This is a genomic window from Aquiflexum sp. TKW24L (assembly GCF_023502205.1).
Classification (GTDB): Bacteria; Bacteroidota; Bacteroidia; order Cytophagales; family Cyclobacteriaceae; genus Cognataquiflexum.
The window spans coordinates 1-93,688 of the sequence record NZ_JAMFLG010000021.1 but is presented as its reverse complement, the minus strand read 5'-3'; the positions used below and the strand labels follow the sequence as shown (position 1 = coordinate 93,688).

Below are 93,688 nucleotides of genomic sequence, written 5' to 3'. Positions count from 1 at the left end.
CATAGATTGCAGAGTTAAGTAAAAGTGGTCAAGCTATATCAGGGACATACATACATTCATCATTCTTGATTCCTTTCCTCTGCGGTTCTGCGTGAGGCAATATTTATTTTACCGCAAAGGAAAAGAAGGTAATGCAATGGTCACAAAGTTTGAATTGATTATTTACCACATAGCTCACAGAGACCACATAGGTCGCGGCGTTCATTCAGCTGAATTCATCATTCTGAATTCATCATTCCTTTCCTCTGCGGCTCCGCGTGAGATTATTTTTTTTTGCCGCAATGGACGCAAAATACGGATTGATTATTTACCACATAGCTCACAGAGAGCGCATAGATTGCGGCGGGGCTTCTGGCAAAAAAGCTGATAAGGACCTAAACTTAACTCAAAGACTGATTTTCTCTTCCTGACAGTTCAAGGATTTTGTCAAACTCCTCAGGGGTAAGGTCTTTGAAGAAATAGTTGACCGGATTGACAAACCTGCCATCTTTCATAATTTCATAATGAATATGTGGTGCAGTAGATGAACCGGTATTTCCAACTGTCCCGATCAAGTCACCTCTTTTAATTTTTTGGCCTGTTTTGACTTTGAATTCATTCATATGTGCATATCGGGTAGTAAATCCAAAGCCATGATCGATTTCAATATGCTTGCCATAGCCTCCAAAAACAGTTTTGACTGCTGATACCACCCCGTCTCCGGTGGCGTATATCGGTGTGCCTTTAGGAGCAGCAAAGTCAACACCCTTGTGCATTTTGCGGACTTTCAGGATCGGATGGATTCTCATTCCGTAGCCTGAGGCAAGCATGTTTAGGTTTTCATTAAGGATCGGTTGAATTGCAGGGATTGCCGCCCAATAATCTTCTTTTTTGTGGGCCATTTCTGTCACTTCGTCGTAACTGACGGATTGCACGTACATCTGCCTTTTTAGCGCATCCACTTTTTGGGAAAGAGATACAACCAAATCTTCCTGTCTTAGTCCTTTTTCTTTTATTTCTTTGTACCTATCTGAGCCACCGATTCCGGCATTTCTAATTTCGCCGGGAATGGGTTCTGTTTCAAAAATGATTCTGTAGAGATTGTCATCTCTTTGTTGGAGATCTCCCATCATGTGGCTCAACTTGGTAACTTCCCCTTCCAAAAGCTGGTAATAGAGGGTAAGTTCCTTATTTTCTTTCTTAAGCATCAGCTCTTTTGGGCTTTCAAAAAAATAATTGAATGAAAGCAGCATGAGGACTGCAAATACCGATGCGAGGGAAAAGAAACCAAGGGAATTGAGAGCAATGTCCCAGTTGCTTCGCTTGAATCGCTCGTACTTACAGGTTTTGGGGTCGTAGTAATATTTTAGTCTACTCATTACGGATTGCGAGGTAAATATCTTAATTTTGTGCCCCTATGGCAGGTGGGTGATAGCGTTAGGGGAACTGCAAAGATAGAAAATTAAATAGATAATCCGAAAATAGTCAATAGGTTAGATGAAAGCCAAAGAAATAAGAAATTTATTTATAGAATTTTTTGAGTCAAAAAAACACCAGTACATACCCTCATCGCCGATTGTGGTCAAAAACGATCCTACGCTGATGTTTACCAATGCCGGTATGAATCAGTTTAAAGATTATTTTTTGGGAAATGAAGATCCGAAGTTCCTACGTGTGGCTAATAGCCAAAAATGTCTGAGGGTTTCCGGTAAACATAATGACCTAGAAGAGGTAGGTGTGGACACCTACCACCATACCATGTTTGAGATGCTTGGCAATTGGTCATTTGGTGATTATTTCAAAAAAGAGGCTATCGAATGGGCTTGGGAACTGTTGACTGAGGTTTATGATTTACCAAAAGACCGGTTGTATGTTTCGGTTTTTGGAGGAGATGCCGGAGACAATCTAGAAAAGGATACGGAAGCATTTCAGATTTGGAACGGAATAGTGCCTGAAAGCAGGATCATCTTTGGAAGCAAAAAAGACAATTTTTGGGAAATGGGCGATACGGGTCCCTGTGGTCCGTGTTCCGAAATTCACGTTGACCTGAGATCAGAGGAAGAAAGACAAAAAGTAAATGGTTTTGACTTGGTCAACAATGACCATCCACAAGTCATCGAAATCTGGAACTTGGTATTTATGCAGTTCAACAGGATTTCTGATGGAAGTCTGAAAGAACTCCCGGCCAAGCATGTCGATACAGGAATGGGTTTTGAAAGACTCGTCAGAGCCATTCAAAATAAGTCTTCCAATTACGACACGGATGTATTTTCGCCTTTTATCCAAGCTGTAGCCACCAAATCCGGAATGGAATATGGGAAGGATGAAAAGACCGACATCGCCATGCGGGTGATTGTGGATCATATCCGTGCCATTTCATTTACCATAGCTGATGGTCAGTTGCCATCTAATAACAAAGCCGGATATGTCATCCGAAGAATTTTAAGGAGGGCCGTTCGATACGGGTATACCTTCTTGGGTTTTCAGAAGCCTTTTCTTTATGAATTACTTCCTTTGCTCGCAGAGACATTTGGGGATATTTTCCCGGAAGTTGCTGCACAGCAGGATTTTATAGCCAAGGTAATCATGGAAGAGGAAAACTCTTTCCTTAGAACATTGGACAATGGATTGAAAAAGCTCGATCAGATCAAGGACGAAATGGCAGCTTCAGGTCAAAAAGTGATTGAAGGAAAAATCGCTTTTGAGCTTTATGATACTTTTGGATTTCCATTGGACTTGACTTCCCTGATTGCAAGGGAAAATGGACTTTCGGTAGACGAGAAAGGTTTTGCCTCTGAGATGGAAAAGCAAAAAACCAGATCAAGGGCGGCTGCCGAACAGGAGACCGGAGATTGGGTCATGGTAGGAGAGGATGAAGGCGTAGAATTCATAGGATACGATTACCTGGAATCCCAAAGCAGGATAGTGAAATACAGGCAGATCAAAGATAAAAAGGGAGATAGGTTTCAGTTGGTGTTGGATAGGACTCCTTTCTATGCCGAAAGCGGTGGACAGGTTGGCGATCAAGGTTGGTTGCAGTCGGAAGCAGAAACCATCAAGGTTTTGGATACCAAAAAAGAAAATGACTTAATTGTCCATTTTGTAGACAGACTTCCATCTAAGGAAGATGCGGTATTTTCTTCTAAAGTGGATGGGGAAAAGAGAAAGCTGAGCATGAATAACCACACTGCCACACATTTGCTCCATGCCGCATTGAAGCAGGTATTGGGAGAGCATGTGCAACAAAAAGGTTCTTTGGTGAATGAGGATATTCTTCGTTTTGACTTTTCTCATTTTGCGAAGCTCACAGAAGAAGAAATCTCCCAAGTGGAAAGCATCGTCAATACCAAAATCAGGGAAAATATTGCGCTCAATGAACAAAGGAATGTACCGATTGCGGAAGCAAAAAACCAAGGTGCAACTGCTTTGTTTGGAGAGAAATATGGTGATTTTGTAAGGGTAATCACATTTGACAAGAATTTTTCAGTGGAGCTTTGTGGAGGAACACATGTGTCCTCTACAGGTGTGATCGGTTTATTTAAGATTGTTTCCGAAGGATCAATTTCGGCAGGAGTAAGAAGAATAGAAGCGATTACGGCTAATGCCGCAGAATCCTATGTCAATGATCAGTTTCAATTGGTGAAAGAGATTCAGGAATTACTAAAGAATCCAAGAGACGTCAAAAAATCAATTGAGGCCCTGATTCAGGAGCTCAATGAGTTAAGAAAAGAATTAGAGTCACTTCATACGCAAAAGGCGGGAGCGCTCAAGGAGGAATTGATCAGAGGCATTCAGCAAGTAAATGGCACGAATCTAATCATTGCACAGGTATCAATGCCTTCGGCAGATGCCTTGAAGAAACTGGCATTTGAATTGAAAAATGAAGTTGAAAATGTCATCGCAGTATTGGCTGCTGAAATTGAAGGTAAACCTCAGGTGGCGGTTTTGGTAAGCGAAAACCTTGTCTCCGAAAAGTCACTGAATGCAGGCGTTTTGGTGAGGGAATTGGCAAAAGAAATAGATGGAGGTGGAGGTGGACAACCTTTCTTCGCAACGGCGGGAGGAAAAAACCTTTCAGGGTTGCCATCCGTCTTGGTGAAAGCCAAGTCGCTGTTAGGACAAAAGGATTAGAATAAAAGCATTCCAAATTTGGTTTTAGGGTATTTTGAATCCAATTTTGAACTGATTGTAATACAGAATAAAAAAGAAAACATGCTTTCTGCAGAAGTAAAAAACAAATATGAATTGGTCATCGGGTTGGAAGTTCATGCCCAATTATTGACACAGAGTAAGATGTACACTTCTGATTCTACGGAGTATGGTAATCTTCCCAATACCCATATTTCAGTCATAACCTTAGGCCATCCCGGTACACTTCCCAAAGTAAATAGAAAAGCTGTGGAGTTTGCCATCAAGATGGGATTGGCCTGCGATTGCGAGATCACGAGACATAATATTTTTGCAAGGAAGAATTATTTTTATCCGGATCTTCCAAAAGGATACCAAATTACCCAAGACAAAAATCCAATTTGCGTAGGTGGAACAGTACCCATCACCCTACCTGACGGAAGTAAAAAATCCGTCGCATTGACAAGAATCCACATGGAGGAAGATGCGGGTAAATCCATGCACCTTGCCGGAGAGGTGGATACGTTGGTAGATTTTAATAGAGCGGGTGTCCCACTTATTGAAATCGTTTCTGAGCCTGATATGCGTTCTTCGGATGAGGCTTATGCCTATTTGGTAGAAATCAAAAAACTCGTCAGGTATCTTGATGTCTGCGATGGCAACATGGAAGAAGGATCTCTCCGCTGCGATGCCAATGTTTCGGTAAGAATAAGAGGTGCCGCTGAATATGGGAAGAAAGTCGAAGTTAAAAACATGAATTCCTTCCGGAATGTCGTGAGGGCTATTGAGCATGAATATGAGCGTCAGGTGGAAATGGCTGAATCAAAAGTTGAAATCATCTCTGAAACTAGAACCTTTGATGCCACAACAGGATTGACTTCCAGCATGAGAACTAAGGAAGACTTGAATGATTACCGATATTTTCCTGAACCGGATTTGAGTCCAATCATCGTTTCTGAGGAATGGCTAGAAAGCGTCAAGGAATCGATGCCGGCTTTGCCAAGGGAATTACACCATAAATTCATCAACCAATATGGCTTGTCAGAATATGATGCAGGTGTATTGACTGATAGCAAAGAAATTGCGCTTTATTATGAAGAGGTCTGTCTCCATACCCAAAATTACAAAGGCGCTACCAATTGGGTGATGGGCCCGGTCAAATCTTATCTGAACGAACTCACCTTACATATTTCTGATTTCCCGATTTCGGCCAAAAGTCTCGCAGAATTAATCGCCATCATTGATGAGGGGAAAATCAATTTCTCCGTCGCTTCCCAGAAAGTCTATCCTGAGATGTTGCTCAATAAAACCAAGCGTCCTATTGAGATCGCCCAAGAATTGAACCTCATCCAAGAAAGTGATGAAGGTTCATTGATGCCGATTATTGAAACAGTCTTGTCTGAAAATGCGGCGAAAGTGGTGGAATACCGCTCCGGAAAGAAAGGGTTGATGGCCATGTTTATGGGGCAGGTGATGAAGAAATCCCAAGGAAAAGCTGATCCAAAGGTTGCGACAAAATTATTAACAGAATTACTAGAAAATTAATATGAAGAAATCAATTTTGAATTTGCTGTCTGTGGTGTTGGTGCTATTTTTTGCTTCTTGCGGAAAAAATGACATACAAGAATTTGATGGAAAGGTAAAGATCTCCGGGGAAGTCAAAAATGCACCGGAAGGAAAAATAGAGATATATAAGTTTGTGGATGAAAGTACTGAAATCATTTCAGAGATCCCGATGGGTGGTGAAGGTGACTTTGAGTATGAGCTTAGCTTAGAAGGTCCGGGTTTTTTTGAACTGCACTTCATGAATCAAAAAATCGTCAAATTGGCGCTCTATGCTGATGATGTAGCCGTGATTTATGACTTCAATGACGAGGCAAGTCTAAAGGTCTCCGGAGCTCAAGATTCCCAACATCTCCAAAAGATTGAGGCCTTGATGGTCGAGTATCAAAATACCATTAATGAGCTGAATACTGCTTATTTTGAAGCGATGAGTAAAAGGGATCAGGAAGCTATCAAATCCATCCAGACCACAGCTCAAAATCTAGAAACTACCCAAAGTCAAAAAGTAAAAGAAACCCTTGATGGCATGGACGGAAGTTTTGCTGCAATGGCCGGAATTGCAATGTTGAACATCAAAACTGATTTTCAGTATATCGATGGGTTAGTATTAAATCTGAATGAAAAATACCCCAATACCAAGATGATTCAGTCATTGATGAATCAATTGGATGACATGAGGGCATTGTCTATCGGTCAGGTGGCACCCGAAATAGCGCTACCAAATCCAAATGATGAACTCATTAAATTATCTGATCTGAGAGGGAAGTATGTATTGATTGATTTTTGGGCGGCATGGTGCAGGCCTTGTAGGGAAGAAAACCCGAATGTAGTACGTCTATACAACCAGTATAAGGATCAAGGTTTTGAGGTATTCGGCGTGTCTTTGGACAGGACCAAAGAAGCTTGGGTCAAAGCTATTGCAGATGATAAGCTCACTTGGACCCATGTATCTGACCTGAAATATTTCAATTCCGAAGCAGCCGCCACGTATCAGATCAATGCTATTCCTGCCACTTATATGTTGGATCCGGAAGGAAAGATCATCGGAAAAGATTTGAGAGGAGCAAGCCTTGAAAATAAACTAAAGGAAATTTTTGAATAAATCGGGTTGATAATCTAAAGAGATGGTATATAAAAACTCCATTCCTTTGGGTTATTTAAGATTTTTTGCCGGATATACTTTTTACCATGATAAAAAAAAGAATTTTCAATTAGATTTGCAAAGCCAAAGAAAATGTCGTTCTAGAGCAACAATCACAAAAGTTGCTATTCAAAAATCAAATATTTTCTTTTGAAAGGTTATTAAGAGCAAAGGCAAAATTACCCAATATTTAAATATCTAATAAACTAATCAATTAACTAAACATGAAAAAAAGAATCGCCAAATCAACATTAAGCAGGGTGCTAACCATTGCCTTGTTTGGTTTGCTCGCTCTTGGAGCCTGCAAAAGTAAAAAGAAAGTAGTAGCAGCACCTGAAGCTGCTCCAATAGAAGAAGTAAAACCTACTCCACCACCACCAGCGCCTGCAGGACCTTCTGCTGAAGAAGTTGCTGTAAGCAAACTGGAAAATTACTTCAATAGTATCTCAGGTTCTTCGAATTTAGATGCAGCCAACAGGACTATCCAAGAAGCTCAGGGCTTGTTTTCTAATGCAACTACACCTGTATTGATTGTGATTCATGAGGCAAACGGAATCAAAGATTACGATGAACCGACTACTATAGCCAAATACCTTAATTACCTGAAAGACACCAAGAAAAACCTTAACTACATTTCTGACATCAGATTAGATGGTAACGGTAAGGTATCTGAATTGGAATTGCGTCGTAAAAAATAATATCCACCGAAAAATCACTAAATAATGAAAAAATATATTTCTCTTTTCATGTTGCTCTTTTTGGCTTCAGCATCAATCACACTGGCGCAAACTGACAACATCAGCCCTGCAAGAAAGCAGGCTATCGATTCTCTTGCTTTGGAAAAAGTAAAGGATCTAAGTAAGTACATCAGCATCATCGGTAGCAAGGAAACACAATTCTCAGAGGCCAACCGCGTTATGGATAGGGCAGAAGAGCTATTTGCTCCTGATGCTGAAATGGGTGTATCTTCTTTGAACCGCAAGGAGATTGCTTATTACAAAGTCAGAAACTATTTCGAGAGATTGATGGCTTTGAATTATGACCGTGTCAACATTACCTGGTATGACATCCATTACATCAGTGATCTTGAAAGACAGCCTGATGGCCGTTATGTAGGTGTCATCACTGTGTATCAAAGATTCGAAGGTACTTCAATAGAAACAGGCTTAAACTACAGAGACACGACCAAAAAGGACATCACCATCTATGTTGAGAAAAAACAAACCCAGATCGCCGGTAGAACGATCGAGTTCTGGGATGTGATGCTTGGAGATATTCGTGTGACTGAAACCGCTGCATGAGAAAAATAATTATTGTAATTACATTATTGATTACATCCATTGGAATGGCGCCGGGGCAAGGTTTATTCAGCCCCGGTTCCCCCAAGGATGATGGCAGATTTGCCGCATCGACCAAGCAGGTCAATCAATTTTTTAGACGATTCAATGCCGAAGAAAGTCAGGACGGCAGCAAAAGATATTATACCGGAGATGCCTTGTTTAGAGACAGGGAACTGAGGGGGAAGTTTATCAGTATTCTTTTTGACAATGAAACCTCGGGGATTTCTGGGGACATGAAAACCGAGTTTATGAGAGATGTACTCTCTGAATCCCAACCACAATTTCTGAATTTTCATGAGGGAGAATGGTTTGCAGAAGTAACTTCAAGTTTTCAATATAAAGGAAGAAGTGAAAACGTGACACTTTTTTTGAAAATCCAACCTGAGGGATTAGGATATGAATGGGTTCTGGAGAAGGTAATATTTAAGCCTTTCAAAGATATTTTCAAGAAACCGATTGGAAATGACAAAAGCTTTATCCATCCGCTAAGCCATGAGCTTGGTTTTATGAATCTCCGAAAGGCATTTGAAAATTCAGATACACCCGAATCCTTTACCGCCAAAGAGTATGTTCCTGATTACCTCACCTTATTTTTATATGAATTAAAAAAAGGTAGCATCAAATTTGAAACAATCACTGATGTTAAGTTCCATTTCTTCCAGATTAACAATTGGTATTTTGAATTGAACCAGTTCAATAGACCCGGTTTCAATACCGGATGGCTGATAGGAGATTTGGTAAAATTGAAACCTGGAGACAAAGAAACAATACAAGACTTTATATATGACCAGAAATAAACAACTTATCCTTTTTGTTTTTCTTTTTTTGGGAATTAACTATTCCGGTTATTCCCAAGATTTGGGCGATTATTCCAAGGCCGATCTGAAAGAGCTTACTCAAAAAGTACAAGATCAAGTTCAGTTTTTGGAGTTTTTTTTAAATACCCTTGGAAGCAAAGACACACCTGCACGTGACAAAGATGTGATCATCAGGGAAAGTTATAAGAAGATTTTTAGAGATGGCAAGGTACAGGTGGAAGATGATTTGCTCCTAGACAGAAAGGTGATTACAAATAAGGATGTAACTGCCTATCTGAAGGATATTGAGTTTTTTTTCAAAGAAGCAAGTTTTAAATTTAAAATCAGGGAAACAAAACCATTCTTAAGGGAAAATGGGGAATTGTCATTCTTGGTTTCTATGGACAGGACACTCACTGCCGTAGGATTGAATCAAGAAAAAATAACCAATACCAAACCAAGATTTATTGAAGTTAACGTGGACAAAAAGTCCAATGAACTGAAGATTGCGAGTGTGTACACTACCAAATTGAGCAGGGATAAGGAACTTCAGGAATGGTGGGCGACCTTATCCTACACTTGGGAATCTTATTTTAGAAAAAAAATCGGGATCACTGAAGAGGATTCTATTACTGTCGAACACCTCTATAAAATCAGTACCATTGATTCCATTGATTTCTCCGGCAATGAATATTTGGTTGAGTTGTCGCCCATTGAGGCTTTGAGAGACCTCAAATACATCGATATCAGCAATACCAAAGTTGTAGAATTGAATGCAATCAGTAATGTTACTTTTTTGAATCACCTGAATATTTCTAATACCCCCACAAAAGATATTCAGTTTATCAAATATTCTGACAGGCTGGAACATCTTGATATTTCCAACACTTTGATAGAAGATATCAGCGAATTGGGTAACCTGAAGAGCCTTCGTACTTTGAAAGCAGTAAATACTCCATTTGCGTCCTACAGTGTCTTGAATTCTATGCAGGCGCTCACTAGGTTGGAATTGAATAGCAGCAGCTTTATAAGTATAGAAGATATTCAGGAGCTTGCGAGTTTGAAATACCTCGATGTAAGCGAGAATAACCTTTCTAATCTTGACTTGCTGTCCGGACTTACAGCTTTGGAAGAGGTCAACTTAAGCCAGACCAATATATTAGATCTTTCCCCATTGGCGGATTTGACTGCTCTGAAAATAGTAAAAATCAACAATACTGCTGTTTCCAACATTGGACCATTAAGTGGTAAGCCAAATCTAAAAATGTTGTATGCTGACCTTACCGGAATTTCATTAGCTAGTGCTGAGGAATTTGCAAGAGGCAATAGAAAGGTACTGTTGATCCACAATGTGGAGACTTCGCAGTCTTGGTGGACTAATTTGTCGGAGGAATGGAAAGGTGCCTTGATCACCATCAATCCCAAATTAGGAATTTCATCTCCTAGCATAGAAGACTTGGTAAGTACTTTGGGAATTGATTCTTTAAACCTCTCAGGGACAGGAATAAATACTCTAATTCCAGTTTTGAAATTTAAGAATATCAATTACCTCGCTTTTGATGACAATGAAATCACTGACCTGATTTCTTTAGGAGACATGAAGACCATTGAAATCATTTCAGGAAAAAACACTAAAGTCAAAGACCTTCAGCCATTAGCGGGATTAGAGAATGTGACCCGTCTTGATTTTAGGGATAGCCCTGTGAAAGGTTATAGTATGTTAAAGAATCTTCCAAACCTGACATATTTGAACCTAGACAATTCCGAGATTGATCACCTTGAAATTCCGGATTTCTTAGCAACAAATCCCAAAGTCAATATTGTTTATAGGTCTGCTGTCCTAGAACAATGGTGGGATTCAGTAGAGGAGCCATGGAAAATTGCTTTGAAAAAAGCTTATGGTAAAGAAAATGAAGATCCTGACCTTGAGACATTACATATATGGACAGCCAAGCCTGAACTGAAAGTTGATAATTCCAATATTTCAAATCTGCAGGCATTGGCTGTATTTACAAATTTAAGATCGCTGTCGATTTCCAATGTTCCGATGATGGATATTTCGGGCTTAAGTGAATTGACTTTGCTGGAGGATTTGAAAATTACCCATGCACCGATATCCAATATCGTGGTACTGCCTCTTTTGAAAAGCCTGAAAATACTAGACTTGTCTTACACTGCCATCGAGGACCTGAGACCTTTGGGACAGCTTGTTGACCTAAAGACCTTGATAATAACAGGAACCAATATCACTGTGTTGCGCGGTTTGGAAACACTCAGCAGCCTTGAAAAATTAGATATTGGAGGCACGAATGTAAAATCGTTGAAACCTGTTCATGGTCTGAACCTCAAAGAATTGATCTGTTTCAATACCCGAATGAATCAAAGAGCGGTCGATAACTTCAAAAAATTGAATCCTGAATGTGAAGTCAGGTTTTATTAAGAAGCTAGGAGGGATTAGGAAAAGGTTGGAAGTGAGAAGTGAGTAAAAATTAAGCAGTATCGGGAATCAAGAAACCCAAGTGATCCAAGACTAGATACCCAGTCTTGGATCATTTTTTCATTAACAGATCTAAGCTAAGTCGGAGAATATTTCCCATATTTTTGCATTCAAGGAATCTTCCGTCTTTATAGTGCTTTGCAAGGTCAAGCTTAAGTGATTCTGTATTTCCCTCAGTGGAAATAGTATCAGATTCCATGGTTTCCAATAGATCTTCCATTTCTTTTTGAGAGCTCTTGAGCCTATTGGCAATCAATGACCTTTCTTCCCTTTGGTATTGCGCCATTGATTCGGGGGTGATATGCTTGATACCCATTTGGATGAGCTTGTTGTTCTGTTTGAAATATTGGGGCAGGTAAATTGATTTTTTACCCTCATAAGACTGTTGGTCAAAATCTATAGCCCTGATCCTATAATGTGTTTCCTCAAAATCCGGTGTGACGTCTACGACAAAGTTTGAGGAGTGCATGTCTCCCAACAACCTGACAAAACACCTTTCATTGAATTTGACAAATTCTTTTGCCAATCGAATAGGATTTTGGAGTATATCATTGATATACTGGCGCATAAACTGCTCTCCGGGAATCCCGGCAATGTGCTCCTCAATCAGGGTATTCTGATGGACTAAATAATTGATGCGGTTAGGTGATAGGAGGTGTTCAAGTTCCAGTCCGTAAATCCGTGAAGCATCGGCATTTTTTACATAAAAATAGTCAAAGTTGTCATTGATCCTGTTGACAATCCTAACCCGAAAGGGCTTTGTATTCCCATAAACACATAAGTCTACCCTGTCTACATAAAGGTGTTCCATGACCGACATGTCTCCCTGCGCCTTTAGGATGGAGTAGATTTTCTTTACGTTGTGATGGATTTCATTCCTGTCGGATTCTGCAAAAAAGACAGTCTCCCACAAGGTGTCATTTCCCTTGGAGTCATACAAAGCGATGGAGCTGCTGTACCTCAAAAGGTCATTGTATTGGATCGGAAAATCCACTTCACGCCCGTATCTGTGAAGGAAAACCCTCAATTTTGGACTGATTGGATAAATGATTTTCTTTTTGCTGATCAGGGCCATAAGGCGTGAGGTCAAGATTTTACCATTTCTTTTTCTTCGCTTGACATATTTTTATGAAAAATAAATGGTCCGAAAGGCAAGATAGATGCAGCCAAAGCGAATAATGTCTTTGTAAAACTCCAAGACAGTTTGCGGGCTGTAGGGAACACCGCCAAAATATATATCATAAAAAGTAAACCATGTGCCCAACCTACATAGGTGACTGCCGTAGGAGAATCAAACATGTATTTCAAGGGCATGGCTATGAACAGCAAAACCAAAAATGATATTCCTTCCAGCACACTGATCAATCTAAACCGCTTAAGCCACTTGGTTTTTTCTTCGATGTTATTCATTTTTTATTTTTTTGTAATGTTAAAAAGGATTTGCAATTCTTTCCAAAGGGCTTTACGAAGTTCCAAACTTTCGGCAATTTGACTTAAATCATCAGCAAACAAATACTCGATTTCATCCTCCTGATGCACTTCATAGGTTTTTTTAACAGACATCATGAGTTCATGCCTTACTTTTCCAAATACGATGATTTTATTTGGACTTAAGGCTATGATGGAAGCCATTGAGGTCAGTTCTGTGTTTTCCGAGTTTGCCAAAGCGATGTCTTTTAGCGAACATGAAACCGCACCCAAAATCTTGAACAAATATTCTGACAAGTTGCTGTCCAATGATTTTCCTTCATAAATCACCAAAATCCCTTTTTCAAAACCACCCTCATATAACAATGGAATAGGTTCTTCCTCTGATTCTATTTCGGAGGAGGAAGGTATTTCATCCAAAGCAAGAGAATTCGTTGATTTTAGCAATTGATTTTTCTCCTCAGGTAGAAGGTAAATTTCATTATCCAAAAACAGTCCCAAATGGTGGATACTCATATTTTCCATGTGCCTAAATTGATTAAAAAATGGGGGATTGCAAAGTAGAATTTGATAGTGTTTGAAAAGGAAAGATTGTCGGATTAAAGGATTTGGAAAGAGATGAAAGTGTCGGAATTTTAAAACCAAGTTTGAGTGTAAGGTTTCTTCATTTGAGCCAACGCACATTACAAACAATTACAACAATTACACCTAACTCCTAAAAGGATAACCTCTAATTACCATTGTTCTCCTCTAGTCCGAAAATTGATTTCAGTTCTACGGCATCTTTGGGATCCATTCTTTTTGCAAGGACCAATCTCAATTGTCTTCTTCTCAAAGCGCCTTCATACAATTCGATTTCCTCCGGAGTTTCTGCGATGACTTCAGGGACTTCAATAGGTCTTCCATTTTGGTCCACAGCCACAAAGGTGAAAAATGCCCTGTGTGTCAGGATTTTTTTATTAGCAGGAATATCCTCTGCCCAAACTTCAATGAATACTTCGATTGATGAGTTAAATGCCCGTGTGACTCGGGATTTGAGTGTAACGACATTGCCCAAGGGAATGGGATGCTTGAAAGAAATGCTGTCAGCAGATGCCGTGACCACGATCCTGTTCGAGTGTTTCTGAGCAGCGATGGCAGCTACAACGTCCATCCAGTGCATCAGTTTCCCCCCCATGAGGTTGTTCAGGGTGTTGGTATCGTTAGGCAATACCATTTCTGTCATGATCACTTCAGATTGCTTGGCTGTTTTCTGTTTTGGCATAAAAGTTAATTTTTTTGTAAAAATACAAAACCTTTTTCTTTCAGAGAAAAATAAAGTCTCTGAATTCAGAATAAAATTTGGTTATTTCCAACCCTCCATTCCTAACAGTGGAACAAAGGCAAAGTTGTCAAATTCCTCCTGTTCGATTTTTGTATCGGAGATTTTGGTCAGTTTCATCATTTTTTGGGTTCTTCTGTCTCCAACCGGAATCACCAGAATTCCTCCAACTTTCAATTGCTTCAACAAAGAATTAGGAACCACAGGGGCGCCTGCCGTTACCAGGATTTTGTCAAATGGCGCTTGCTCGGGCATCCCTTTGGACCCATCGCCAAAATAAAAATGAAGTTGGATTCCCAGCTTACCCATAAATTTCTTGGTCCTGTCAAAAAGCTTTTTTTGGTATTCAATGGTATGAACATCAGCTCCCAATAAATGTAGGATAGCGCCCTGATATCCTGAACCGGTGCCGATTTCCAATACTTTATCGCCCGGTTTAATATTTAACAGTTCTGTTTGGAAAGCGACCGTATAGGGTTGGGAGATCGTCTGACCTTCACCGATGGGAAAAGCCTTGTCTTCATAAGCGTGCGAGTCCAAGGCCGAATCAAAGAAAAAATGCCTTGGGAGAGTGTTGATGGCATTTAGAACGGCTTCGTCTTTGATCCCTTTTTTCCTTATGATTTTCACCAATTCTTTTCTCTGACCTTTGTGGCGGTAGCTATCCTCTAATTTTAACATGGGTGGATGGTAAAGGGAAACTTTTGTAATCGGTGCTAAGTTAAGGGATATATTGGCTTAATTTGAAGCCAAAATTAAGCTTTGAAGCTTATTGTCTGAAATATTGACTCTTAGATTGAAAAATATGTTCACAGGAATTATAGAGACTTTGGGTACCATCACTGACACCACCCTAGAAGGAAGCAATGTTCATTTTGATATCATTTCACCAATTACTTCTGATCTCAAAGTAGACCAGTCTGTAGCCCACAATGGAGTATGTCTGACAGTTGTGGCTATCGATAATCAAACTTACCGGGTTACTGCCATTGATGAGACATTGAAAAAAACAAATCTCAAATCATGGGTGAAAGGCAGGAAAGTAAACCTTGAGCGTTGTATGCCTGCCAATGGAAGATTTGATGGCCATATTGTACAGGGCCATGTAGATCAGGTTGGTAAAGTAGACCGGATCGCCGAACAGGATGGTTCTTGGATTTTTGACTTTTCTTTTGATCCCAATATGGGGAATGTGACGGTGGAGAAAGGTTCGATTACAATCAATGGAACAAGTCTCACTTGCTTCAATTCAAAAAACGGAAAATTTACCGTGGCTATCATTCCCTACACCTATGAACATACCAATTTCCATGAATTGAAAGTAGGGGATGAGGTCAATCTGGAATTCGATGTTATCGGCAAATACATCCAAAGAATCATCCGAGGGTATAGCGAATAATTAGTCAGTTTTGATTTTCCCCAGATTCCTTGCAAGCCTCACACGGTTATAAACTGCTTGGAAAAGATGGTATGAAGCAAGTCCACAAAGAATTCCGACCAATCCGCCGACCAATACGTCTCCGGGATAATGAACACCTAAATAAATTCGGGTGTAGGAAAAAAGAACGGCCCAGAGAAAAAGCCATTTAACTGTAGGGAATCTGACTGAAAGTCCCAAATACATGGCTGTCGCAACCGCAAAACTATTGGCAGCATGCGAGGAGGCAAATCCATACATGCCCCCGCATTTGCCATAATTATGTATCATGCCATTTAAGATGACTTCATGACAGGGTCTCAGCCTTTCAAAAAAGGGCTTCATCAATGCTGAGGTAATTTGGTCAGCAAGCAAAACTGAAAGCAGGACACCCAAAATCACCCACCATCCCTGTTTGCCATGGGCTTTCCAAACTAAGAAAATCAAGAAAATATACAATGGAATCCAGGGATAAGTTTGGGTAAAAAAGTACATGATAGGATCCAAAAAATCTACATGGTATTGGTTTAACCACAGAAACAAAGCCTCATCCCATTCGCTGATCTTTTCTAGCATGTTTTTCTTAGATATGAGATTTTGATTCACTGAGCAAATTTCAATTGGCAGGAACTGTGAGATGACGGATGACCGATGACCGATGTAACCTACTTTCTAACCTTTTCATGGACTTTATTAACCAAATAACCAACCCTTCGACAAGCTCAGGGACCTAAAAACAAATAACCAATTAACCCTTAACCAATTAACCCTTAACCACCCTAAACATTAATCCAATCAATCCCCTTTTTGAGATGATCAAGGGTAAAGGCTTCTTTCGATCTCATCTCAGGTTGATGCATGTATTCCCAGTTGGCCATCGGGGGCATACTCATCAGGATGCTTTCTGTCCGACCGTTGGTATCTAAGCCAAACTTCGTCCCGGCATCCCACACAAGGTTGAATTCAACATACCTTCCACGGCGGAGTGCCTGCCATTTTTTCTCATTTTCGCCATAGGGCAAGGCCTTGTTTTTAGCCATGAGGTAGCGGTAAACTTTTGGAAAAAGGTACCCGACAGATTTGACAAATTCAAAAACCGAATCCTTCTCATTGGCATCATGTGGGCTCAGTCTGTCAAAGAAAATCCCTCCGACTCCCCGAGTTTCGTTCCTATGTTTGATGAAGAAATAGTCATCGGCCCAAGTTTTGAATTTTGGATAGTAATCTAGGTTTGATTGGTCGCAAGTGGCTTTTACCTGTTGGTGAAAATACTTTGCGTCGTCCATGTCAACATAATGGGGAGTGAGGTCGATCCCACCGCCAAACCAACTGACGCCATTGCTCATTTCAAAATACCGGATATTCATATGGATGATCGGCACCATCGGGCTTTCGGGATGAATGACGATAGATACCCCGGTAGCGTAAAAGTCCGCTTTTTCAAGCTTGAGTTTTTGGAGGATTTTGTCAGGTGTAGGCCCTTCCACTGCAGAAAACGCCACTCCGCCTTTTTCTATGACATTGCCCTTTTGGAGGATTCGGGTACGTCCGCCACCGCCTTCTGCCCTGGTCCATTTGTCTTCCTTAAATTTTCCTTTCCCATCCTCCATTTCCAATTCCTGACAGATGTGGTCCTGAATGGCCATGAAGTCTAGGGCAATTTTCTCTTTTTCTAGCATTTTTTAATCCAATACCCTATTAATCCTCTAATTCCAGAACTTCCAATATATCTGCCAACTCTTCAAAATCTTTCAAACCAGGTTTGATTTCTTCCCCTCCTTCAAGGGCTATTCCTTTTACTCCCGTCTTTTCCAGCAAGCTTAGGACTGTCATAGGCTCGATTCCAAATCCAATCAGGACTTCTACAGATTCTGCCAAGACCTTTAGTTTTTGGATAAGAGTATCATTCATTTCAAGACTATGAGAAACAAGGTGGAGTATTACTCCAAAATCATTAAAAAACATTGCCTTTGCAATCAAGTCATCCAAATCTTCCTCAGATCTCAGGTCTTTTTTGAAAATAATTCCAAAAGAAGAATTGATTAACATCCTCAAATGGATCTCTTCCTGTATTTCAATAAAATTGATGCCTTGGTATTCGTTGACGAGAGTCAGGATTTTTTCAGGATGTGAACTCTCAAATTCTGCTACAAAATCAACTCCTGAGAGCCATCCGGTAATTTCATTGAATTTTTGGGGTGAGGTATAGTTTTTGCTGTTTTCTTCCAAGTCAAAACCTATCATGTTGACATACATTCCTGCGCAATACCTTGCGTCAGATAGGTTTGTTACTGCACTTAATTTTACAAATGAACGGAGAGCCATGCTTATGGGATAATGAATTTTGGCTGCTAAGGTAAAAATTTCAGGTTAAAAATGTATTTTTGGCAACGCTTAGAACATGCTTATGCTTAAGATTCACCCACTTTACTTTCTTAGCCTGATTGCTCTTTTGTTTTCGTGTACCGAAACAGAGAAGCCAAAAACTGATTTTGGTATGGACTACCAACCACTTGAAGTGGGATTATTTTGGGAATATGAGGTGAATGAAACCATTGTATTTGGTGAAACTGACGAAGAAAGCAGTACTTATTTTCTGAAAGACAGGATTATTTACACTTATTTTAATGTCGAAAATGAGATGGTTTATGTGTTGGCCAGGGAAAAATCGACTAATGGAATCAACTGGGAAATTGTCGGGAATTATTTGATGCAATACCGAAACATGACCTTATTAAGGACCTTCGAGAACAAAAAGACGGTAAACTTGGTTTTTCCTCCTGAGTTGGATAAAACTTGGGATGCCCAAATCTTCAATTCCGGTAATCCCGATGAGTATGAAATTTCTTTTTTGGGTAAGACAGACATTGGTTCCCAATCTTTTTCCAAATCATTGAAAGTCCTTCAGGAAGAGGAAGATGATCAAATTACATTCAGGGATAACCGATATGAAGTATTTGCCAAAGGAATAGGTTTGGTAGAGCAGTACTATGAAGTTTTTACCTATTGCTCAAGAAATGATTGTCTAGGAAAAATGATCGTCGACTCAGGGAGGTTGACCCATTTAAAAATAAAAGAGTATGGCAAACTTTAATCGTTTTCTATTTTCAGTTTGCTGTTTTTTGGTTGTTTCCATTTCTTATGGGCAAAATAGGTATGCCGTTCATTTTAAATATAAGCCTCAAGATTCATATTCTTTAAACCGACCTTCTGAGTTCTTATCCCAAGAAGCTGTCGAAAGAAAAGCTAGATTTGATATACCAATTGACAGTCTTGACTTGCCTGTTTCATCAAAATATGTTTCAGGTTTAGCCTCGAAATCGTCAAAAGTCCTTTACCATATCAATTGGATGAATGCAAGCTTGGTAGAAGCTGATCCGGCAAAAATCTCTGAAATCGCCGCCTTGCCCTATGTAGAGAAGGTGGTCTTGGCAGCTCCTGGCATGAGTTCGGCTGCAAGAATAGGAATTAGTAATAAAGTCGGTTTTAATTCCTCTTTTAAGTCAAATTCAAAAACTGAAGCAACACCCTATGACTTTCAAAATGACCTGATAGGCATTCCCGCCATGCATGCAGAAGGTTTCAAAGGAAGTGGGATTATGATTGCGGTTTTTGATGCAGGTTTCCCCGGAGTCAATACCATTCCTGCTTTTTCACATTTGTTTACCAATAATCAGATAGTAGCTACCGGTGATTTTGTACATCTGGGTAACAGCAATGTTTACAATTACAACCAGCATGGGACAAATGCAATGTCTTTGATCGCTGCCAATCAGGAAAACCTTCTCGTATCCGGAGCTCCTGAGGCAAGATATATTTTGGCAATTACTGAAGACGTACCCACCGAATACCGGATTGAAGAATACAACTGGGTTCGAGCAGCTTCTTGGGCTGACAGTCTTGGAGTTGATATCATCAGCAGTTCCTTGGGTTATTGGGATTTTGATGATCCAAGTATGGACTATACCAAAGCCGATCTGGATGGCAAAACAGCCACTGTCACCATTGGTGCAGGCATAGCTGCTACCAAAGGAATTCTGGTTGTAAACAGTGCCGGGAATTATGGTTCCCGAGGTGCTATTTCGATTATTGCCCCAGCTGATGCCGAGGGGATTTTATCAGTAGGCGCAGTCAATTCCGACCTTGTCAGGGCAGGGTTCAGTTCACAGGGTCCGACCGCTGATGGTAGGTTCAAGCCTGAAGTTTCTGCTTTTGGCAACAGCGCACAGGTAATCCGTTCAAATGGAACGTTAGGCCCTTCCAATGGCACCTCGTTCTCCGCTCCACAAATCGCTGCTTTGGCTGCCGGATTGTGGGAGGCGCGTCCAGATTGGTCCAAAGATGATTTGATCAAATATATTTTGAGGAGTTCAAGCCAATATGATAACCCTGATAATCTTTTAGGTTATGGTATTCCTGATTTTTCAAAAGCATATTTTGGAGAGATTTTGAGCATTTTGACTTTGGGAAAAGAAAGTGATTTCAAGGTTTATCCCAATCCTTTGAGTGGAGGAGACCTTTTTGTTCAATTTGGGAAAAGTCTTGCCGGTGAATTTTCCTTATATGATGTCAATGGTGCGGAAATCCAAAAAATTGAGATCCAAAGGGCATCTGTGGACCAACCTTTTGAAATCAGTCTTCCCATGATTCCAAAGGGGATGTTTTTGGTCCAGATGCAATCAGGCCGTGAGGTCAAAAGGACAAAATTATTGAAAAGGTAAGAAGCCACGGCTTTTTTTATTTCCTTTGCAGGCAGTTTCCTTAACCAGCTCTTTCATGCCTGTTCAAATTGCCCCTTCCGTTTTGGCATCAGACTTTGCCAATCTCCAGAGAGAAATAGAAATGCTCAATGCCTCTGAGGCTGATTACATCCACGTAGATATCATGGATGGGGTATTTGTGCCAAATATTTCCTTTGGTATTCCTGTTACCCAAGCCATTCACAAACATGCCACCAAACCATTGGATGTGCATCTGATGATAGTCGATCCCGATAGGTATCTGGAAGCTTTTCAAAAAGCGGGCGCACATATTATTTCAGTTCACCTGGAGGCTTGTAACCATTTGCACAGAACACTGCAGGCGATCAAAGGTTTGGGTTGCAAGGCAGGTGTCGCGATCAACCCTCACACACCTATCAGTCTTTTGGAGGAAGTTATTCAGGATATTGACCTCGTGTGTGTCATGTCTGTCAATCCCGGTTTTGGCGCACAAAAATTTATTGAGAGAACCTACGAAAAAGTATCACAGCTTAAGTCTTTGATCTATAAAAAAGGAACATCTACGCTGATAGAGATCGACGGAGGAGTAAACCTAGCTAACGCTCCCTTACTCATTGCTGAAGGAGCAGATGTATTGGTAGCAGGTAATTTTGTATTCACAGCCAAGGACCCAATACAAACTATCCGTGAACTTAAGAGTCTTTGATTAAGATAAAATTTTGACTCCCTTTTATAAAAGATATATTCCATTCAACAATTTTTAAGGAATTTTTTGAGTTGTTATGGTTGCAATAGAGGTGGCTAGCACGTTTATTGGATAAAGTTTCCGTATTAAATCTTAACCAAAACCATTTTAAAAATGAAAAGAGTAATCATATTGACATTCCTAATTGCTGGATTGATAAATTTTAACTCATTCGCGCAAGAGGCGACAGAGGAAGTGACCGAAGAAGAGATTTTGAAATTTGCTACTATGGAGGAATCTGTTGCAAATTTTTTAGCTGAGAAACAGGAAGAGTTGGTGGAAATGATCAAAGGAGATTCTACTTTGGGCGGAGCCGGCAGGTACAATGAGATCAAAGCAGCATGGGGTAAGGATGATAAACTTACCGAAATAAAAATTACAGATGAAGAGAAAGCCTCCTTTCAAAGAATTCAAGATTTCATGGATTCATTGGGTGAATCAGTAAGAGATTATAAAGTTGAATTCATCAAAGATTCTGAGAAATTGGGAGCAGGAACTTATAATAAGATCATGAAAGCGAAATCTGCTGATCCAAGTCTAAATGAGAAAATCAACAACTTGATTTCAGAGCTTAAACAAAAGCGGGAATCAGAAGATGGAAAAGCATAATATTTTGAGTCAGCATAAATTGAAAAGGCTTCCAATATTGGAGGCCTTTTTTGCTTTAGTCAAGGTATTGTTTTTAATTTCGCCCTCGTTATCATCCATATGAAAAAATCATTTGCTCTGATTTGCGTTTTGTTTTTGTGTATCCACCTTGTTCATGGTCAGGACGATGATATTTTTGGATTGGATTCCAGGGCAAAATCAAAAACCAGAAAGAGTCAAAGCAACATTGGGAATGTTTTTAGAAATGCCATTGGAAATTTCAGTTTTGAAGTTTTTTCAGGAGGCTCGTTCCATACCAACAAAATGGGGTTTAATTCCTCCTCACCTTCTTTGTATCCTATCCGGCAGTTTCAAAATCCGGATGTACCCCAAAGCGTAAATCCGGGTGATACCCTGACTTTTGCGAGAAGCAGTTTTGCTATTCCGATCAATGCTGCCATAAAATTAAACTTTTTCAATACCCTGACCCTCGGTGCAGGTTATGGAAGGGAATTTGGACAGATGGCTAATCTGCGATCGGGTGATCTGGAATTCCAGTTTCAGCAGCCAAGCTACACGTTGGATAGGGCTTTTGGGTCGATTGGTTTGGTTCTTTATGATGCCAGGAAGAGAGCCAAATTTCTCCAATGGAAATACAAAGCTTTTGATTCCAATAACCTCATGATGCAGTCCGAAAAAAACCAGAGAATCAGGCAGATATACCCTTGGAGATTCGTTGCAGAAAGCGAGTTTGGGAATGTCTACATGAGGAAGAATTTCGATCCTTCGATCAATACCGATAACCAGTCATTTTTCAATATTGCCCTGAGGATTGAAAAAGAGTTTTCGGAATACACCAGATTTTTTGTCAAAACAGGAGCAGAATTTAGAAACTACAATTTCCAGACCGAAATTCAGGAAGAATTCCAGACCATTGGTCAAAATCTTTTTTTTGCTCAGTTTGGTTTATCGATCAGCCTCCCTAGTACCAAAAGATGTAAAGTTCCCGGTTGTGGGGTAGTAATGAAGCACTTGCATGGAGGAGTAGAGTACCGAGGGAGTTCGATTTGGCAACAACAAAACCGAAGGGTGGGACAGTGGTATTGATGCGTAATCAAAACCCACCACAAGATCGCTTTACCTTTTTAAAACCGTATTCTTTTTATTAACTTGCAGGCTTATTGATCACCTTTTAAAATATGGCGCAAGGAGAAAACGAGAATATAATCCCCATTAATATTGAGGATGAAATGAGAGGAGCGTACATCGATTATTCGATGTCAGTCATTGTTTCAAGAGCTTTACCTGATGTAAGAGATGGCCTTAAGCCTGTTCACAGAAGGATACTTTTTGGCATGCAGGAATTGGGTGTCATGCACAATAAACCCTACAAGAAATCTGCGAGAATAGTTGGAGAAGTATTGGGTAAATATCACCCCCATGGTGATTCAGCAGTATACGAGACCATGGTCAGAATGGCCCAACCTTGGTCCTTAAGATACCCTTTGGTAGATGGACAAGGTAACTTTGGGTCCGTGGATGGAGATAATCCCGCGGCCATGCGTTACACTGAAGCAAGGCTTAAAAGAATCGCAGAGGAATTGCTGATTGATATCAACAAAGAAACAGTAGACTTTCAATTCAATTTTGACGATTCTTTAAAAGAACCGATTGTTTTGCCAGCCAAAATCCCTGCGCTTCTTTTGAATGGATCTTCCGGCATAGCAGTAGGTATGGCCACCAACATGGCTCCCCATAATTTGGGAGAGGTTGTAAGTGGAATCATTGCATTTATTGAAAACAGGGATATTACCATCCCTGAACTCATGGAATATATCATAGCCCCGGATTTTCCTACAGGAGGTATTATCTATGGCTATAATGGCGTAAAAGCAGCCTTTGAAACAGGCCGAGGTAGAGTGGTCGTGAGAGGCAAGGCTGAAATCGAAACCAAAGACAACGGCAGAGAAGCTATCATCATCTCTGAAATCCCCTATTTGGTCAACAAGGCCAATATGATCGAGAAAACGGCAGCTCTGATCAATGAAAAGAAAATAGATGGCATTTCCGCTATTAGGGACGAATCCGACCGTCAGGGAATGAGGATTGTTTATGAGTTGAAAAGGGATGCTATATCAAGCGTGGTATTGAACAACCTTTACAAGCAGACGCAGCTGATGACCTCTTTTTCAGTCAACAACGTCGCCTTGGTTAAAGGAAGGCCCCAGACGCTCAACCTGAAAGATATGATCTTCCACTATGTCAATCACAGGCATGAAGTGGTCATCAGAAGGACAGAATATGAACTCCGTGAGGCCGAAAAAAGAGCCCATATCTTGGAAGGTTACCTGATTGCATTGGACCACCTTGATGAGGTGATTTCATTGATCAGGAGTTCAAGGGATCCAGAAACAGCCAGAAATGGTTTGATGGAAAGATTCACTTTAAGTGAGATTCAGGCCCGTGCCATATTGGACATGCGATTGCAGCGTCTTACCGGCATGGAAAGAGATAAAATCCAGGATGAATACAATGAGATTATGACATTGATCATTGACCTCAAAGATATCTTGGGAAGTGAAGAACGCAGGATGCAAATCATCAAGGATGAACTCAATGAGATCAAAGAAAGGTATAATGATGCCCGAAGGACAACCATAGAGCATAATGCTGAAGATTTCAGTTATGAGGATATGATCCCAAATGAGGAGGTCATCATCACCGTATCTCACCAAGGATATATCAAAAGGACAGCACTCACAGAGTACAGGTCTCAGGGAAGAGGGGGAGTGGGTTCCAAAGGTGCCATCACCAAACAGGATGATTGGACAGAATATTTGTTTACAGCTTCTACCCATAATTACCTGTTGATCTTCACTGATCTGGGTAAGTTGTTTTGGCTTAAAACCTATGCGATCCCCGAAGGAGCAAAGGCTACCAAAGGAAGGCCGATCCAAAACCTGATTAATATTACCTCAGAAGATAAAATTAGGTCAATTATCCAGGTGGGTGATTTAAACGATATGGATTATATCACCAATAATTTTTTGGTGATGGTTACAACAAAAGGTATCATCAAAAAAACTACTTTAGAGCAATATTCCAGACCAAGGACAAATGGAATTATCGCTCTGAATATCAGAGAAGATGACCAATTGCTCCGTGTGGAAATGACCACAGGGGATTCCCATATTATCATCGCCGCCAAATCAGGCAGAGCAGTCCATTTCCATGAGTCTAAAGTTAGACCGATGGGCAGAACTGCTACCGGTGTCAAAGCAATAACGTTAACGGATGTTAATGACGAAGTGGTTGGCATGGTATGTGCAGCGAGAGAGGATGCTACACTGTTAGTAGTCTCTCAAAAAGGCTATGGAAAGCGCTCCTTGATAGAGGAATACAGGATTACCAACCGGGGTGGAAAAGGTGTAAAAGCCATGAATATCACGGAAAAAACTGGGTACCTTGTAGCTATCAAAGAAGTCGTAGACAGTGATGATTTGATGATCATCAATAAATCAGGGATTACAATCAGAACTCCAGTGTCTGAGTTGAGAGTAATGGGAAGGGCTACACAGGGGGTAAGGTTGATTAAATTAAGCGAAAGTGATGAGATTTCTTCAGTTGAAAAAATCACTAGGGACGAAGAGGACGAGGTAGAAGCTACTCCGGAATCATAATCCAATACTTTATAATTGAAACCAATACAGAACCAAACAATTAGCAAAAAAGAAAACAAATGAAAAAGGTAATCTTATCAATGGCACTGGTTGCATTTGCAACTGTTGCTTTTGCCCAAAAGAAAGTGGTCAGTTCCGCTGAAAAGAACTTCAAAAAAGGAGATCTTGAAGTTGCGATATCAGAGGTAAATGCTGCCCTCGAAAATGCTGAAACCAAGGATAATCCGGAAACAACACTCCTGAAAGCAAAGATCTTGACAAAGCAGTACAGTCTTGATTCTACTAACGCCATGTCCACGGTAGAAACTGGAAGAAGTGCTCTCCAGAATTTCAATAAAGCTATGGAAATGTCCGGCAACAGCAAGGAGAGTAAAGTAGGTAAAGAAGTTAACAAAGAAGATCTTCCTGATCTTCCAGAAGTCCTCAGACCCTATTCACTCTACACCTTAAAAAACCAGACTTTCAATAAAGCTGCGGAAAGTTACGAAAATGAGGACATAGATATGGCATATGAGTTTTTTAACCTCATGAGCGAAATCGATCCTACAGATACTACCGCTATGTTTAATGCTGGTTATATTGCCAACGAACTGGGTCGATATGATGATGCAAAGAAGCAATTCATCACATTGATTGAAAACAAAGATTATAACAAGTTGAGTTCTTACTACCTGTTGATCCAAATCATCAGTGCGGAAGATAAGAATCCAGAAGAGGCTTACAAATATGTAACGCGTGCTAGGGCAGATTATCCTGAAGACAAAACCCTTTCTGAATTCGAAGTTCAATTGTTATTGCAAATGAACAAAATGGAAGAGGCTATGGCTTCAGTCAAAGAGGCATTGGTAGATGATCCAAATAATGCCGGTCTTCTGTTAAGATACGGTTACCTCTTAGAGCAGTCAGGCGATATGGCTGGCGCTTTGACGGAGTACAAAAAATCTGTGGAAGCTGATCCAAATTTCTTCGAGGGCAACTACTATACTGGGGCGATCTTCCTTGATCAAGCAAGAGAAATTTTGGCAAAAATCAATGACCTTTCGGACGATGAATGGGAGAAAAACGCACCTACAATGACAAAGACAGCTGAAGGATTGTATGCTGAAGCAGTTCCTTATTTCGAAAGAGCTTTGTCTTTAAAACCAGATAATGTTGAAATAATGGAGATTTTGTTTAACATCCATTCAAGATTGAAAAACACTTCTGAGGTTGATAAGTATAATAAAATGCTTGTCGCTAAATTAGGAGCCGATTGGGCTGAAAAGTAATTATCCCTACTAAAAATTGATATTGGAAACCGCCAGAAATGGCGGTTTTTTTTGTTAACGCCAATTCATTTTGTTTCCACCGTTTAAATTTTCATTTTTGAAGACCCAAACAAAAAAATCCTTTTTAAATGCCTTCAAAACCTTTGGTCAGTGGATGGATTTTCCTCTTGGTTTTTCCGGTCTATTTTGCCAATGCTTTTTCATCTCTAGATACCACAATCCATAATCCAATATTCCAAAAGCACCTCAGCCTATTGATGGAAACCGGTCCTATGATTCCCAAGAATACCGATTGGGGAGAATTCATCAACAACGGGTTGAATTACACTGCACTTGATCTCCGGCTTGGGTTTAAGAATACCCGAAAAAATATCTATAACCAGATTTACAGGTATCCGACCTATGGTTTTGGACTTTATACAACAACCTTCAAAAATGACTATATCGGCCAACCCAATGCCTTCTATGCCTATGCGGACCTTCCTTTTACCAAAACCTATCTCAAAGGAAGACTGAGTTATAGCTATTTTGCGGCTTTTGGGCTTGCTTTTAATTTCAAACCATATGACCCTGACAATAATCCGATAAACCAATTTATTGGTTCCCATAAAAACGGGTATGTCCATGTCGGGTTCTCTATGCGTTATGCGCTTTCGCCTTGGCTTGAATTAGAGACGGCAATTGGGCTGAAGCATTTTTCAAATGGCTCGATCAAGAAGCCCAATTCCGGTCTGAATTTTATTCCTTTTTCTATCGGTCTAAAGTCAGCCCTCAACCGGGCTTATTTTGACAAATCCAATTTGTCTGATTTCCCAAAGTACATCCCAAACAGCCATGTGAATGTATGGACTTCTGTGGGGGCCAAAAATTATGAAATCGGCGGTGATGTCTACCTGAAATGGGGTTTCAGTGTCAATTACCTCAAACAGCGAGGCTATAAGTTAAGATATGGATTGGGTGTGGATATGTTTTATGCAGACAATGGGGTTTTGCCAGGCAATTGGGAAAAGACCGGGTTTATGGATAAAGCCTCCTTTGCCCTTGTCGCTTCAGGAGAATGGGTTTTAAAAAGAAATTTTTCAATTCCTTTAGGAATAGGGGTTTACATGCACCGCAATTATTTCAATGACGAACCTAGTGCTTATTATGAAAGGGTGGGTGTCAGATACAGATTTTCCAAGCAAATGTTTGCCGGCATCACTCTCAAAGCACATGGTTTCAGGGCTGATTTTTTTGAATGGACAATAGGCTACTCTATTTTTAAGGATAAGAATAGATATTGACAGTCCATGGTTGATAGACGATAGTTCATTAGTTAAGGATAGGTAATTCATTGTTAATAGTGAAAACGGGTTCAATAGGTGATAATCATTAAGAAATTTTAACAACGGCCAAAACCCACTGATATAAAAAATAGTTTTTTTTGCTAATTGCTTGCCTTACATTTTACCCAAATATTGAAAAACATGAAGATTCAAAAGTACTGGCTATTTTGCTTATGTTACCTTTTCGTATTTCCGATTTTTGCCCAATCCAACTCTTCTTCAAAGATTTACCATAACCTCCTTAGGTTCCAAGAGACCAAGCGGATATTATTTGTTGCGGCGCATCCTGATGATGAGAACACGAGACTGATTGCATACCTAGCCAATGCTGAGCATGCCGAAGTAGCATATCTTTCCCTGACAAGGGGAGATGGCGGTCAAAACCTGATTGGCAGTGAATTGGGCATAGAATTGGGTATGATCCGTACCCAAGAGCTTTTGAGAGCAAGAGAAACAGATGGAGGCAGGCAATTTTTTACCAGAGCTTTGGACTTTGGATTTAGCAAAAACCCGGACGAAACTTTCAACAATTGGGATAAAAAGAAACTCCTTTCAGACGTAGTCTTCATCATCCGTAAGTATCAACCTGATGTCATTCTCAACAGGTTCAATACCATACCCGGCACCACGCATGGGCACCACACTAGTTCGGCAATGCTTTCTGTGGAAGCATTTGAACTCGCCGCCGACAAGAATGCCTTTCCGGAGCAACTCAAATATGTCTCTGTATGGCAGCCCAAGAGTGTGTTTTGGAATGCCTACAATTGGGGTGGCCAATACGAACCCGAAGAAGGAAAAACTTATCATAAGTTTTTGGTGGGTGAGTACAATCCCTTGCTTGGAACGACTTATTCCAAGATCGCTGCAGACAGCAGGACCATGCACAAATCCCAAGGCTTCGGATCGACCTCACAGATTGGTCAAGGAAATGACTTTATCGAATTGATCAAAGGTACTCCATTTAAATCCCATCCTTTTGAAGCGATAGAAAGCCGCTGGAAAGAACTTCCAAACGGGACTGAAATCACCATGGCCATCAAAGCGGTTCTCGAAGGTTTTGACTTTGTCCAACCTGAAAAAAACCTTGAAGGCCTGTTGAAAATCAAAACACTCCTTGATTCCCAAAAATCCTCAGCCATTTGGCTGACCGAGAAAAAAATCTTCCTTGATGGGCTGATTTTGGAAACCTTGGGCATCATGGCGGAATTCAATATCAAGAAAGAAATTGGCTATCCTGGCGAGAAAATCAACGCAGAATTCGTCATCAATAACCCTGCACAATCTGTGGTGTTGGTCCAGTCATTTGATGGACTTCTTTTCAATACCTCAATCAATAGAGATATTAATGCTAATGTTCCTCTGACTTTGCCCATAGAAATCCAGATACCAAAAGACTATCCTGTTTCCCAACCTTTTTGGTTAGAAAAACCGCTGGATGGGGCATTGTTCAATATCACAGAACCCGAGAAAATCGGAAAGCCCAACAATAGTGCAAGTATCACGGGTGTTGTTTCCCTCGAAATAGGATCACAAAAAATCAGGATGGAGCTCCCACTCCAATACAAATACAATGATCAGGTGGATGGTGAGGTAAAGCAGCCATTTACATTGGTGCCTGAGGTCAACGTACACCTTGACAAAGCAAACCTTTTTCTTGTCAATGGGGCAGAGCAAAAACTCCATGTAGAGGTGAATTTTAGAGACAAGATATTAGATGGGGATCTGAAATTAAATGGTTTGGCAGCTAATCATTACCGCATTGTAAGCGCTGAAAAGGATGAAAGAAGAAAGAGGACGCTCTACACCCTCGACATTTTGGATTCTGATCAGGAGAAAAAGCAGGTGTTGGTGACATTCAGGACCAAAGACGGCAGGGAATTCAACCAGGACACCAAAAGGATTTCATACAAACACATACCCAACCTGACTTATTTTACCAGTACCTCATTGGGTGTGGTAAAAACAGACCTGAAAGTATCCGGTCAAAAGATCGGTTACATCAACGGTGCCGGAGACGATGTGGCCGGGTTACTGAAAAACCTTGGCTATCAGGTTAGTATTCTGGAAGATTCCGATATCCGAAAAGACAGGCTTAAGGCCTTTTCTACAATAATCATTGGTATCCGGGCATTCAATGTCAATCAAGCCCTTGCATCCAATGTGGACCAATTGATGGAATACGTGAAAGAAGGCGGGAACCTAATTGTGCAGTACAATACCGGTTCACCATTGCTGACCAAAGATCTTGGCCCTTATCCATTTTCAATATCAAGAGAAAGGGTGACTGTCGAAAATTCTCCGATTAAGGTAGATTATTCATATCCGATTTTGGCTGGACCAAACAAAATCACAGCAAAGGATTTTGAAGGATGGGTGCAGGAAAGGGGACTTTACTTCACTGCAAATTGGGATGCGAATTACAGCGCCCCGATTGCTTTTCAAGATCCGGGGGAAGAATTCTTCCATGGTTCTTTGATCCATACCAAATATGGAGCGGGTACTTATACCTATTCTGGGATTTCCTGGTTCCGTCAGCTGCCTGCGGGCGTTCCCGGGGCTGTCAAATTATTCGTCAACTTGATTGAGCAAGGAAAATGAAAGATAACATCAACTGGAACAACTGGTATATAGGCCTGATGCTGACTTTGGGCGGATTGATTGTCTTTTTTTACTGGCTAACCCATCACTTCGCATGAGTGGCTTAGACTGGATTGTACTTTTCGGAACCTTGTTGGCCATCGTTGGATATGGTGTGTATAAGACGAGAGGGAAGCAGGATATGGATAGCTATATTCGTGGGAATACCAATATGAATTGGTGGACCATCGGACTTTCTATCATGGCGACCCAGGCCTCGGCTATCACCTTTTTGAGTACACCAGGCCAAGCCTATGAGGATGGGATGCGCTTTATCCAGTTTTACTTTGGTTTGCCATTGGCAATGATTATCCTTTCTGTTACTTTCCTTCCAATATATTACAAACTGAAAGTTTATACTGCCTATGAGTTTTTGGAGACTAGATTTGACTTGAAGACGAGGACCTTGGCAGCTTTTCTTTTTTTGGTTCAAAGAGGCTTGGCGGCAGGGATTACGATCTATGCTCCGGCGATTATACTTTCGACTTTGTTGAATTGGAACCTTACCTTCACCTGTATTTTTATTGGGGTGCTGGTGATTATCTACACCGTTTCCGGCGGTACCAAAGCTGTATCCATTACCCAAAAGCAACAAATGGGTGTGATGATGGGGGGAATGCTTTTGGCAGGAATTCTGGTCATCTATATGCTTCCGGTGAAGTTTACCGAAGCCCTGCATGTGGCGGGCAAAATGGAAAAACTCAACGTGGTCAACTTTGAGTTTAACTGGTCCGACCGCTATAATTTTTGGTCTGGTATGACCGCAGCATTGTTTCTCTTTCTTTCCTACTTTGGAACAGACCAATCGCAGGTGCAGCGATACCTTTCAGCAAGTTCACTCACACAAAGCAGGATGGGTCTGATGATGAACGGCCTGCTCAAGGTTCCGATGCAGTTTGTCATCCTCTTTATCGGCGTGATGGTGTTTGTATTCTATCAGTTTTTCCAACCACCGGTCGTGTTCAACAAACAACAGACCGAGCAACTGGAAAACAGTGCGCTGAAGGAAGACTACAGGTTTTTGCAGGATGAGTTTACGCAGGTTTTTCAGGAAAAGAGCAAAGACATCCAATCCTTGCTCAAAGCTGTAGAGGCAGAAGATGAAACAGGTATAGGGATGGCCAAAGACGGTATCCAAAAGAAAAGCCAATACCAGGAAACTATCCGCAATGAAGTGAAAGACCTGATCGTCCGCAATGACGCAGCTGCAGTCACTAGGGATACGGATTATATCTTTATGCGCTTTGTGATGGATTACCTACCAAAAGGCATTATCGGGTTACTTTTTGCTGTGATCTTCAGTGCTGCTATGTCTTCTTCCGCTTCAGAGTTCAACTCCTTAGGAACGACCACGACCATAGACATGTACAAACGCTCTATCGTGAAGAATGCAAGCCAATACCACTATATGGTTTCCTCTAAGTGGTTTACAGCATTGTGGGGCGGCTTTGCGATCCTCTTTGCCATCTATGCATCCCTGTTTGAAAACCTGATCCAAGCTGTCAACCTGCTTGGTTCACTCTTTTATGGGACGATCTTGGGCATCTTCCTTGTAGGTTTTTATTTGAAGTGGGTGAAGGGACATGCGGTATTTATCGCTGCATTAATTTCCCAAGCTTTGATTTTGTTGATCCATTGGAAAAACGGTGAATCGCTTTTTGGGATTCCGATTGACATCGGGTTTTTATGGTATAATGCCATTGGGTGTATTTTTGTGATGGGATTTTCGATGGTGATACAGGTGATTTTTGCTAGAAAGTAATTTTCGGGATGTAGTATTAGGTAGGGGTGAAAGGTGTATAATTCAGAATTATGAATTTTGAATTAAATATAGCGTCCACTCAGGCAGACAATAATTAACCTTTAATTCACACTGGAATAAAAAAGTATTCTTGTTTTATAAGCTATCTAAATCTATTTTTCTACTATTGATTTTTGTGTTAGCAAATTAACGAGATTGGGTTATGATTAAGCAAGAGAGTCCCTTCCAGAATGTCACCGAAAGCAGAAATTTTTTGATTGGCTGTTATGTAGAAATGCTACACCGGATCCACGAGCATGACATCATTCCTTTGATCAATAGCCATCCAGAGGATTTTGCGGGAATCGATGACAACGCGCTACCCATCGATAAGGTGATCCAATCGCTCAGTATTTACTTTCAGCTGATGACCATGGTGGAAGAAAATGCTGCGACCCAATACCGGAGGAAAATGGAAAACCAGGACGATATCACATCCATCAGGGGTTCATGGGCGGAGGCTTTTAAAATCTGGAAAGACCAAGGCATTGCAGAGGACGAAATGCTCCATGCCATCTCCCAGGCAAGTGTGATACCGGTACTGACGGCACATCCCACAGAAGCCAAAAGGGTCACTGTGATAGAAATCCACCGGGAATTGTATTTGCTTTTGGTACAACGGGAAAATGTGTCCCTCAGCAAGCTCGAGCAAAATTTGATTGAAGCAAAGATCATCCACCTCTTAGAGAGATGGTGGCGAACAGGAGAGATTTACCTCGAAAAACCCAATATCCGGGACGAAAGGGCAAACACCGTTTATTACCTGAGAAACATTTTTCCAACCGTTTTGGAAAAAAGTGACCAGCAACTCAAGGGTTCTTGGATTGCAATGGGGTTTGACCCGCATAAAATTAAAAACCCGGATTCTTTTCCCAAAATCCATTTCGGAAGTTGGGTGGGCGGGGACAGAGACGGGCATCCTTTTGTCACACCCGGAATCACGCAGGAAACGCTGTTGCTTCACAGACATGCTGCCCTTTCGCTGATCAAATCGCAACTGGGGATTTTGGCTAGCAAACTTTCCGTATCTGCCGTCAGCAATCCTGTGCCATTTCTATTGTCGGAAGCGGTGATGAAAAAATCAAAAGCATTGGGCGAAGTAGGAGAGAAGGCAGTACAAAGGAACCCTTATGAGCCTTGGAGACAATTTGCAAGCCTGATGCTATTGCAATTGGAGAATACCATTTCTGAAAAAAATGCAGACAGTGAGTCACATTATAGGTCTAGTAAAACCTTAACAGAAGACCTGAAATCCTTAAGAGCAATACTCAATGAAAATGGTTTGCAGGGGATAGCTGAAGATTTACTTTTTCCGATTGAGCGCGCTGTTCATTGCTTTGGATTCCACCTTGCCAAATTGGACATCAGACAAAACAGTGCTTTTCATGACAAAGCCGTCTCCCAAATTTTGCAATCAAATGGCGAGAAAGATTTTGATTTTGCAAATTGGGAAGAAGAAAAACGGGTGGCCTATCTCAACAAAATTCTGCAAAGTCATTCCCTGATTACAGACACTACAGTGTCCTATGGAGCTGAAGCAGACAATGTGTTGGACTGTTACAGAGTCGTCCGGCATCATATCAACCAATATGGCTCGGAGGGTATTGGTTCTTTTATCATCAGTATGACGAGAACACTCAGTGACCTGCTTGTGGTTTACCTGTTGATGCGCGAGACCCAATTGCTCAATACCCATATCAAGGTGGTTCCCCTGTTGGAAACCATCGAAGACCTTCATAACGGCCCTGGGATCTTGGACAAATTTCTCCAACATCCCCTTACCCGGCAACGGGCTGCCGGCATTTCAAACCAACAGGAAGTGATGTTGGGCTATAGCGACAGCAACAAAGATGGGGGTACGATTGCCAGTAAGTGGAACCTTTTCAAAGCAGAAATAAAGCTGGCGGAAGTGGGTAGAAAAAACAATACAGGCGTTTACTTTTTTCATGGAACAGGAGGAACTATCAGTAGGGGTGGAGGAAAGTACCACCGGTTTTTGGAAAGTATGCCAGCCAATACGGTGAACAGCACCATCAAAATTACGGTACAGGGAGAAACTGTCGCGCAGCAATTTGGAAATCCTCTGACAGCCACCTACAACCTGAATGCCTTGACCTCCGGTGTGGCCAAGCAAACTATCCAAAGCAAACACAATACAAGCGATGCGACGTTTCCATTTGAAACCATGGAGTTTTTGTCCAAAAAATCATTTGAGCACTACAAAGATTTTATTGAAACACCGGGCTTTATCGATTTTTACAGCAAAGCAACTTGTATAGATGTATTGGAAAAAAGTAAAATCGGTTCGAGGCCTGTTAGGAGAACAGGTACCCGGACGCTCGCGGACTTGCGGGCGATTCCTTGGGTGTTTAGCTGGAACCTTTCAAGGATTACACTTACGGGTTGGTATGGACTTGGGGAAGCTTTGAAAAAGCTGAAGGAAGAAAGACCCGAAGCTTTTCATGATTTGAAAAAGATGGTCAATGATTGGACTTTTTTCAAGTTTTTGATCATTCAGACAGAAACCAACCTGATCCTCTCGCATGTCGAAATGATGAAGCTATATGCAGAACTTGTTCGGAATGCAGCGGATAGAGACTTGTTTATGGATAAGATTCTGAAGGATTATGAAAATGGCTTTAGGCTGATCGGGGAGCTTTTTGACGAACCTGCTGCCTTCAGAAGGGAAGGGCAATACGACAACCTGAAATGGAGAGAAGGAAAGCTGAAAATCCTCCACAAGCTGCATATCAACTACCTGAAGCAGTGGAGGGAAATGGATGACAACAGTGCAGAAAAAGACAAGATGTTGGTAAAGCTCCTCAGTATGATTAATTCTCTTTCAAGCGGTTTGAAAAACACAGGTTGAAATACGACACTAGGGCGGAGATTACCGCAGAGATTCTGTTTTAAGAATCAAGATAAAATTTCTCACGCAAAGACGCGAGGGCGCAAAAAAGTAGAATAAAAAGCCCACACGGAGGCACAAAGAAAAAATTAAAATATCTCACACAAAGACCCAAAGGTATCGCAAGGGACGCAAAGGGAGAATCGGTGAAAATAATGTACCACAGCTCACCGAGGGCTCAGAGGTCTCGGTCTCCCTTTAATATTGTGAATTCATCATTCTTCATTCTTCGTTCATCATTGTTCATCATTCTTCATTCCTTTCCTCTGCGGCTCTGCGTGAGATAAATTTTCTTTTACCGCAATTGGCGCGAAGGTATTGCAATGGTCGAAAAATTCGGATTGATTATTTACCACATAGCTCACAGAGACCACATAGATCGCGGCGTTCATTCAAAAATTCGTCATTCTTCATTCCTCATTTTCCATTCTGAATTCATCATTCTTCATTCCTTATTTTTCATTTATCAATGTTCATTCCTTTTCTCTGCGGCTCCGCGTGAGATAGTAATTCTTTTACCACAATTGGCGCGAAGGTATTGCAATGGTCGAAAAATTCGGATTGATTATTTACCACATAGCTCACATAGCTCACAGAGACCACATAGATCGTGGTGTTCATTTACATACAAAAATTCGAATGAATTCATCATTCTTTATTCATCATTTTTCATTTATTCATCATTCCTCCTTCTTTTCTCCCTGGCTTCGCGTGAGGTATCGCCATTACATTTGGAAAACTTACCCCAATCCGACATCTTTACCCTTCACTTAATTCAGGGTTCAACCTTCCTCCTTCCTCCTTTAAAAAATGACCAACAACGACATCCTCCGCAGCCTTCGCTATACTTTTGATTTTGGTGATGACAAGATGATTGCGCTTTTTGGATTGGGGGGCAAAACAGTTACAAGGTCTGAAGTAAGTGATTGGCTCAAGCGGGAAGAAGATCCTGAGTACAAAGGCATTTATGACAAGGACTTGGCATTCTTTCTGAATGGGCTGATCATCGACCGCCGTGGCAAGCGGGAAGGGGTGGAGCCAGTCGCCGAGAAGACCCTGACCAACAACATGATCTTCCAAAAACTCAAAATAGCATTGGACATGAAGGACACCGAAATACTGGAGATCCTCACCTCTGTCAATGTCAATATCAGCAAGCATGAACTCAGTGCATTTTTTCGCAAACCCACACAGGACCAGTACCGCCCGCTCAAGGATCAGATTTTAAGAAATTTTTTGAGGGGGATTCAGATGAAGTATAGGCCGGATTGAATTATAGGGTTAAATGTTATTTGGTTAATTGGTTATTTGTTTAGGGACCGTTTCAAAATTCATAATTTGTAGTATTGGATATTGATTGATACTGGATCCCGAGCTATCGGGATGGATATTGAACCCAAACAACCGTTGTTGCCACTTTTTAGGGTATTGGGAAACTAAATAAAATGATTGTTTTTTTCTGTGTTTTTTCCTTTGTTAGATCAGGTAATGCTTTGTAATTCGGTTATTTATATTGATATTGTTTAATGAAATATTGGTAAAGTTCAATAGATACATCAATATGTATTTCTGAACCCGAAAAATGTGTTTCATTTTACCTTATTATTGCGTTAATCACCCGATTCCAATGAAAGGCTTTTATATCACCTATATTGCTCTAGTGCTGTTGTTTGTATCTGGTCCTGCGATCAGTCAGACTTACACGTACAATGCCACCAAATCTGGCTGTACCAACTCATGGATGGACGGTAACTGTTGGGATAAAGTGAATATCCCAGGGTGCTCTCTTAACTCAAGCAGTACATTTCCTCCTATCATCGCAGCCACTGCGCTGCCCGGGTATAATGCCATCAGAAATAATTGTGATGTCAACGTGATCCTCAATCAGACCTTGACGCTTGATCCTGGATTCGACTTTGCATTTAACGGACCGATTTATAATATAACCCTGACCGATGGCGTAAGCCTCAATATTGCAAGGCATACTTACCTGATTGAGCGTGCGGTATTGAGTTTTCTCCATGCTACCGGCACAGGTGAGTCAAGGGTCAACATAGATGGAAACATTTTTTATAACAAACAGTCCGTCGTCAACATAAGGAATGGGATCATTTTAGAGACCGACAATGTTCTCAATCCATCAAGCAACCAATTTGAAGGAATACTTTTTCAGGTAGATCCTCAGGCCACATTCAGGATTGGGGGGACGCTTTCGTTTACCAATGGCAACAGCAACAAAGTTATCGTTGAGGGAACTTTTGAAGTCAGGCAGCTAAATCTTGATGCCGGAAACCCGGGTACCACCCCGACGGCGATAGCCAACAAAAACGCATTGATTATCAAAGGAACAGGCAGCTCAAATGTATGTTCGGGGATCAATATCAAGGGAGATTCTTTCCTCAGTGTGGAAGTCGGTGGAGCATTAAATCTAGTTTCTTTAGAGTTAGCAGGTTCGGCGTTGTTTGATATTTATGGTGCTGCCAATATTAAATCCATGACCATGTTGGGTGATTCATGGATGAGGATGTTTGCAGGATCCCAATTTATCAACCAAACCTTTACAAAGTCCTCTGGCTCAGCAAGGATTTTCAAATGCGGAACGGAAGTCGCCATGCCTTCCACGTCCGTTGGCGGCTGCACTGCAGGATATACTTTATTTCCGGCAGAAGAGGAATGGGCTGATTTTTCAGGTGACTGGTGTTTCCGGCTTTTGCCAATCAAAATACTGGAGGAGCAACTGATCTATGAAGAGAAATACAACCAAATCCACTTGCATTGGGTCACTACAGCGGAATGGGAAAATAGCCATTTTGAAATCGAGAGGTCAGTAAAGGGGGTGGAAGATTTTGTTCAGATCGGGACTGTCAAAGGAATGGGATGGTCAAATGATCAAGTCACCTATAGCTTTGAGGATTCGGACTATCCCATGACAGGGGATAGGCTGTATTATAGGATCAAGCAGGTGGATTTGAAAGGCCGCTATTCCTTTGGCCATATCATGTCAGTAACTCCTTTCAGTATCCATAAAAGTCTTGCTATTTGGTATGTATATCCCAACCCTAGTAAGGGAAATAAACTGACGGTGAGGTTAGGAGAAATCAATCCTTCCAATGACCTTTCTATCCGATTTAGGATCATCAATGCTTTTTCTACAACGGAAGAATACCTTGTGTCAAGTGAAAGAAAGGTGAATGATATCCTTTCTAACCTTGTCCGTCAACTCCCCAAGGGAATCAATATCCTCGAAATCCAAGTGGATAAGCGCTTTGAAATGATCAAGTTTATTGTGGATTAAGGAAAATCAATTACTTTCTTGTAAAAGGCACAAACCTCACCGGGCCAAGGTTGGTGGTTTTGATCTGGCCTTTGGATTTTTCGAGCAATAGCAGGTCTTGTACTTTTCCTTGAGGTCCTACGGGAATGACCATTTTACCACCCTCTTTGAGTTGCTCGATCAGCGGTTGGGGCACTTTCTCCGCCGCCGCAGTGACGATGATAGCATCAAAGGGACTATTTTCTTTCCAACCTTGATAGCCGTCCCCGATCCGGCAATTGATATTGGTGTAGCCTAAGTTGTCTAAATCCTTTTTTGCACGTTTTCCGAGGTTTTCCACGATCTCAATGGTATAGACTTCCTCAACCATTTCAGCCAAAACAGCAGCCTGATACCCAGAACCTGTCCCAATCTCCAAGACTTTCATGTATTTTTTTGGAGCGATCAGGTCCGTCATGTATGCGACTATGTATGGCTGAGAAATGGTCTGACCGTCACCGATGGGAAGTGGCCGGTCTTCATAGGCATACTCTCTTTGGTCTTCGGGAACCAATAGATGCCGGGGTACTTTTCTCATGGCCTCGAGAATATCCCGGTTAGCAATTCCCCGAGCTTCGATCTGATTTTTGACCATCTGCTCCCTCCGGACTTTGTAGGGGTCTGTTTGCGGGAGCAGAAATAAAAATAGAAAGATCAGGTATTTCATGGCTGTGTTGTTTTGGTGGGTTTTTTCTTTCAGAGAGGTTGATTTCCCAGCTTTTTAAACTGCCTCCATTCCTCATTCCATTCTTCGGATGCAAGGTCATGGTCATACATGTAATTTACAATGGTGGTCAAGTCCTTTTGGTCCACGGACAGCGGAGGCATCAGCCCAAAGTTTCGGATGGCTCCGGGCATTTTGGATTTGTCCTGACTGGGATGCTGCACATAGGCAATAATGGGACCTACAAACTCCTCCCTTGCCATTCCTTCCCTAAGGTAATGCTCCCGAACTCTAAACATTGGCGGGGCTGTTCTTCCAGCCGGCCCTCCTCTCATTCCCGGATGATGACAGGCAAAGCAATACCCGTCCATCAGTACTAGGCCCTCTAGGTTCTGTTCACTCTTTTGGAGCTGTATGGGGACTTCGTTCTTATTATTCTGATGCAGGTACAAAAGGATGCCGATCCACAACAAGGCGGGCAGCAGAGATAGAATTATGAGTCTCTTGGTAATCATGGTGTCTATCATTTACATGGAAAATGGATGTCGGAGTAGAATCTGTTATTTGATCATCTTAAGTCCTTCCAAGGCGGATTCGTCGCTGGGATTGTTCAGCAGTACTTTTTGGAACAGAACCTTGGCTTCCCTGGACTTCTGCAGGCTGAGTTTGTTCCATGCTAGGAGTAGCAATCCATCATAATCGAATGGATAGAGGTTGACGACTTTCTCTAGGAAGGGATCTGCCTTTGCAAAATCTCCAAGGTTGTAATAGATCAATCCCACGCGGTAATTCACGAGGCTGTTTTGGGGATCAGTCTGTAGAATTTGGCGGTAGATGTCGAGGATTTCGTCCCATTTGCCCTGCACAGAGAGCGGGAGGACCACGCCAAGCTTGGGTTCGATGGCATAAGGTTTTAAGGCCACGGCCTTGTTGTAATATCCTGTGGCTTGGTCAAGCTTGGAAGCTTGGTAGTGCAGCCAACCTAACCTCAAGTTGAGTTCGTAGGAATCTGCCTGATATACTGAAATCAATTTATCAATGGCAGCATTGAAGTTTTGGGATTTTTCGAGGGTGTAGCTTTCTCGGAAAGCATCCGTGACCTTGTCCTGTGCCTGCGCATTGAATGCGGTGATCAAAGCGATCAGAAATGCCAAAACCAGGATTTCTGTTTTTAGGATCCGGTTGGATTTTGGATTTATTTGTTTTGCTAGAATCTCCATGATAAGATGCCGGTTAGGGATTGAATGTTGTATTCCTGTAAGTTGAGGGGTTCGGATTCGGAACCGCCTGTATTGAATTCACTTTGGTTGGTGAATAGGGTATAATCCAGGGTAATGCTCCATCGGGGATTGGGGAGGATGATGGCCCTGGCACCGATTCTTTGCGTGATTTTGTCCAGCCTGTTGAAGACCACAAGGCCGTCATTGAGCAGGAAGTTTTCCATTTCACCAAAGCTGCCATAGGCTTCGAGCCATAGGTGGTTGTTGAACTTGGTGCCGATCTGTTGTTCAAAGACTATGCGGTTGGTCGTCGGCCTCGTGTCGCTTTGTTGCCTTTGGTGGGACAAAACCGAAACTGTGTAGAGGTTCAGGTTTCCTTTGGGATAGAGGATGAGTTTGAGGTCCTTTTGATCTTGCCGTGCATTGGCAAGAGTGCCGTAATAATAGGATCCTCCAAGACTGAAATAGGACCATCTTTTTTGCAGCGAACCAAAATAGACCATGTCGGTATCGGTTTGGTTTATTTCCCGGGTGATGACATTGGGACCTTGACCCACCTGATTTTGGACCTGCAATGAATAGTTGATATTGATATAATGGAGTCCACCCATCAGACTGAGGCCTTTTGCCAAAAGGACATTGGCGGCGGCATAATATTGGAAAAGGCTGGACTGATAATCCCTGTCAAGGAGGATTTCGCTTTCGGATTGGCTGTAGAGAAGGTGGCTGACCTGCAAAGTCGAAATGCCGTGGTAGAGTGTTAGCCTTGGGCTGAATCCATGCTGCAGACCTGCGAAGAAATAGTGGTGCTGGTTTGGGATAAACTGACTTCCTTCCAAATCGGGGCTGAGGGAAGCCGTAAATCCATCTACCACATTTTGGTCGGTCAGGCCGGTATAATTGTAGGCGAGGTCAAGCTTTTCAATGAATTTGACGGTACCGATTTTTGTCTTTTGTTTCATAGAAGGAGAAAAATCTGCTGCTATGACTTTTGCTTCAGCGGACCTTCCCGCCAACAGGTATGCATAAAAAAGGTATTCCTGAAGGTACTCTTCACTGCTATTCATGTGGATTGCCTTTTCGAAATGTGTCGAAGCCAAATGATAATTACCTATTTCATAATAGGCCATTCCCATTCTCACCCGCAGGTAGTAATAATCGATACCGTCCTGAAGCGCTTCATTGCCTTCCTTGATGAGGCCTTGCCATTCCTTTTTTTGGAAAAGGGAATAGGTCAACGCATCCACTTGGGAGAGGCTTTTTTGTTGTTGGGCCTGTGCCAAAGAAGTGCAGACCAAGAGCAAAAGGATTCCGGGCATTAACTGTCGTAGATACATGTTGCCAGAATTTGGTTTTTGTTGTTTTTAAATCCGAATGTCTTGAGTCCTCCGCCATCCAATACAAATTCAAACTCCGAAACATCCAAGGTTCTTCCCCATGATTTCTTGAGAATTTGGCCTTTGAGGGAAAGGGGTTTTGAGGAGAAGCCTTTGTTTTTTTCGGGATAGGTCAGGTGAAATTCCCCTTTGAGGTATTGGTAAAAAGGGGCAATGAAATCTTGCAGGAAGATGGTATTGACATGGAAAACCATGTGAACCGGAAACCTATCTTTTAGCTTGAGTCCGTCGGTAAATCCGAAACTCACCATGAAGGCAGAGAGATAGAATGCATAGAGAAGGGATTTTCTATCTCCTTCGAAATTCGTGAAATGAAGCATCGCCTCATCGAGTTTGAAGTAGGCTTTGGAGCCGGTCTGTAGGCATTCAAGGTATTTGTTGAGGCTGTAATCCCTTTTGACTTCCCATTCATGCCGCTTTCCATCCTCGGTTTCAAAGTGGAGTTTGTTGCCGACCACTAACGAGAATGCTTTCTTCAAATCATTTTCAGGTAGCAGCGAACTTACCACTGCATCTTCCTTGGGATTGGCGGCAGACATGAGTTTTTCTTTACCCTTTACCCTCATCCACACATCCGTGATCCTGTAGTCGAGTGTCTTGGACCCAATATGCGGCGTTGCCTGAATCTGAAAGTGGAGGTGGGGATAGGGTGAATTTCCCGAGTTGCCACACTTCCCGATGACTTCTCCTTTCTTGACCTTGTCACCAGGTTTGGGTAGGATGGAGCCTTGTTTGAGATGACTCAGTTTGCTATAGAGGAAGTCCGCGTGCTTGATGATGATGGTGTTTCCCCAGTTTTTCTCCAAGTTATTTGCCCCAATGGGATTGTCCAGAATGTCGTTGACCACGGCTTCTACTGTCCCATCTGCAGGTGAGAGGATGTTTTTGTCAAAGCAGTAATAATCCAAAGGAAAATCCCCTTCCTCCTTATAAGTCTTGTTTTGCTCATCTTTGATTTCAAAATCCCAAGCATGCCGCCAAGCGTCCTTGTGGGTATAAGTACCATTGTGTCCTTGGGTGACGGTCCATTCGCCAAAGAATGGAAGGTAAATAGGTACCGGGCTGTCTTCCCCAAATCTTTTCTGAAAATTACTGAAGCTGTAGAGGTTTTTTTCGGGGGAATTTTGCTGCCAAAAAATCGTGCTGAGACCAATTCTATTGTCCACCCGAAACTTCAGTGCATAGAGAAAAGTCAAGGTAGCAAGGTTGAAAGGAAAAGAGTGGATCGGTAAGTAGATCAAGTTGAAAACCTGTTGCAGGGCAATACCTAAGATCGTGACCACTGGGATAATGGCGATGAGACCAAGGTAAGAACTGCGGCTCGGAATGATGAAATATCCCCCTAGGGCAATGGCGGTAAGGATGTAATTGAATCCAATATAGCTGAATGATACTTCGGAAAATGGAATTCCCAAAAGCAGGTAGAAAACATAGGCGATGTAAAATCCCCAAAGTGAAAGGGTAAATGCGATTCGGGAATAGATCAGGATTCCCAAGGCTGCAAGGACACCCGCAAAGACATTGGACTGGAAAAATATGGCCCCAAGGGAAAGGAAATAGGCTTTGAGGGAAAGTGGCATGGGGAGTTGGTTCCACCATTCGTACATGTTGACGAGTGAGCTGCCACCTAAGAGGTAGAGGTCATTCAGGATATAAACCCCTCTTTCACTCAGTCCCAATTCCCCAAACTCCCGTGTGGCGAGCCTGACCATCCAAAAAACAAGGATAAAGGGGATACTCAGGTAGGGGAGGCCATATTTACCCAAAACTCCTTCCATCGTCACAGAAATGAAGACTGTCAAAATCCCTGCAATCAATACCAGAACAAAGAGCAAAACTCCGGGCTCAAAGTAGATTCCCAAGCCCACCCCGACGAGCAGGGCATTGAATCCATAATAACCTTGACGGATATTTGGCTCATAGAGTCCGATAAAATAGGCGGTAAACAAAGCCGCCAAAACCGCTGTCAGTCCAAAAAAACCGACATAAACATCCACGAAAGTGATGAATAGGAGGATGATCCCAAACCATTTGTTGTTGGAGAAAAACACCTGCGCATAACTGTTGAACAGGGACTGACCTAACCATTCAAACTTTTTCATGGAAGCTGATTTAGCTTGGTGCGGATAATTCTAGAGTTTGAATTGCTTCAGATGCTCCGGCATCACTTCCTGAGAATTGATTGTCTCGAGCACTTCTCTTTTTCTGATCAGATGAGGATTTCCTTTGGAATCGAGCATCACCACATTTGGCCGGAGGGTGATGAATTGCATCCATTGGGTATTGTTATAGGCACCCACTCTTTTGATCACATATTGGTCTCCTTTTTTGAGAAGGGGAAACATCACATTGCCACGGATGACATCGATATTCATGCAGAGAGGACCATACAGGGTCGTGTCTTCGGTTTGGTCGGATACCGGCTGCACAGGCCTGATGTCATGCTCGTACCAAAAGGCAGTAAAGAGCAGATTCACTCCCGCATCCAAGATGGTGGCCCTTCTTCCATCTGCCAGTCTCTTGTTGGCGATGACTGTGCCGACAAGGTAGCCTGCATCGTCGATCATGGCTCTCCCCGTTTCGAGGATCAGCATGGGAAGGTGGTCGGGCTTGATGTCGGAACTCATGAGTACTGAGGTGATGGCTTCCGCAAAGTCATCAAAAGAAGGTGCGGTGTCTGTACCCGGATAGTAAGCGCCACGGAGCGTGTTTTTGGAAGCAAAGCCCCCGCCCATGTCGATGTATTTGAGGACATGGCCATGCTTGCGCTCCAATTTGATGGCAAGGTCGGCCAATTTGCCTGCGGCAATTCTATAAGCATCCACGCTCATCATATAGGTGCCGATGTGGGTATGAAGTCCCATCAGGTCGAGGTTTTTGTTGGCCATGATCCTGTTGAGCGCATCCCAAGCTTCCCCGTTTTCATAATTGAATCCAAACCTGTCCCATTTGGGATAGATGCCTGTGTCCATGTTGACACGGATGGCGACTTTGGGCCGCTCAGTCATTTCCTTGCTGAGGTGGATGATTTCATACAGCTCATCGAAGTGGTCGATATGGATCAGGGAATTGTTCCTAATGGCTTTTTGGAGGTCTTCGGTACTCTTGTCAGGGCCATTGAAGAGAATAAGTTCACCGGGGACGCCGTTGGCAATCGCTTTGTCATATTCAAATCCGGAGACCACTTCTGCCCAAGCGCCTTCCTGATGGAAGACATTGCAGACGGCATTGAGGTAATTGGTTTTGTAGGACCAGGCAAACTGCACATTGGGGTATCGGCTGCTGAAGGCCCGGTGGGCTTCCTTGTAAGTTTTGCGGATGGTGGATTCAGAGAGGACAAATAGCGGAGAACCAAACTCCCCGATCAGGTCTTTGATCGGCGTGCCATCGATATGGCTAAGCGGTTCCAAGCGGTGCGACATGCCGTATTTGCTTGGCAAACCGGCATTGATCCGCTGTATAATCGGTCTTTCAAAAGCTAGCTTTGTCATGGGTTTTTAAGTCTTATTGATTCAAAGTTCTCCTTTGGTGGACAACTTTTCAAATTCATGTAATTCAACGATCAGGTCAAATGAGTATCGGATAAACATTTTGCCGATATCGTACTTTGTAAAAGGCGCAACCGGAATGTCCATGGCCAATTTGACCAAAGCCTCAGGGAGATTTTGGCCCGCTGCCACGGCGAGATAGACCCAAGCCGGAAGCCTCGGGTTGATTTCAATCATATAGAGTTCATTCTTGGTGGTCCGGATGAGCTCGAGTTCCATGCCCCCACGCCACTTGGTCTGGGAGATGATTTTGTAGGTGAGGTCCATCATGGTTGGGTCTTCCAAGGTGATTCCTCCCCAAGCTTTTCCCTTGTCTGTGATGTAGGTTTTGCGCATGGGAACGGCGCCAACCGTATTGCCTTTGCCATCACCCAAGGCAATCACGTTGACTTCCGTACCCCGGACAAATTCCTGGATGACAATGGGAAGACCCCATTTGGCAGCAATTTTATTGAAATACAGCGCTACCTGATCCATGTCATAGGCGATGTAGGCATCATAGAATTTTCCTTTGACTACGACAGGAAACTCAAACTTATCCTGCATTTTCCTGAAGTCCTCGACACTCGTAATCGGCGCACTGTAGGGAACATTGACCCCATACTTTTTGCCGTATTCCGGAAGTTTGGATTTGTTTCTTTCTTCGAATTGCTGTAGGGTAGGGAGAAAAGTGCGGATTCCCATTTCCCGCAGGATTTTTTCGGATTTCATAAAAGTGAAAAGCTCCGAATCAAAATTAGGGATGAGGACATCAATTTTTTCTACCTGATGGATGTAGCGTATCCTTTCCAAAAACGGCTCCACCCCGTCAGAGGGATAGGGGACTTTGTATGATTTGTCCACCAAGTCATGCATGTAGGGGCCCGGCTCGAGGTTGTCGTAGACCAATCCGATGATGCGGGCCTCGATGGAATCGGAATCCCTCAAGCCTCTGACCACGGGAATCCCGGGACCCGGGCTGTCGATGTTATTCAGTCCTGACAGGGCGATGGTCAACTTAATCTTTTCCATCAGGTTCGGTGAGGTGAAGCTGGGCCAATGTGGCTATAAAGTCATAGTAGTACCTTTCAAAACTATCGCTGTCTACCTCGTACTTTTCGGTGACGGCCTCCAAAATTGCGCTAAAATCTTTTCCCAATTTGATCATTTGGACAATTTCCAAACCGCTGGGATTCAGTGAATAGGAATCTCCCGAGCCAGGATCAAACACAAATCCCGAGTCACTGATGGCGATGTTTTTTTTGATTATTACCATGGTGGTGTTGCAATGATTTTGGTTTAACCCAACCATTAAAGCTACACAAACCGCTTCCGGCGTTTTATGACTTTTATCACCCCAAAGGTTAAATCAACCATATGATTTTACCACTGAGCTCACAGAGGGCGCAGAGAAAAGATCTCGAAGTGAACCGCTATCCTGCTTCCCGTTATCCTGCTTCTCCAGAAGCTGGATATAATGATTTTACGATTTTACCACCGAGCTCACTGAGGACGCAGAGTTTGAATACTTTTTTTTTCTTCAAACCTTTCAAAATCCCCCTTTTTCTCCCCGGATCTGCGTGAGGTTATTTTTTTTTACCGCAATGGACGCAAAAGGTTCGCAATGGGTCGCAAAGGGGATAAACTGATTTTACCACTTAGCTCACAGAGGGCGCAGAGAAAAGATCTCGAAGTGAACCGCTATCCTGCTTCTCCAGAAGCTGGATCTAATTATTTTACCACAGGGCTCACAGAGGGCGCAGAGAAAAAAGGTTTCATTTTCTCCCGCAGATATCGCAGATTGACGCAGATGACTCCTCCGCCAATGTCTGTGTCGCTACAAACATTCTTCCTTTTCTTTTTCTCCCCGGATCTGCGTGAGGTTATTTTTTTTTACCGCAATGGACGCAAAAGGTTCGCAATGGGTCGCAAAGGGGATAAACTGATTTTACCACTGAGCTCACAGAGGGCGCAGAGAAAAGATCTCGAAGTGAACCGCTATCCTGCTTCTCCAGAAGCTGGATCTAATTATTTTACCACTGAGCTCTCAGAGAACACAGAGAAAAAAGGTTTCATTTTCATCCGCAGATATCGCAGATTGACGCAGATGACTCCTCCGCCAATGTCTGTGTCGCTACAAACATTCTTCCTTTTCTTTTTCTCCCCGGATCTGCGTGAGGTTATTTTTTTTACCGCAATGGACGCAAAAGGTTCGCAAAGGGGGGTAAACTGATTTTACCACTGAGCTCACAGAGGGCGCAGAGAAAAGATCTCGAAGTGAACCGCTATCCTGCTTCTCCAGAAGCTGGATTTACTATTTTTATTTCCTCAAATACACCTGACTTTACCCATTTTTTGAAAAATACCCTGTTCACGGGATGGGGAACAAAATATTTTTTAAACTAGATTAGCAAATCAGGAATTAAGTAACCTAGTATAATTCCTAAATGGACCGACTTCGAAGTACCATTTTGGAAATTCAAGTGAATATGGGGCAAAAGAAAGTTGCTTTATGTTTTTGCAGATCAAGGCGTATTTATGCTTTCTAATGTTTTAAACAAATTACAGAAAGAATGTTATCATGAGCAATACTAACGAAATCATATGGTATCAATCCGATGAGATAGCTGAGCATATTGAGGTAAGGCTTGAAAATGAGACTGTTTGGCTAACTCAAGTACAGATGTCCAGCCTTTTTGGTCAGACCAAACAAAATATTAGCTTACACATAAATAATTGTTTCAAAGAAAGGGAATTGGAGAAAATAGCAACTGTCAAGGAATCCTTGACAGTTCAAATGGAAGGTAAAAGAAGGGTGAAACGAAAGCTCGAATACTTTAACCTTGACGTCATCATTTCTGTTGGTTACCGTATCAAGTCCAAGCAAGGTACACAATTCCGTATTTGGGCTACCCATATTTTAAGAGACTATCTTTTAAAAGGTTATGCTGTTAAGCAGCGAATGGATAGAATAGAGAACAACTACGAAAACCTATCTCAGGAAGTAAAGAAGATATCCTTACAACTCAAAACGCAGGAATTACCAAACCAAGGCATCTTTTTCGAGGGACAAATTTTCGATGCATATGTCTTTGTGGCAGATATCATCAAAAAAGCAAAAACTGATATTATACTGATAGATAACTATGTGGACGAATCTGTGCTGAACTTGCTGGTAAAACGTCCCGAAAACGTCATTGCAACTATTTATACCAAAACTATCAGTAAGCAACTCTTGCAGGACGTAACGAAGCACAACAGTCAATACCCGGAAATAAACATTCATGAGTTTAATGTTGCCCACGATCGATTTCTGATTCTCGATGGTAAAGAATTGTACCATATCGGCGCTTCGTTGAAAGACCTGGGAAAAAAATGGTTTGCTTTCTCCAAAATGGATACACTCACCGCTGATGTTTTGGCAAAATTGAAAACAGTAAAATGAAAGGAAAAGAGAAATAAAGACCAACCGAAGTGAGGCTAATTCCTTCTTCCCATGATCCTTTAGGTTTTTTCCTTTTTCTCTGCGGCTCTGCGTGAGATAATTTTTCTTTTGCCGCAATGGACGCAAAGTTTTCGCAATGGGTCGCAAAGAAGGATTCCTGCTTCTCTAGAAGCTGGATCTAATTATTTTACCACCGAGCTCACTGAGGGCGCAGAGTTTGAATACTTTTTTTTTCTTCAAACCTTTCAAATTCCCCCTTTTTCGCTGCGGCTCTGCATGAGATAATTTTTCTTTTACCGCAATGGACGCAAAGGTTTCGCAATGGGTCGCAAGCGGGATAAACTGATTTTTACACAGCTCACTGAGGGCGCAGAGAAAAGATCTCGAAGTGAACTGTTATCCTGCTTCTCCAGAAGCTGGATCTAATTATTTTACCACAGGGCTCACAGAGGGCGCAGAGAAAAAAGGTTTCATTTTCTCCCGCAGATATCGCAGATTGACGCAGATGACTCCTCCGCCAATGTCTGTGTCGCTACAAACATTCTTCCTTTTCTTTTTCTCCCCGGCTCTGCGTGAGATAATCATTTCTTTTACCGCAATGGACGCAAAGGTTTCGCAATGGGTCGCAAAGAAGGATTAAACTGATTTTACCACTGAGCTCACTGAGGGCGCAGAGAAAAAATCTCGAAGTGAACCGCTATCCTGCTTCTCCAGAAGCTGGATCTAATTATTTTACCACTGAGCTCACAGAGGGTGCAGAGAAAAGATCTCGAAGTGAATCAAATTTGATTAGCCTTGTATACTCCGGTACCAACCTGGATATTGAATGAGGATTGGGCTTGCATTGGACATGGATTGGTCAAACATTGGTCAACGGGTAAAGCAGCTGTAGGGGAGAGTGTACTAGGGAGTAGGTTTGATGAAGGACTAGTATGGCTCTGGGATAAGGTTTGGGTAATTATGAATTCAGAATTAATAATTGGTCAGTCTCAGTTGGCAGATGCGAACCAATGAAACAGGGGTAGGCTGGAGGAACGGCTTTCCTTGTCTGTACCAAACTTTAGGAAAGCCGTAAATTTCATTTATCAAGACAGTATCGGGACTTTTTCTTTTTTTATTTGGATTCGGACTTTGATGGATTCAAAGAAATAATATACCACAGGGACGAGGTAGACTGTCAAAATCAGAGAGGACATCAGGCCGCCGATAATCACCCAAGCCAATCCGTTTTTCCACTCACTCGCTGTGCCGCTTGCCAAGGCTATGGGCAGCATCCCAACGACCATCGATATGGTAGTCATCAAGATCGGACGCATTCTGCCTTTGCCGGCAGTGATCAGCGCTTTTCTTACTTCCATCCCTTCTGCCCGGAGTTGGTTGGTAAAATCAACAATCAGGATGGCATTTTTGGTTACCAACCCCATCAGCATGATCAGACCAAGCAATGCAAACAGACTGAGGTTATTCATGGAGAGGTTGAGCGCTAAAAACGCGCCGATGAAAGCGACCGGAATAGAGAAAAGGACGACGAAAGGATAGACAAAACTGTCATATAGGGCTACCATGATCAGGTAGATCAGTAAAAAGGAAATCAACAAAACGGATCCCAAAGCTCCAAAACTGTCATTTTGTCTTTTGATATCACTACCCCATACCATGCTGATGTCAGCAGGAAGCGGCGTTGTTTGGAGTTTTGCCACGACTTCGTCGGCCACTGTTCCGGAAGGTCTTCCAAGGGCATTGGCAGTCAGGGTGACAGCAGGTTGACGGTCTTTTCTCTCGAGTAGGGAAGGAGATTTGTTTTGGGAAATATTGGCTACCTGAGCGAGTTCGATCGGGAAGCCCATTGGATTGGTGATCAAAATCCGTCTGATGTCTTCATAATTTTGGCGGTTAAAATTATCCAATTGGATACGGACAGGATATTCGGTTCCCCCTTCAGTCAGGGAGGCATCATCATTTCCGGTCAGGGCATAACGGAGATTTTGTCCCACAAAGGCATTGTTTAGGCCAAATAGCTGCAGTCTGTATTGGTCGGGAATGACCTGGAACTCAGGGCTCCCTTCTTCTACGGACAATTTTACATAGTCTGATCCGGGAATGTTTTCGACAATGGTCTTCAGGTCATTTGCCGCAGCCATGACACTTTCGGTAGTCGGACCGCTAAGGGTTATTTCTATGGGTGCGGATCTTGGGATCAGCCCCAGTGCGGTCATGGAATAACTTACTCCCGGAAATTGCTTTTGCAACTCCTCCCTGACCTCTTTCATGTAAGTTTCTGTTGGGATATTGCCTCTTTCCTTGGCGGGTTTTAGCTGGATGGTGAGTTCGGATTTGTTGGCGGAACCCACCCCAAGGCTTCCGATTCCGGTAGTTGGGCCACCGATGTTGCTGAAGATGGTGGCCACTTCAGGTTGCTCCAAAAGAAAATTTTCTATCTCTTGGCTTTTAAGGTTGTTCTGCTTGATTCCTGTTGATTTGTCAAATTCTAGGTAGAGACTGAACTTTCCCTGATCTCCGGTGGCAATCAGTTCCTTACCGATGATTCCCTGCTTCAGAATAATACCGGTCATGGCAAAAAGCGCTAAAATGATACCCATAAATACAAGCTTATGGTCCAATACCCAATCCAACTGTCTGCCGTACCAAGCGATGAAAGTATCCAACTGATGCTCAAACCAAATCAGAAATTTGTTGAAGAAATTGGTTGGTTGAAGGTCTTCGGACTTGCCGATCCGTGAAGCCATCCAAGGCGTAAGCGTAAATCCTACCAGCAAACTCGTCATTGTGGAGGTAATCACCACCACAGAAAACTGCTTCAACATATCCGCCACAAAAACCTGCAGGAAGAGGATCGGTAGAAACACCACCACGTCCACTAAGGTGATGGAAAGCGCTGAAAAGCCGATTTCAAGACGTCCGTCCATGGCAGCAGTCCTTTTGTCTTTTCCCCGATCTAAATGGCGCTGTATGTTTTCCAATACCACTGTCGCATCGTCCACGAGGATACCAATGATGAGGGACATGGCCAGCAACGTCATCAGGTTCAGCGTATATCCCAATAACCACATGACAGCGAATGCCGTGACAAGGGAAGTTGGGATGGCGACCAATACTATCAGTGAGTTTCTGAAGCTTCTCAGGAAAATAAGCATGACCAAAGACACGAGAATAACAGCGAGGATAAGGTCAAAAACCACTGAATTGACAGCAGCGATGGTATTGTCAGTACTGTCGTCGGCGATGGTGAATTTTATCCCGGCACTTGAATTTGTTTCCTCTATCAGTGCCAAACGGTCTCTTACTGCACGGGAGACCTCGACGGCATTGGCATCACCCTGCTTTTTGAGCATCAGGCCAATGCCTTCCTTGCCATTGTAGCGGCTGATGGAGCTGATTTCTCTAATTCCGTTTTTCACTACCGCTACGTCCCTGACATAGACCGGACTGCCCTTGACAGGCATAGCGACCTGTACCGATCCAATATCCTCCAACGAATTGAATTTCCCCAAAAGTCTGACAGCGCTCTGTTCGGTGACCGTCTGAACTTTTCCCGCAGGGACATCGAGACCGGATCTGTTGATGGCTTCTACAACTTGTAGCAGTGAGATTTTGTACTGTCTGAGTTTATTTTGGTCTACGTTGACCTGGACTTCCCGCTGTTCACCGCCGAGGATGGTGATCTCGGCAACCCCTTTGAGTTGCTGTATCTGCGGGATAAAATCATCGATCATCTTTTGGTAAAACTCAGGACCGTTGATTTGGCTTGTCGCGGTGATGGACATGATGGGCAGGTCATTTGGGGAGACCTTACTCATTTCGGGAGAAAGCACCTCCTTTGGAAGGTCCTGCGAAATATTATCAATGTACCGCTGGGCATCCATCATGGTTTGGTCCAAGTTGACGCCGTATTTCATGTTGGCAATGACGACAGAGGCATTGGGGAGAGACTTGGTAACCAAATAGTCTACTCCTTCCAGATTTGAAAGGGCATCTTCGATTTTTTTCGAAACCGAATTTTCGACCTCCTCAGGTTCAGCACCGGGATAGACCGTCTTGATGACGACCACGGGCTGGTTGAAGTCCGGCATCAATTCGTAAGAAAGATTGGTGAAGCCGATATATCCCAAGAGGATGAAAATACTGAACAGGACAATGATCAAAGAAGGCCTGTTGATGGATATGGATGTGATATTCATAGCGGACTGGTTAAAAGATAGGAGTGAGGTTGGCACCTTCAAAGACATTGATCACACCACCGATGACGAGGGTATCACCTTCGTAAAGTCCGGAATCTACCAGGACTTTGTCCTGGATTCGTTTGCTGATGGCGATCGGGGTAAGCTGTGCTTTTCCGTTTTTGATCAGATAAACTTTGGGTTCGAGGTCTGACCCCACGATGGCCGATGAGGGTATCAGGATTCCGTTTTGAATGCTGGGGTCTGATATAGAAACTTCCCCCAAAAATCCTGCTTTGATCTTAAGGTCATTGCTGTTGCTGACCTTGAGTTCGACAGGGAAACTATTTCCCGGATTGCTTTTGAAGCCTATCATGGATACTTTTCCAGTTGTCTTCATATTGATCACTGGGACCAAGATGTCGACAGTCTGACCATTTTGGAACAGGCTTAGGTCTTGTTCCGAAACCTGTATCAATAGACTCAGGTCTTTTAGATTGGATACCTGAACCAAAGGTTTGCCGGGAGCAGCAAAGTCTCCCAATTCGGTCATTTTTGCTGTGACAATCCCATCAAAAGGCGCTCTGATGCTTGTTTTTTTGATTTGCTCCTGAAGGGATTGGTGTTGGACCGTTGCGGATTTCAGGGCCATTTCGGTTTTTTCAAGTTGGATTCCCTGGATGGCGTCATTTTCTACCAATATTTTATACCGTTTCAAATCCGATTCAAGTCCTTCTATCTGGACTTCTACGGCTTTTTGTTGCCATAGCAGCATCGTGTTGTCTAGCTGTATTAATACTTGGCCTTTCCGGACAGGGTCGCCGTTTTCTACCATGACGGCATTGACTTTTCCCTGCAATTCCGCACTGAGGATAGATTCTTTTTGGGCCACAAATGCACCTGTAAAAGCAGACTCCTGCTGCACAGACTCTTTGTTCAGCTTTTGGGCCATCACATTGATATTTTGATCCTTGTTGTAGTTAAAGACCCTTTCCGTGGCAATTTGCTTGTTGGAAAAAAGCTGGAATGCTATCGCCGCAACGATAGCCAATGGGATGAGAATATAGAGTAGCTTTTTCATGGTTTCTCTTTCAGTTGAGGAGTGTTCCGTTAAGTTTTTTGATTTCAAGGGTAGCTGTGAGGTATTCGACCATGGCCGAGAGGTATTGCTGCTGACTGTCTCTGAGGGCATTGTCAGCCAATAGTACTTCTGTCAGGCTGGCGATTCCCTCACGCTGCTGGAGCAGGGTCCGCTGATAGACCGACTCGGCTAATGTGATCTGCGAAAGGTTGGTTTGGAGTTGTTGTTTTGCCTGTTCCTGCTGTTGTCTGGCATTTTGACTGAGGACATGGGTCTGTTCATTGACAAAGTCTTTTTGAAGTTGGCTGTTTGCCAATTCATATTTCTTGGCCCGGATTTTTTTCTGCATGACCGTGCCACTGAATAGGGGGTAGTTCAGTTGAATGCCTACAAAACTCACCCTGTAGAAATCAAGAAATGCTTCAGGTTCGCCATTGAAACCAAAACCCGTGGTCCCATAATTGCCATAGAGCGACAATTGTGGGATGCGGCTATTGTGTAAGGTTTTGAGTTCCTGTTGGACGATCTTGTACCTGCTTTCCTGAATGAGGATGTCGATGGTATTTTTACTCTCCAAAGATTCCTCCTCAGGGCTGTGGATGGTGGTAGGGACATCAAAATCTCTGTCTGCTTCTATTCCCATGGAAAATTTCAGCAGATTCAAAACAGACTCGTATTGCCTCAGGATTTGTGACCGCTGCGTCTGGAGTTGTTGGTTTTGAAGGACCACCTTGTCCAATTCCGTTTTTTGAATCATGGTCTGTTCATAAAGTAACTGGATGTTTTTTTGCAGTTTTTGGCTGTTCTCGAGGTTTTTGTCTATGAATGCCAATTTGTTTTTCAGGATTTGGGCATTGTAATAGAGGTTTGATATTTCGAGGTAAATCTGTTCCCTGGATTTGTTTTCCTGCAGGAATGAAAGGGCTTCGTAACTTTCAGAAACTTTGATTCCACCCATGATCTGTGGATCATAAATGGGCATTTTGAAAGACAGGTTTGCCGAAATATTATTGGGAACGCCAAATTGAATGGGTCTGAATATGCCCTCCTGACCACCAAAGGCAGCCTGTGGGAGGAGCTGATAAGGAAGGTCTGTGTAGTACCGGTAGTCTCCCTGAAGGAATAGCTTGGGAATCAACTGTGCTTTGGCTTCCTGATTTTTGAGACCGGCAATGTCCGTCTGGTTTTTGGCCATCAGGATGTTCTTGTTGTGGACAAATGCCGTGTCGATACAAGCCTCAAGTTCCCATTCTCTGTTTTGGGCATTTACCGAAAAGGCCAAGACCATGAGCGGTAGGACCAATCTTAGCTTTAGTATGTGAGTATTTACTAACATAATATGTCAAATTTTTTTATGGTTTAATGATCGTCAAAAGGCTCTCAATGATGTTTTGGCCATTTCTTCTGAGGTCAAATTGGAAATTGGCGATTTTCCATTTGAACATCTGTAATCGAAATGACCCAATAATGATGTGCACCAATTCCTCGGAGGTGATAATTTGGGTAAATATTCCTTTTTGCTGACCGTCCATGATGACCGGCATGAGGTAATTGATTTTGGTCTGCATGAGGTGGAGGATGGCTTGATTGATTTTTTCGCTTGCTTCCAATAGTCCATCCGAAAATACGGCCACAACAAAGTGGGGATTTTCGCTAAAGAAATCGAACTGACTTTTGAAAATAGCCTTGAATTTGGATTCAGGAGTATGATTTTCATTGATGGCTGCTGCTAGTCTTTGATCCATATCTGCCATCAGAAATCCCAATAACTCTATGATAATCGCTTCTTTGTTTTCAAAGTGTCTATATATTGCAGCTTCAGAAAAGCCCATTTCTTGGGCAAGTTTCTTGGTAGTCAAGCCGCTTACACCTGAGTTGGAAAGGATCTTTCCCGCAGCTTCTATAATCTCTTTTTGTCTATCCGAAATCTCTTTCATATTGTAAGTTAGTATTCACTAACAAATGTAAAAATAAATTATAGAAATAAAAACATTGTCCTAAATATTCTCAAAAAATAAGGTTGCGTCTTGATGTTCATTCGGCTATTCTGCTTCCTGTTATCCTGCTTCTCCAGAAGCTGGATTTACTGATTTTTTGATTTTAACACAGAGCTCACAGAGGGCGCAGAGAAAAGGTCTCGAAGTGAACCGATTCCGTTATCCTGCTTCACAGGTCGAGTGGCAGGATGAATATTTTGCGGTTTCGGTTTCTGAATCGATGATAGATAAGGTGAGGGATTATATCAAAAACCAAGAAGAGCATCATCTTAAAAAATCATTTCAGGAAGAGTATGATGAGTTTATCAGCAAATATGGGCTTGAAAAATTCAAAGAATAGTTTGGCTAAAGCCCAATTGCATATTGAATTCATTTTGCCTCCAGCTAAAGCAGGAGGCAATTCAAATGGGATTCATCAATGGGATTGAAATTTGAGAAGGATTGGGCTTTAGCCCATTCCAGGCAATTCAAATGGGATTTGTCATAAAATTGAAATGGCATTCATCAAATGGAATCCAAATTGAATAGGAATGTGGCTTTAGCCCATTCTCCAAATCGAGAGGTAATTAATTGATAGGCTTTAGCCAAAAAGTTATTTGGCTAAAGCCTATTGGTGTTTTTGAATCCATTTTGCCTCCTGCTAAAGCAGGAGGCAATTCAATTGGGATCTTTGTATGAATTTGATTGAATAAACAATTGGATGGAACCTAAATTGAATAGGAATGTGGCTTTAGCCCATTCAATGAAGTTTGATAAAATTACAAAATTGGCTTTAGCCAAATATTCCTTGTCAGGTTTGAATCCATTTTCCTTACACCATAAAATAAAAAAAGAGGACCTTTCAGTCCTCCGTTTGGTTCTGGGAATCAAATAGTATTAAGCTGTCCAATCGACATAGCCACCTGAGTAATTCAGGACATTGTCAAATCCATTTGCTCTCAATATAGAGTAGGCGATAGCAGCCCTTGCGCCGCCTTGGCAGTGGATTATGACTGGTTTGTCTTTGGATACTTTGTCAAGGTTCAATTGAAGTTTACCCACAAAGAGGTTGTCCGATGAATCTATTTTTCCTTTTTTGTATTCCGCCACACCTCTGACATCGACTACTTGCACATTTCCTTTTTCAAGTTTGGCTTTGACAGTTTCTTTGTCGATAGGATTGTAGCTTTCGAGTTGACCTACTTCAAATGCAGCCAACTGATCCGGTGTGATAAATCCATGGATATTGTCCAAACCGATTCGCATCAGTTTTCTGGTCAGGTCTTCGATTTCGGATTCTTGGGCGATAAGGACAAACTGCTCCTCATAGTTCAGGTACCAACCCATCCAAGTGGAGAAAGAGTTGTTGTTGCTGATGTTCAGCGTGCCTTTTAGGAAACCTTTTGCATACTCTTCCCAAGGTCTGGCATCGATGATTTTCAGGCTTTCTTTTTTGGCTTTTGCGAATTCATCTTTTGACAGGTTTTTGATCTTGGGTACTTCAATCAGCAACTTTCTGTCCACCTTGTTGAGTTTCTTCATCATGGCGAAGTACTTTGGTGGTTCAGGCTGGTCAGCAAGGAGTTCCTTGGCAAATGCCGCTTTGTCATCGAGTAGGTTCAATGCCCAGTTTCTGATCTTCTCATAACCGACGGTCGTCATCGGTACTGCGCCTAAGGCTTTGCCACAGGCAGAACCTGCACCGTGACCCGGCCAAACTTGGATGTATTCCTGGAGTTTGGCAAAAGATTGCAGTGAATCATACATCTGTGCGGCACCGATGTCCTGTGTACCTTTGATGCCTGCTGCTTGCTCCAGCAAATCCGGTCTTCCTACGTCTCCCACGAATACGAAATCTCCGGTAAAGAGCATCGCTGGTTCGGTGGTAGCCGGTCTGTCTGTCAACAAGAAGCTGACACTCTCAGGCGTATGACCCGGCGTATGGAGCACCTCAAAAGTGATATTTCCCAATTTGATGATGTCGCCGTGCTTGATTTTGTTGTGTGGAAATTCGTATTTCCAGTCCTTGTCACCCTCATCAGAAAGGTACATCTCAGCACCTGTCAAGGCGGCAAGCTCTCTGGAACCGCTCAGAAAATCTGCGTGGATGTGGGTTTCGAGGATGTGGGTGATTTTGAAGTTATTGGCTTTGGCAATGTTGAGGTAAGTGTCTACGTCTCTTTTTGGGTCAATTACGGCAGCGATTCCGCTCGCCTGACATCCGATTACGTAACTTGCTTGCGCCAGACTTTTGTCATAAACTAATTCGAAGAACATAATTTTTATTTTTTTCTTGTTTTCAATGTGTAAAAGAGAATTGCTTGTCGGAACAATTTCAATCCTTTGGAAGGTACAATTTTACGGACAAGTTGAGTCATTTGGTGTGACTATTGGCACGGATAATTCCTTGGATAGCTAGAATTTTTTACGGGGCGTCACTCTGAGTCCCCAACATTTTAAAATGTTCAGAAAAGGAATAACGGTTGTTGCGTCATCTTGAATCCGAGGTACAGCCAGTCCCGTTTTCTTCGGGAAGGATGAAAGATCTCAGAATAAAAGAGACTCTTCGCTACACTACCAATGACATAAATGGCCCCTCGGCAAGCTCGGGATACTAGTGTTTGGTTATTTAGGGGTCGGGAGGGGAAAAGCGGCACCGCCGCTTTTCCCCTCCCGACCCTCTCCCAAGAACAACCGCGGTGGCCGATCCCGATCGCTATCGTGGACGAGGCCAATTTATTTCACATTAATGTAATTACTCCTTCCGAACACTCGAATTAATGTTGACTACTCAGAGTGACGGCCCGGATATTCACGTCATTGGTAACCCAGTGAAGAGTCTAAATCAATGAGGAGATGGTTCAAACGTTCCGCATGACGTGTATATGAAACAAACCTAGAAGGCAAGCTTCAGGTTGACCAAAGGATTGGAAGCGATGGAATTGACTCCCAATATTCCTGTTGGGGCGGCCATTCTTTGGTTGACAAAATAATTTTCAGGGGTCACCTCCATGGTGAATTTGTAGGGCTTGTCCTTGTTGATTTTGCTGAGGAGATTTCCCGCGAGGTTGTCTTTTTTATACTTGCTAAAAAGGACTTGTTGGGTAGCAAGGGCAAGAACTGAAGGAACTCCAATCCACACAGCTGGGGATTCCGCCTCAAAAATTGCTGCAATCCCAAGCCCGACGAGGGCTGCGCCACCGGTAGAAAGTGCGATGGTACTTCCTTGTCTTTTGTTGAGGTAGACTCCTTTGACTGCTTTTTGACCTAGCATGGTACCGATGACAGTACCTGCTACAGGAATTAATATTGCAGCTCCTGATGCATCATCTTGTAAGACTTCTGCAGCAATTGCAAAACCAATACCAGTGGTAGCAAGGGTCATAGCGGAGACATTGTCGATATCACCTTTGGTGTAATCATATTTTTCGGACACCTTATTGGCTACGAGGATTCCACCGACTCCACCAGCCAAAAGAGCCGCACCATATAGATTTGAGTTTTCCGATTCTGCCGTAATCAAAGCCGCTGCACCAAGCCAAGGTCCTATGATGCCGTAATGCCTGACGAGCTCGATATGTCCTTCTGAAAAGTTTCTGTTCTTCTGTAATTTAAAACCGACTTCTCCCAATGCGATACTTCCCAAAGAAGAGAGCCCAAAAGCGATTTGAGCAGCGTTGTCTGATTGACCTCCCACAAGTAATCCTAAAGAACCACCATAAATCAATCCAAGAAATTTCCCGGTATTGCTGGCACGGATGACAGGACGGGTGATGTTTTCATATTTTCTGGGTGCGATGACCGGTCCCAATGCCCAAAGTCCACCAGTCAATAAGGGGATTCCCACGGCGGCTGCACTGCTGATTTCGGCAATGGCTACCAAACTTGCTCCGTAATAGGCCCCATACAAGATATTGGTAGCATAATCCCTTCCCCTCCATTCAAATTCTTCTTCAACAATAATCCTTTGTTCGGGCCCCATCAATTCCCTGTCCCATTGGTCTTTCATTTTGGAATAAAAGGCTTTTTCATCTTCTGAAAGCCTCTGGTAATAATTGGAAAGGTAAGTCTCTAAATCCTGCAAATAGGAAGTTTCATCAGCTGTAAGGGTTATGCCGTTAATGTTTTTCTGCTTGATGATCCTGTAGGTTTCCTTGTTGGATTCTTCCCAATAACCTCGGGCGGTGTAGATACCCTGTGCATTAACTTGGGAAAAAAAGGCAAAGGCAATGAAAAAAAGGAAAATTGAACAATAGTAGTTGGGCTTCATATATGAAATGGGTTAGTTTGACTCAAAGAAATGAAATCTTGAATAGAAGAAACAATTGAATTTAAATAATTGCCAAAAATTGTTACGCAGTTCTTACTTCTTAGGTTGTTAGGTTTTCGTGGGTAATGGATCTTTTTTCAGTCATCTAATAATTATCACACAAGTTTTATGACAGGTCTCGTGGGTTATCAGGCCCCATTTTTCATTTTTCCTGACCAAAATCATATTCTCTAATGATGGAGGTTTCCTAATTGGCCTACCAATGCCTTTAGCTTTGCCTTCTTAAAATTTGTCTTAAGTATAAAAATCGATCAAGCTCTCGCATATGTTCAATTCCCAGACAACCGCACATAGTTTCCATATCCCGGTCATGGGATTGGGTTTCACCGCTGACACCCCGATCAAAGTTGCGAAATTCGGGATTTCCTCCGTGGTCTCCATCATGGATGACCACATGCTGGAAGATCTAAGACGGATTTACAGCAGAAAGCTCCAAATCCCTTACATCCCGATTGACGACAAAACCGATGATTCGAGGGCAAACAGGATCAAGGCTTACCTCAATCTTTTGCATACTGCTGTAAATAAGCAAATTGAGGACATCAAAACCCAATCTTTCGAATACGGCATTGCTATCAATGAATACTTCAATTTATTGCCCGACAGTCATGGCATGAAAATGCTCTATGAAAAAATGAAGCAGGAGGTAGGAGAGGTAAAAGAAGCCCTTCAGCAAAGATTGAAAGAAGCGATTTCGCCCGGAAAAATTGATGTCAATATCATGACCAAAGTGGATAAAATCAACTTTGACAAAGATGGAAATGAGTTGCCTCGGGAATATTCAGATGCCCTCTCTGCATTAAGAGGATTTGCAGAAAGTGATTTGGAATCTTCTGTCGTGTTTTCTGCCGGGATGAATCCTGCGCTCTATGGCTATGCAGAGCAGTTTGCGGATTTTTTTCCTGATGCAAATGGAAAAATCAAAAAAGGAATAATTCTCAAAGTCAGCGACTATCGCTCAGCTTTGATCCAAGGTAGATTTTTGGCCAAAAAAGGATTGTGGATATCGGAATTTAGGATCGAATCAGGCCTCAACTGTGGAGGTCATGCCTTTGCCACGGACGGTTTGTTGATCGGTCCGATATTGGAAGAGTTCAAAAACAACAGAGCGGAATTGCGACAGGTATTGTTTGATACCTGCCAAAAGGCCCTGACTGACAAAGGGAATCACCTTCTTCCGGAAGATATCATGCCGAAAATCACCTATCAGGGTGGGATCGGTTCTGCAGCAGAAGACAAGTTTCTGATAGACCATTACCAACTTGACGGAACAGGCTGGGGCAGTCCGTTTTTGCTCGTGCCCGAGGCCACAAGCGTGGACAAGGATACCTTGGACAGGTTGGTCAAATCACGGAAATCAGATTATTATTTGAGTCATGCCTCTCCATTGGGTATCCCTTTCAATAATCTCCGGACAAGCAGCGGAGAAGAACAGCGGCTTTCAAGGATTGAGAAAAACAAACCCGGAAGTCCCTGTTACAAGAAATTCCTGTCTTTCAGCACCGAATTTTCAGCCAAGCCCATCTGCACCGCTTCGCGCGAATACCAGAACCTGAAAATGAAGCAATATGCTAACGGAAATACAACCTTGCCTGAATTGGAAGAGGTATTGGAAAAAGACTGCCTCTGCGAAGGTTTGAGTGCGGCTGTGATTTTGAATCAGGGAGAAGAACCAAGGAGAAACCTGAAGGCAGTCACAATTTGTCCGGGACCTAACTTGGCGTATTTCAAAGGAATTTTCAGTCTGAAGGAAATGTTGGACCATATCTATGGCAAAGCTGCCATTGTCCTCGATCCCGAAAGGCCGCAGGTTTTTGTGAAAGAACTGCAACTCTATGTGCAACATCTTCAACATGAGCTTAGCAAAACTATTCCCGAAAAAACACAGAAGTTTGAAACCTATATAGAAAAATTCAAAACCAACCTTTCTCAGGGAATTGCCTACTACCAAGATTTGGTTACTTCTTTCCCTATAGATACAGAGGAAGTGATAGAGAATATGAAGTCTCAGCTCTTGGAGTTAAAAGAAAAAATCGCCGGCCTTGAAATTGTAAAAGCCTAAGAAAAAATAATAAAGGATATTATTATCCGATAATATTTTTCTATTATATTTGTGTAGAAATGAAGGGGAGCGAAAGCTCCCTAAAGTTTGACAAAATAAAAGATAAAAACATCCTCTAAACGATTTGCAGATGAAAAATTTCCAAGAATTTAAAATGAGCGAGATAGTCGATACCGACTTCAGGGCAATAGGGGTTTTTGAAAAGCTTGGGATTGATTATACTAATTGTCAGGAAAAAACCCTGAAGGAGGTTTGCAAGAAGAAGCATATCACTCCGGAGGTGGTATTGGATTATATGGCTGAGGCTATCGTCCAAGACCTTTCCTGATCAAAAAATCAAAATATTTCACCTCGACAAATTGACCAAATCCCAATCCTATCATCAATAAGATCCGGACATGCATCTGCTCAAACCTCTTTACCTTTTTCCCCTTATCGTGTTGGCCCTGGTTTTGGGAGTCGCGGGAGGATGGGTCAGGATTGGGTATCTCGGGATGATGGTCCCTGGCACTGCGGCAAATCACGGGATATTGATGGTAGGAGGATTTTTGGGAACGCTTATTTCCCTAGAGAGGGCCATGGTCATGAAAAACAGAATATGGTTGCTAATTCCCCTCCTAAGTGGGCTTTCCATTCCGGCTTTGTTGTTGGTGCCGGGATGGCCCGCTTTTGGTCATGGACTGTTATTGGCTGCAAGCTTGGGATTGATGGTCATCATGTATTTGCAGTCAGTCAGACATCCTGTTATCTACCAATATGTGATGACAATGGGGGCTGCACTTTGGATGGCAGGAAATTTTGTTTTGCTTTATTCAGGATTTGTTCCGGCAGCAGTTCCTTGGTGGATGGGGTTTATTTTGTTTACCATAGTTGGAGAAAGGTTGGAGCTCAGCAAATTCCTTCCCACCCCGAAGTCTGCTAAAAATGGCCTTATTGTATTATTGGCCCTGTTTTTTATCGGAATTTGGATACCCTTTCATCGCTATGGCAATTGGCTGATGGGTACAGTGGCAATCATGATTTCCTTTTGGCTGTTGCATTTTGACATGGCAAAGATTGCTTCCAAGAAAGCCGATCAGTTCAAATACATCGGCATTGGTCTTAGGGTAGGATATGTTTGGCTGACTTTACATGGGATTGCACTTTGTTTCTTTGAGCCGCATGCCTTGTATTATGATCTGTATATCCATACTTTCTTCTTGGGATTTACATTTTCTATGATTTGGGCCCATGCGCCGATCATACTCCCGATGGTCTTGAATATTAGGCAAAATCCGTATCATCCCATACTTTGGATAGGGTGGGCAGTATTCCAATTGAGTTTACTGGGAAGGATTGTATTCAGTTTGATTGGCTTGCCTGAGTGGCGGACTTTCTTTGGCATGCTCAATGGATGGACCATTTTGGGCATGTTTGTACTGATGGCAGTCATCACTGTGATTAAAATAATTTTCAGCCAAAGAGAATTGGGTACTGTCAAAAGATTCAAGTAAAGTGTATGTAATGAGTTTGTAGAAACACCAAATCCTGTGACCAAAATCACGCATTGAAGTAGATTAATAGCACAAATTGCCCTGTCATGTTGAAAAGTACCATACATATCGTCTTCTCTCTGATTTTCCTGCTCAACGGCATGGTGTATTCAGTGATTCAGGTAGATTTTCATATGAACAGAGAGGAAATTTCTGCCCTTTTTTGCATCAATCAGGACCGGCCTGAACTCGAATGTAACGGCAAGTGTGAACTAGCCAAGAGACTCGATCAGGCGCAAGACCAAGAGAAAAACCAACAAAAAGTTGCTTTTGAGGGGTTCCTGCTCATCTATAGCATGCCCGTTACTGCTTTTAATATCCTACCGATTTGGAAGTCTATTGATCTGGTTTTTGGAGATTTAGATGAAAATCAAAACCAGCTTTTGAACATCGACGATTTTTTTCACCCACCGCAAGGTTGACCTCCTGATTTTCTACAACCACATCAGAAATTCTAGTCCTAAAAGTCATTGCTTTTAGAGGAAAGCTTTCACGATGCGGTCAATACTGAAACTACCTCAAAACAGAGTTAGACAGGGCCTCTCTGTTCAAAATATTTCAATCCAAAAGAATTTTCAATCATGAAATCTTATATACAATTCCAAAAATCCATTTTGTTGGCGATGTTTTTTCTTGCCTTGTCCATCAATAGTTCATTTTCCCAAAACCTTAAAAAATTTCAGGTTCTGGATCAGCAAACCCAAGAACCGATCATCGGACTTATTTACCTATATGCCTCCCAAAAGGGACTTTCTGACGAAAAAGGATTTATCCAATTCGAGTATGAGGCAGGAACTTCTATCCATTTTAGCCACATCAATTATGGAAAATGGACCTTGGAGGAAAGCTCGCTTCTAAAAGTATTAGAAACGGGAATTCTCTTTCGTCAGGAAAATATCCTCAACCTCCAGCCGGTGTCAGTCATTTCTCTTAAAATGACAGAAGAAAAAGATCAGAAAATCCTGATTTCAGATCAGGAAAGGCTTCACCATGACGCCGGAGCCATTCTCAATCTCAATCCGGTTGTTTCCTCCATCAGGAAAAGCGGCGCATTTGCTTTTGACCCTGTGATGAGAGGATTCAAATACGACCAACTCAATATCGTCATAGATGGATTGCAGTCTGCGAATGCTGCCTGTCCCAATCGGATGGATCCACCGACTTCTCAGATTGCGCTAAACAGAATCAAGCAGATTGAAATCTTAAAGGGACCCCATGCACTCCGTTATGGTATTGGATTGGGAGGTACGATCAACTTCATTCAGGAAGATCCCTTTTTTACTTCCCAAGGAGGTGCAAACGCGAGGTTTTCCACCATGTACGAATCCAACGGAAATGTGTTCAGAAACGAAGGAAGGGTCGGTTTCAACGGTCAAAAATATGATATCGGTGTACTTGGTTCTTGGTCAAAAGGAACTGATTACGTTGACGGAGATGGGAATATTGTTCCTGCAAATTTCCAAAGGGGAACTGTCGGGATGTTTGGAGATTTTAAGATTTCCAATTCTGATCTTTTGCAGGTGACAGTCAATAGGAATTTTGCGAGGAATGTGGATTTTCCGACTTTGGCAATGGACCTCCGGTCAGACGATACTTGGATGGGAAGCTTGAGACATTCCAAAACCTTTCAAGGTAGAAAACTACAAAATTGGAACACCTCAGGATTTTTCACATTTGTGGACCACTTGATGGACAATGGGTTGAGAGAACTCAATCCCCGCATGATGAATGCAAAAACCCCGGCCAACACCCAAAACCTTGGCGCCAGGACAGAAGGTCTCTGGCAGTTGGGAAAAGCTAAATTGTACGCAGGAGCGGACTTCAGGTCGGAAGCTGCCCAAGGAACTAGAGAAAGAGAATTTTTGATGGGGCCAAATGCAGGGAAGACTTTATATGACAATGCCTGGCAGGATTCCCGAATTACCAAAACCGGGGCTTTTGCTTCCTATCATGCACTGGTTGGCCCTTATGTGGTCAGCTTGGCAGGAAGGTTGGATGTGAACTATGCACAAGCCTCAGACAATGCTGAGGAATTTGTCAAAGTCAATCCTACCCAATCCATCACCCAACTCAATCCGGGGATTTCTGCAGGAATCAAGCGGGATTTGGGAGAGAATTTCAATGCAGGATTGTGGCTGGCCAGTGTCAGGCGGAGCGCCGGCATCACCGAGCGGTTTATCAATTATTTCCCTGTGGGAGTTGATCCTTTTGAAATGCTCGGAAATCCGGATTTGGCACCGGAAACCAACAACCAAGTTGATTTGGTTTTTGGATTTAGCAAATCAAAAATTTCAGCAGAAGTCAACTTGTTTGCGGCTTATTTGAGGGATTATATCACTGCCGAAAAAACCGACCTGAAGCCAAGAATCCCAACAAGTCCGGGTGTCAGGCAATATGTCAATGTAGATCGGGCTGTCAAAACCGGTTTTGAGGCGGCATTCAGTCAGGCATTATTTTATGGAATCAGCCATCAATTGATGGTGGCATATACCTATGGGCAAAATCTGGTGATTTCGGAGGCTTTGCCAGAGATCGCCCCAATGGATGTCAGGTACTCCATTTTGGGAAGTTATTTGGAAAATAAGCTACATTCTACCGTCAGGCTGAGGCATGTTGTTGGCCAAAACCGTGTTTCGGGAAGCTTTGGTGAAATGTCCAGCCCAAGGTTTACGCTTTTGGACATTGACGTTAGTTATGCGGTTTCTTCCGTTGTCGCTATCAAAGGAGGTGCACAAAACTTGTTGAATGAAACTTACTATGAGCATTTGAACAGACCGATTGCCTCTACCGGTTTGCCGCTTTTTGCTCCGGGAAGAAATTTCTTCCTGATGTTGAGTTTTAAATTTCCTTAAAAAATAGTGTTGATTGGTATGGAAAGCCGGCCCTTCCTAAGGGTCGGTTTTTTTTATTTTCCAATCTTTCTGAAACTACAAAAAGTATAATGTTGCTTTACGCCACTTGGGGTGATGTGGTCAGTGTGGAAGCAGTTGATTTTTTGGAAATAAAGGCTGAACACCTGAGTCAATTTCTCTATGGAATATTGGGTAACGGGAAGTCCGCTGCAATGAGTAGGACCGGTATCAGAGAATGTCCCGATAAACATCAAGCCGTTTTCTGACAAGCATTTATGGGCGATTTGGGCATATTTTTCAATTTCCTCTTGGTCCAGTATAAAGTGGAAAGCTGCCCTGTCATGCCAAACATCGAATTTAACTTGGGGCTCAAACTGGAGGACATCGGATTGAATCCAGCTCACTTTTGACGCATTTTCACCCAATCTAACTTGGGCTTTTTCGATGGCTTTACCGGAAATATCAAGGACATGAAGGTCTGTATATCCCAATTCCAACAAGTGATCAACCAAATAGCTGTCCCCGCCGCCGACATCAAGGACTTGGGCATTTTTGGGAATCTCCATTTCCTCAAAGAACGAAAGTGAAAGAGTAGGTATTTTTTGGTACCAGCCCACTTCCGTAAAGTTTTTTGTTTGATAGACTTTTTCCCAATGTTTCTCTTTTTCAGTATTTTCCATAATCCTGCCTTGCAGATTTGAATATATTTGGCACCACTAATTTTTTTCAAATTTGGGGTAAATGGATTTTTTGCTTTGTAATAAAAATTACTGAGAATAAGATTAAAATATCTTTTATTTGGGCATTTAAAAACTGAAATTGCAGCCCTCCGGAGTCAATTTAACCTCTACGTTCTATGTTTTCAAAATCCTGTCAATACGCCATCAAAGCAGTAATTTATATCCACAAGCAATCTTTGGATGGAAAAAAAGTCGGTGCAAAAGAGATCGGCCAAGAGATAGACACGCCTGATGCCTTTACCGCCAAGATTCTCCAGGTCTTGGTAAAGCAGCACGTAGTGGGTTCATTCAAAGGTCCTACGGGCGGCTTTTTTGTGGATAAAAGCCATGAATCCAAAACATTGAAAGATGTGGTTATGGCTATCGACGGAGACAACCTTTTTCAGGGTTGCAGCCTTGGATTGAATCAATGTTCAGAAAAAAATCCCTGTCCCCTTCATTTTGAAATTGTCAAAGTCCGCTCCAATATTCACTATATGCTGACTTCCAAAAGTCTGAAACAGCTTGCTGAGGAAGTAGGTGACGGTTCGACGGTTTTGGCGAGATTGGTTTAGATTTTTTTAAACTACGAGCTGCTTAATTTCAACTTCTTTGAGTTTTTGGTATTTGAAAATAGCGAATACAGAAATAGTCAATAAAACCAAAACAATCCAATAAACCCACATAGGAACAGGTACAGGATCTCCGGCCGCATAGGAGTGAAGACCTGACAGGTAATAATTCACGCCAAAAGAGGTCATGATTATGGAAGAAAATGCCCAAAGGCTTGCAAGATTGAAAACCAGTCCATTTTTGAATTTTGGAATCAGCCTGAGGTGCAATACAAATGCATAGACGATCACCGATATCAATGCCCAAGTTTCTTTGGGATCCCATGCCCAATACCTTCCCCAGCTTTCATTGGCCCATACTCCTCCAAGAAAAGTCCCAACACTGAGTAGAAACAACCCGATGGTAATTGACATTTCGTTTACCATCTGCAATTCGCGGATACTGCTCCACCATTTTTTCCCGGGATCAAAGGGCTTGAATATGATCAGGATCAAACTTAACAAGGCGATAATCGCTGCCAGAGCCAAAGGGGCGTAACTGCTTACAATAATGGCAACGTGGATTTTGAGCCAATAGGAATTCAGGACAGGCATCAGGTTGGTGATTTCGGGATTGAGCCAATCCAAGAAACCAACGAAAAGCAAGGTTCCTGAAAAAATGAGACCCAAAGGCAGGGTAAACTTTGACTTATTGGAAAATAAAAGTCCAAAAAGTAAGACTCCCCAAGCCACGAAAACGAGCATTTCAAAGCCATCACTCCAAGGTGGATGCTTGGCAATATACCACCTCAAACCTAGGTGGAAGGTGAAAGCCAAAAATCCAAGCCATGTCAAGATTTTCCCGACAAACCAGCTTTTTTTCCAGATGTTATCATCTTTGAAAAGCATCACAATTCCCAAAAACAACATAATTGTTCCCAAAAGCCAGAATATACCAAATAGCCTAGTGCCAAGGTTCAATTGATTATATAGAAGCTCAGCTTTGATTTCATTTGGAGAAGGGTAGACTTCTTCGCCGATTTTTTGCTGATACAATGCGATGTAGGAAAGTGTTTCTTCCGCATCTTCCCATTTTCCTTCTTCAATGCCTTTCCTAAGAGCACTGAGATACAATGGAGTGATATTTTTAACAAATACCGCGTCTTCTTCATCAAAGCCCTGCATATACTGCTGACCGGTAAACCAAGTGTTGTTATTGTCTAGTTTGTTTGGGAAAAGCCTGAGAAAATCTCCTGTCAGCAATCCATAGAAAATATTGAATCTTTCGTCTGTTTTGAGGAGTTCCTTATGTCCTTCATTCCTTTCAGCTGGCTTGAGCAGGTTGGCGGCTTCTACCAATTCCTGGATCCGATAATTCCCTTCGTCATCCAAAAAATCCTGAAAGCTGATCTTGTCTGTCGGTTCTTTGCCCAATAATTGAAATACTTCCATTGACTTTGCCTTGTCTATTCTGACTAGGGGCAATTGACTCATGGTAGCGGGGTCCATCTGGACTGCCAAAAGGAACTGTTCTGGGCTAAGCCTTATTTCGCCCTCCTCAACAGGTAAAGCCAAATAAGTTTTTCCTGAGAGTTTTCTGACAATTTCATTGGCAAGTGTATTCAAAGGCTTCATCCTTCCATCCAAATCCTGTACGACGAGTCTGCCGTAAAGCTCGGCTTGATCCAACGGAACTATGGATGATTTGATGGATGGCGCTTCTTGGGCAAATAAGTTTGCTGATATTCCAAATAAAATTAGAGTAGCAGCAACCGTTTTTTTGATATTGCCGAGTTTGGTGTTTAGAATTCTAAACCTGCTTCCTTTTGCAAAAAGTGTTAAGAACATCCCTACAGACAAAAGTAAATATCCAAGATAAGTGATATAAGTACCGGGTCGGTCCTGATTGACAGAGAGTACGGTACCCCTTTCATCCGTATCATAGGAAGATTGGTAAAACCTGAAACCCTTGTAATCCAATACATTATTCATAAAAATACGGTAGGGGAAATCTTCTCCTTTGTCCATGACCATTACCTCGCTTGCATAGCTTGCAGGACTTTGGCTTCCTGGATATCTTTCCAATTCAAAGGCATTGAGGTAAAGGCCAAATGGCAAATGGATAGGTTTTGGGCCATAGGTAATCGCGTATTCATTACCCTCATGTGAAAATGTGGACCAACCGGGATTGAAGCTTACCATTTTGACGTAGGCTTCTGAGAGGATTTTACCGGAATCATCCAAGACTTTATATTTTGCGACATCCAATAAATCTTTGGCGAGATTTGGATCTTCCTCAGCTATATAGCTCAATTTGGCGTTCTCATGGATTTCTTTTACTATAAATGCCCCACCTTCCCATTGGTAGAGTGTCCTCATTTGAAGTGGGTTGGATTCACCAGCATGTTGGTTGCCCATTTGTTGGGTAACCATTTCCATCAGCTGAAGATGTTGGTCTGTTTCAATGATCCAAGAGTCATTTTCTTTAAAAATTCTGATTGCATGGTTTGGATCATTTTTGGTGCTGAGAGAGATTTCTCCCATTTGGATATACTTTCCTTTTTCTATCAAAAAATCCTCTCGACCTGTCCCCATCGCCACTGCCAAATCAATAAAGGTTTCCTTCCCATCTAAAAACTCCTCTTTTGCACCTTTAATAAAATCCTCAAAGACCACCTCAAAGTTGCTGTCTCCGATTTTTGCAGATATGGTTTTAGGTTGGAAGTCTTTTGAAAGAAGCAGAAGGGGTTTTTGGAAAGAGCGGTTTTCCTGATTCCCGTTTTGAGTTATTTGTAAATAAGGTGAAGTAGTGTAAAAAGTGCTTTGCTCTTCGCCTTGGCGGATATGCATGATTCCTTCTTCACTGATATACCGCGTGACGCCGGCACCGATGATAATGAGCACAAACGAAATATGGAAAAGACCGATAGGCCAACGGTTTTTATGAAAAAGCTTGTATTGGCTTGTATGGGCTAAAAAGTTGACCGCCATCCAAACCATGATAAGTTCAAACCACCAAGCGTTATAAACGAGGGAACGGGCTACGGGGGTTCCATGGTCATTTTCTAGAAATGTAGCCACTGCCATGGAAGTACCAAAAGCTATAAACAAGAGCAAGGTAACTTTGGTGGAAAGGAGTATTTTGAAGATTTTCATGGGTCAGAGTAGTATCCCGATAAATTTATTTTTCATGGTTGGCCTGAAAATCAACATCAGGTAAGCCCAATTTTGGATTCCTTTTGGATTGCTGTTCTTTTGGACGTAGGCGAATGAATCTGTATTGAAGAATTGGCTATATCCACTTTGGATAGAAAAGGCATCGTTGACTATATAACCCAAGCTAAAATCCAACTGTGTTCCAAAGTAGGGTTCCAATTGATTTTGGCTTCCCGGTTCTTCCAATCTGAATATTTTGTTTTGGGCAAAGAATGCATGAATGTCTCCCTGAAGGAAGAGTTTCTTATTGAAAGCATACCTAGATCTTATAAAGTAATCCTCTAAACCCACGTTATCTTCATGTGTGCCTCCCACAAAAAACAGGTCCATGTAGCCATTAAACAAGTGGTTGGTGCCGTAAAGTGGGTTATAAGAGTTGTTCTTTTCAGTCTCGTTGTTAGCTGTGCCACTGAGATATTCTGCACCTACGGAAAGTGTCCAGACTTTTCCCTGTTCTGTATTGATAGGAAATGTATGGTTATATACCATACTCAGATTAAATGCATTGAGGCTCCTTCCTGCGACATCTTTACCAAACTGATGGTAATAAAATCCTGAGAGTTGGGAGTTTCCGGAAATGTATTTTAAGGTTGGGATTCCCAAAGTGGTTCGGTACCTGATCCCTTTATCCAAAAGAGCACCATTGGAATCAAAGTTTTGCCATTCTCTTCCATCATTCCATGCCAAAGCCGAAAATTGGACTTTTCCCCATTTATTTTCGTAGCGTACCATTTGCGCAATCTTGTATTGGTTTGGGATAAGAAAAGGCTGATCCACAAGGGCTTGTGAGGATTGGTTATATGCACCGCCAAAATGAAACTTCATATTCCCTTTCTCATGCATGACAAGAGCAAAATCATGTGCCCTTCCCTGCAATGCCCAATCCAGATTTCCAAGGAACCTGAAATTGTCATAGTTGAGCTCTTGTCTTCCCAATTTGACTTTCCAGGTCTCCGAGATTTTTGCCATTGCCCAAGCTTCGTGGAGGGAAAGGAAGTTGTCAGTAGCTTTTACTTGGGACGTGTTTCCCCAAACCCTGACATCTTGGATGCTCATGTAAAAAGAAAAATTTTCCATTTCATATGCAGCCTGTAACCTCGCCCTATGGCCTATGAATGCGAAGGGTTTTTGATTTTCGGAAATAAGTTTGCCAAAGCCATTTCTGAACTCTGAACGCTGAAGTATCTGTCCATCGATTTTGAATTGGGCATATGAATTCTGGAAGGAAAGGGCAAAAAAGATACCCCATCCTAATAGCAATAGCTTTTTCATAGCTTAGGAATTAAAATGATTGATTGTTATTTGCTGCTAAGGACTTTTACTTCTTTTTTGGCTTCGCGGGCCTTCCCATCTTTGAGCCATTGAGGAACTACCTGCTCCAGAAATTTGGTTTTGTCCAACCTTTCCTTTTCCATATCAAGACCAATGTAAGCTTGTAAGGCTGATTTGCTTTTAAAGTCCGGCATCTCCACAGGCTTATTGTGGCCCAATGAAGCCAGCAACCTCGTCAGTTGGATTCTGCTTTCTTGGATGGTCCCCATTGCAGAAGTAATGATCCTGCTTGATTCTAATGGTGCATGAAAGGCACCCCCATGAGAAGCCACTACAAAATCCCATCTCCACTGTGCATGACGGATTCCTAGCAATATACCTTTCATTTGATCTTCAGTTGCACCCAATTCCCAAGCCTTTCCCGCTTCAATGTGAGCCATGGCTAGTTGTTTTTGGATACTGGAGGAACCTTCTTTTACTTTTCGTTGACGTTCATATACATCAGCCATCAAATCTTCCTGTTTTTCCCGGTGACAGACAAAACATGAATTCTCTACGTTGCTGAGAGGGGAGCCGATATGGTGGTCAGTAAATTTCTGTCCCCCCTCGTTTTTATATGGCATATGACAATCTGCACAGGAAACGCCTCTTTTGGCATGAACACCCATTTCAAAAAGCTCATAATCGGGATGTTGTGCTTTCAGCATCTTCGTTTTGCTGATAGGATGAGTCCAATCTGCAAAATCAATATTGTCATAATAAGCTTCCATGTCCTCCACAGTCATTCCATCTTTCCAAGGAAAGGTGAGGTAACTTGCTTTTTCCTTTCCGGGCTTTGTCTTGTCAAAGTAATATTCCACATGACATTGGGCACAGACCAAAGAGCGCATCTCTTGGTGGGAGGCCTTGTTGATATCTTTACCCATGGCTTCATAAGCTTCAATTAATGCAGGTCGTGTGATGGTCAAATTCATAGTTTCTGGATTATGACAATCGGCACATCCAATAGGATTGATTACCTCCGAACCCAAACTGGATAATTTGGTGCTGTAATATTCCGTCACTCCCATTTCGCTCATCAGTCTAGGTACATCGGGGCTTTTGCAGGTCCAACAGGTGCTGGGCATCACACCATCACCGGGCTCCATAGGGGAGCCAATTCTAATTGAGTTCTGAACATCCGTAATGGCATAAGCATGACCTCTAGGTTGGTTGTAATCTTTGCTGAATGCATACCCTGCCCATAAAATCACCAGTTCCGGCTGGTCATCTAGTACGTCTTTGAAACCACTGGTATTGTACATACTTGTAAAAGTGGTGTCTTGGGTCTTCATATAAGATTGATACTGTCTGGGATAATTCAATCCCCAAACAGAATCCCTAGGTTCGATTCCTTCAATCTGTACCTTTGGTTGATAGGCAAACCTCGCTTCGGTTTTTCTATCCATTATAGAGTAGGCCAACATGGCCAGTAGAAAGACTATTACGGCTGTTAATCCAAAAAGAATCCAATTTTTCATAAGTTTGTGATTTTGAGAATGACGTTGTTATTGCTTGGTTTTTTGCATGCTTTCTTTGAGCCATTTGGGAATAATCTCCAGGTCAGGCGGGGCATGGGCCCGGATGGGTTCAATCTGATGCCCCACAGACGCTAGGCTTCTAACTTTCCCATGGGGAACTTCCCTATGACATTCCCAACAGATTCTGTCCGTTCGGTGGGGATGGTGGTTTTCTACCAATCCGATCAATTTTGCGTCCGTCACCTGATCTTCATGGCAGCGGATGCAGTTACTTTGAATTACTTTGATGGATGGTCCCAAGGCTTTGATAACCTGAGGTTCGGCCCTTAATGTAAAAACAGATGCGTGATACAAGCCATCTTTGGCTTTGAAAAAATATTTGTTTGCAATATTGTTATGAGGAACATGGCAGTCGTTGCAATGGGCAACTTCCCGGTGGGAACTGCGCGTCCAAGTGATGTATTGTGGTGTCATAATGTGGCAATTCACACACGCCTGTGGATCATCTGACAAGTAGGACGCAGCATTGCTTAAGCGTACCAAATAAATACCCAAGCCAAAAATTGCCGCAACCAAAACAATCGCATACGGTCTCCAAGCTCTAGGGGGAATTAAGCTGTATTGAAACAATTTTCTTTTGATGATTTGACGTTTACTCATTGGGAGTCTTTATTTAAAAGACAAAATTATCCTTTACATATACTTTAAATCATGACAAAAATCATACTATTAAAAAATAATTAAAATCTTATTCTTAGTTTAAGAATCTTGCCAGAGATCATTTTCAACAGAAACTACCTATCCAAATTCCTTGATAAAAAGGGGGTGATTTTACTTTCAGGAAATCAATTTCTATTTAGCGACAAGGAAAAAGGAAATTTAAAAATGGGCGGATTGGATTTGATTATTAAAATTACTGGATGATTTTCAGCTATAGTCAGGTTGGAGATGAAGTCAAAGACGGTGTTTGATCGAGGTTGGCCTGAGATTAATTAAGGTGTAAAACAATGCATATTAATTTAGGATTTTGTTAATGTTTTTGAGAAACTATGATTTTTATCATAAAGGATAAAAATATCCTTTATTATTTTTGTATCACATTCAAAACCCATAAACAAAATGAAATCACTAGTCAAACATTTTCCAATTCTAGCTTTAATGCTACTCATGATTGCCTGCGGTGGATCCGTAGAACAAAATCAAAGTTCAGAGGCTGTATCATCCCCAGCTTCAGTGGGTCAATCTGGAGTTAAGGATGATGTCTCCAATCCCAATGTTGTCCAGGTGGCTGTCGGTTCACCTGACCATACTACTTTGGTCGCGGCCCTTCAAGCAGCCCAATATGTAGATGCCTTGACCAACGTCGGGCCCTTTACCGTTTTTGCGCCGACCAATGCGGCATTTGATGCCTTACCTGCAGGTACATTGGAAACCTTGACCAAACCTGAAAACCAAAGGAAGCTAAGGGATATCTTGGAATATCATGTGCTTCTTGGGGTTTACAAGCCTGAGGGCTTTGTCAATGGAAGAAAAATGGGAACGGCCGATGGCAGGTCTGTGACAGTAGAAATAGCAGCGGATGGATCCATCCTGATCAATGGTGGAAAAATAATCGGAACTGTTCCAGCCTCTAATGGCATCATTCACGTAATAGATAAAGTTCTTGTTCCAGAAGATAAATAGATAAAGGTTGATTGGATTTTGAAAAGCCGGATTTTCTTTGAAATCCGGCTTTTTTCTTTTTTTCGGTATTCTTAAAATTGGAGAGTTGGCTTTTTTTTCAGTAAATTTTGAAATTATTAAAAATTAAAACCACCTCTATGAAACATTATTTTAATCTATTGATTTTTAGGGTATTGACCCTTGCCATACTTCTATTGGCTTGCTGGAGCTGTCAGACCAAACAGGAGGAAACAGAAACCTCTCCCCAAAAATCCAACACCCTGCTCAAGGATTATGTGCATGCGCCAGATTCCACATTTCGGTATGAAATCATCCATAGCTCACAAGGGGAAGGTTATGATTACCATGTCATCAAGATGTATTCGCAGCACTGGCTGACCAAGGATATTGTCGATGAGATTGAGTGGTGGCACTATGTATCGGTTGTAATTCCCAAAGAAACACCTTTTGAAACAGGGATGATGTACATTGGTGGGGGCAGTAAAAACTCCAAAATGCCCGAAGACCCGGATCAAATGATCTTGGCGGCAGCTTTACAGACCAATTCCATAGTGGCAAAAATCCATAATATTCCTTTCCAACCATTGGTTTTTGCCAATGATACTTTTGGAGAAAGGTATGAGGACGCGATCATTGCTTATGGTTGGAGGAAATTTCTGGAAGGTGGGGCAAAAGATGAGGATGCTTATTGGCTTTCAAGACTACCGATGACGAAAGCAGTCAAACTGGCCATGGATGTGGTCACAGAAGTAGCTCAAAAGCAACAAAATAAGGTAGTGGACAAATATGTTGTAGCCGGTGCCTCCAAAAGAGGATGGACAACGTGGACCACCGCCGCTGTGGATGACCGGGTTGTGGCGATCGTGCCGATTGTGATTGACCTACTTAATATCATTCCATCATTTCAACACCATTGGAGAAATTATGGGGAGTGGTCTCCTGCGGTGGAGGATTATAAGCGCGAGGGAATCATGGAGTGGCAAGGCTCCAAGGAGTACGACAGGCTTCTGGAAATCACTGAACCCTTTTCATACCTTGAAGAATATGATATACCAAAACTGCTCATCAACGCCACTGGCGATGAATTCTTTTTGCCTGACAGTTGGAAATTTTATTGGGACAGTCTTCCTGGCGAAAAGCACGTGCAGTATGTTCCCAATTATGGCCATGACCTGAGTGAGTCAGATGCATTGCCAAATATGATCGCCTTTTATCACTCCATTTTGAATGAAACCCCACGTCCAAAGTATGAATGGAAGATAGATGGTGATAAAATATTAATTACAACAGACCCAAACCAAAAACCAACATCCATCAAATTATGGACTGCGGCGAATGAAGAGGGTAGGGATTTCAGGATCTATGTTTTGGGTCCAAAATGGACTTCTTCAGAAATTTTGGTCAATGAAAGCGGAAGGTATGAAGTGCAGATGAAAGTCCCTCAAAAAGGATTCCAAGCTTATTTTGTGGAAATCACCTACCCGGGTGAAGCACCCATTAAAGTCACAACAGGCGTGGATGTCTTGCCAAGGACTTATCCTTTTGATCCTTATGTTTCAAAAGACCCGAAAGGAACGATGGAGTAAGGCCATCCATTTTAAGCTTAATTTCAATTAACCGAAGAGGGTCAAAAAAAAAGCCAGGAAATTTCCTGGCTTTTTTTTTATTAATTATGGTTTAGTAGATTTTTATATTTTGTATGGCATCTAATGGATCACTGGAATTCAATATAAATCGTGGCCTCGATACCATTATTTTAATTATTCAATCATTGCAAAGAACTTATCCATATCAGGGATCAAAACGATTCGCGTTCTCCTGTTTTTGGCCATATTTTCCTTGGTGTCATTTTCTACCAAAGGAATGTAACTTGCTCTGCCTGCAGCGATCATCTTCTCAGGTGCCACGTCATATTTGGTTTCAAGGATCCTTACTATAGAAGTTGCTCTTTTGACACTAAGGTCCCAATTGTCTTGTAAGACTCCTGTTTGAATGGTTCTTGGATCAGTGTGACCTTCGATCATAACTTCAAGAGAAGGTTCGGAATTGATGACTTCCGCCAATTTCTTTAGCAAACCATCTGCGTTTCTGGAAACTTGGTAGCTCCCCGTATTGAATAAAAGTCTGTCAGACACATTGATCATCACGACAGTCTTGTCGACAGTGATCTGGATGTCGTCGTTTTCTTCTGAACCGTCAGTGATGGATTTTTTCAGGTTGTGGGAGATGGCCACATTGATAGAATCTTCTAGGTTTTTAGCACCCGAAAGATCAGAAGCACTTACATTTGCCAATGTGGCGTTAAGTTTCCCTCTTGTGTCATTGGACATTGGAGTTTTGCCATCAAGGGTAAATTTTGAATCACTTTCGTTTTTCAAAGAATTTATTCTGTCATTGTATTCAGCAACCCGGGCTTCAATTCTGCCCATTTTATTTTCCAGTACCTGCTTTTCAGCTTCTAAAGCTTCTTTTTCCATTCTGGTTTCAGCCAGATATGCTTCGGTTTTGAAATTGTCATTTTGGAGTTGTACATATTTCTTTTTAGAAACACATGATACGCTTAGCGTGGCTACTGCTAAGGATAAAAGGATGATTTTTTTCATAGTTGGAACAGTTTTTCTAAATTACTTCCAAAAATGAAGCCACTGAAAATTACTGTGTTTATTTTCACTTAAAATAGGCCTCAATTTTTGGTATTTAGTTTAATCTTACCTAATAAACCCACCGATATGAAAAAAGCAAGTTATCTTATCCCTTTAAGCCTAATACTTATCATAGCCTCTTGCCAAGCTCCCAAAGAGGAGAAAGTAGAGGAGGAAATTAAATTTGAAATCGAAGTGAAAAACATCAAAATGAATGGCAATGATGCCAAGGTTTTCAACCTAAAAAATGGAAATGGTATGGAAGTGGAGTTGACCAACTATGGAGCAACCATTTCACGAATCAGTGTTCCCGACCGGGACGGCAATTCAGGTGACATCATGTTGACTTATAACAAAGTTGAGGATTTCGTCACTGACAGTTACTTCTTTGGCGCTACAGCAGGTAGGTACGCCAATAGAATCGCCAATGGAAAGTTTTCCCTTGACGGGGAGACCTATCAATTGGCCACAAATAATGGAAAAAACCACCTTCATGGTGGAGTCAAAGGATTCAACCAAAAAATATGGGAGGCTGAAGTATTGGAATTAGAAGATGCCGTCGGGGTTAAGATGACTTATGTCAGTGCCGATGGGGAAGAAGGCTATCCAGGTACACTTACTTCTTCAATCTCCTTTATCCTTGGCAAGGAAAACAAACTTACCATTGATATTGGAGCCACCACCGATAAGGCCACGATTGTAAACCTCACCCAACATGGATACTTTAACCTGAGTGATATGAAGGAAGATATCCTAGGGCATGAGATGACAATTTTTGCGGAGCATTATACACCTGTAGGAGCAGGGTTGATCCCAACCGGGGAGATAGCCCCTGTCGCGGGCACGCCTTTTGACTTTACTTCCCCTCACAAAATCGGTGAAAGAATCGCTGATACCGGAAGTGGCTATGACCATAATTTTGTAGTCAAAAAAGAGCACGACGGCCAATTGGCGAAAATGTCTGAGGCCTATCACGCCGGAACAGGAAGGGTATTTACCATGTATTCCAATATGCCTGGCGTACAGTTTTATACCGGAAATTTCCTTGATGGCAAGCAAACGACGAATGGGGTAACTTATGTGAAAAATTATGGATTCTGCGTTGAACCGCAGTTCTTTCCTGATTCCCCAAACCAACCAACTTTCCCTTCTGCGAGGCTTAATCCGGGAGAAACTTACAGTCACAAGATTGAATATGTTTTTGGAGTGAGGTAGATCTATTTATTTTGGTTGTCCGCTACTTTGCCAGGAGGCCAATAATCTTCTACAAACGGGTTGGAAGACGGAAGTCGGAAGACCCCCGCCTGCTGTCGGGCAGGGATGTACCGTACATTATGGTTTCCGGCCATGATTTAAATTGGAAAATCATTTTACTGAAATCAATGCATAGATGCATATTTTAGTAGAATTAGATCAAATCATCTAAACTGCTTTTTCTTCGCTGATGTAATTGGGAAGAAAAAGCAGTTTTGTTTTTAAGAATTTTGATTAGCCAAAATGCTTATTTTAATTTTCTCTTTAAAATTTTGATTAGCAGATGGTTGTCTGATTATTCGAAAGCAAAAAAGCCCAAGCTTGGTAGCATGGGCTTTTTTGTATTTTAAATAGGATCGTATTCTTTAATCACCATTCGATTAAATTATACAAGAATAACTCGAGGATACGAAACATCTGTCATCGGTCATCGGACATTTTTTTACACTTCTTTTACCTCAGCAGTCAGCTTCTGAAGTGTAGCTTTGGCATCTCCAAAAAGCATCCTGGTTTTAGGATAGAAGAAGAGTTCATTTTCAATGCCTGCATAACCTGCCGCCATACCTCTTTTAAGGATAATTACATTTTTGGCTTGGTCGACTTCTAGGATAGGCATGCCATATATCGGAGAGGAAGGGTCATTCTTGGCAGCCGGATTGACCACGTCATTGGCACCAATGACGACTACCACATCAGTATTGGTAAACTTGGAATTGATCTCTTCCATTTCCTGCATCCTTTCATAAGGTACATCAGCTTCTGCCAAAAGCACGTTCATGTGGCCCGGCATACGACCCGCAACCGGGTGAATGGCATAATTCACTTCCACTCCTTTTTCCTCTAGCAGTTTCTCAAGCTCATGGCAAATGTGCTGTGCTTGCGCTACAGCCAATCCATAACCAGGTACGATGACCACACTTTGTGAATAAGACAATAAGACGGCTGCATCGGTGATGCTGATTTCCCGCACTGACTGGTCTCCGCTTGCGGGTTTTGCACCATTGGGGGCGGCACTACCAAATGCACCAAGCAAGACATTGGTCAAGGACCTGTTCATTGCCTTACACATCAGGATGGTGAGGATAGTTCCTGCCGAACCTACGAGAATACCACCTGTCAACATGGCTTTGTTGCCATAGAGGAATCCTCCAAAAGCCGCTGCCATACCCGTAAAGGAATTGAGCAAAGAGATAACTACTGGCATATCTGCCCCGCCGATCGGCATGACAAACAACACCCCGTAAATCAAAGCAATCACCAAAAGTGCGTAGAAAAAGATTGGATCAGATCCACTGACCATTTGGTAGATAATCAATACAATGATCGCTCCCAACATGGCCATGTTGATGACCTGGTTCATAGGTAATACCTTGTCCTGGATTTTCCCTTCTAATTTGCCGTAGGCGATTATAGAACCGGAGAATGAAACCGACCCGATCAAAAGTCCGAGTAGCATGACCAACAACTCTCCATCAAAGCCGGTAACAGTACTATGCTGATGGCTCTGGAATTCGATGATTGCAATTAAAGCAGCGCAGGCACCTCCCATTCCATTGAAGAATGACACCATCTGAGGCATGGAAGTCATTTGGACTCTTTGCGCCATGATGGTTCCGATGACAGTTCCGACGATCAATCCTAGGAAGATCAGGCCATAATTGATCAATTTGCCAGAATCATAATCCTGATATAAAGTAATGGTCGCAATGATCGCAATCAACATACCGGCAGCTGCGATTAGGTTTCCTTTTCTAGCAGAATCAGGATTGCTGAGCATTTTTAATCCCAAGATGAAAGTCAGGGATGCAATGAGATAACATATTTCCAATATATTCAGACTCATGATTTCTTAGGTTTTTTCTTGAACATCTCCAACATTCTGTCAGTCACCACAAATCCTCCGATGACATTCAGTGTACCCACCAATACCGCCAAAAACCCGACTGATAAAGCGAGATAGTTGTCTGGTGAAGCCTGAAGCATAACGATGATGGCACCTACGACTACCACACCGTGGATCGCATTGGCACCTGACATCAGTGGTGTATGGAGGATTGCAGGGACGTTGGAAATCACTTCCACTCCCAATAAGATGGCTAACAACAGGAAATACACCATCTCCATATTTTCACCAATATAATTTAAAACTTGTTCCATGATCAGTTAGTTTGCATTTGAATGATACGTGGACTGATAGGATTACCTGCATGGCAAACACAGGTTCCTGTCACGATGTCATCCTCAAAATTCAGATTGAGATTCCCGTCTTTGATGATCAATTTGAGGAAATTGAGGTAATTTTTGCCATACATTTTGCTCGCATCCTGAGGCATACTTGCTGCAAGGTTACCGACACCTACTATCCGGACACCATTGACTTCTACGGTTTGCTCAGGCTGGGAAAGTGCGCAGTTGCCACCTGAGGAGGCTGCAAGGTCTATGATGACCGAACCCGGCTTCATAGCTAGAACTGTTCGTTCCTCTATCAATTGAGGGGCCTTTCTTCCAGGAATCTGAGCTGTCGTAATGATGATGTCTGCTTTGGCAGCATGTTCATGAATGGTATCTTTCTGTTTTTGAATGTATTCGGGAGTCTGCTCGACGGCATACCCGCCGGCACCTTTGTCTTCCTTGGCACCTTCCACATCGACAAACTTTGCTCCCAAAGAAAGTACTTCCTCTTTGGCGGCTTGTCGGACATCAAATGCAAAAACTGAAGCGCCAAGCCGTCTTGCTGTAGCGATTGCTTGCAACCCGGCCACTCCTGCTCCCAAAATCAGAATCCTGGCAGGCGTGATACTTCCTGCCGCAGTCATAAACATTGGGAAGAACCTAGGAAGGAGATTTGCCGCCGTAAGCACTGCTTTATAGCCTGTAACTGTAGCCATTGAAGAAAGCACGTCCATTGATTGGGCGCGGGTGGTCCTCGGGACCAATTCCATACTAAAGGCTGTCTTTTTTTGCTGGATCAGAAATTTGGTAAGATCAGGACTGAATAATGCTCCCATTTGTCCCATCAGCACAGATTCGGTTTTCAGCAATGCTATTTCTTCATGCGAAATGGGCTGAATCCCGATGATCAAGTCTGTTTGGGTTAAGATCTCCTGTCTGCTGTGGATTTCTGCACCTGACTCTAAATAAAGTTGATCGGATGCATAGGCTTTTGCGCCTGCATGTGTTTCTACCCAAACCGAGACCTTCCAGCTGATGAGAGTTTTTACCGCTTCCGGCAAAAGTGCGACTCTAGACTCGTCTTGGGGTTCTTTTAAAATCCCTATTATCATTGATTGAAAATGTGATGGCGATAAATATATGCTCGATAGCTATAAACACCTGAAACTATCAAAAAGATTTTAAATAAAAAGTGATTTTTATATGGCGGTGTAGGTTTATTTTGATTTCAGTAATTTTATTGGAATATTGTGCAAAATCTCGCAGGTAAATAAGTATCACCCCAAACCAATACCTTTATCTATTCACTGTTTTTTATCCAATTAGAAATCCTTTTGCTCCGGACAAACAGTTTTTAAGTAATTTCTATCTACTCTTGAAATTCTATCCTATAAAAATCGGGTAGCCGAAAGTTTGTGGATTGACAGTAATTATTATCTATCTCCTATGAAAACCAAAACATCCATTTCATGCGTGCTCTTAGCGTTATTTTTATCTTTATTCCAGGAAGTATTTTCGCAAAACCAATATGTCTTGGATGGGATTGTCAGAGGGGACACATCCAAAAAACAGATTTCCATAGTGCTGACAGGTCATGAATATGCCGAAGGGGGATGGGAGATTCTGGAAACCTTGGAGAGAAATAAAATAAAAGCGTCATTTTTTTTCACAGGTGATTTTTACCGGAATCATGAATTTGAACCTCTGATTAAAGCCATCAAAAACAACGGCCATTTTCTTGGGGCCCATTCAGACAAGCATTTGCTATATTGTGAATGGGATGATAGAAGTCAGTTACTCATCGACAGGTATACATTTTCCAAAGACCTTTTAGATAATTATTCTGAAATGAAGCGGTTTGGAATCGAACAGGAAAACACCAAATATTTTTTACCACCTTATGAATGGTACAATGAAAACATCAGTGAATGGACAAGAAAGTTGGGTTTTCAACTCATCAATTTTACACCGGGCCCTAGAACAAGTGCCGACTACACCGATCCTGAAATGGAAAATTATATAAGTTCGGAGGACATCATGCAAAGTATCTGGCAGTGTGAATTCAAAGACCCCAATGGACTCAACGGTTTAATATTACTGATACACATTGGGGTAGGGGAAAAGCGGACAGATAAATTCTATAAATACTTGCCGGATTTGATCAAGGGATGGCAAAAATCAGGATACAAAATTGTTCCGCTTGAAACTTTACTTGGAGATTAGATTATTTTTCAAACAGCCCTAATGTCCCGCCAACCCAGTCTTTATCTTTGTTGAATTTGACGCCGATCATCTCTCCGCGGCTAAGCCGGATTAGGTTACCGATCAAGGTTGGATTTTCGTCTTTTTCTGGCCAAACGGCCAACATACGGACTTCCGCCTTGACTTTTTCATCAGGTGCCTGGAGCACAGGGACATATTTGGCTTTTTTCTGAAGGATATACAAATCCTTGTCTTCGACTGATTCGATGTCTGATTTTTTGACATGAAAGATTACACCACTTCCCGAGAAGGAAAATAAAGGCTTCAGGACATAGTTTTCCAAGTCCTCAGGAATTTCCTTCAGTTCGCTTAGGAGAGTCGTCTCAATGAAATATGGTCCTTTCAAATAAGGAAGTATGAATTTGCTGATCCGATAAAACCAATTTGGATGTCCAGCCCACTCCACATCTAATTCCTCCAAAAATGAGAATTGCATGTTGAGGTCTTTTCTTGCCTCGAGTTCATCAAAAATCACCCGGTTGTAAATTCTTTTGATCTGGATTTCTTGTCCTTCTTTATCGGTGTAGAAAAGTTGTTTCCCTCGTTTGGTTATTTTTGTAACACAAATGAAGGGAACGCCGAGGTCCTTTTGACAATAATAAAAATCGATTTTCGTGTTTTGCTTTTCCGGCTCAATTTCAAGCAAAATGACTTCTTCAGGTTTATGCCCGTTCAGAACAGTTTCTTTGAAGATTGCCAAATAACCATCCGCATCTAGGTCAGAGAGATAAGGGGTAAATTGGTCAAGGAAGGGGTAAGATTTTTTTATCTTCTCAAAAAGGTTGTATTGAAAATTAAAAACGGATGGAAAACCCTGTACTTCTATCAGCTTGGGAAGGATTTTGCCATTCTCTTCACAGATTCCAAAGTCAATGGCTAGAAATTGGGTATGATGGTCCTGATTGGGTACGTTGAAGTTTACATTGAGTGATTTTTCTGTCAATGAATCGAAATCCTTCCTTTTGATAAAATCAATAACTTGCTGACAACCTTCCACAAGCTGGTTTTTCAGTTCTTGGGGGATGAAAAAAGGTGTCTCTGCTACCCTAAAGGTTGGTAAATAATCAAAATCTGAGGCAAGGTCATCCAGGAATGCCTGGTATTTTTCTTTGCTGAATTCCATATTGAAAAATTCCCGATGTTGCTGAATCATATTTCAATTGTTATTGTAGGATGGCCTGTTGCTCTTTGATGGATTGGATGGATTGTGACAGGAAATTGGGAATCAGCGTTTCGTTGGTTTTGTAGATGGTATGTTCTTCTACGATATGTTCGAGCATCGATAGGTATCTTGCCTTTCCCCTTAGGGCTATGATTTCATCCCTTACTTCATGTTTTTTGAGATGGCTCAAAAAACCGACCGGGTCGGCTTCGGGATGAAATTGGGTCCCAACCATTTCTGGAGAAAACCTAATTGCCATTATTGCTCTTTCATATTCTACGTGGTTCCGGTATTTTTCAAGAGCGATGATGTCCGCATTCATTTCTTTGAATTTTTTTACATGAGGTTCCACTACCTGATAATCTCTGGAATCTATTGCCCAAAATGGATTGTCCAATCCCTCAAAAAGTGGATCGGTCATACCCGATTCTGTTTTGTGTATGGTCATCACTCCGAAGGAGGTGGATTTTCTCCGTGTCACTTGGGCAAGTCCAAAATGCTGCACGGCCATCTGATAGGAATGACAAATGAAAAGGATATATTTTTTTCTTTCATTGGTCTGGTTCCAAGCCCAGATGTCATCTAGAAGTTGGTAATATTTTTTATCCCATATACCATCGCCTTCAAGTGGATTTCCGGGTCCACCGCTTGAGATATACAGGTTAAAATCCTCGACTAGGGGTACATCAGCATTTTGTCTTACATCAAAAACCTGTAGACTGAGTTCATTGGAAAACCTTCCTACGATGTCATGAATACAGCGCATGCCTTGATTGGCTTTGCCATTGTACATGTCCAAAACACCGACTTTGATTTTTTCCTCCATGTTGATTTTGTGATTTGAAGCGCAGCAAAGTTAAAGATTATTGAATGTAGATTGTGTAAAAGATATTTGGCAACCTACATTCAAAACCCTTTCGTAATCAGATACCCTTTGTGAATTCTCCCACAATGAAGTCCACTACTTTGGAAAAATTATGGTCGTTTTTCTCAAATTCAGCAAGTTGCTTGTCTGCTCCTGTACCGTTTTTGAGAATTTCATAGACATAATTGATTTCTTCTCTGCTGCCCAATTCATCTACAACATCGTCGATAAATTCCAACAGCTCCACCATCAATTCCTTGTACGCTACTTCTTTTTTCTGACCAAAATCAATCATCTGTCCATCAGTCCCGTACCTCGCTGCCCTGAACTTGTTTTCACGGATCAAAGCTATTCTGTATATATTGAAGCTGGTATTCATCATACTCATTTTGTAAAGTTTGGCGACTACAGCTTGGATAAGGGCCGTGATGCAGATCGTTTCGTTTACTGTCAGGCACATGTCGCAGATCCTAAATTCGATGGTACTGAAGAAAGGATGCATCCTCAGGTCCCACCAGATTTTTTTGGGATTGTCGATACAGTTTGTTTTGACCAAAGTCTCCAGAAAATTGTCGTAAGACTGCACTGAATCAAAATATTCAGGAAGTCCTGTTCTCGGAAACTTTGCGAAAACGTGAGCTCTGAATGCTTTAAAGCCTGTATTTCTTCCTTCCCAAAAAGGGGAGTTGGTCGAAAGCGCATAAATATGCGGAAGGAAATAACATGCCTGATTCATGATCTGCAGCGCAAGTTCCCTATTTTCGATCCCCACATGGACATGGAGTCCAAAAATTAAATTTGACCTTGCAGTATCCTGAAGCTCATTGACAATCATATGATACCGTGGATCATCGGTAATGGGCTGCTCCTGCCATTTTGAAAATGGATGGGTACCCGATGCGCCGACAATTAATTTTTGCTCATCGGCCAAGTCAACAATTTTTCTTCTCAGGTAAGAGACCTCCTGCCGTGCATCGGCAATGTTTTGGCAGATATTGGTACCAACTTCTACGACAGACTGATGCATTTCTGCTTTTACCTGCTCTTTCAGAATGATTTTGGCACCATCTACAATTTTGGACATATGGGATCTCAGGTCCCTGGTGTTGGGGTCGATGATTTGATATTCCTCTTCAACACCCAAAGTAAAAACGGGTAACTTTCTCATATATCAGAATCTTTTTGCGGAGCTGACTGCATTTTTCATAAAAGTACCCCAAGTGAGGTTTACCTGACCGGGTTTGTGTGATTTGGCATAGGCAATCGCCATTTTTGCGGCCTCTTCTACAACCCAATCAAAATTTGCCTGACCGACAGAGTTGATGTCTGCGTCCGGGGCAGGATTTCCAAAATCTATTGCATAAGGCACACCGTCTTTGACTGCAAATTCAACCGTGTTGAAATCATACCCCAAACCTTCACAAAGCTTGATGGTGTAATCTTTCACTGTTGCCAATAGTTTTTTGGAAGATGGTGGTCCATCGACCACATAGCGTAGATGGTGGGGATTGCGGGGTTCATACTGCATGATGCGGACAGCCTTGCCGGCAAGACAATACACCCTGAAATATTCCTGAAATACGATTTCTTCCTGAAGCAACATGACCAATTGTCCTGTTTCCTGATGTTTTTGGAAGAATTCTTCTTTGTTCTCCAAGCGGTAAACGTTTTTCCAACCTCCACCTGCATAGGGCTTCATGTAGGCAGGAAAACCTATGTAGTCAAAAATCCCTTGCCAATCCAGAGGCATTTTTAAGTTTCTGAATGACTTTGGGGTCGTATCAGTAGGATGTTGAGCAGAAGGTAAAATCACGGTGTTTGGGAGTGGGACACCCAACTGATCGGCGAGGGCATTGTTAAAAAACTTATCATCAGCACTCCACCAAAACGGATTGTTGATCACTGCGGTACCTGTCAAGGCGGCATTTTTGAGATAAGCCCTGTAAAACGGCACATCCTGAGAAATCCTGTCAATGATGACAGCATATTCAGAAAGTTTGTTTTGGATTACCTTATCGATCAAAACAGGTTCTGCAATGATTCCTTTCTCTTTTTTTTCATTGACTCTTTCGACAAATGCATGGGGAAAAGTATCTTCCATGCCAAACAGAATTCCTATCTTTTTCATATATGGTTGGTATTTGGTTAATTGAACTTGATTCTTGATAAATAGTGGGGGAACATTTCCTTCCATATTGGCCAGTCATGGTGCTTGTCCTTGCGGACATCTAGCCAGTGGCGGACGCTTTTTCCTTCCAAGGCATCGCTTAGTTTGACATTGGCATCAAAGCAGATATCCCAATTAGAGGTGCCAAGAACGATGTCCATTTTCCATAAATCACCATCATGGTTGCCAGGTAAAAATTCCAAAGGGGAATTGTAAAAGATATCGCCATGGTTATACCCATCCATGAAGTTTCTGATCTCAAATGCCCCGGACAATGAAAACATATGACTGACAAAACCGGGATATCGGAAAGCAAAATTGGCAGCATGGTATCCACCAAAGCTACAACCGGCCACGACGACCTTGCCGACCGAGGTATTATGCCTGATTTTTTCTACGATTTCATAGCGGATCATATGGTCATAGGCAATGTGATTTTGGATACGTTGATGGGGATGGATTTGCTTGTTGTAAAAACTGTTCCTGTCATTGCTTTCCGGGCAGAATATCTGAACAAGGCCTTGTTGGATATACCAACTTGCTGCTCCTATCAAACCCATGTCTCTATTTTCATGGAATGAACCCATGGAAGTCGGGTACAATATAACTGGGTAGCCTGCATGACCAAAAGCGAGCATCTGCACATCTCTATGCAAATGGGGAGAGTACCACTTAAAATATTCTTCTTTCATAACAAAATTTTCTAATCCGAATAAAAATAGTCCGCTTTTGGGGAATCACAAAAAAATCTGGTTAAAGTTTTCGGGGCCTGATTCAAATAAATATTTTACACTTAATGATAGATTTCATGAAGCCCTAAGAAAATCTTTAAAGATAATTTTATAAGGTGCATTCATCCGGATAATCATAAAAGTTTATAGCAAGGAAATTCAACGGAAGAAAATAATTTCCCAAAGCAAATTTATTTTTTTAACAACACTTTTTTGCCTACTCCGACCAAAACAATCAAAATGGTAATAGCGGTAAAGGACCACTTTATGGCTGTTGAAATACCGGCCAAAGACCCCCAAAAATGGCTTTTTTCAGGGTATAGAATTAAAACATTGATGATGCCGATGTTTTCGATGATATCGAATATCATAATGAATAAGGGCAAGGCGACAAGCTTTTCATTTTGCCAAAGTCTGAAAATCACAAAGGAAAAAAGGGCTCCATACACCATTGGATATAGCATGTCAGAAACCATCAAACCCATCCTGTAGCTTTCCCTGACTTCAGAAGAGAATCCTTCAACCTTGACGTAAGCTTCTTCTGCGGTATAAAAAATCTCTAAATCAAGAGGTTTTTCTCCGGGCATCATGCTCGGTAAGATCCAAAGATTGAATCCCAGAAACAGGACAAAAAGTATGGCAATGTTTCTGTTGGTGCTGAATTTGGTTAAGAATCGATTCATTTTGATTCGCTTTCTTTAAACCATTCGGCATACATCGGGTAGTTGCGTGCTGTCCTCTCAATGACTTCGAGCATTTCAGGGCCTGTTTCCTTTACTTTTTTGGCAGGCATGCCGGCATATATTGAATTGGCTTCCACAATCGTCCCTGCCAAAACTACAGCACCTGCGGCAATCACAGCACCCGAATGTACTACCGCATTGTCCATGATGATTGCTCCCATACCAATCAGAACATTGTCATGGATCGTGCATCCATGGACAACGGCATTGTGCGCAATGGAAACTTTATTGCCTATAATGGTCCCTGATTTTTGGTAGGTGCAATGAATGACAGCACCATCCTGAATATTAGTGTCATCTCCGATCCGAATGTGGTGCACATCTCCGCGGACTACGGCATTGAACCATACCGTACAGTTTTTGCCCATGATCACATCCCCGACCACCGTGGCGTTTTCAGCCAACCAACAATTGTCTCCAAAAACGGGGCTAAAACCCCTTAAACTTTTAATTAAAGCCATTTATATAGGTTTATAGTCTGATGGTATCCAAATACCTGAGGATCAAATTTATTTTTTTTTAACTGATTTGAACTTTTTTGACCCAAAATAGTTTTAAATGTATATACACATATGTATGTACATATAAATTAAACAACAACACTCAACATTATGAAATTATTACAAAAAACAGGTTTGGTTATTGCTCTTGCCTTTATCGTGGTAGCATGTGGCAAACCTAGTGACACTGTTGAAGCTACGGATGCAGCTGAGGTAGCTGAAGCATTAGGTACAACTTTGGCCATTAATGCATCTACAAGTCAAATTAACTGGAGAGGCTATAAGCCAACAGGTCAGCATTTCGGTGTCATTCCGGTAACAACCGGAGAGGTTATGGTACAAGGTGAAGAACTTACAGGGGCAAAGTTTGTATTTGACATCACAGGCTTGAAAATCCAAGACATGCAAGAATCGGATGAAAATTACGGAAAACTTTGGGGTCACCTTCAGTCTCCTGATTTCTTTGATGCTTCCAACCATCCACAAGCTCAGTTTGAATTGACTTCGGTGGAGCCATATTCGGCAGGTGCCATCGCTGACAAAGAGGAATTCACTTCTAAAAATACACCAAAGAAGGACTCTGAAGTTGCTCCTTCCAATCCAACCCATTGGATTTCAGGTAACCTGACTATGAGAGGTACTACCAAAAACATCAAATTCCCGGCTTCCGTGTCTATTGTGGACGGAGCAGTTTCCGCTTCTGCAGGTTTCAATATCGACAGAACAGCTTGGGGTTTGGCTTACAATGACGAAAGCACTGCAGTTGACAAAGCAAAAGATCAATTCATCTACAATACAGTTTCTGTAGGATTCGATATCAAAGCGAACTAATCCAACTTAGTATATAAATATCAAGGAGGAAGCCGCAGGGTTTCCTCTTTTTTTTGTGCCATTACGTTACTTTTGCAACATGTCAGAAAAGTTTGTGTTTTCGATTCCCGAGCATCCTGATTGGAAAAGCCATTTACTTCATTGGTTTGACAATCGGTATTCCTACTTTTCATTTTTTCAGGACAATGGGATTACTTATCCCTATGGAGGATTTCCAAATGTCATTCTTGCTGCCGGTCAAGCCATGGATTTGGCTGAGGCGGACAGGCATTATGGCAAAAATGAAATGGTGGGAATAGTCAGTTATGATTATAAAAACAAGGTTGAAAAACTTACAAATAACAATCCTTCACTGATAGATTGTCCCGAGTCCTTGTTTTTCATTCCTGAAATCAGAATAGAATTCAGCGAAAATAGCTTCACCGTCTTTCATCCTGAAGGGAAAAGCATAGGCGAAGAAATCAGGGAGTCATTCCAACTGATTCTGTCCAATCCTACAGTAAAAGTGAATCCTTTGACTACCCAACTAGACTATTTCTCTGCCATCAAAGCCATCCAAAACCATATCGAGGAAGGGGATATGTATGAGTTGAATTATTGTATGGGTTTTACCTTTGAAAGTCAATATTGGGATCCGATTATCGGTTTTAGGGATTTGAAAGAAAAGTCACCCATGCCTTTTTCTTCTTTGTTCAAAGCAAAGGAGAAATACCTTATCGGCGCTTCTCCTGAACGGTTCTTGAAAAAAGAAGGTAATAAATTGATTGCACAGCCAATCAAAGGAACCATCAAAAGAGGAAAGGATGCTGCTGAAGATGAAATACTGAAAAACCAATTGCTATACTCGGAAAAGGAGCGGGCGGAAAACCTCATGATCGTCGACCTGATGCGGAATGACTTATCCAAAATCTCGGAAACAGGTTCTGTGGAGGTGGAGGAACTTTTTGGCGTTTATCCCTTTGCCAAAGTCCATCAGATGATCTCGACAGTGACGTCCACTATTAAAAATGATGTGGGTCTCAAGGAAATTTTCCATGCCACATTTCCGATGGGGAGCATGACAGGCGCGCCAAAAATCAAGTGTATGGAATTGATCGATCGGTATGAAAATTTCCAGAGAGGATGGTTTTCGGGAACTTTGGGACATATTCAGGCCAATGGTGATTTTGATTTTAATGTGGTTATCCGCAGTATTATTTTTGATAAAAATGCAGGCAAAGGATACTTTGCCGTAGGCTCAGCGATCACTTATGACGCCGATGCTGACTACGAATACGAAGAATGCTTGCTCAAAGCTTCGGCGATTATGGAGGTTTTGGAAGGAAAATAGCTTATGGAAAACGTCAGGAAAATCATTCATGTCGACATGGACGCTTTTTATGCATCCGTGGAGCAGATGGACAATCCTGACTTGCGTGGAAAGCCCCTTGCAGTAGGCGGAAACAGGGAAAGGGGAGTGGTAGCTGCAGCTTCCTATGAAGCCAGAAAATACGGTGTCCGCTCGGCCATGTCCGGCAAAATGGCTGCCCTGAAATGTCCGCACCTGATTTTTGTTCCACCGAGATTTGATCGCTATAAAGAGATTTCCAATCAAATTAGAGAGATTTTCTATGCATATACCGATTTGGTCGAGCCGCTTTCCTTGGATGAGGCTTTTTTGGATGTGACAGAAAACAAAGTGAACAATCCATCTGCCACAAGAATCGCGCTTGAGATCCGAAAACGCATCAAAGACGAAGTTGGTTTGAATGCCTCAGCGGGAATATCATACAACAAGTTTTTGGCAAAAACTGCCTCTGATATCAACAAACCCAATGGTCAGGCCGTCATCTTGCCCAAGGATGCGGAAGCGTTTTTGGAGAAGATGCCCATTGAGCGGTTTTTTGGAATCGGAAAAGTGACTGCCGACAAGATGAAAGAACTCGGCATTCACAATGGTTTTGACCTGAAGCAATTTTCCCTGCAATACCTCAGCAAGCGTTTTGGCAAATCAGGGCTTCATTTTTATAACATTGTCCGCGGTATTCACCTGAGCGAAGTCCAACCCAACCGCATCCGGAAATCGCTGAGTGCTGAAAATACTTTTGAAACTGATTTGGCTAAAATGGAAGAGTGGCTGATTGAATTGGAGGAGATTTTCGAAGAACTCAAACGCCGCATCAGCCGAAGCGGGATCAAGGGAAGAACAGTTACGCTAAAGATCAAATACCACGATTTCACTGTTCAGACGAGAAGCAAGACTTTTGAGCAGTTTACAGAACCCGAAAAAATCTGGGAAACCACCTTGGAACTCCTCAACCAAGAAGAACTTAAATCCCCCGTCCGCCTCTTCGGCATCGGCATCTCCAACCTCAATGTCGAAGAAGAAAGCCTTTATGTAGGAAAACAGCTTTGGATTGAGTTTGGGGATGTTGAGTAGTCAGTTTTCAGTCGCAGTTAGCATTGTATCAGTAGTCAGTTTTCATAATCAGTTTTTCAGTCTCGGTTGGAAGTGATATGAATTATGGCTCTTGTCAAATCCATCCAACTTTCCAACT

At 42.1% G+C, this 93,688-nt stretch carries 78 protein-coding genes; 38 read left to right on the top strand and 40 right to left on the bottom strand.

Annotated elements, in window-relative coordinates; all coding sequences use genetic code 11:
• Positions 1-380: 380 nt before the first annotated feature.
• Positions 381-1,358: a M23 family metallopeptidase gene (locus tag M3O96_RS14415; RefSeq protein WP_249721630.1), complete on the bottom strand. Its 978-nt coding sequence runs from the start codon at positions 1,356-1,358 to the stop codon at positions 381-383.
• Between the two features lie 118 nt (positions 1,359-1,476).
• Between M3O96_RS14415 and alaS the strand changes: the two genes are divergently transcribed.
• From alaS to M3O96_RS14380, 7 genes are all read left to right on the top strand, one after another.
• Positions 1,477-4,110 carry an alanine--tRNA ligase gene (gene alaS / locus M3O96_RS14410; RefSeq protein ID WP_249721626.1) on the top strand — a complete coding sequence of 878 codons (2,634 nt, stop codon included), beginning with the start codon at positions 1,477-1,479 and terminating at the stop codon, positions 4,108-4,110.
• Between the two features lie 81 nt (positions 4,111-4,191).
• A complete protein-coding gene (gene gatB, locus M3O96_RS14405; protein ID WP_249721624.1) occupies positions 4,192-5,652 on the top strand; it encodes an Asp-tRNA(Asn)/Glu-tRNA(Gln) amidotransferase subunit GatB in 1,461 nt (486 codons plus the stop codon).
• Position 5,653: 1 nt separating this feature from the next.
• Positions 5,654-6,772 (top strand): peroxiredoxin family protein, encoded by a 1,119-nt coding sequence (locus M3O96_RS14400; RefSeq protein WP_249721622.1) that lies wholly within the window; start codon positions 5,654-5,656, stop codon positions 6,770-6,772.
• Between the two features lie 263 nt (positions 6,773-7,035).
• A complete protein-coding gene (locus M3O96_RS14395; protein WP_249721620.1) occupies positions 7,036-7,509 on the top strand; it encodes a nucleoid-structuring protein H-NS in 474 nt (157 codons plus the stop codon).
• A gap of 24 nt (positions 7,510-7,533) precedes the next feature.
• Complete coding sequence (locus M3O96_RS14390; protein ID WP_249721619.1) at positions 7,534-8,112, top strand: hypothetical protein; 579 nt, start codon at positions 7,534-7,536, stop codon at positions 8,110-8,112.
• Positions 8,109-8,948 carry a hypothetical protein gene (locus M3O96_RS14385; RefSeq protein ID WP_249721617.1) on the top strand — a complete coding sequence of 280 codons (840 nt, stop codon included), beginning with the start codon at positions 8,109-8,111 and terminating at the stop codon, positions 8,946-8,948. The genes M3O96_RS14390 and M3O96_RS14385 overlap by 4 nt, the downstream gene beginning before the upstream one ends.
• Complete coding sequence (locus tag M3O96_RS14380) at positions 8,935-11,388, top strand: leucine-rich repeat domain-containing protein (protein ID WP_249721613.1); 2,454 nt, start codon at positions 8,935-8,937, stop codon at positions 11,386-11,388. Before M3O96_RS14385 ends, M3O96_RS14380 begins: the two co-directional genes overlap by 14 nt.
• A gap of 109 nt (positions 11,389-11,497) precedes the next feature.
• Here the strand turns inward: M3O96_RS14380 and M3O96_RS14375 are convergent, their stop codons facing one another.
• From M3O96_RS14375 to M3O96_RS14355, 5 genes are all read right to left on the bottom strand, one after another.
• Positions 11,498-12,520, bottom strand: a complete 1,023-nt coding sequence (locus M3O96_RS14375) for a hypothetical protein (protein ID WP_249721633.1) — start codon at positions 12,518-12,520, stop codon at positions 11,498-11,500.
• Between the two features lie 11 nt (positions 12,521-12,531).
• Positions 12,532-12,855 carry a DUF3817 domain-containing protein gene (locus M3O96_RS14370; RefSeq protein WP_249721612.1) on the bottom strand — a complete coding sequence of 108 codons (324 nt, stop codon included), beginning with the start codon at positions 12,853-12,855 and terminating at the stop codon, positions 12,532-12,534.
• A 3-nt stretch (positions 12,856-12,858) separates the two neighbouring features.
• A complete protein-coding gene (locus M3O96_RS14365; RefSeq protein WP_249721610.1) occupies positions 12,859-13,398 on the bottom strand; it encodes a hypothetical protein in 540 nt (179 codons plus the stop codon).
• Positions 13,399-13,603: 205 nt separating this feature from the next.
• Positions 13,604-14,137 carry an acyl-CoA thioesterase gene (locus M3O96_RS14360; protein WP_249721609.1) on the bottom strand — a complete coding sequence of 178 codons (534 nt, stop codon included), beginning with the start codon at positions 14,135-14,137 and terminating at the stop codon, positions 13,604-13,606.
• An 81-nt stretch (positions 14,138-14,218) separates the two neighbouring features.
• Positions 14,219-14,875 carry a protein-L-isoaspartate(D-aspartate) O-methyltransferase gene (locus M3O96_RS14355; RefSeq protein WP_249721608.1) on the bottom strand — a complete coding sequence of 219 codons (657 nt, stop codon included), beginning with the start codon at positions 14,873-14,875 and terminating at the stop codon, positions 14,219-14,221.
• 124 nt (positions 14,876-14,999) lie between these two features.
• Between M3O96_RS14355 and M3O96_RS14350 the strand changes: the two genes are divergently transcribed.
• Positions 15,000-15,593 carry a riboflavin synthase gene (locus M3O96_RS14350; protein ID WP_249721607.1) on the top strand — a complete coding sequence of 198 codons (594 nt, stop codon included), beginning with the start codon at positions 15,000-15,002 and terminating at the stop codon, positions 15,591-15,593.
• On the opposite strand, the gene M3O96_RS14345 is transcribed toward M3O96_RS14350, so the two are convergent.
• From M3O96_RS14345 to M3O96_RS14335, 3 genes are all read right to left on the bottom strand, one after another.
• Positions 15,594-16,187: a phosphatase PAP2 family protein gene (locus tag M3O96_RS14345; RefSeq protein WP_249721605.1), complete on the bottom strand. Its 594-nt coding sequence runs from the start codon at positions 16,185-16,187 to the stop codon at positions 15,594-15,596.
• Between the two features lie 203 nt (positions 16,188-16,390).
• On the bottom strand, positions 16,391-17,290 hold the full coding sequence (gene hemF / locus M3O96_RS14340; protein WP_249721603.1) for an oxygen-dependent coproporphyrinogen oxidase: 900 nt from the start codon (positions 17,288-17,290) through the stop codon (positions 16,391-16,393).
• A 19-nt stretch (positions 17,291-17,309) separates the two neighbouring features.
• Positions 17,310-17,936 (bottom strand): beta/alpha barrel domain-containing protein, encoded by a 627-nt coding sequence (locus M3O96_RS14335; RefSeq protein WP_249721600.1) that lies wholly within the window; start codon positions 17,934-17,936, stop codon positions 17,310-17,312.
• A gap of 82 nt (positions 17,937-18,018) precedes the next feature.
• Between M3O96_RS14335 and M3O96_RS14330 the strand changes: the two genes are divergently transcribed.
• The 13 genes from M3O96_RS14330 (at position 18,019) to M3O96_RS14270 (ending at position 38,579) form a co-directional block, all read left to right on the top strand.
• Entirely contained in the window at positions 18,019-18,705 is a 687-nt protein-coding gene (locus M3O96_RS14330) for a hypothetical protein (RefSeq protein WP_249721597.1), read from the top strand.
• On the top strand, positions 18,692-20,332 hold the full coding sequence (locus tag M3O96_RS14325) for a S8 family serine peptidase (RefSeq protein WP_249721595.1): 1,641 nt from the start codon (positions 18,692-18,694) through the stop codon (positions 20,330-20,332). The genes M3O96_RS14330 and M3O96_RS14325 overlap by 14 nt, the downstream gene beginning before the upstream one ends.
• A 55-nt stretch (positions 20,333-20,387) precedes the next feature.
• Positions 20,388-21,038: a ribulose-phosphate 3-epimerase gene (rpe, locus tag M3O96_RS14320; protein WP_249721592.1), complete on the top strand. Its 651-nt coding sequence runs from the start codon at positions 20,388-20,390 to the stop codon at positions 21,036-21,038.
• A gap of 153 nt (positions 21,039-21,191) precedes the next feature.
• Positions 21,192-21,686, top strand: a complete 495-nt coding sequence (locus tag M3O96_RS14315) for a hypothetical protein (RefSeq protein WP_249721589.1) — start codon at positions 21,192-21,194, stop codon at positions 21,684-21,686.
• Between the two features lie 99 nt (positions 21,687-21,785).
• Positions 21,786-22,772 carry a hypothetical protein gene (locus M3O96_RS14310; protein WP_249721588.1) on the top strand — a complete coding sequence of 329 codons (987 nt, stop codon included), beginning with the start codon at positions 21,786-21,788 and terminating at the stop codon, positions 22,770-22,772.
• Between the two features lie 92 nt (positions 22,773-22,864).
• On the top strand, positions 22,865-25,345 hold the full coding sequence (gene gyrA, locus M3O96_RS14305; protein ID WP_249721587.1) for a DNA gyrase subunit A: 2,481 nt from the start codon (positions 22,865-22,867) through the stop codon (positions 25,343-25,345).
• A 59-nt stretch (positions 25,346-25,404) separates the two neighbouring features.
• Positions 25,405-26,613, top strand: a complete 1,209-nt coding sequence (locus M3O96_RS14300; RefSeq protein ID WP_249721586.1) for a tetratricopeptide repeat protein — start codon at positions 25,405-25,407, stop codon at positions 26,611-26,613.
• A gap of 128 nt (positions 26,614-26,741) precedes the next feature.
• Entirely contained in the window at positions 26,742-27,896 is a 1,155-nt protein-coding gene (locus M3O96_RS14295) for an acyloxyacyl hydrolase (protein WP_249721585.1), read from the top strand.
• A 183-nt stretch (positions 27,897-28,079) separates the two neighbouring features.
• Positions 28,080-30,536, top strand: coding sequence for a PIG-L family deacetylase (locus M3O96_RS14290; protein ID WP_249721584.1), 2,457 nt, complete (start codon positions 28,080-28,082; stop codon positions 30,534-30,536).
• A gap of 94 nt (positions 30,537-30,630) precedes the next feature.
• Positions 30,631-32,337 carry a sodium:solute symporter family protein gene (locus M3O96_RS14285; RefSeq protein ID WP_249721582.1) on the top strand — a complete coding sequence of 569 codons (1,707 nt, stop codon included), beginning with the start codon at positions 30,631-30,633 and terminating at the stop codon, positions 32,335-32,337.
• 202 nt (positions 32,338-32,539) lie between these two features.
• The gene (locus M3O96_RS14280; protein ID WP_249721579.1) at positions 32,540-35,245 is read left to right on the top strand and encodes a phosphoenolpyruvate carboxylase; all 2,706 of its coding nucleotides are present in this window, start codon (positions 32,540-32,542) and stop codon (positions 35,243-35,245) included.
• An 849-nt stretch (positions 35,246-36,094) separates the two neighbouring features.
• Positions 36,095-36,556 (top strand): YehS family protein, encoded by a 462-nt coding sequence (locus tag M3O96_RS14275; RefSeq protein ID WP_249721577.1) that lies wholly within the window; start codon positions 36,095-36,097, stop codon positions 36,554-36,556.
• Positions 36,557-36,911: 355 nt separating this feature from the next.
• Positions 36,912-38,579, top strand: coding sequence for a hypothetical protein (locus tag M3O96_RS14270; protein WP_249721574.1), 1,668 nt, complete (start codon positions 36,912-36,914; stop codon positions 38,577-38,579).
• Between the two features lie 10 nt (positions 38,580-38,589).
• Here M3O96_RS14270 and M3O96_RS14265 read toward each other — a convergent pair whose 3' ends face one another.
• Genes M3O96_RS14265 through M3O96_RS14230 form a run of 8 tightly spaced genes read right to left on the bottom strand, consistent with a single transcriptional unit; the run spans position 38,590 to position 46,681 of the window.
• Entirely contained in the window at positions 38,590-39,264 is a 675-nt protein-coding gene (locus M3O96_RS14265) for a protein-L-isoaspartate(D-aspartate) O-methyltransferase (protein ID WP_249721572.1), read from the bottom strand.
• Positions 39,265-39,293: 29 nt separating this feature from the next.
• Positions 39,294-39,776, bottom strand: a complete 483-nt coding sequence (locus tag M3O96_RS14260) for a hypothetical protein (RefSeq protein ID WP_249721569.1) — start codon at positions 39,774-39,776, stop codon at positions 39,294-39,296.
• Positions 39,777-39,821: 45 nt separating this feature from the next.
• Positions 39,822-40,481 (bottom strand): tetratricopeptide repeat protein, encoded by a 660-nt coding sequence (locus tag M3O96_RS14255; protein WP_249721567.1) that lies wholly within the window; start codon positions 40,479-40,481, stop codon positions 39,822-39,824.
• A complete protein-coding gene (locus tag M3O96_RS14250; RefSeq protein ID WP_249721564.1) occupies positions 40,469-41,818 on the bottom strand; it encodes a tetratricopeptide repeat protein in 1,350 nt (449 codons plus the stop codon). Before M3O96_RS14250 ends, M3O96_RS14255 begins: the two co-directional genes overlap by 13 nt.
• Positions 41,800-43,980 carry an urea transporter gene (locus M3O96_RS14245; protein ID WP_249721561.1) on the bottom strand — a complete coding sequence of 727 codons (2,181 nt, stop codon included), beginning with the start codon at positions 43,978-43,980 and terminating at the stop codon, positions 41,800-41,802. Before M3O96_RS14245 ends, M3O96_RS14250 begins: the two co-directional genes overlap by 19 nt.
• 30 nt (positions 43,981-44,010) lie before the next feature.
• Positions 44,011-45,369 (bottom strand): alanine racemase, encoded by a 1,359-nt coding sequence (locus tag M3O96_RS14240; protein ID WP_249721558.1) that lies wholly within the window; start codon positions 45,367-45,369, stop codon positions 44,011-44,013.
• Between the two features lie 21 nt (positions 45,370-45,390).
• The gene (locus M3O96_RS14235; RefSeq protein ID WP_249721556.1) at positions 45,391-46,437 is read right to left on the bottom strand and encodes an ATP-grasp domain-containing protein; all 1,047 of its coding nucleotides are present in this window, start codon (positions 46,435-46,437) and stop codon (positions 45,391-45,393) included.
• Positions 46,424-46,681, bottom strand: coding sequence for an HPr-rel-A system PqqD family peptide chaperone (locus M3O96_RS14230; RefSeq protein ID WP_249721554.1), 258 nt, complete (start codon positions 46,679-46,681; stop codon positions 46,424-46,426). Before M3O96_RS14230 ends, M3O96_RS14235 begins: the two co-directional genes overlap by 14 nt.
• A 348-nt stretch (positions 46,682-47,029) precedes the next feature.
• Between M3O96_RS14230 and M3O96_RS14225 the strand changes: the two genes are divergently transcribed.
• The 3 genes from M3O96_RS14225 (at position 47,030) to M3O96_RS14215 (ending at position 49,864) form a co-directional block, all read left to right on the top strand.
• Positions 47,030-47,638 (top strand): hypothetical protein, encoded by a 609-nt coding sequence (locus M3O96_RS14225; RefSeq protein WP_249721551.1) that lies wholly within the window; start codon positions 47,030-47,032, stop codon positions 47,636-47,638.
• A gap of 348 nt (positions 47,639-47,986) precedes the next feature.
• Positions 47,987-48,850, top strand: a complete 864-nt coding sequence (locus M3O96_RS14220) for a virulence RhuM family protein (protein WP_249721549.1) — start codon at positions 47,987-47,989, stop codon at positions 48,848-48,850.
• Between the two features lie 795 nt (positions 48,851-49,645).
• Complete coding sequence (locus M3O96_RS14215) at positions 49,646-49,864, top strand: hypothetical protein (protein WP_249721546.1); 219 nt, start codon at positions 49,646-49,648, stop codon at positions 49,862-49,864.
• Positions 49,865-49,935: 71 nt separating this feature from the next.
• On the opposite strand, the gene M3O96_RS14210 is transcribed toward M3O96_RS14215, so the two are convergent.
• The 4 genes from M3O96_RS14210 to M3O96_RS14195 are packed head-to-tail and all read right to left on the bottom strand — an operon-like array spanning position 49,936 to position 56,046.
• Positions 49,936-53,049, bottom strand: a complete 3,114-nt coding sequence (locus M3O96_RS14210; protein WP_249721544.1) for an efflux RND transporter permease subunit — start codon at positions 53,047-53,049, stop codon at positions 49,936-49,938.
• A 10-nt stretch (positions 53,050-53,059) separates the two neighbouring features.
• Positions 53,060-54,109, bottom strand: a complete 1,050-nt coding sequence (locus tag M3O96_RS14205) for an efflux RND transporter periplasmic adaptor subunit (protein ID WP_249721540.1) — start codon at positions 54,107-54,109, stop codon at positions 53,060-53,062.
• A gap of 10 nt (positions 54,110-54,119) precedes the next feature.
• Entirely contained in the window at positions 54,120-55,445 is a 1,326-nt protein-coding gene (locus M3O96_RS14200; RefSeq protein WP_249721538.1) for a TolC family protein, read from the bottom strand.
• Between the two features lie 16 nt (positions 55,446-55,461).
• On the bottom strand, positions 55,462-56,046 hold the full coding sequence (locus M3O96_RS14195; RefSeq protein ID WP_249721535.1) for a TetR/AcrR family transcriptional regulator: 585 nt from the start codon (positions 56,044-56,046) through the stop codon (positions 55,462-55,464).
• Positions 56,047-56,203: 157 nt separating this feature from the next.
• Here M3O96_RS14195 and M3O96_RS14190 point away from each other — a divergent pair, with 157 nt between their 5' ends.
• Positions 56,204-56,446 (top strand): transposase, encoded by a 243-nt coding sequence (locus M3O96_RS14190; RefSeq protein ID WP_349630849.1) that lies wholly within the window; start codon positions 56,204-56,206, stop codon positions 56,444-56,446.
• 536 nt (positions 56,447-56,982) lie between these two features.
• Here M3O96_RS14190 and M3O96_RS14185 read toward each other — a convergent pair.
• Both M3O96_RS14185 and M3O96_RS14180 read right to left on the bottom strand, forming a co-directional pair.
• Positions 56,983-58,362 carry an MBL fold metallo-hydrolase gene (locus M3O96_RS14185; RefSeq protein WP_249721531.1) on the bottom strand — a complete coding sequence of 460 codons (1,380 nt, stop codon included), beginning with the start codon at positions 58,360-58,362 and terminating at the stop codon, positions 56,983-56,985.
• 619 nt (positions 58,363-58,981) lie between these two features.
• Positions 58,982-60,355, bottom strand: a complete 1,374-nt coding sequence (locus M3O96_RS14180; RefSeq protein WP_249721529.1) for a hypothetical protein — start codon at positions 60,353-60,355, stop codon at positions 58,982-58,984.
• Between the two features lie 325 nt (positions 60,356-60,680).
• Between M3O96_RS14180 and M3O96_RS14175 the strand changes: the two genes are divergently transcribed.
• The 5 genes from M3O96_RS14175 (at position 60,681) to M3O96_RS14155 (ending at position 66,861) form a co-directional block, all read left to right on the top strand.
• Positions 60,681-62,477 carry a hypothetical protein gene (locus M3O96_RS14175; RefSeq protein WP_249721526.1) on the top strand — a complete coding sequence of 599 codons (1,797 nt, stop codon included), beginning with the start codon at positions 60,681-60,683 and terminating at the stop codon, positions 62,475-62,477.
• A gap of 130 nt (positions 62,478-62,607) precedes the next feature.
• On the top strand, positions 62,608-62,805 hold the full coding sequence (locus M3O96_RS14170) for a hypothetical protein (RefSeq protein ID WP_249721523.1): 198 nt from the start codon (positions 62,608-62,610) through the stop codon (positions 62,803-62,805).
• Between the two features lie 70 nt (positions 62,806-62,875).
• Positions 62,876-63,970 carry a DUF8744 domain-containing protein gene (locus M3O96_RS14165; protein WP_249721521.1) on the top strand — a complete coding sequence of 365 codons (1,095 nt, stop codon included), beginning with the start codon at positions 62,876-62,878 and terminating at the stop codon, positions 63,968-63,970.
• An 86-nt stretch (positions 63,971-64,056) separates the two neighbouring features.
• A complete protein-coding gene (locus M3O96_RS14160) occupies positions 64,057-64,431 on the top strand; it encodes a hypothetical protein (RefSeq protein ID WP_249721518.1) in 375 nt (124 codons plus the stop codon).
• Positions 64,432-64,590: 159 nt separating this feature from the next.
• Positions 64,591-66,861, top strand: a complete 2,271-nt coding sequence (locus tag M3O96_RS14155; RefSeq protein ID WP_249721515.1) for a TonB-dependent receptor domain-containing protein — start codon at positions 64,591-64,593, stop codon at positions 66,859-66,861.
• A gap of 53 nt (positions 66,862-66,914) precedes the next feature.
• Here M3O96_RS14155 and M3O96_RS14150 read toward each other — a convergent pair whose 3' ends face one another.
• Positions 66,915-67,541, bottom strand: coding sequence for a class I SAM-dependent methyltransferase (locus tag M3O96_RS14150; protein WP_249721513.1), 627 nt, complete (start codon positions 67,539-67,541; stop codon positions 66,915-66,917).
• Between the two features lie 176 nt (positions 67,542-67,717).
• On the opposite strand from M3O96_RS14150, the gene M3O96_RS14145 reads away from it, so the two are divergent.
• Positions 67,718-68,155 carry an RrF2 family transcriptional regulator gene (locus tag M3O96_RS14145; protein ID WP_249721510.1) on the top strand — a complete coding sequence of 146 codons (438 nt, stop codon included), beginning with the start codon at positions 67,718-67,720 and terminating at the stop codon, positions 68,153-68,155.
• 6 nt (positions 68,156-68,161) lie between these two features.
• On the opposite strand, the gene M3O96_RS14140 is transcribed toward M3O96_RS14145, so the two are convergent.
• The 4 genes from M3O96_RS14140 to nrfH are packed head-to-tail and all read right to left on the bottom strand — an operon-like array spanning position 68,162 to position 74,799.
• Entirely contained in the window at positions 68,162-71,287 is a 3,126-nt protein-coding gene (locus M3O96_RS14140; protein ID WP_249721507.1) for a cytochrome c biogenesis protein, read from the bottom strand.
• Positions 71,288-71,290: 3 nt separating this feature from the next.
• On the bottom strand, positions 71,291-72,619 hold the full coding sequence (locus tag M3O96_RS14135) for an alginate export family protein (protein ID WP_249721504.1): 1,329 nt from the start codon (positions 72,617-72,619) through the stop codon (positions 71,291-71,293).
• 26 nt (positions 72,620-72,645) lie between these two features.
• Positions 72,646-74,139, bottom strand: a complete 1,494-nt coding sequence (gene nrfA, locus M3O96_RS14130; RefSeq protein ID WP_249721501.1) for an ammonia-forming cytochrome c nitrite reductase — start codon at positions 74,137-74,139, stop codon at positions 72,646-72,648.
• A gap of 27 nt (positions 74,140-74,166) precedes the next feature.
• On the bottom strand, positions 74,167-74,799 hold the full coding sequence (nrfH, locus tag M3O96_RS14125; RefSeq protein WP_249721499.1) for a cytochrome c nitrite reductase small subunit: 633 nt from the start codon (positions 74,797-74,799) through the stop codon (positions 74,167-74,169).
• A gap of 459 nt (positions 74,800-75,258) precedes the next feature.
• On the opposite strand from nrfH, the gene M3O96_RS14120 reads away from it, so the two are divergent.
• Both M3O96_RS14120 and M3O96_RS14115 read left to right on the top strand, forming a co-directional pair.
• Positions 75,259-75,822, top strand: coding sequence for a fasciclin domain-containing protein (locus M3O96_RS14120; protein ID WP_249721497.1), 564 nt, complete (start codon positions 75,259-75,261; stop codon positions 75,820-75,822).
• 137 nt (positions 75,823-75,959) lie between these two features.
• Positions 75,960-77,408, top strand: a complete 1,449-nt coding sequence (locus M3O96_RS14115) for a PhoPQ-activated pathogenicity-related family protein (RefSeq protein WP_249721495.1) — start codon at positions 75,960-75,962, stop codon at positions 77,406-77,408.
• 174 nt (positions 77,409-77,582) lie between these two features.
• On the opposite strand, the gene M3O96_RS14110 is transcribed toward M3O96_RS14115, so the two are convergent.
• Entirely contained in the window at positions 77,583-78,425 is an 843-nt protein-coding gene (locus M3O96_RS14110) for an OmpA/MotB family protein (protein WP_249721493.1), read from the bottom strand.
• A 126-nt stretch (positions 78,426-78,551) separates the two neighbouring features.
• On the opposite strand from M3O96_RS14110, the gene M3O96_RS14105 reads away from it, so the two are divergent.
• A complete protein-coding gene (locus M3O96_RS14105; RefSeq protein ID WP_249721491.1) occupies positions 78,552-79,679 on the top strand; it encodes an aldose epimerase family protein in 1,128 nt (375 codons plus the stop codon).
• A gap of 2 nt (positions 79,680-79,681) precedes the next feature.
• Here M3O96_RS14105 and M3O96_RS22055 read toward each other — a convergent pair whose 3' ends face one another.
• The 4 genes from M3O96_RS22055 to M3O96_RS14090 form a co-directional block, all read right to left on the bottom strand.
• Positions 79,682-79,813, bottom strand: a complete 132-nt coding sequence (locus tag M3O96_RS22055; RefSeq protein ID WP_283774003.1) for a hypothetical protein — start codon at positions 79,811-79,813, stop codon at positions 79,682-79,684.
• 347 nt (positions 79,814-80,160) lie between these two features.
• The gene (locus M3O96_RS14100; protein WP_249721489.1) at positions 80,161-81,561 is read right to left on the bottom strand and encodes an NAD(P)(+) transhydrogenase (Re/Si-specific) subunit beta; all 1,401 of its coding nucleotides are present in this window, start codon (positions 81,559-81,561) and stop codon (positions 80,161-80,163) included.
• Positions 81,558-81,875, bottom strand: a complete 318-nt coding sequence (locus tag M3O96_RS14095; RefSeq protein ID WP_249721486.1) for an NAD(P) transhydrogenase subunit alpha part 2 — start codon at positions 81,873-81,875, stop codon at positions 81,558-81,560. Before M3O96_RS14095 ends, M3O96_RS14100 begins: the two co-directional genes overlap by 4 nt.
• Positions 81,876-81,877: 2 nt before the next feature.
• Complete coding sequence (locus M3O96_RS14090) at positions 81,878-83,002, bottom strand: Re/Si-specific NAD(P)(+) transhydrogenase subunit alpha (protein ID WP_249721481.1); 1,125 nt, start codon at positions 83,000-83,002, stop codon at positions 81,878-81,880.
• Positions 83,003-83,336: 334 nt separating this feature from the next.
• On the opposite strand from M3O96_RS14090, the gene M3O96_RS14085 reads away from it, so the two are divergent.
• Positions 83,337-84,113 carry a polysaccharide deacetylase family protein gene (locus M3O96_RS14085; protein ID WP_249721478.1) on the top strand — a complete coding sequence of 259 codons (777 nt, stop codon included), beginning with the start codon at positions 83,337-83,339 and terminating at the stop codon, positions 84,111-84,113.
• A gap of 1 nt (position 84,114) precedes the next feature.
• Here M3O96_RS14085 and M3O96_RS14080 read toward each other — a convergent pair whose 3' ends face one another.
• From M3O96_RS14080 to M3O96_RS14050, 7 genes are all read right to left on the bottom strand, one after another.
• Positions 84,115-85,305 (bottom strand): hypothetical protein, encoded by a 1,191-nt coding sequence (locus M3O96_RS14080; RefSeq protein WP_249721475.1) that lies wholly within the window; start codon positions 85,303-85,305, stop codon positions 84,115-84,117.
• Positions 85,306-85,315: 10 nt separating this feature from the next.
• The gene (locus M3O96_RS14075) at positions 85,316-86,140 is read right to left on the bottom strand and encodes a type 1 glutamine amidotransferase (protein WP_249721472.1); all 825 of its coding nucleotides are present in this window, start codon (positions 86,138-86,140) and stop codon (positions 85,316-85,318) included.
• Between the two features lie 97 nt (positions 86,141-86,237).
• Positions 86,238-87,347, bottom strand: a complete 1,110-nt coding sequence (locus tag M3O96_RS14070) for a carboxylate-amine ligase (RefSeq protein ID WP_249721469.1) — start codon at positions 87,345-87,347, stop codon at positions 86,238-86,240.
• Positions 87,348-87,350: 3 nt separating this feature from the next.
• Positions 87,351-88,307, bottom strand: coding sequence for an ATP-grasp domain-containing protein (locus M3O96_RS14065; protein WP_249721465.1), 957 nt, complete (start codon positions 88,305-88,307; stop codon positions 87,351-87,353).
• Between the two features lie 17 nt (positions 88,308-88,324).
• On the bottom strand, positions 88,325-89,038 hold the full coding sequence (locus tag M3O96_RS14060) for an alpha/beta hydrolase-fold protein (protein WP_249721463.1): 714 nt from the start codon (positions 89,036-89,038) through the stop codon (positions 88,325-88,327).
• Positions 89,039-89,268: 230 nt separating this feature from the next.
• Positions 89,269-89,760, bottom strand: a complete 492-nt coding sequence (locus M3O96_RS14055; protein WP_249721459.1) for a hypothetical protein — start codon at positions 89,758-89,760, stop codon at positions 89,269-89,271.
• Positions 89,757-90,281, bottom strand: coding sequence for a gamma carbonic anhydrase family protein (locus M3O96_RS14050; protein WP_249721457.1), 525 nt, complete (start codon positions 90,279-90,281; stop codon positions 89,757-89,759). The genes M3O96_RS14055 and M3O96_RS14050 overlap by 4 nt, the downstream gene beginning before the upstream one ends.
• A 150-nt stretch (positions 90,282-90,431) precedes the next feature.
• On the opposite strand from M3O96_RS14050, the gene M3O96_RS14045 reads away from it, so the two are divergent.
• From M3O96_RS14045 to dinB, 3 genes are all read left to right on the top strand, one after another.
• Positions 90,432-91,151, top strand: a complete 720-nt coding sequence (locus M3O96_RS14045; RefSeq protein WP_249721456.1) for a YceI family protein — start codon at positions 90,432-90,434, stop codon at positions 91,149-91,151.
• Between the two features lie 79 nt (positions 91,152-91,230).
• A complete protein-coding gene (locus M3O96_RS14040; RefSeq protein ID WP_249721454.1) occupies positions 91,231-92,481 on the top strand; it encodes an anthranilate synthase component I family protein in 1,251 nt (416 codons plus the stop codon).
• Positions 92,482-92,484: 3 nt separating this feature from the next.
• The gene (gene dinB, locus M3O96_RS14035; protein WP_249721452.1) at positions 92,485-93,570 is read left to right on the top strand and encodes a DNA polymerase IV; all 1,086 of its coding nucleotides are present in this window, start codon (positions 92,485-92,487) and stop codon (positions 93,568-93,570) included.
• Positions 93,571-93,688: the final 118 nt, after the last annotated feature.

What these genes read in the sequence shown, in the direction of transcription:
- M3O96_RS14290 (WP_249721584.1), top strand. Translation starts at nt 28,080, where the DNA reads ATGAAGATTCAAAAGTACTGGCTATTTTGCTTATGTTACCTTTTCGTA.
- M3O96_RS14315 (WP_249721589.1), top strand. Translation starts at nt 21,192, where the DNA reads ATGAAAAGAGTAATCATATTGACATTCCTAATTGCTGGATTGATAAAT.
- M3O96_RS14355 (WP_249721608.1), bottom strand. Translation starts at nt 14,875, where the DNA reads ATGTTAAAATTAGAGGATAGCTACCGCCACAAAGGTCAGAGAAAAGAA.
- M3O96_RS14325 (WP_249721595.1), top strand. Translation starts at nt 18,692, where the DNA reads ATGGCAAACTTTAATCGTTTTCTATTTTCAGTTTGCTGTTTTTTGGTT.
- gatB (WP_249721624.1), top strand. Translation starts at nt 4,192, where the DNA reads ATGCTTTCTGCAGAAGTAAAAAACAAATATGAATTGGTCATCGGGTTG.
- M3O96_RS14080 (WP_249721475.1), bottom strand. Translation starts at nt 85,305, where the DNA reads ATGATTCAGCAACATCGGGAATTTTTCAATATGGAATTCAGCAAAGAA.
- M3O96_RS14085 (WP_249721478.1), top strand. Translation starts at nt 83,337, where the DNA reads ATGAAAACCAAAACATCCATTTCATGCGTGCTCTTAGCGTTATTTTTA.
- M3O96_RS14090 (WP_249721481.1), bottom strand. Translation starts at nt 83,002, where the DNA reads ATGATAATAGGGATTTTAAAAGAACCCCAAGACGAGTCTAGAGTCGCA.
- M3O96_RS14105 (WP_249721491.1), top strand. Translation starts at nt 78,552, where the DNA reads ATGAAAAAAGCAAGTTATCTTATCCCTTTAAGCCTAATACTTATCATA.
- M3O96_RS14280 (WP_249721579.1), top strand. Translation starts at nt 32,540, where the DNA reads ATGATTAAGCAAGAGAGTCCCTTCCAGAATGTCACCGAAAGCAGAAAT.
- M3O96_RS14395 (WP_249721620.1), top strand. Translation starts at nt 7,036, where the DNA reads ATGAAAAAAAGAATCGCCAAATCAACATTAAGCAGGGTGCTAACCATT.
- M3O96_RS14040 (WP_249721454.1), top strand. Translation starts at nt 91,231, where the DNA reads ATGTCAGAAAAGTTTGTGTTTTCGATTCCCGAGCATCCTGATTGGAAA.
- M3O96_RS14255 (WP_249721567.1), bottom strand. Translation starts at nt 40,481, where the DNA reads ATGGAGATTCTAGCAAAACAAATAAATCCAAAATCCAACCGGATCCTA.
- hemF (WP_249721603.1), bottom strand. Translation starts at nt 17,290, where the DNA reads ATGCTAGAAAAAGAGAAAATTGCCCTAGACTTCATGGCCATTCAGGAC.
- M3O96_RS14180 (WP_249721529.1), bottom strand. Translation starts at nt 60,355, where the DNA reads ATGAAGCCCAACTACTATTGTTCAATTTTCCTTTTTTTCATTGCCTTT.
- M3O96_RS14400 (WP_249721622.1), top strand. Translation starts at nt 5,654, where the DNA reads ATGAAGAAATCAATTTTGAATTTGCTGTCTGTGGTGTTGGTGCTATTT.
- M3O96_RS14385 (WP_249721617.1), top strand. Translation starts at nt 8,109, where the DNA reads ATGAGAAAAATAATTATTGTAATTACATTATTGATTACATCCATTGGA.
- M3O96_RS14060 (WP_249721463.1), bottom strand. Translation starts at nt 89,038, where the DNA reads ATGAAAGAAGAATATTTTAAGTGGTACTCTCCCCATTTGCATAGAGAT.
- M3O96_RS14150 (WP_249721513.1), bottom strand. Translation starts at nt 67,541, where the DNA reads ATGGAAAATACTGAAAAAGAGAAACATTGGGAAAAAGTCTATCAAACA.
- M3O96_RS14120 (WP_249721497.1), top strand. Translation starts at nt 75,259, where the DNA reads ATGAAATCACTAGTCAAACATTTTCCAATTCTAGCTTTAATGCTACTC.
- dinB (WP_249721452.1), top strand. Translation starts at nt 92,485, where the DNA reads ATGGAAAACGTCAGGAAAATCATTCATGTCGACATGGACGCTTTTTAT.
- M3O96_RS14235 (WP_249721556.1), bottom strand. Translation starts at nt 46,437, where the DNA reads ATGGAAAAGATTAAGTTGACCATCGCCCTGTCAGGACTGAATAACATC.
- M3O96_RS14345 (WP_249721605.1), bottom strand. Translation starts at nt 16,187, where the DNA reads ATGCTAGAAAAGATCAGCGAATGGGATGAGGCTTTGTTTCTGTGGTTA.
- M3O96_RS22055 (WP_283774003.1), bottom strand. Translation starts at nt 79,813, where the DNA reads ATGGCCGGAAACCATAATGTACGGTACATCCCTGCCCGACAGCAGGCG.
- M3O96_RS14230 (WP_249721554.1), bottom strand. Translation starts at nt 46,681, where the DNA reads ATGGTAATAATCAAAAAAAACATCGCCATCAGTGACTCGGGATTTGTG.
- M3O96_RS14350 (WP_249721607.1), top strand. Translation starts at nt 15,000, where the DNA reads ATGTTCACAGGAATTATAGAGACTTTGGGTACCATCACTGACACCACC.
- M3O96_RS14095 (WP_249721486.1), bottom strand. Translation starts at nt 81,875, where the DNA reads ATGGAACAAGTTTTAAATTATATTGGTGAAAATATGGAGATGGTGTAT.
- M3O96_RS14240 (WP_249721558.1), bottom strand. Translation starts at nt 45,369, where the DNA reads ATGACAAAGCTAGCTTTTGAAAGACCGATTATACAGCGGATCAATGCC.
- M3O96_RS14310 (WP_249721588.1), top strand. Translation starts at nt 21,786, where the DNA reads ATGAAAAAATCATTTGCTCTGATTTGCGTTTTGTTTTTGTGTATCCAC.
- M3O96_RS14210 (WP_249721544.1), bottom strand. Translation starts at nt 53,049, where the DNA reads ATGAATATCACATCCATATCCATCAACAGGCCTTCTTTGATCATTGTC.
- M3O96_RS14205 (WP_249721540.1), bottom strand. Translation starts at nt 54,109, where the DNA reads ATGAAAAAGCTACTCTATATTCTCATCCCATTGGCTATCGTTGCGGCG.
- M3O96_RS14245 (WP_249721561.1), bottom strand. Translation starts at nt 43,980, where the DNA reads ATGAAAAAGTTTGAATGGTTAGGTCAGTCCCTGTTCAACAGTTATGCG.
- M3O96_RS14330 (WP_249721597.1), top strand. Translation starts at nt 18,019, where the DNA reads ATGCTTAAGATTCACCCACTTTACTTTCTTAGCCTGATTGCTCTTTTG.
- M3O96_RS14065 (WP_249721465.1), bottom strand. Translation starts at nt 88,307, where the DNA reads ATGAAAAAGATAGGAATTCTGTTTGGCATGGAAGATACTTTTCCCCAT.
- M3O96_RS14185 (WP_249721531.1), bottom strand. Translation starts at nt 58,362, where the DNA reads ATGTTCTTCGAATTAGTTTATGACAAAAGTCTGGCGCAAGCAAGTTAC.
- M3O96_RS14075 (WP_249721472.1), bottom strand. Translation starts at nt 86,140, where the DNA reads ATGGAGGAAAAAATCAAAGTCGGTGTTTTGGACATGTACAATGGCAAA.
- M3O96_RS14195 (WP_249721535.1), bottom strand. Translation starts at nt 56,046, where the DNA reads ATGAAAGAGATTTCGGATAGACAAAAAGAGATTATAGAAGCTGCGGGA.
- M3O96_RS14200 (WP_249721538.1), bottom strand. Translation starts at nt 55,445, where the DNA reads ATGTTAGTAAATACTCACATACTAAAGCTAAGATTGGTCCTACCGCTC.
- M3O96_RS14390 (WP_249721619.1), top strand. Translation starts at nt 7,534, where the DNA reads ATGAAAAAATATATTTCTCTTTTCATGTTGCTCTTTTTGGCTTCAGCA.
- M3O96_RS14155 (WP_249721515.1), top strand. Translation starts at nt 64,591, where the DNA reads ATGAAATCTTATATACAATTCCAAAAATCCATTTTGTTGGCGATGTTT.
- M3O96_RS14250 (WP_249721564.1), bottom strand. Translation starts at nt 41,818, where the DNA reads ATGTATCTACGACAGTTAATGCCCGGAATCCTTTTGCTCTTGGTCTGC.
- M3O96_RS14170 (WP_249721523.1), top strand. Translation starts at nt 62,608, where the DNA reads ATGAAAAATTTCCAAGAATTTAAAATGAGCGAGATAGTCGATACCGAC.
- nrfH (WP_249721499.1), bottom strand. Translation starts at nt 74,799, where the DNA reads ATGAGTAAACGTCAAATCATCAAAAGAAAATTGTTTCAATACAGCTTA.
- rpe (WP_249721592.1), top strand. Translation starts at nt 20,388, where the DNA reads ATGCCTGTTCAAATTGCCCCTTCCGTTTTGGCATCAGACTTTGCCAAT.
- M3O96_RS14375 (WP_249721633.1), bottom strand. Translation starts at nt 12,520, where the DNA reads ATGGCCCTGATCAGCAAAAAGAAAATCATTTATCCAATCAGTCCAAAA.
- M3O96_RS14110 (WP_249721493.1), bottom strand. Translation starts at nt 78,425, where the DNA reads ATGAAAAAAATCATCCTTTTATCCTTAGCAGTAGCCACGCTAAGCGTA.
- M3O96_RS14370 (WP_249721612.1), bottom strand. Translation starts at nt 12,855, where the DNA reads ATGAATAACATCGAAGAAAAAACCAAGTGGCTTAAGCGGTTTAGATTG.
- alaS (WP_249721626.1), top strand. Translation starts at nt 1,477, where the DNA reads ATGAAAGCCAAAGAAATAAGAAATTTATTTATAGAATTTTTTGAGTCA.
- M3O96_RS14165 (WP_249721521.1), top strand. Translation starts at nt 62,876, where the DNA reads ATGCATCTGCTCAAACCTCTTTACCTTTTTCCCCTTATCGTGTTGGCC.
- M3O96_RS14135 (WP_249721504.1), bottom strand. Translation starts at nt 72,619, where the DNA reads ATGAAAAAGCTATTGCTATTAGGATGGGGTATCTTTTTTGCCCTTTCC.
- M3O96_RS14100 (WP_249721489.1), bottom strand. Translation starts at nt 81,561, where the DNA reads ATGAGTCTGAATATATTGGAAATATGTTATCTCATTGCATCCCTGACT.
- M3O96_RS14275 (WP_249721577.1), top strand. Translation starts at nt 36,095, where the DNA reads ATGACCAACAACGACATCCTCCGCAGCCTTCGCTATACTTTTGATTTT.
- M3O96_RS14365 (WP_249721610.1), bottom strand. Translation starts at nt 13,398, where the DNA reads ATGGAAAATATGAGTATCCACCATTTGGGACTGTTTTTGGATAATGAA.
- M3O96_RS14270 (WP_249721574.1), top strand. Translation starts at nt 36,912, where the DNA reads ATGAAAGGCTTTTATATCACCTATATTGCTCTAGTGCTGTTGTTTGTA.
- M3O96_RS14140 (WP_249721507.1), bottom strand. Translation starts at nt 71,287, where the DNA reads ATGAAAATCTTCAAAATACTCCTTTCCACCAAAGTTACCTTGCTCTTG.
- M3O96_RS14260 (WP_249721569.1), bottom strand. Translation starts at nt 39,776, where the DNA reads ATGATTACCAAGAGACTCATAATTCTATCTCTGCTGCCCGCCTTGTTG.
- M3O96_RS14045 (WP_249721456.1), top strand. Translation starts at nt 90,432, where the DNA reads ATGAAATTATTACAAAAAACAGGTTTGGTTATTGCTCTTGCCTTTATC.
- M3O96_RS14380 (WP_249721613.1), top strand. Translation starts at nt 8,935, where the DNA reads ATGACCAGAAATAAACAACTTATCCTTTTTGTTTTTCTTTTTTTGGGA.
- M3O96_RS14295 (WP_249721585.1), top strand. Translation starts at nt 26,742, where the DNA reads ATGCCTTCAAAACCTTTGGTCAGTGGATGGATTTTCCTCTTGGTTTTT.
- M3O96_RS14070 (WP_249721469.1), bottom strand. Translation starts at nt 87,347, where the DNA reads ATGAGAAAGTTACCCGTTTTTACTTTGGGTGTTGAAGAGGAATATCAA.
- M3O96_RS14160 (WP_249721518.1), top strand. Translation starts at nt 64,057, where the DNA reads ATGTTGAAAAGTACCATACATATCGTCTTCTCTCTGATTTTCCTGCTC.
- gyrA (WP_249721587.1), top strand. Translation starts at nt 22,865, where the DNA reads ATGGCGCAAGGAGAAAACGAGAATATAATCCCCATTAATATTGAGGAT.
- M3O96_RS14050 (WP_249721457.1), bottom strand. Translation starts at nt 90,281, where the DNA reads ATGGCTTTAATTAAAAGTTTAAGGGGTTTTAGCCCCGTTTTTGGAGAC.
- M3O96_RS14265 (WP_249721572.1), bottom strand. Translation starts at nt 39,264, where the DNA reads ATGAAATACCTGATCTTTCTATTTTTATTTCTGCTCCCGCAAACAGAC.
- M3O96_RS14285 (WP_249721582.1), top strand. Translation starts at nt 30,631, where the DNA reads ATGAGTGGCTTAGACTGGATTGTACTTTTCGGAACCTTGTTGGCCATC.
- M3O96_RS14055 (WP_249721459.1), bottom strand. Translation starts at nt 89,760, where the DNA reads ATGAATCGATTCTTAACCAAATTCAGCACCAACAGAAACATTGCCATA.
- M3O96_RS14175 (WP_249721526.1), top strand. Translation starts at nt 60,681, where the DNA reads ATGTTCAATTCCCAGACAACCGCACATAGTTTCCATATCCCGGTCATG.
- M3O96_RS14415 (WP_249721630.1), bottom strand. Translation starts at nt 1,358, where the DNA reads ATGAGTAGACTAAAATATTACTACGACCCCAAAACCTGTAAGTACGAG.
- M3O96_RS14220 (WP_249721549.1), top strand. Translation starts at nt 47,987, where the DNA reads ATGAGCAATACTAACGAAATCATATGGTATCAATCCGATGAGATAGCT.
- M3O96_RS14225 (WP_249721551.1), top strand. Translation starts at nt 47,030, where the DNA reads ATGGGTCGCAAAGGGGATAAACTGATTTTACCACTTAGCTCACAGAGG.
- M3O96_RS14300 (WP_249721586.1), top strand. Translation starts at nt 25,405, where the DNA reads ATGAAAAAGGTAATCTTATCAATGGCACTGGTTGCATTTGCAACTGTT.
- M3O96_RS14145 (WP_249721510.1), top strand. Translation starts at nt 67,718, where the DNA reads ATGTTTTCAAAATCCTGTCAATACGCCATCAAAGCAGTAATTTATATC.
- nrfA (WP_249721501.1), bottom strand. Translation starts at nt 74,139, where the DNA reads ATGAAAAATTGGATTCTTTTTGGATTAACAGCCGTAATAGTCTTTCTA.
- M3O96_RS14115 (WP_249721495.1), top strand. Translation starts at nt 75,960, where the DNA reads ATGAAACATTATTTTAATCTATTGATTTTTAGGGTATTGACCCTTGCC.
- M3O96_RS14360 (WP_249721609.1), bottom strand. Translation starts at nt 14,137, where the DNA reads ATGCCAAAACAGAAAACAGCCAAGCAATCTGAAGTGATCATGACAGAA.
- M3O96_RS14335 (WP_249721600.1), bottom strand. Translation starts at nt 17,936, where the DNA reads ATGGCTCTCCGTTCATTTGTAAAATTAAGTGCAGTAACAAACCTATCT.